This window comes from Kitasatospora sp. NPDC056731 (assembly GCF_040687675.1).
Classification (GTDB): Bacteria; Actinomycetota; Actinomycetes; order Streptomycetales; family Streptomycetaceae; genus Kitasatospora.
In genome coordinates this window covers 1-115,343 of record NZ_JBFBNR010000015.1, presented here as the reverse complement: position 1 = coordinate 115,343, position 115,343 = coordinate 1, and the positions used below count along the sequence as shown (strand labels likewise).

Sequence of the window (115,343 nt, the reverse complement as noted above, 5' to 3'; positions counted from 1 at the left end):
CGGGCAGCGGCAAGGCCAGCGGAGTGGCCGGCCCGCCGTCCGACGGCAGCCGCCAACTCTCCACGTACCAGCCGCCGTCGGCGGCCGAGGCGAGGCAGGCGGCGTGACCGCCGTCGGCGGAGAAGGTGAAACTCAGTCGGCGCAGCGCCTGCGCGACGGTCCGGGTGGCCACGTTCATGCCCCGCTCACCCCGCTGCCCGCGCCCTGGAACCGGCGTACGGCGGGCGGCACCGGATCCACCCAGAGCCGGGGGCCGCCGTGCCGCAGCCGCAGCAGGAAGGCCAACGCGCCCGCCGCGCCGGTGCCGTAGCCGGCCGCGCAGCCCGTCCCGGTCTCGTCCGGCAGCACCAGCAGGCCGCCCCGCAGCGCCGACCGGGAAGCGACCAGGTGCGCCAACTCCTCGGCACCGGAGCGGAATTCGGGCTCGGCGGCGGCCTCGGCAAGGTCGAGCAGGTACTCGCCGTCGCCGGCCAGGCCGTGGCAGGCGCTCACCCCGCCGTGCCAGCGCCCGGCCAGTACGGCCCGCCCGGCGGCCAACGCCAGCCCGTGCGCGGTGGCGTCGCCGGTGGCCCGCCAGAGCCGCAGCAGGAAGGTGCCCACGCCGGACGAGCCGCTGCACCAGTGCGCCAGCCGGATGCGGTCCGGATCGTCCGCGCTCTGCGGCCACCAGGCGCTCTCGCGCGGCGCGTCCCAGCGGACGGTCGCGGCGAGTGTGTGCCCGGCCTCGACGGCGCCGGCGAGCAGGTCGCGGTCGCCGGTCGCCTCGGCGGCGGCCAGCAGGAAGGCGCCCACACCGGCCACGCCGTGCGCGAAGCCGAGGTGGGTGATCCCGGCGAGCGCCGAGTCGAAGTCCGCCGGCACCGGCCACACCCGCCCGTACGGCTCGTGCCGGGCGGCGGCGAGCAGGGCGTGGCCGCAGTGGGCGGCGCGGTCGAGGAAGTCCGGGTCGAGGGAGGTGATGTCTGCCGCCGCAAAGCGGAGTTGGGTGAACCCGGAGCCGGCCGCGCCGTGGCAGACGTCGGGGTTGGGCCACTCGACGGGGATCCGCCGGGCGAGCGCGGCGGCCCGAACGGCCAGCCCCTCGTCGCCCAGCGCCCGGGCGGCGTCCAGCAGCGCCCAGGCCGTCCCCGACCGCCCGAAGTGCAGCCCGGGCAGCACCACCGGCTCGGCGGCCAGGCGCTGTTCGATCCACCCGGCGGCCGTCCGTGCCGTCCGCGCGGCCTCCGCGCGCACCCCGCCCGGCAGGCCCTCCGCCGCCACCGCCCGTGCCAGCACCGCCAGCACCCCGGCGGCGCCGTGCTGCACATTGCACGGGTCCGTCCGCTCCCCGGCGGGCACGACCGGCCACAACCGGTCCCGCCGCAGCGGCGTGGCCGTGACGGCCAGTTGCCGCAGGCCGTCGCACAGCACCCGGTCGAGGAGGCCGGCCGACGCGCGGCAGGCGGCGTCCGCAGCGGCGCCGTCGGGTCGGACGGCAGCCCGGGGGCCGCCGGTCGTGGCGGTCGGGTCGGTCGGGTCGGTCGGGTCGGTCACGGAACGGTCGTCGTGGGCGTCGGCGGAGTGCTCGGCGGGCGTGGCCCGGTGGGCCGCAGCGTGCCACGGCGGAGCGGCGGCGGCCCGCATGGCACCGGCCCTGGCGGGCGCGGCACTGTCGTCGGCGGCTCGCTGCGGGGGTGCGGTGGCGGCGTCGCCGGTCGGGCCGGTGGCATGGGGGCCGTCGGGGTGCCGGGTGTGCGCGGTCCGCCGGTTCGGGGCCTGCCACAGGGGGGTGACGGCGGCGGTGGTCTCATGCCCGTGCGCGGCACCGGGAGCCCCGCCCGGGCGTGTGTCATCGCTGCGCCGGGCGCCCGCAGTGGCTCCGCCCGCGAGTTCCGCCCTGACCTGGGCGAGGCTCCAGCGCTGCCCCGGCTGTTCGGCCCGGAGGCCGAGGACGGCGGGGGCGAGGCGGCGGGCGGTGGTGCCGGTGCGGGCGGCGAGGGCGAGCCAGCGACCGAGGCGCTCGGTGACCGGGCGGGCCCGGGGGAGGTCGTCCGGGAGTAGCGGGTCGTGGCCGGTGGCGAGGAGGAAGAGCAGGCCGCCGAGGGCGTACAGGTCGGCGGCCGGGTCGGCGACGCAGGTGCCGTCGTGGACGAGGCCGAGCCGGCCGGGCCCCTGTTCGGGGGCGCGGTAGCCGGGGGTGCCGGCGGAGCCGGCGGGGCGGCCGGTTTCGGCGGCGAGTTCGAGGTCGACGAGCCGGAGGCGGCCGTCGGGGCGGACCATCACGTTGCCGGGGGAGAGGTCGCGCAGGACGAGTCCTTGGGCGTGCACCTGCTCGACGAGGTCGAGGAGGGCGTGCGCGACCGGTCCGGCTTCGGCCCAGTCGACGTCGGGGCTGCCGTCGCGCCGCAGCCGGGCGGCGACCCACGCGCCGAGCGGCTGTCCGGCGATTCGTTCCTGCACGAGGAAGACGGAGTCGTCCTGTTCGATCAGTTCGATCGGGCGGGGTGCCAGGCCCTGCCCGTCCAGCCGGGTCAGCAGGGCGGCCTCGTGCCGTAGGGCGTCGCGGGCGTCGGTGCCGGCCCGGTCGATCTCGATGTGTGCGCGGGCCTGCTTGACCACGACCTCGGCGCCGCTCGCGGCCTCCCGGCCGAGGAAGACCCCGCCCTTGGTGCTGTGCCGTACGGCGGCGGTGATCGCGTACCGCTCGGCGAGCAGCACGCCCGTGCCGCGTTTAACCCCCGGCCGGGCCGCACCGGTCTCCAGCGGGTCGCTGGCCCAGGACGGCGCCCGGTAGGAGGCGCCGCGCACGTCCTCGGCCCGTTCGCCGTCCGGCCCGTGCAGGACGGACCGGTACTCCCCGTCGTGGCCGAGCTCGGCGCGGGCCGCGAAGGCGCCGTACCGGTAGTGGACCAGGCTGCCGGGCCGGTAGGGGCGGTCGGAGAGCACGACGGGCCCGGGCAGTCCGGCGGTGGCCCGGTCGAGTCCGGCGGCCAGCCGCCGGAACTGGGCGTCGTCGGCCGGGTAGACGGTGATGAACTTGCCCGCCGAACCCCGATCGCTGTTACGGGAGTTGAGTTCGCGCAGCCGCTGCTCCCCGGCGGCGAACTTGAACGGGCACGGGTCGTCGGCGAGAGCCCGTACGACGGCCGCGAGCACGGCTTCGCCCGCCGCCGAGGCCGCGCTGACGTGGAGCTTCCAGCCCTGCTCCGGGAGTGGAACCGACGCGGGCGGCCTGGCCGTGCACCAGAAGCCCCCGGCGGTGACCTCCCAGTCGCCGCCGCCTCCCCGGCCGCCGGCCTCCGCCAGCGCCGCCCGCGTCGTCTCCGGCCACGGTCCGGCCGCATCCGGCCCGTGGCCCGCCGATTCCCCGCCCCCGGCCGTACGCAGCGATGTGCCCGCCGCCATTCGCCACCACATCCCTTCGTCTCGTCCGCCGCCCGCGGGTGCCCACCTGCTCCGGCACCCGGGCGTGCGGCCCGGCCTGATCGGTTTCCTCGGAAGGAGCGGGAGTGCCGCCCCTGAACGGGAGTGCCGCCTCGGTGTGGCGTGCCGCCCCGGTGCGGCGCACCGCCCTGGTACGGCGGTGCCGCGCCTGGGGCAGGAGCCCCGGCCGTGCCCGCCCCGGGCCCGGTCTCGCCAGGGCCCGTGTCCGGCGGAGCGCCTTCCCGACCCCCGGTCGGGGCAACTGTCGGGGCAACTCCCGTTCGCAGGACTGAAGTTACTTTCGAGGCGGGAGTGGCTCAACGTAGAGCCGGTCACTTCACTCGTAAGGGTGATCAGGAAGCGGTTTCGAATTCGTGCGAGGGCTCCCGTGTGAGCAGTGGGCGCCGGGCGCGCGGGCGCGTGCGACCGGCGCCGGCCCCTCCCGGGCGCCCCCGCCGCAGATTGACGCGCGTCCGTACGCCATCGGCACCCGTGTCCGAACCGCGCCGCCGCCGCATCCCCGCCGCATCGGCGGCCCCGCTGCCGCCGCACCGCCGCCCAGGTCGCCGAACGGCCGAGGCCCGACCGCCCCCGTGCGCACGGTAGTCTCGACAGGTGCCGAAACTGTCCGACGTCATCACCGCGCTCGAAGAGGTCTACCCGCCGCAGTGGGCGGAGGCCTGGGACGCCGTCGGCCTGGTCTGCGGAGACCCCCAGGCCGAGGTCGGCCGCGTGCTGTTCGCCGTCGACCCCGTGCAGACGGTCGTCGACGAGGCCGTCGAGTGGGGCGCCGACCTGGTGGTCACCCACCACCCCCTCTATCTGCGCGGCACCACCAGCGTCGCCGCGACCACCTTCAAGGGCCGGGTCGTACACACGCTGATCAGCAACGGCATCGCCCTGCACGTCGCGCACACCAACGCCGACCACGCCGACCCCGGCGTCTCGGACGCGCTCGCCGAGGCCGTGGGCCTGCGGGTGACCGGCCCGCTGGTGCCGGACCCGACCGACCCGCTGGGCCGCCGCGGCACCGGCCGCATCGGCCTGCTGGAGCCCCCGCTGCCCCTGTCGGCCTTCGCCGCGCAGGTGGCCGAGGGCCTGCCGGCCACCGCCACGGGCGTCCGGGTCTCCGGCGACCCGGACCGGCTGGTGAGCCGGGTCGCGGTGTGCGGCGGCTCGGGCGACAGCTTCCTCGCCGAGGTGCGGGCGGCCGGGGTGGACGCCTACCTCACCGCCGACCTGCGCCACCACCCCGCGTCCGAGGCCGCCGAGGCGGCGCCGGTCGCCCTGGTCGACGCCGCGCACTGGGCCACCGAGTGGCCCTGGCTCACCCTGGCCGAGCGGGCCCTGCACGCCGCCGCCGACCAGCGCGGCTGGGCCGTGGAGACCAAGGTCTCCCACCGGGTCACCGACCCGTGGACCGCGCACGCCCCCATGTCCTTCACCGCCTGACCCGATTCACAGGAGCCTTCCCCTTGAACGCCGCGCCCGCCGACCAGATCCGCCTGCTCGACCTCCAGGCCTTCGACTCGAAGCTCGACCAGCTGGCCCACCGGCGCCGGAGCCTGCCCGAGCACGCCGAGATCGAGAAGGCCTCCGCCGACCACACCGCGCTCAAGGACCTGGTGGTCGCCGCCGAGGCCCAGCAGGGCGACACCACGCGTGAGCTGACCAAGGCCGAGCAGGACGTGGAGCAGGTCCGCGCCCGGTCCGCCCGCAACCAGCAGCGCCTGGACTCCGGCGCGATCACCTCGCCGAGGGACCTGGAGAACCTCCAGCACGAGATCGGCTCGCTGGCCAAGCGCCAGGGCGACCTGGAGGAGATCGTGCTGGAGGTCATGGAGCGGCTGGAGAGCGCCCAGACCCGGGTCACCGAGCTGACCGCGCGCCTGCAGCACTCCACCGTCGTCCTCACCGAGGCCGAGACCCGCCGGGACGACGCCTTCGCCGAGATCGACACCGAGGCCGACAAGGTCAAGCGGGACCGCGAGACCATCGCCGCCGTCCTCCCCGCCGACCTGCTGAAGGTCTACACCAAGCTGCGCCAGACGCAGGGCGGCGTCGGCGCGGCCCGTCTCTACCAGCGCCGCTGCGAGGGCTGCCGCACCGAGTTCTCCATCACCGAGTTCAACGCCATCAAGGCCGAGCCGGCCGACAAGGTGGTCCGCTGCGAGAACTGCTCGCGGATCCTGGTCCGCACCGCCGATTCGGGCGCCTGACCCGGTGGCGGCTCGCTTCATCGTCGAGGCGGACGGCGGGTCCCGGGGCAACCCGGGGCCGGCCGGCTACGGCGCGGTGGTCCGGGACGGTGACACCGGGCAGATCATCGCCGAGGCCGCCGAGTTCATCGGCCACGCCACCAACAACGTGGCCGAGTACAAGGGCCTGATCGCCGGCCTCAAGGCGGCCCGGGAGCTCGACCCGGACGCCTCGGTGGACGTCCGGATGGACTCCAAGCTGGTCGTCGAGCAGATGTCCGGGCGCTGGAAGATCAAGCACCCCGACATGCAGCCGCTCGCCGCCGAGGCCCGCACGATCCTCCCGCGCGCCCGGGTGACGTACACCTGGATCCCGCGCGAGCGGAACAAGGACGCCGACCGGCTCGCCAACGAGGCGATGGACGCGGGCAAGGCCGGCCGCCAGTGGGAGCCCAGGCCGCGGGCCGCCGCGGTGGTGGACGAGCCGCCGCTGGAGACCGCCGCCCCCAAGGCCGGCTGGGCCGCCCCCGCCGACCTCGGCACCCCGACCACCTTCGTCCTGCTCCGCCACGGCGAGACCGCGCTGACCCCGCAGAAGCGCTTCTCCGGCAGCGGCGGCAGCGACCCGGAACTGTCCGACAAGGGCCGCTGGCAGGCCGCGCGGGCCGCCGAGGAACTGGCCGCCCGCGGCAGCATCCAGGCCGTGGTGGCCTCGCCGATGCGCCGCACCCGGGAGACCGCCGAGATCGTCGCCGCCCGGCTCGGCCTGGAGGTCCGGTACGAGGACGGGCTGCGCGAGGTCGACTTCGGCGACTGGGAGGGCCTGACCTTCGCCGAGGTGCAGGAGCGACACCCGGAGGACCTGGCGGCCTGGCTCGGCTCGGCGAAGGCCAAGCCCACCGGCAGCACGGAGAGCTTCACCACGCTCACCCACCGGGCCGGCGTCGCCCGGGACAAGATCATCGCCCGGCACCCCGGCAGGACCGTGCTGGTGGTCTCCCACGTCAGCCCGATCAAGACGCTGGTCCGGCTGGCGCTCGGCGCCCCGCCGGACGCGCTGTACCGGATGGAGTTGTCCGCCGCCTCGTTCTGCGCCATCCAGTACTACGCGGACGGCAACGCCTCGCTGCGGCTGCTCAACGACACCTCGCACCTGCGCTGAACACCCGGGGCTGAACGCCTGGCTCCGGGGGAGCGGTGCGGGGGACCGCCCCCTCGGAGCGGGCTCAGTGCACCTCGGTGACCACCACGTCCAGCTGCCACGGCTTGCGCGCCGTGCCTTCGGCGGCGAGCTCCACCCGGTGCCCCAGGCCCCGCAGCGCGTCCAGCAGCTCGCCCGGCGTCTTCGGCTCGATCCCCGCGACCAGCAGGTCCCGCACCAGGCGCCCCTTGGTCGCCTTGTTGAAGTGGCTGACGACCGTGCGCTTGCCGTTGCGCTCCTGGAGCACCCGGACGGTCGTCGTCCGGGACGCCACCTCGCCGGCCGGCTTCCACGCCGCCGCGTACGCCGAACTGCGCAGGTCCAGCACCAGCCCGTCCGCCACCTCCGGCAGCACGGACGCCATCGCGCCCCGCCAGTACGCGCCGAGCGCCCCCGGGCCGGGCAGTTTCACGCCCATCGAGCAGCGGTAGGGCGGGATCCGGTCGGAGATCCGCACGGCGCCCCACAGGCCCGAGAAGACCAGCAGCGACCGCTCGGCCCGGCCGTACGCGGCCGCGTCCAGCGTGGCCAGACCCAGGTTGTCGAACAGCACCCCGGTGTACACCTCGCCCGCCGGACGGGCGCCCGCCGCCGGCAGCCCGGCGTTGCGGGCGATCTCGCCGCGCAGCCCGGGGCTGAGCCCCAGCACCTCCGCGGCGGTCTCCTCGTCACCCCGGCAGAGACCGACCAGCGCGTCCAGCACCTCGCCGCGCGCGGCCGTCAGCCCGGGCAGCGACAGCCGGTCGAGCGCCACCGGCACCCCGTCCCCGGATGCGGCCTTGCCCTCCGAAGGCGGCAACAGCACCAGCACAGCGGACTCCTCAACACTCTGTGGCGGATGAACCCCGCCACCCTACGCAAAACCGGCCTGCCCCGGGCGGCCCGTCCTGCCTGTCCTGCCTGAGACGGTTGCCCCGGCTGCGGCTACTCGGCGCCGCCGGCCCCCGCGACCACGGCCGTTCCGGCCGCCAGCGCCAGGCAGAGCGGCGAGTAGTACCGGGTGTCCAGCCGCTTGAACCGCTCCGAGCGCTCGACGGCCCTCCCGAACAGCACCAAGCCGCCGGCGCCGCGCGCCAGCATCACCCCGGCCACCGCCCGCACCCCGGCCCGCCGCAGCCGCCGCGGCCCCACCGCCGGCAGCACCCCGGCCTCCGCCCCCACCAGGTACGCGGCCGTCCCGAGCAGCCCCGCCACCGCGACGCAGGCCGCCGGGGACGGTGGTCCGTCGCCCGCGCCGACCACGGTGTCCGCGAACTCCTCCGGCGTCCGCAGCGGCCACGGCGTCACCGCCCACACCGCGTGCAGCGCCCCCGTCGCCGCCAACACCCCCGACACCGCCGCCCCGGTCACCTTCACCGCACCCATTGCCCGAACCCCCTTCGTGAACGACCACTCGACCCCAGCCTACGAGTGCTCACACCCGGACCCCACCCCGCCCGGGGGTGGAAATCCGGTGGGGCCGCCCGGCGTTCGCCACTACGGTGAGCAGCGAGGAGAGTGAGCGAGATGACCCTGCGACCCCTGGACCTGGTGCCCGGCGACGACGACGCCGTGGAGGAGTCCCTGTCCGTGCGCCTGCCCGCCGGCCTGCCGGCGGAGACCCGGCAGGCCCTGGAGTTCGCGGTGCGGGCCGCCGCCGAGGCCGTGATGGGGCGCTGAGCCCAACAGCGCCGGCAGCACCGGCGCGTCCGGCGGGGTGATCCGTCCGGAATCACCCGATTCGCCCTACGCTGCCTGCATGCCTCGCCGAAAACTGCGCGTCAAGGCCGCCGACTCCGCCCGGATCAACACCGAACTGACCGAACTCCGCGCCCGCCTGGAGATCCACACCGAGTGGCCGGAGCCGGTGCTGGCCGAGGCGGAGGAGGCGGCCGAGCGCCCCCGGCTGCCCGAGCACGACGCCACCGACCTGCCGCTGTTCACCGTCGACCCGCCCGGCTCGCGCGACCTCGACCAGGCCATGCACCTGCTCCACCGCCCCGGCGGAGGCTACCGGGTGTACTACGCCATCGCGGACGTCGCCGCCTTCGTCCGCCCGGGCGGCGCCATCGACGCCGAGGCCCGCCGCCGGGTCGAGACCCTGTACTTCCCGGACCACCGCGTCCCGCTGCACCCCACCCGGATCTCCGAGGACGCCGCCAGCCTGCTGCCCGGCGAGCCCCGGCCCGCCCTGCTCTGGCAGCTGGACCTGGACGCCGACGGCGCCGTGGTGCTCGCCGACCTGCGCCGCGCCCTGGTCCGCTCGCACCGCCGCCTCGACTACGCGGCCGTCCAGCGCGCGGTGGACCTCGGCGGCGCCGACGAACAGCTCGCCCTGCTCGCCACCGTCGGCCGGCTGCGCGAGGAGCAGGAGCGCGCGCGGGGCGGGATCAGCCTCCCGGTGCCCGAGCAGGAGGTCGAGGAGACCCTGCACGGCTACGTCCTCGGCTACCGCGCGCCCGGCCCCGCCGACGGCTGGAACGCGCAGATCTCGCTGCTCACCGGCCTGGCCGCGGCCGACCTGATGCTCGACGCGGGCGTCGGCCTGCTGCGCACCCTGCCCGCCGCGCCCGCCGCCGCGTACGAGCGGCTGCGCCGGATCGCCGCCGCGCTGGACGTGGACTGGCCGCAGGCGCTCCCGTACCCGGAGCTGATCCGCTCCCTGGACCCGGACGCGCCGATGGACGCCGCCTTCCTCAACGCGTGCACCGGCCTGCTGCGCGGCGCCGGCTACCACGCCTTCGACGAGTCCCGGGGCCTGCCCGCCCCGGCCGACCCGGGCCATGCCGCGCTCGCCGCGCCGTACGCGCACTGCACCGCGTCGTTGCGCCGGCTCGGCGACCGCTTCGCGCAGGAGGTGTGCGCGGCGGTGGCGGCGGGGGAGGAGGTGCCGGACTGGGCGCGCGAGGCGCTGCCCGCCGTGCCGGGCCTGATGGCGAGCGGGGACCGCCGCGCGGCCGAGGTCGAACGGGCCTGCGTGGACCTGGTGGAGGCGGAGCTGCTGGCCGGCCGGGAGGGCGAGGACTTCACCGCCGTGGTGATCGACGTGGACGAGCGGCGGCCCGCGGCCGGCACGGTGCAGCTGCGCCGGCCCGCCGTCCGGGCCCGCTGCGACGGCGCCGATCCCGGGGCGGTGCTGCCGCTCGGCGGGCTGATCCGGGTCCGGCTGACGCAGGCCGACCCGCTCACCCGCACCGTCCGCTTCGCCGCCGTCTGACCTCCACGGGCTTCCACGCGCCCCCGGCGCTCCCCCCGGCGCCGCCACCCGGACGGTCCGTCACACGGCCCCCGAGCGCCGCGCAGGTGGGAGGATCGGTCCCGTGCCCGAAGCCCAGCCCTCCGTCGCCCCGGGGCGCCGCCGCCGACTGCTCGTCCTGGCGATCTGCTGCCTGAGCCTGTTCATCGTCGGCCTGGACAACACCGTGGTGAACATCGCCCTGCCGGCGATCCAGCGGGACCTGGACGCCCCGGCGTCCGGGCTGCAGTGGATCATCGACGCCTACACCCTGGTCCTGGCCTCGCTGCTGATGCTGTTCGGCTCGGTGGCCGACCGCTTCGGCCGCCGCCGGGTGTTCCAGACCGGGCTGCTGTGCTTCGCGCTCGGCTCGCTGCTGTGCAGTCTGGCGCCGAGCCTGGAGTGGCTGGTGGCGTTCCGGGCGTTGCAGGCGGTCGGCGGTTCGATGCTGAACCCGGTGGCGATGTCGATCATCACCAACACCTTCACCGACCCGAAGGAGCGGGCCCGGGCGATCGGCGTCTGGGGCGGCGTGGTCGGCATCTCGATGGCGCTCGGCCCGCTGCTGGGCGGCTTCCTGGTGGAGGGCGCGGGCTGGCCGTCGATCTTCCTGATCAACGTTCCGGTCGCCGTGGTCGCGATGCTCCTGACCGCCCGTTACGTCCCGGAGTCGCGCTCGCCCCGGCCGCGCCGGCTGGACCCGGTCGGGCAGCTGCTGATGATCATCCTGCTGGGCTGCGGCACCGCGGCCATCATCGAGGGCCCGGGCAGCGGCTGGACGTCCCCGCTGATCGTCGCCCTGGCGGCCGCCGCCGTGGCCGCGCTGGTCGCCTTCCCGCTGTGGGAGCGGAGGGTGGCCGAGCCGCTGGTGGACCCGCGGTTCTTCGCCAGCGCGCCGTTCACCGGCGCCACCGTCACCGCGGTCTGCGCCTTCTCGGCCCTGGGCGGCTTCCTCTTCCTCAACACGCTCTACCTGCAGAACGTCCGGCACTACGACCCGTTCGAGGCGGGCCTGTGGACGCTGCCGATGGCCGCGATGATGCTGGTCTGCGCGCCGCTGTCCGGCCGGATCGTCGGCAGCCGGGGGCCGCGCGGCCCGCTGGTCGCGGCCGGGCTGGGCCTGGTCGCGAGCGGGCTGCTGCTGACCAGGCTGGCCGCCGACTCCCCGGCGGCGCTGCTGCTGGCGGCGTACGCACTGTTCGGCTTCGGCTTCGGCATGGTCAACGCGCCGATCACCAACGCGGCCGTCTCCGGCATGCCGCGCGCCCAGGCGGGGGTGGCCGCGGCGGTCGCCTCGACGAGCCGCCAGATCGGCCAGTCGCTGGGGGTGGCGGTGATCGGCACGGTCGTCACCTCGGCCGTGGTCGGCCCGGTGGCGACGGGCTTCGCCCCGGCCAGCCACGCCGGCTGGTGGATCCTGGTGGGCCTGGGCGCCGCGATCCTCCTCCTCGGCCTGGCCACCACCACCCCGTGGGCGACCGCGACCGCCGTCCGGGTGGCCGCCCGCCTCGGCGGCGATCCGCCCGTGGTCCGCTCCGGTGTACGGGAGGCCCCATCCGAGCGGCTACGATGACCACTACGGCGGAAGAGTCGGCCGGGCGGCCGCGACGGGTCCTTGACCCGCCGAGGAACGTCCGGGCTCCACAGAGCAGGGTGGTGGGTAACGCCCACCCGGGGTGACCCGCGGGACAGTGCCACAGAAAACAGACCGCCCACCGCTTCGGCGGCGGGTAAGGGTGAAACGGTGGTGTAAGAGACCACCAGCGACCGGGGTGACTCGGCCGGCTCGGTAAACCCCACCTGGAGCAAGGTCAAGATCGGCGCCCTCGGGCGCCGTGCGCGGATGACCGAGGGCTGCTCGCCCGAGTCCGCGGGTAGACCGCACGAGGCTGTCGGCAACGGCAGTCCTAGATGGATGGCCGCCTCCCCGGGCCGCGCGAGCACCCCGGGAGACAGAACCCGGCGTACAGGCCGACTCTTCCGCCGCCCTAACTTGACTGAGGCCCCCTGATCTGCGAAACCGCAGGTCAGGGGGCCTTTGTCGTGGGGCCGCCCCGGGCCGCGCGAGCGCTCCGGGAGACAGAACCGGGGGTACAGGCCGACTGTTCCGCTTGCCCGCCGTTACGCGGGGCGGGCGCCGACGGCGTCGCGGATCTGGTCGCCGAGGCCGCCGTTGACGCGGGCGCAGTTGGCGCAGCAGAAGAAGCGGCCGGCCACTTCGACGCCGTGGCCGACGATGCGGACCTGGCACTGCTCGCAGCGCGGCGCGAGCTTCTCCATCGCGCACTCGAAGCTGTCGAAGGTGTAGGTGTCGCCGGTGATGGTCTTGATCTCGAAGGCGAGCCAGTAGTCGTTGCCGCAGGTGACGCAGGTGGCCATGGCGGCCGTCTCCTTCCGGTGGGGGCCGGCCGGCCGGGGTGGCCGGGCAGTCGTTCCCAGTGTCGGAGGGCCGTGCGGGGGCGGCCACTCGACGGCGTCGTCAGGCGGACCGGCCGGCCAGTTCCTCCAGGGCCCGGACGGCCCGGTCGGCGTCGTCGGCGGTGACGAACAGGTGGTCGTGGTGGAAGCCGGCCACCACGTTGCAGCTGATCCCCTCCTCGGCGAGGCGCCCGGCGACGGCCGCGGTGAGGCCGACGGCCTCCAGGGCGGAGTGGATCTGCAGGGTGATCCAGGCGGCCACGTACTCGTAGCGCAGCCCGAGCGCGTCGGCCTCCTCCTGGGCGACGACGACCGTGACCCCTTCGGGTTCGGCGACGGTCACCACCGGCCGCATGCCCGCGGGCACCTTGGCGGGCAGCGTGCAGTACACGTACCGCCCCGGGTTGAGCAGCGGGCGCATCCCGTGCAGCAGCTTCGCGAGGTCTCGTTCACCGGCCATGCCCGTCACCGTAGCGGCCGGACGGGGCCTGGGCGGCGGGGTGGGGCGCCGGTGCGCCGTTCGTGTCGGAATCCGTTGACGAGCGACAGTCGCCGATATATCGTCGAGCTATCGAGACAGTAACTCGACTGGCTCGGTGAACGAGGAGGTGAGCGCCATGCGCTCAGGAAACCGAGGAAATCCGGGAATGCGGTTCAGCGGCGAGGGTCCGCGCGGTGGCTGGCGCCGCGGGCCGGGGCCGGACTTCGAAGGGCGGGAGTTCGAGGGCCGGGAGGCCTTCGGCGGCTTCGGCCCGCCGCCGTTCGGCGGCGGTGGCCCCGGGCGGCCGATGGGCGGTCCGTTCGGGCACGGCTTCGGCGGGCACGGCGGGCGCCGCGGCGGTCCGCACGGGCGGCGCGGCGGCCGGGCGCGGCGCGGGGACGTCAGGGCCTCGCTGCTGGCGCTGCTCAAGGAGCGGCCGATGCACGGCTACGAGATGATCGCCGAGATCTCCGAGCGGACGGGTGGGGCCTGGCGGCCCAGCCCGGGCTCGATCTACCCCAACCTCCAACTGCTGGAGGAGGAGGGCCTGATCACCGCGGAGGAGGTCGGCGGCAAGCGGCTGGTCTCGCTCACCGAGGCGGGCCGGGCCGAGGCCGAGGCGGGGCCCGCCGAGCCGTGGGCGGAGGCCGGCCGGGAGGTCGACTGGGAGGCCGTCCAGGAGGTCGGCCAGGCGCTGGCCGCGGTCGACCAGGCGATCCGCCAGGTGATGGCGACGGGCACCGAGGCGCAGCGCGCCAAGGGCCTGGCGGTGCTCACCGAGGCGCGCAAGAAGCTCTACCTGATCCTCGCCGAGGAGGACTGACCGGCGTGGGGGGCTGGGCACAGGCGGTGCGGCTGCTCAGGGGTGGACCGTGAACAGGGCCACGCAGGCGAGCAGCAGCACCGCCCAGCCGAACCAGAGCCAGCCGTTCGGGCCGATCACCACGGTGTAGACGCACACCGCCACCAGCAGCGCCCCGGTGACGCCGGCGACCTGTCGGTTGTGGTGCGCGACCGCCTGGGGGCGGCTGCGGGGGTGCCGTACCGTTCTCGCCATACCGTCCTCCCGGGGAGGCGGCGGCCGGTGCGGCGGCGCGGCCGTCAGCCGGACGCGCGGGCGGTGGCCGCCTCGTCGAACTCGTAGCGCCAGTGCCAGCTGATGCCCCGCACCTGCTTGGACCGGACGTACACCAGTGTGCGCGCGGGGGAGTCGCCGTGCGCGGGGACCGGCACCTTGTAGGTCTTCGGCACGCCGAACATCGGCCCCAGCGGGATGGGGAGGATGCGGCCGTCCAGGGGGCCGCCGACGAATTCGGTGTCCGCGCTCTTCACCCCACCAGGGTCTCACCTCCGCACGGGTGACCGGCGCACACGCCCGGGGCCCGTCCGGCGGATCCTGCCGGGTGCGGGGAGTGTGACCGGAGAGGCACCGCCCCCGGTCATCCGGAGGCCCCGCGCACCCTTATCCTTCCTGTTACGCCCCCGGGGTTCACCCGGGTCAGCGGGCCCCGTACGGGCCGGGCAGGGCGCGGATCCGCGCGCCCTCCGGCCGACCTGGCGCGGACAGCGTGCTGCCGCGACTGCGTACCGTGACCCGGGCGTCGGCCCTCCGGTGACCCCGGTTCCCGGTCGGCAGGGCGTGGACAGCAGGGCCGAGCACCGCCCCGGGAAGCAGCGGGGGGCGCTGTGCGTTGCGTCGGAGTGGTACGTCGAACGCTGTGCCGCACCAGGTACGGCAGTGCGCGGAAGGGGCCCGATGGAAGCCGGCGGCAGGTGGACGACCTGGTGGCAGAAGCGTGAGCGTCAGCGGGCCCGGTCGGGTGACGTGGACGGCCCCGCCGCCCGACTCGATCAGCTGCTCGGCGCGGTGCGCGCCGGATTCCCGCTCGCGCCGGCCGCGCATCCGGCCGGCTACCGCTGTTCCTGCGACCGGGTGGCCTGTCCGGCCCCCGCCCAGCACCCGGTCTCCTTCGCCTGGCAGACCCAGGCCACCACCGATCCCGAGCAGCTCGCCCGCTGGCTCGCCCGCGATCCGCAGACCAACTTCATCACCGCCACCGGGCGCGCCCACGACGTGCTGGACGTCCCGGTCGAGGCCGGCCGGCTGGCCCTGGAGCGGCTGACCGAGCGGGGCGTCGAGGGCCCGGTCGCCGCCGTCGGCGAGGACCGCTACCTGTTCTTCACCGCCACCCGGGGCACCCCGCAGGACGAGGACGAGTGGTGGCCGAGCATCCTCGACTCCACCCCGGACAGCATGTCCGAGCACCCCGGCCTGCGCTGGCACTGCCGCGGCTCGTACACCCTGCTGCCGCCGGCCGCGCTGCCGGACGGCTCGCAGGTGCGGTGGCTGCGCGGGCCCGAGCAGCCGCTGCCGGACCCGCTGCGCGTCCTGGACGTGCTCACCGACGCCTGCACCGAGGTGGGCGCCGTCGCCGAGGAGCAGTGGCTCATCGGCTGAACCGGCGCCCCCGCAGCTCGGCAGCTCGGCGGCTCGGCGGTTTCCAGGGGCCGCCCGGCGCCCGGCCGGGGGTCACGGCAGGGTGAGGACCTCCGCGCCGTCCGCCGTGACCACCAGGGTGTGCTCGAACTGGGCGGTGCGCTTGCGGTCCTTGGTGACGACCGTCCAGCCGTCCGGCCAGATCTCGTAGTCGTAGGTGCCCAGGGTGAGCATCGGCTCGATGGTGAAGGTCATCCCCGGCTTGATCACCTCGGTGGCCCGCTCGCTGTCGTAGTGCGGGATGATCAGGCCGGAGTGGAACGACGTGTTGATGCCGTGCCCGGTGAAGTCCCGCACCACGCCGTAGTCGAAGCGCTTGGCGTAGGACTCGATGACCCGCCCGATCACGTTGATCTGACGGCCGGGCTTGACGGCCTTGATCGCCCGGTTGAGGGATTCGCGGGTCCGCTCGACCAGCAGCCGGGACTCCTCGTCGACATCGCCGACCAGGTAGGTGGCGTTGAGGTCGCCGTGCACCCCGTGGATGTACGCGGTGGCGTCGATGTTGACGATGTCGCCGTCCTGGAGCACGGTCGAGTCCGGGATGCCGTGGCAGATCACCTCGTTGATCGAGGTGCAGACCGACTTGGGGAAGCCGCGGTAGCCGAGGTCGGACGGGTACGCGTCGTGGTCGCACATGTAGGTGTGGGCGACGGCGTCCAGCGCGTCGGTGGTGACGCCGGGGGCGATCAGCTTGGCGGCCTCCGCCATCGCCTGGGCGGCGATCCGGCTCGCGATCCGCATCTTCTCGATCGTCTCGGCGGTCTGCACCTCGGGCCCGGTGTACGGCGTCGGGGCGGGCCGCCCGACGTACTCGGGGCGCGCGATGTGCGCCGGGACCTTGCGGGTGGGGGACTGGATGCCGGGTACGAGAGCCATGGCCGCGAGTCTAACGGCCGCCCCCGGCGCGCCCGGGCGGTGTGCGCGGAGGCCCCGGCCGGGGAATGATCGGTACGACCCCATCGCGTCGACGGGAGGGCACCATGCCCCTGGGATTCCACCGCAAGCCGACCGGAAAGCCCGGCGAGTGGTTCTACTGCATCAAGCACGGCAAGGTCGAGGAGGGGCCGGAGTGCCCCGCCAAGGACCGCCTCGGCCCGTACGACAGCCCGGAGGAGGCCGCGCACGCCCTGCAACTCGCCGACGAGCGCAACCGGGAGTGGCGGCAGGGGGACGAGCGCTGGAACGACACGCCGAAGGACGGCGGCGGCGAGTAGCGGCCGGGGCGGCGGCCGGCTTTCTGCCGTCAAGCCGGCGCCGTCAGCAAGTCGGCGTCAGTCCGTCGCCGCGGCGGCCTCCCGCTCGCCTTGCTGCTCCCGCTCGCGCTGCTGTTCCCGCTCGCGCTCCGCGCGCTCGTGCCCGGCGCGGACGGCGGCGGTGTGCGGGTCGGTGCGGTCGTCGTAGGCGAGCAGCTTGGGCAGCGCGGCGGCCACCGCGAGGACGGCGACGACGCAGATCAGACCGCCGCTCCAGACGGCGGCGCGGACGCCGATCAGCCCGGCCATGGTGCCGGCCCGGACCTGGCCGAGTTGGGGGCCGACGGAGTAGCTGAGCAGTTCGACGCCGGCCATCCGGCCGCGCACCTCGTCCGGGATGGACTGGTTCCACATGGTCGAGCGGGCCAGCCCGCTGATCTCGTCGGCGCCGCCGGCCAGCGCCAGGCCGAGCAGCACCAGCCAGATGCTCCCGGACAGGCCGGCCAGGGCCATGGCCGCGCCCCAGCCGACGGCGGCGACCACCAGCAGCCGGCCGTGCCGGTGGATCCGGGACGTCCAGCCGCTGGTCGCCCCGACCAGCAGGGCGCCGGCCGCGGAGGCCGCGTACATCGGGCCGAGCGCCCAGTCCGCGCCCAACTCGGAGGCCAGGAAGGGGAAGACGGCCACCGGGAAGGCGAACAGCATCGCGCAGAGGTCGATCGTGTAGGTGCCGAGCAGGTCCTTGCGGCTCCACGCGTACCGGATGCCGGTGAGCACCGCCCGCACCGACGGCCGCTCGGCGCCGGTGGCCGGCGGCACCGCCCGGATCCGGACGAGCAGCAGCAGCGAGGCGGCGAAGGTGAGCACGTCCAGCGCGTACGCCGTCCCCACCCCGGAGAACGCCACCACGACGCCGGCCAGCGCCGGCCCGGCCACCGAAGCGGCGTTGCGGTACAGGGAGTTGAGCGCGAACGCGGCGGTCAGGTGCTGGTGCGGGACGATCCGCGGGGTGAGCGAGTCCAGGGCCGGGCGCTGCAACCCGTCGCAGGCCGCGACCAGCGCGGCGACCAGGTAGATCGGCCAGAGCAGCGGGGACGGCAGCAGCGCGTTGAGCAGCAGCAGGCCGGCGAGCAGGCCCAGCCCGGCCTCGGCGCGCAGCACCAGCTTCCGGCGGTCCAGGGCGTCGGCGAGGGCGCCGCCCCACAGGCCGAAGACGATCAGCGGGACGAGCTCGAAGGCGCCGATCAGGCCGACCGCGAAGGAGGAACCGGTCAGCTCCTTGATCTGCATCGGCACGGCGACGTAGGTCAGGTAGCTGCCGAAGCTGGTGACGCAGCCGGAGAGCCAGAGGAAGCGGAAGTCGCGGGAGGCGTGCCAGGGTGAGAGGTCGGGCGCGAGCGAGCGCAGCAGCGTGCGCAACCGTCCGGAGGTGCCGGGGGGATGCGGGGGTTCGTCGTCGTTCACGAACCAGCATCCTCGAACGCGGGTTGCCGGGTTCGCAAAGGGTTTTTCAGCCCGGCACACGGCCGTCACGGTCGGCGTCCGGCCGTCACGGTCGGGCCGGGGTGGGCCGGGGTGGGCCGGGCCCGGCCCGGGCTACCAGCGGCTGATCGCGGGCGGTACGGTCAGCCGGCCGGCGAGTTCGGCGAGCCGGTCCAGCGCGGTGCGGCGGCCCGGGGGCCGCCCGGCGGCGGCGCTGACCAGGTGCTGGGCGAGGTCGAAGGGCTCCTCGTCGGCGGTGCCGACGGCGAGCCGCTCGTGCGCGAGCCCGCCGAGGTCGCCCGGCTCGGCGGGGGCGGTGCCGTCCAGCGCGAGCACGGTCGCGCCGTGCCGACGGGCGTCCTGCACCCGTTCCAGCAGTGTCGGGCCGGCCGCCTCCGGCGCCACCACCAGGACGGTGGCGCCGCGCCCGGCCCCGGTGAGCCGGCGCAGGCCGTGCGCGAGGTGCGCCGGGGCGCCGGCCGGCGGAGCGTGCCGCAGCAGGGTGGGCACCAGTCGGGGGACGGCCGACCAGGCGGCCTCGTCCGCCAGGTGCGCGGCCAGATGCCAGGGCTCGTACGCCTCGGTGCCGACCAGCAGCAGCTCGCCGCCCCCGCGCCGCGACACCGAGCGCCGCAGCGATCCGGCGAAGCCGCCGACCGCCTCCAGCCAGCTGGTGCCCGCCAGGTGCTGCCGGAGTGCCGAAACTCTCACCGCGTCCATGCGGCCCAGAATGTCGCGTCCGGCCGGGGGTTTGACAGGATCGGCCCATGACTTCCCTCGATTCAGCGACAAACCCGGCCCACGAACTGCCGGACGTCTCACAGCTGGTGGTCGGTGTCCTCGGCGGCACCGGCGACCAGGGGCGCGGCCTGGCCCTGCGACTGGCCAAGTCCGGCCAGCAGGTGATCATCGGCTCGCGCGACGCGGCCCGGGCCGAGGCCTCCGCCGCCGAACTGGGCCTCGGCGTGCGTGGCGCCGACAACGCCACCGCCGCCCGGGAGAGCGACGTGGTGATCGTCGCGGTGCCCTGGGACGGGCACGCCGCGACCCTGACCGCGCTGCGCGAGGAACTGGCCGGCAAGATCGTGGTCGACTGCGTCAACCCGCTCGGCTTCGACAAGCAGGGCGCGTACGCGCTGAAGCCGGAGGAGGGCAGCGCCGCCCAGCAGGCCGCCGCGCTGCTGCCGGACTCCCGGGTCACCGCCGCCTTCCACCACCTCTCGGCGGTGCTGCTCCAGGACGAGTCGGTGGAGCAGATCGACACCGACGTCATGGTGCTCGGCGAGGAGCGGGCCGCCACCGACATCGTGCAGGCGCTGGCCGGCCGGATCCCCGGCATGCGGGGGATCTTCGCGGGCCGGCTGCGCAACGCGCACCAGGTGGAGTCGCTGGTGGCCAACCTGATCTCGGTCAACCGCCGCTACAAGGCCCACGCGGGCCTGCGGGTGACGGACGTCTGAGACCGGACCGTCTGAGATCGGACGGTCTGGGAGCGAACGGTCTGGGAGCGGACCGTTCGGGACCGGCCGCTCCGAGATCCGGTCGAGCCGTGTCGGCCTCACCCCTGGACCAGTTCCGGAGGTGAGGTCGGCGACAATGGGTGCGGCCGCAACCCGGCCGACCGCACCCGGCCCTAGGAGCCTCCCGCCATGCCCCGCACGTCCCTCTTCGCCCTGATCGTCGTCGTCCTCGCGCTGGCGGCCGCCGTGGTCTCGCTGACCCAGGGCTTCTGGCTGGGCCTGATCTGGCTCCCGATGGCCGGCGTGGCGAGCAACGTGCTCTGGATGAACCGCCGCCGCGCGAAGATCGCCGAGGCCACGGCCGCCGCCGCGGCAGCCGAGCAGGGCTAGTCGGCTAGTTCTTCCAGAAGCTGAACAGGTACCGGCCGAGCGTCGCGTAGTTCTGGTCCACGCCGAACAGGTTCATCAGGTCGTGGAGGGTCCCGAAGAAGAACGAGTTCACCGAGGGCTGCCACAGCAGCGCGAACACGGCCAGCAGCCCGTACGGCGCGAACGGCTCGACCGCGCGCCGGGTCTTGTACGACAGCCAGGGCTCGACGATCCCGTAGCCGTCCAGCCCGGGCACCGGCAGCAGGTTCAGCAGGGCGGCGCTGAGCTGGAGCAGGCCCAGGAAGCCGAGCGCGGCCGCGAACGGCGAGTAGGGCAGCTCGTAGCCGTTCCAGACCGCGTGCACCGTCGGGTCGTCCAGCCAGCCGGCGCCGATCGGGATCAGCAGCAGGGCCGCGCACGCCAGGTTCACCAGCGGCCCGGCCGCCGAGATCAGGCTGTGCTTGAGCCGGCCCTGGATCCGGTCCCGCTCGATCCAGACCGAGCCGCCGGGCAGGCCGATGCCGCCCATGATCACGAAGACGATCGGCAGCACGAGGCTGAGCAGCACATTGGTGTACTTCAGCGGGTTGAGCGTGAGGTAGCCCTTGGCGCCGACGGTGATGTCGCCGCCGTGCAGCGCGGTGCGGGCGTGCGCGTACTCGTGCAGGCACAGCGAGACCAGCCAGCCCGCCACCACGAACAGGAACACCCCGAACGAGGCATTCCCGTAGCCCGAGTACACCGCCCAGCCGGAGGTGGCGAGGACGGCGAGGAGCACCCAGAACACCGGGCTGATCCGGCGGTCCTCGCTGCGTGAGCGCTGCGTGGCGGCGAAGGTCATGGTGTGGGTGCTCCGGGTGTCCGAGGAAAAGCGGGCAGGGGATCGATCATGCCGGGCGGGCCGGTGACCGGACAAGCCGTCCCGGGTGAACGTCCGAGGGCCCCGTCCGGGTTCCGCCGCGAGTGAGGGGCCCCTGGACAATTGTGCGCCCCGAGCGCCGCCCATCGACCAGAATGGACCGGTGTACTACGGCATCCTCGGGACCACGACGGCCCACCACGACGACGGCACCCCGGTGCCGCTAGGCGGCGCCCGGCTGCGGGCACTGCTCACCGCGCTCGCCCTCCGGCAGGGCCGCCCGGTGCCCGCCGACCTGCTGGTGGACGAGGTGTGGGAGGCCGAGCCGCCCCAGGACTCCTCCGCCGCGCTCCAGACCCTGGTCGGCCGGCTGCGCCGGACGGTCGGCCGGGACGAGATCGGCTCCGGCCCGGCCGGGTACTGGCTGACCGACCCGGCCACCGACCTCGCCGAGTTCCAGCGGCTCGGCGCCGAAGGCCGCCGCGCCCTCGACACCGGGGACCACGCGCTCGCCGCCGACCGGCTGCGCGCCGCCCTGGCGCTGTGGCGCGGCCCCGCCCTGGCCGACCTGCCGGACCGCAGCGGCCCGGCCGCCCGGCTGGAGACCCAGCGCGAGGAGGCCCGCCGCCACCGGATCACCGCCGAGCTCGGGCTCGGCCGGGCCGCCGAACTGGTCGCCGAGCTCACCGAGCTCTGCGAACGGCAGCCGCTGGACGAGCCGTTGCAGCAGCTGATGATCCGGGCGCTGCACGAGAGCGGCCGCACCGCCGAGGCGCTGCGCCACTACGAGCGGACCAGGCGCGCCCTCGCCGACGAGCTCGGCGTCGACCCGGGGCGCCAACTCCAGGCCCTGTACGCCACGTTGCTGACCCCGGCCGAGGTCGAACCGGCGCCCGCCCCCGCGTCGACCGCCCCCGCGCCGGAGCTCATACCGGCCCCGCCGGCCGCCGAACGGTCCGGGGCGCTCCAGCCCCCGCGCGTCGGCGGCAACCTGCGCGGCCGGCTGACCAGCTTCGTCGGCCGCGAGAGCGATCTCGCCGCGCTGCGAGGGACGTTGACGAACAGTCGGCTGGTCACCCTGACCGGCCCCGGCGGCTCCGGCAAGACCAGGCTCTCGATCGAGGCCGGCCGCGCCGAGCAGTCCGCCGGGCACTGGCCGGACGGCGTCTGGGTGGCCGAACTCGCCCCGCTGGAGAGCCCGGACGCGGTGCCCGCCGCCGTGGTCTCCGCACTCGGCCTGCGCGAGATCGTGCTGCACAGCGGCGGCATGGTCGCCGAGGTGATCGAGAAGCGCGCCGAGGACCCGGTGCGCCGGCTGGTCGAGCACTGCGGCCACCGCCGGATGCTGCTCGTCCTGGACAACTGCGAGCACCTGATCCAGGCCGCCGCCGACCTCGCCGACGTCCTGCTCGCCGAGTGCCCCGAACTGACCGTGCTCGCCACCAGCCGGGAGCCGCTCGGCGTGCCCGGCGAGACCGTGCTGCCGGTCGAGCCGCTGCCCGACCCGGTGGCGCTGCGCCTGCTCACCGAGCGCGCCGCCGCCGCCCGCCCCGGCTTCGACCCGGACACCGACCCGGCGGCCTGCGCCGAGATCTGCCGCCGCCTGGACGGCCTGCCGCTGGCCATCGAACTCGCCGCCGCCCGGCTGCGGGTGATGACGGCGCGCCAGATCGCCGACCGCCTGGACGGCCGGTTCGCCCTGCTCACCGCGGGCAGCCGCACCCTGCTGCCGCGCCAGCAGACCCTGCGCGCGGTGGTCGACTGGAGCTGGGACCTGCTGGGCAAGCGCGAACGGGCGGTGCTGCGCCGGCTCTCGGTGTTCGCCGGCGGCTGGCAGCTGGAGGACGCCGAGGCGATCTGCGCCGACGGCACCGAGGTGGTCGGCGGGGAGGTCGCCGACCTGCTGCTGTCGCTGGTCGACAAGTCCCTGCTGGTCGCCGACCTGGACGACGGCAGCCTGCCGCGCTACCGGATGCTGGAGACCATCCACGAGTACGCGACCGAGCGCCTCGCCGAGTCCGAGGAGGAGCGCGACGCGACCGGGGCCCGCCACCTGGCGCACTTCCGGAGCGTCGTCGCCACCGCCTTCCTGAACATGCACGGCCCCCAGCAGCTGCACTGGCTGACGGTGCTGGAGCGCGAGCTGGACAACGTCCGGGCCGCGCTGAGGCGCGCCATCGACCTCGGGGACGAGGAGCAGTCGCTGGTCCTCACCCTCGGCATGAGCTGGTACTGGTCGCTGCGCGGCTACAGCATGGAGGCCCGCGGCTGGTACGACGCCGTCGCGGCGCTCGGGCCGGATCCGTTCGGCCCGCAGCCGCCCGTACCGCTGGAGCGGGACGTGCTCTCGTACGGCCTGCCGATGCCCGAAGGGGTCGTCGAGGAGTCCCGCCGACTGCTCGCGATGTACCGGCTGATGGGCATGTTCGAGGGGAACCTGGACGTGCTCGGCAACCCGGTGGCGATCGCCGTCGCGGAGCAGCTGCTGGACGTCTACACCCCGGAGCTGCCGCAGGCCTACCGGTTCCCGGGCCTGATGCGGGTGTTCGGGGCGTTCCTGGCCGGCCGGCTGGAGCTGATGAAGAGCCTGCTGGACGACGCCGTCCGCGGCTGCGAGGAGCACGGCGGGTTGAACGACCTCGCGTTCATCCTGCAGCTCCGGGCCAAGATGCTGAACGACTGGCCGGGCGGGGCCGACCAGGGAATCCTGGACGGCGCGCGCTCCCTGGAGCTGTACGAGCGGGCCGGCAACCTCTGGGGGGTCTCCCAGGCCCTGTCGGCCCAGGGCGAGTCGCTGGCCAACCGGGGCGATCCGGCGGCCGCCGCCGCAGCGTACGAGCGGGCGATCGAGCTGGCCGAGGAGCTGGGGACACCGCAGGAGGTGCCGATGCTGCGGGTGAACCTCGGCTCCGCCCTGCTGGAGCAGGACATGGAGCACGGAGAGCGGATCATCCGGGAGGCGCTGGCCGGGCTGGACTCCCACAGCCCGGACCACTCCTCCACCGGCGCGCTGCTGTTCGGCGGCCTCACACTCTGCGGCGTCCACATGCTGCGCGGCGAGCACGAGCAGGCGCTGGCCGAGCTCGACCGGATGGAGGCGACCAGCGTCGGCAGCTTCGCCCCGGGGATCGTGACCGGGATGCTGACCACCACCCGGGGCTGGATCACCGCCCGGGCGGGCCGGCCGGACGAGGGGCTCGCGATACTGCGCGAGGGGCGGACGCTGCTCCGTCAGACGGCGAGCACCAGCGGCTTCGGCGAGCAGATGACGGTCATGGTGGTGCCCGCGGTGGTGGGGGTGCTGCGTTCCTTCGCCGAGCGCGACGGCGACCTGGAGCGGGCCCGGCAGGCCACCGTGCTGCACGGGGCGCACCACATGCTGAACGGCCCGAAGGGCGGCTACCTGGACCGCGTCGAGCGCGACCGGGCGGCGGCCTCCCTGCGGGCCCTGCTGGGCGACGCCGCGTTCGAGGCCGCCCACACCGCCGGCCAGGGCCTGACCCCGGAACAGATCCGGGAGCGGATGTACGAGTGGATCAGCTGACCGGCGTCCGTCCCTGGTCACCGGTCAGCCGACACGAGTGGATCGGCTGACCGACGCCCGTCCCTGGTCGTCGGTCAGCCGTCCCGCCGGCCGGCCCCGTCCCCTGGTGCCGACCGGTCGCCCCCCGGCCCTCCCCCGCGGAGGGCCGGCGGCCGTTCTCAGGTCCGCTTGCGGAAGCGGGCGACGGCGAGCGGCGCGAAGATCGCGGTGGTGGCCACCGACCAGATCAGCACGACCATCACCGGGTGGGCCAGCGGCCCCTGGCCGTTGAGCAGGGAGCGGGAGGCGTCGGCGAGCGCCGACAGCGGGTTGACCTTGGTGAAGGCCTGGAGCCAGCCCGGCATGGTGTCGGTCGGCGCGAAGATCGAGCTGCCGAACTGCATCGGCATCAGGACCAGCATGGCCACGCCCTGGACGGCCTGGGCGCTGCGCAGCGCCATGCCCAGCAGCATCGAGACCCAGACGATCGACATGCCGAACACCAGCGACAGGCCGACCGCGGCCACGACCTCCAGCGGACCGGTCTTCACCTCGAAGCCGATGCACATCGCGAAGCCGATCAGGATCACGAAGGAGAGCAGCGCCCGGCAGGTCTCGGCGGCCATCTTGGAGAGCAGGACGGAGGCCCGGCCGATCGGCAGGGTCCGGAAGCGGTCCATCACGCCGGTCTGGAAGTCGCTGTTCAGGCCGGTGCCGACGGCCATCGCGAGGGTGAGGCCGGTCTGCCCGAGCAGGCCGGGGATCATGTACTGCTTGTAGGAGTCCTGGTTGCCGGAGACGGCGCCGCCGAAGACGTAGACGAACAGCACCGTGAAGATGACCGGCATCAGCACGGCGTCGAACATCGACTCCGGGTCGGCCTTGATCCGCATCAGGTTGCGCCGGGTCAGTGCGCCGACGTGGCGGAAGGTGCCGGACAGGCCGACCCGGGAGTCCTCCACCCGGGCGGGGGCGATGGTGGCGGTGGTCATGCGACGGGCTCCTTGGCGAGGCTGGGGGCGGCGTCCGCGGTGTCGGCGGGCTTGCCGGTGATGGTGAGGAAGACCTCGTCGAGGCTGGGCACCTTGGTGTCGATGCCGGCTATCGCGAAGCCGCGGCCGCCGAGCACCCCGATGACGGCGGTCAGCTGCTCGTCGTCGGTGATCGGCACGGCGAGCAGGCCGGTGTCGGTGGAGACGGTGGCGCTGGTGATGCCGCGGTCGTGCAGGCAGCGGGCCATCTCGGGCAGCTCGGCCGGGTGGGCGGCGCGGATCTGGAGGGTCTGGCCGCCGACCTTGGCCTTGAGCTCGGCCACGCCGCCGTTGGCGATCACCCGGCCGCGGTCGATGACGGTCAGCTCGTCGGCGAGCTGCTCCGCCTCCTCCATGTACTGGGTGGTGAGCAGCACGGTGCTGCCCTCGGCGACCATCCGCTGGACCTCGTCCCAGACCTCGTTGCGGGTGCGCGGGTCGAGGCCGGTGGTGGGTTCGTCCAGGTAGAGCACCTTGGGGCGGCCGATCATGCTGGCGGCCAGGTCGAGGCGGCGGCGCATGCCGCCGGAGTAGGTCTTGGCGGTCCGCTTGGCGGCCTCGGTGAGCGAGAAGCGCTCCAGCAGTTCGGTGGCCCGGGCCTTGGCCTCGCGGCGGGGGAGGTCGAGCAGCCGGCCGATCAGGTAGAGGTTCTCGTACCCGGAGAGGAGTTCGTCGACGGAGGCGTACTGCCCGGTGAGGCCGATGGTGCGGCGCAGCTGCTTGGGCTGGCGCAGGACGTCGTAGCCGCCGACGAACGCGGTGCCGGCGTCGGGCTTGATCAGGGTGGAGAGGACCCGGACCAGGGTGGTCTTGCCGGCGCCGTTGGGGCCGAGCACGCCGAGCACGGTGCCCTCGCGGACGGTGAGGTCGACCCCGTCGAGGGCCTTGGTGGTGCCGTAGTGCTTGACGATGCCGCGGACTTCGACGGCGTTGCCCGCGGCGGTCCCCCGGTCGTTCGGGGCGGTGGCGATTCGTGTCATGCCCCCAGGCTGTCCGGCCCGGCTGTCAGCGGGCTGTCATGAGGGGGACGGGTTCGGCGCTGCGCTGTCAGACCGCTGTCACCGGGGGAGCGGGCACGGCAGCGGCCCCGCTCCCCGGGCGGGGGAGCGGGGCCGTCGGGGGGCCGTCAGTGGAAGCTGTGCTCCGCCGCCGGGAAGGCGCCGCCGCGGACGTCCTCGGCGAACGCGCGGGCGGCGTCGCCGAGGACGGTCCGCAGGTCGGCGTACTGCTTGACGAACTTGGGCACCCGGCCCGCCGTCATGCCGGCCATGTCGGTCCAGACCAGGACCTGGGCGTCGGTGTCGGGCCCGCCGCCGATGCCGACGGTCGGGATGGTCAGCTGCTCGGTGACCTGGGCGGCCAGCTCGGCCGGCACCGCCTCCAGCACGACCGCGAAGGCGCCCGACTGCTGGACGGCCTTGGCGTCGCGCAGCAGCTGGTGCGCCGCCTCGTCGCCGCGGCCCTGGACGGGGTAGCCGCCGAAGGCGTGCACGGACTGCGGGGTGAGGCCGATGTGCGCCATCACCGGGACGCCGGCCTCGACCAGCAGCTCGATCGAGCGGGCGCTGCGCTCCCCGCCCTCCAGCTTGACCGCGCCGACCCCGGCCTCCTTCATCAGCCGGGCCGCGTTGCGCATGGCCTGCGCGGGGGACTCCTGGTAGGAGCCGAACGGCAGGTCGGCGACGATCATCGCGCGCTTGGTGCCGCGGACGACGGCGGCGGAGAGCATCACCATCTGATCCATGGTCACCGGCACGGTGGTCTCGTAGCCGAGGTGGCAGTTGCCGGCGGAGTCGCCGACCAGCAGGACGGGGATGCCGGCCTCGTCGAACACCCCGGCGGTGAGGGCGTCGTAGGCGGTGAGCATCGACCACTTCTCGCCGCGCTGCTTGGCGGTGGCGAGGTCGCGGACGGTGATGCGGCGGTTGGTGACCCCGCCGTAGAGGGTGGCGGTCGCCGCCTGGTTCTGGGCAGGCGAAGGCGAAGAAGCGTTCATCGAACGGACTCCTGAAGGGTTGTCGTCTCGTGGCGCCGTACGGCGTCCCCGGATCACCTCCATGCTTGCACGCCCCGGCGTGCGCGCAAAGGGGCGTGCAGGCGCGCGGGTGCGATCTGCGGCACACCGCCGGCCGCCGGCCGGCCGGGCGGGCTTTGCCGCGTTTTTACGAAACGGATTCGTCTCGTATCGAAATGGCCGCTACTCTGGTGCCGGGGGGTTACGAGACGACCATGGCTCGGAATTGCCCGCCAGTGCCACACCACCACGGACGGGAAGACCAATGACCACCGCAGCCGCGCCACCCCGCGTGCCGGAAGCCATCCACCGCCGCCGCTGGGCGATCCTCTGCACCCTGGTGCTCGCCCTGCTCGTCGTCGTCCTCGACAACTCGATCCTCAACGTCGCGATGAAGACCATCGCGACCCCCGCGCCGGTCGGGCTCGGCGCCAGCCAGAGCGACCTGGAGTGGTCGATCAACTCCTACACCCTGGTATTCGCCGGGCTGCTCTTCACCTCCGGCCTGCTCGGCGACCGCTTCGGCCGCAAGCGCGCGCTGCTCGGCGGCATGGTGGTCTTCGGCATCGCCTCGCTGCTCTCCGCGCTGGCCGCCTCGCCCGGTGAACTCGTCGGCTACCGCGCACTGATGGGCGTCGGCGCCGCGCTCGCGATGCCCGCCACGCTGGCCATCATCATGAACGTGTTCGAGCGCTCCGAGCAGCCCAAGGCGATCGGCATCTGGGCCGGCGCGGTCGGCCTGGCCATCGCCATCGGCCCGATCACCGGCGGTCTGCTGATCGAGCACTTCTGGTGGGGCTCGGTCTTCCTGGTCAACGTCCCGATCGTGATCGTCGCGGTGATCGCGATGGTCGTCCTGGTGCCCGAGTCCAAGGACCCCAACCCCGGCAAGCTCGACCCGATAGGCGTGCTGCTGTCGATCATCGGCCTGGTCGCGCTGATCTACGGCATCATCAAGGGCGGCGAGCTGGCCGACTTCACCGCCGCCGAGGCCTGGGTGCCGACGCTGATCGGCGTGCTGGCGCTGGCCGCCTTCGTCTGGTTCGAGCGCCGCACCCGCTTCCCCGCGCTGGACGTCACCTGGTTCCGCAACAAGGTGTTCAGCGCCTCCGTCGTGGTCGTCGGCGTGGTCTTCTTCGCGCTGATGGGCGTCTCCTTCTTCGGCGTCTTCTACATCCAGAGCGTGCGCGGCTACAGCGCGCTCCAGGCCGGCCTGCTGATGCTGCCGCTGGCCATCGCCCAGCTGCTGTTCGCGCCGCGGGCCCGGCTGGTGGTCGACCGCTTCGGCGTCGCCGCCACCGCCGCCGTCGGCATGCTGCTGATCGCGGTCGGCTTCGTCGGCTACACCCTGCTGGGCGTCGACACGCCGATCTGGGTGCTGATCGTGCTCGGCCTGCTGATGGGCACCGGCATGGCGCACGTCATGCCGCCGGTCACCGTCGCGATCATGGCCTCGCTGCCCCGCGAGAAGGCCGGCGCGGGCTCGGCCGTCAACAACACCTTCCGCCAGGTCGGCGGCTCGCTCGGCGTCGCCGTGCTCGGCGCGGTGCTCTCCACCGTCTACCGCGACGGCATGGCCGACACGCTCAACCAGCTGCCCGACGACCTGCGCGGCAAGGCCGGCGAGTCGCTGGAGGCCACCCTGGCCATCGCCGAGCGGATGGGCCCCAAGGGCGCCGCGCTGATCGGCCCGGCCGACGACGCCTTCGTCAGCGCCATGCACGTGGTGGCCTCGCTCTCCGCGGGCATCACGGTGGTCGGCGCGCTGATCGCCTGGTTCCTGCTGCCGCGCCGGTCGGCCGCCCCCGGCGGCCCGGCCGGGAAGGCCGCCGAGCAGCCCGACCAGAGCCGCAAGGCCGTGGCCGCGGACGCCTGACCCGCGATCGCACTGAGCGACAATGGCCCTGTCGCCCGGGTGGACCCCCGGGCGGCAGGGCCGAGGTCCAGGACGGCGGCCGCCACCCGGCCCGGTCCACGGACCACCATCGGAACCCGGTCCACGGACCACCATCGGAAACGGAACGGCGCCCGTGCGCCACGCGGACAGCGAGGGAGTACAGCGGGGATGAAGACGGACACCCCGGCCGCCGGGGCCGGACAGCCCTGCGCCGCCGTACGCCGCGGCCGCCCGCGCAGCGAGGCCGCCGAGCAGGCCATCTTCGCCGCCGTCGAGGACCTGATGGCCGGCGGCACCGCGCTGTCCGAGCTCACCATCGAGGGCATCGCCGCCGCGGCCGGCGTCGGCAAGGCCACCATCTACCGGCGCTGGCCCAACAAGGAGGCCCTGCTGGTCGACGTGGTCAGCAGGCTGGAAGTCCCGATGCCCGCGCCGACCGACGGCACCGCCCGGGACCACCTGATCGAGATGATCGACTACATGCGCCGGCGCGGCCTCGCCAAGCGCTCCCGCTGGGTGCTCAAGGCCGCCCTCGGCCAGATGCAGAGCCTGCCCGACCTGTACAGCGCGTACCGCGACCGGGTGATCAAGCCGCGCCGGGAGGCGGGGCTCGCCCTGATCCGCCGCGCCATGGACGAGGGCGTGCTGCGGACCGACCTCGACGTCGAGCTGCTCGGCGACATGCTGATGGGCCCGATCCTGTACCGCAGCATCCTCTGGGACGACTCCGACCTGGAGGACCCGGACCTGGCCCGCCGGATGGTCGACTCGCTGCTCGAAGGCCTGGCGCCGCACGCGGCCTCCGGCTCCCGCGGCTGAACGCGCTCCCGCGCCCCGGACCCCGCGCCCCGGTCCCGCCCCGGTCCCGTACCCGCAGCGACCTGCACCGACCTGTGTCCGACCCGCGCCCGGCGTGGCCTGGCTCACCAAACCGGGCCACGCCGGAACCCGCTCCGACGGCCCCGCGTCTGTCCCGGCATAGGCTGAGCCGGGTATCCGATCAAACCGGCACCAGTCCGGCACCCGCCCGTACCGCACGGGCCGGACACCGGACCGGCGACGGCACGAACAACGGGAGCCACGGATGACGCAGGCGGACAGGACCGACCGGAGCACGGCCGGCCCCTGGGGCGAGACGGGCGCCCCGGCCCCCGCGGGCCGTCCCGGAGGATTCCTGGGCCTGCGGCACTGGGGCCGGGACGGCCGCGGCGCCACCACCTGGCGGCGCGGCCTGGTCGTCGCGGTGCTGGCCGTGCTCGCCGCCCTGCTGATGGCCCTCCACGCCGACGTCCCCAACAGCGCCGGCAACCTCGGCAGCCTGCTGGAGACCTTCCTGCCCTGGATCGGCCTGGCCGTCCCGGTGCTGCTGGTCCCCGCGCTGCTGCGCCGCTCCGCCACCGCGCTGATCGCGCTGCTGCTGCCCGTCGCGATCTGGCTCAACCTGTTCGGCGGCCTGCTCAGCGACAAGAGCGGCGGCACCGGCGACTGGACGGTGGTCAGCCACAACGTCGCCGCCGCCAACCCCGACGTGCCGGGCACCGTCCGCGGCCTGGTGGCCTCCGGCGCCCAGATCGTCGCCCTCCAGGAACTGGCCGGCAAGCCGCTGCGCGACTACGAGAGCGGGCTCGCCGAGGCGTACCCGTACCACGAGGTGGAGGGGACGGTCGGCCTCTGGTCGAAGTACCCGATCAGCGGAGTCTCGCCGGTGGACCTCAAGATGGGCTGGACCAGGGCGTTCCGGGCCCAGGTCGCCACCCCGCAGGGCCCGGTCGCGGTGTACGTCGCGCACCTGCCGTCGGTGCGGCTGAAGGCCGAGGGCGGCTTCACCGTCGACCAGCGGGACGTCAGCGCGCAGGCGCTCGGCGACGCGATCCAGGCTGAGCCGGTGAAGAAGGTCCTGCTGCTCGGCGACCTCAACGGCACCATGAACGACCGCAGCCTGGCGCCGGTCACCTCGCAGATGCGCTCGGCCCAGGGCGCCGCCGGGGACGGCTTCGGCTTCAGCTGGCCGGCGTCCTTCCCGATGGCCCGGATCGACCAGATCATGAGCAAGGGCGGCCTCGCGCCGGTCGACTCCCGCACCCTGCCCCGGGACGGCAGCGACCACCTCGCGGTGGCCGCCACCTACCGGTTCGGCTAGCCCCTGGGCCCTGTCCTGGTCAGCCCCGCCGCCAGCGGTTGGTGATCGGCAGGCGGCGGTCCCGGCCGAAGTTCTTGACCGAGATCTTGGGGCCCGGCGGGTACTGCCGCCGCTTGTACTCGGCGGTGTCGACCAGCCGGACCACCCGGTCCACCACGGCCGGGTCGAAGCCGGCCGCGACGATCGCGTCCCGCCCCTCGTCGCCCTCGATGTAGCGGGCCAGCACGCTGTCCAGCAGGTCGTAGTCGGGCAGTGAGTCGCTGTCCTTCTGGTCCGGCCGCAGCTCGGCGGACGGCGGCTTGGAGATGGTGTTCTCCGGGATCGGCGGCACCTCGCCGCGCCGTCCGGCCTCCTCGTTGCGCCAGTGGGCCAGCCGGAAGACCAGCGACTTGTAGACGTCCTTGATCGGCCCGAACGCGCCCACCGAGTCGCCGTACAGGGTCGAGTAGCCGACGGCCAGCTCGCTCTTGTTGCCGGGCGCGAGCACGATGTGCCCCTCCTGGTTGGAGATCGCCATCAGCAGGGTGCCGCGCAGCCGGGACTGCAGGTTCTCCTCGGCCAGGCCGGTCAGCTCGGTCGCGCCCAGGTAGGCGTCGAACATCGGGGCGATGGAGACGGTGCGGTAGTGCAGCCCGGTCCGGCGGGCCAGCTCGGCTGCGTCGTCCCGGGAGTGCTGCGAGGAGTAGCGGCTGGGCATGGAGACGCAGTGCACGTTCTCGGCGCCGATCGCGTCCACCGCGATGGCGGCCACCAGTGCCGAGTCGATGCCGCCGGAGAGGCCGATCAGCACCGAACGGAAGCCGTTCTTGGTGACGTACGCCCGGGTGCCGGAGACCAGCGCGGCCCAGATCTCCGCCTCGTCGGACAGCCGCGGCGCCACCTCGGGGGCCGGGGCGTGCGCGGGCGCGGCCTGCGGCTCGCCGCCCAGGTCGGTGCGGACGAGGTGCAGCCCGTCGCTCAGCAGCAGGCCGTCGGTGTGGTCGTCGCCGGCGGCCGGCAGGTCGAGGTCCAGCACCAGCAGGTGCTCCTCGAACTGCGGGGAGCGGGCCAGCACCTCGCCGTCCGCGCCGACCACGATCGAGTCGCCGTCGAAGACCAGCTCGTCCTGGCCGCCGACCATGTTGACGTAGGCCAGCGGGCAGCCCGCCTCGGCGGCCCGGCGCCGGACCAGCTCCAGCCGCTGGTCGTCCTTGTTCCGCTCGTACGGCGAGCCGTTGACCACCAGCAGCAGCCCGGCCCCGGCCTCGCGGGCCGCGGTGACCCGGCCGCCGTCCTGCCAGATGTCCTCGCAGATGGCCAGCGCGACGTCCACTCCGTGCAGCCGCAGCACCGGCAGCTGCTCGCCCGGGACGAACCAGCGGTACTCGTCGAACACGCCGTAGTTGGGCAGGTGGTGCTTGGCGAAGCGGGTCACCACCTCGCCCCGGTGCAGCACGGCGGCGCAGTTCTGCGGGGAGCCGGCCGGGCGGCCGAACCTCGGCGAGGCGTGCTCGGAGCGTCCGAGGTAGCCGACCACCACCGGCACCTCGCCCAGCCCGTCGGCGGCCAGCCGCCCGGCCAGCTCGACCAGCGCGCCCCGGGACGCCTCGACGAAGGAACTGCGCAGGGCGAGGTCCTCGACGGGGTAGCCGGTCAGGGCCATCTCGGGGAAGGCGACCAACTGGGCGCCGGCCTCCACGGCCTGCCTGGTCCAGCGCACCACCTCATCGCTGTTGCGGGCGATGTCACCGACCCAGGGGTCGATCTGGCTCAGGGCGAGACGGAGATTGGGCATGCCCCCGAGTGTAATCGTCGATCTGACGCAATGTGCTGTCCGGGGGGTCGGACCGGGGTCCGGACTGCCGTCCCGCGCGGTGATCGGCCATGATGGGGGCAGCCGCGTCCGGGGGTCTTCCGGGCGTAACACGAGCGTAAAGAGCAGAGGTGAGACTGTCCCCATGGGCAAGCAGCAGCAGTTCGTGCTTCGGACGCTTGAGGAGCGTGACATCCGGTTCGTCCGGCTGTGGTTCACCGACGTGCTCGGGTTCCTGAAGTCGGTCGCGGTGGCTCCGGCCGAACTGGAGCAGGCCTTCGAGGAGGGCATCGGCTTCGACGGCTCGGCGATCGAGGGCTTCGCCCGGGTCTACGAGTCCGACATGATCGCCAAGCCGGACCCGACCACCTTCCAGATCCTGCCGTGGCGCTCGGAGACCCCCGGCACCGCCCGGATGTTCTGCGACATCCTGATGCCCGACGGCTCGCCGTCCTACGCCGACCCCCGGTTCGTGCTCAAGCGCACCCTGGAGAAGGCCTCCGCCCAGGGCTTCACCTTCTACACCCACCCCGAGATCGAGTTCTTCCTGCTGAAGAACCTGCCCGGCGACGGCACCCCGCCGATCCCCGCCGACCAATCCGGCTACTTCGACCACACCCCGCGCGGGGTCGGCCACGACTTCCGCCGACAGGCCATCACCATGCTGGAGTCGATGGGCATCTCGGTGGAGTTCTCCCACCACGAGGGCGCCCCCGGCCAGCAGGAGATCGACCTGCGCTACGCCGACGCGCTGTCCACCGCCGACAACATCATGACCTTCCGTCTGGTCATGAAGGAGGTCGCGCTGGAGCAGGGCGTGCACGCCAGCTTCATGCCCAAGCCGTTCTCCGACCACCCCGGTTCGGGCATGCACACCCACCTGTCGCTGTTCGAGGGCGACCGCAACGCCTTCCACGAGACCGGCGCCGAGTACCAGCTCTCCAAGGTCGGCCGCTCCTTCATCGCCGGCCTGCTCAAGCACGCCGCCGAGACCGCCGCCGTCACCAACCAGTGGGTGAACTCCTACAAGCGGATCTGGGGCGGCTCCCAGCGCACCGCCGGGGCCGGCGGCGAGGCCCCGTCCTACATCTGCTGGGGCCACAACAACCGCTCGGCGCTGATCCGGGTGCCGATGTACAAGCCCGGCAAGCAGGGCTCCACCCGGATCGAGGTCCGCTCCCTGGACACCGGCTGCAACCCGTACCTCGCCTACGCCGTCACCCTCGCGGCCGGCCTCAAGGGCATCGAGGAGGGCTACGAGCTCCCGCCGGGCGCCGACGACGACGTCTGGGCGCTGACCGACTCCGAGCGCCGCGCCCTCGGCATCCAGCCGATGCCGCAGAACCTCGGCGAGGCGATCGACCTGATGCAGCGCAGCGAGCTCGTCGCCGAGACCCTCGGCGAGCACGTCTTCGACTTCTTCCTGCGCAACAAGCGGCAGGAGTGGGAGGAGTACCGCTCCGAGGTGACACCGTTCGAGCTGCGCAAGAACCTCCAGGTGCTCTGAGCGCCTGAGCGGCTCAAACACCTTCGGGCCCGCTGTCGTTCGATCGGATGACAGCGGGCCGTCCGCTCGGGTGGATCGTTTCCCCAATGGCGGTATGTGAAGATCCTGTGACGGACAGTTGTGGTCCGATGGGCGTGCTCGTCCGTTCCGTCCCGAGAGGATCCCATGCCCTCCTCCGCTGTCAGCCGCGCCGCCGCGGCCCGCCTGCTCGCCCGCCGGACCGTCGTCGCGGGCGCCGCCCTCGCCGCCGTCGCGAGCCAGCTGCTGGCCACCCCGATCGCCGACGCCCGTGGCTCCGGCTCCGGCTCGTCGAACCCGCACCCGCGCGCCGAGACCATCGCCGAGAACCCGCTGCCGTTCACCACCCGCTTCCAGGGCGACTTCCACGGCTCCGTCACCAGGATCAGCAACTCGCTGATGACCTGTGACGAGACCAAGGCACCCCTCGACCCGGAGCAGCCGCCCTGCGAGGACGCCCGCAAGGGCCTCGGCAGCATGCCGATCAACAACAAGTACGAGATGAAGTACATCAACATCGACCCGGGCTCCATCGGCCCGCTCGGTGACCCGATCTACTCCGCCAGCTCCGCCGACCTCGGCCTGATCGACGGCTCCAAGGTCAAGTACGCCCGGCTGTACTGGGGCGGCACCCGCGGCATCGGCGACACCGTGCTGCCGGAGAACCAGATCGACGAGGTGTACCTCAAGGTCCCGGGCGAGAAGCAGTACCGGGACATCGCCAACGACCAGCCGTCCATCGGCTACATCACCACCGACGTGGAGAGCAGCTACCAGGCCTCCGCCGACATCACCGACCTGGTCAGGAACGCCGGCAACGGCACCTACACCGTCGCCAACATGGACTCGGTGGTGAAGCCGCACAGCTGGGGCGGCTGGACGATCGTCGTCGCGTACGAGAACGACTGCAAGCCGATGCGGCACATCCACCTGTGGGACGGCTTCCAGGTCGAGCTGCCGGACAGCCCGACGCGGCAGATCAAGCTCGCGGGGCTGCAGACGCCGCAGAGCGGTCAGCTCCACGGCAAGCTCGGCTGGGTGGTCTACGACGGCGACCTCAAGTGGACCGGCGACACCCTGTCGGTCAAGTCCACCAACGGGCCCGAGACGCTGTTCTCCGACATCAACCACGCGCCGAACGACGCCTTCAACTCCACCATCGAGGAGTTGACCCCGGAGGACCAGTTCGTCCGCAACCCGTACAACCGCAACAACTTCGGCTACGACTCCAACCGCTGGGACATCTCGCCGTACCTGCGCAACGGGGACACCGACCTCACCGCCACCTTCAACACCCAGAAGGACGGCTACGACATCGGCGTCTTCTACGCCTACGTCAACCTGGACGGCTCCACCGACGCCTGACCGGCCGCCGCCCGGCGCCGCTGCCGCCCCACCCGCACCACGCGGGCCGGCAGCGGCGCCGCCGCGTTCCCGCCGGGCCGGCGCGGCGAGCCGCGCAGCAGCCGCTCGCACGGCCGCTCCACCCAGCGGTACAGGCCCGCCGCCGCCGCCAGCGACCCCCCGGCCAGCAGCAGCCAGACCCCGAGCGCCGCCGCCCCGGGCGCCGGGCGGCCCAACTCGGCGAGCCAGCAGCGGATGCCGATCTCGTGCACCAGGTACCAGGCGTAGGACCACTCGCCGAGCCGCACCGCCGTCCGTCCGGCCAGCCCCCGCCCGGCCGGCCCCCGTCCGTTTGGCAGCCGGGGCGCCGCACCGGCCGCGTCCCGCTGGGCCGCCGCCACCAGCAGCGCCGCGAACAGCGCCGCCGGCACCAGCTGGGAGGCGCTGTACGGGCCCCACCACAGCGCGTCCGGGACGGCCGCGTGCCAGGGCGCCAGCAGCAGGTGCCAGCCCGCCACCGCCGCGGCCGCCGCGCCGAGCCGCACCCGGGGGACCATCCCGTGCCGCACCGCCAGCCCGACCGCCACCCCGAGCACGAACTGCGGGGTACGGGCCAGCGGCAGGTAGTCCAGCAACCAGCCGCGCACCGTCGGATCGGCCGGCAGCAGCGGGCCCGCCGCCCACAGCGCCGGGCCGAGCGCCGCGCACACCGCCGCCACCGGCAGCCAGGCCCGGCGGCGCGGCGCCAGCAACCGCAGCAGCAGCGGGAACAGCAGGTAGAACCAGGCCTCGGCGCCCAGCGACCAGGACGCCGGATTGCCGCCGTACACCGTCGCCTGCGCCCACGGATGCACCAGCAGCAGCGACCAGAGCGCGGCCGCCACCGGCAGCGCCGTGCCGATCGCGGCGTCCGCGCCCAGCGACAGCACGGTGCTCAGCACGTGCAACGGCCAGATCCGGGCGAACCGGCGGCGGGCGAACGCCCCGGCGGGGACGGGCGAGCCGCCGTACGTCCAGGCCAGGACGAAACCGGACAGGACGAAGAAGAACGTCACCCCCGAACGCCCGTACCAGGCGAGCGGGTCGAGCACCGGCAGCCCGCCGACCTTGCGGGACAGGTGGTAGAGCACCACCAGCAGGGCCGCCCAGAAGCGCAGCCCGGTGAGCGAGGGCAGGCGGCTGGGCATCGGCGCTCCGGAACGGGGACGGGATGGAACGGGATGGGACGGGATAGGACGGGGTGGCACGGTCGGCGCCGGGAGAACGAGCGCGGCGGGCCCGAGGTCACGGACGGACGGCGCGGCGCGCGGCGGCGGGCCGTCCGGCGGTCGTGTCCGGCGCCGGGCCGTCAGGGCGCGTAACCTGCTGGGGCGGACGGATGGAGGGGCCATGGCGGTGGACGAACAGCGGGCCGGGAGCCGGGTCAGCCGGCCGGAGATCAGACTGGTCAGGCGCGGGTTCACCGACCCGGCGCAGGCGGTGCGGCTGCTGGCGGGCCCCGGCCTGGAAGGCCTGGCCGACGACCCCGTGCTGCTGGACGCGCTCGGCGCCACCGCCGACCCCGACCTCGCCCTGCTCGGCCTGGCCCGGCTGCTGGAGGCCGCCGACCAGGCCGAACGGCACACCCTGCGCGACACCCTCACCACCTCCAAGCCGCTGCGCGACCGGCTGCTCGGCGTGCTCGGCGTCTCCACCGCGCTCGCCGACCACCTGGCCCGGCACCCGCACGACTGGCACATGCTGGTCACCTTCGAGCTGCGCGACATGCACCCCGGCCCGGAGGACTTCCGCCGCGCGCTCGCCGAGGGCGTCCGGCGCGGCCGGGAGGGCGGCCGCAGCCCGGCGGACGCGCTGCGCGTCGCCTACCGCCGCTGCCTGCTTGCCATCGCCGCCCGCGACCTCACCGGCACCACCGACCTCGCGCAGACCGCCGCCGAACTCGCCGACCTGGCCGGCGCCACCCTGCAGACCGCCCTGGACCTCGCCGCCGAGCAGGACCAGGACGCCGCCCGGGCCTGCCGGCTCGCCGTGATCGGCATGGGCAAGTGCGGCGGCCGCGAACTCAACTACGTCTCCGACGTGGACGTCATCTTCGTCGCCGAGCCGCGCGAGGGCGTGGACGAGCACGAGGCCGTCAAGGCCGCCACCCGGCTCGCCGCCGCCCTCACCCGGCTCTGCGCGGACACCACCGGCGAGGGCACCATCTGGCCGGTGGACGCCAACCTGCGCCCCGAGGGCCGCAACGGCCCGCTGGTGCGCACCCTGGCCAGCCACCTCGCCTACTACCAGCGCTGGGCCAAGACCTGGGAGTTCCAGGCGCTGCTCAAGGCCCGCCCGGTCGCCGGGGACGCCGAACTCGGCGCCGCCTACCTGGAGGCGCTGGCCCCGATGGTCTGGCAGGCCGCCGCCCGGGACAACTTCGTCACCGACGTGCAGCAGATGCGCCGCCGGGTCATCGACTCGATCCCCGCCACCGAACTGGACCGCCAGCTCAAGCTCGGCCCCGGCGGGCTGCGCGACGTCGAGTTCTCCGTCCAACTGCTCCAACTGGTGCACGGCCGCACCGACCCTGCTCTGCGCAGCGGCAACACCCTGGAGGCGCTGGCCGCGCTCTCCCGCGGCGGGTACGTCGGCCGGGCGGACGCCGTCTCGCTGGACACCGCCTACCGCTTCCTGCGCTCCCTGGAGCACCGGATCCAGCTCTACCGGCTGCGCCGCACCCACCTGATGCCCACCGGCGCGGAGGACCTGCGCCGGCTGGCCCGCTCGCTGGCCGCGCTGATCAACGACGACACCCGCTCCGACCCGGTGGCCGCGCTGCAGCGCGAGTGGAAGCGGCACGCGGTGGAGGTCCGGCGGCTGCACGAGAAGCTGTTCTACCGGCCGCTGCTCGACGCCGTCGCCGAACTGCCGCCGGGCGCGGCCGGGTTGACCCCGGATGCGGCCCGGGCCCGGCTGGAGGCGCTGGGCTACGCGGACCCGGCCGCCGCGCTGCGTCACCTCAGCGCGCTCGCCTCCGGGGTGAGCCGCAAGGCCGCGATCCAGCGCACCCTGCTGCCGGTGCTGCTCGGCTGGTTCGCCGACTCGGCCGACCCGGACGCCGGGCTGCTCAACTTCCGCCAGGTCTCCGACGCGCTCGGCCGCACCCCCTGGTACCTGCGGCTGCTGCGCGACGAGAGCGCCGCCGCCGAGCAGCTGGCCCGGGTGCTGTCGGCCGGCCGGCTCGCCCCCGACCTGCTGCTGCGCGCCCCCGAGGCGGTCGCCATGCTGGGCGACCCGCAGGGCCTGGCGCCGCGCGGCCGGGCCGCCCTGGAGCAGGAGATACTGGCCGCCGTCGGCCGGGCCGGATCCACCGCGGCGGCCGTCGCCGCCGCCCGCTCGGTGCGCCGCCGGGAGCTGTTCCGCACCGCCGCCGCGGACGTCCTGGGCCGGCTCGGCGAGGACCCGGCCGAGGCGCTGGACACCGCGGGGGAGGCGCTGACCGCGCTGAACGCCGCCACCCTCCAGGGCGCGCTGCGCGCCTGCACGGCCGGCTGGGAGGCCGAGCACGGCGACCTGCCGACCCGGATCGCGGTGATCGCGATGGGCCGGTTCGGCGGCCACGAGCTGGGCTACGGCTCGGACGCCGACGTGCTCTTCGTCCACGAGCCGCTGCTCGGCTCGCTGGAGCAGGACGCCGCCCGGGCCGCCCAGGCGGTCTGCAACGAGCTGCGGACGCTGCTCGGCGCGCCGTCCACCGAGCCGCCGCTGCTGGTCGACGCCGACCTGCGGCCGGAGGGGCGCAGCGGCCCGCTGGTGCGCACCCTCGCCTCGTACGCGGCGTACTACCGGCGCTGGTCGCACGCCTGGGAGAGCCAGGCGCTGCTGCGCGCCGAGCCGGTGGCCGGGGACGAGGAGCTGGGCGCGCGGTTCCGGCAGCTGATCGACCCGCTGCGCTACCCGGGCGTCGGGGTGCCGGAGCGGGACCTGGTGGAGATCCGCCGGATCAAGGCGCGGATCGAGGCCGAGCGGCTGCCGCGCGGCGCCGACCCGACCACGCACACCAAGATCGGCCGCGGTGGGCTGGCCGACGTGGAGTGGACGGTGCAACTGTTCCAGCTCCAGCACGGGCACGAGCTGCCGGCCCTGCGCACCACCCGGACCAGGGCCGCGCTGGCGGCCGCCGCCGAAGCCGGGCTGGTCGGGCGGTCGGACGCGCAGGTGCTGGACGCGGCCTGGGTGCTGGCCTCCCGGGTGCGCTCGGCGGTGATGCTGGTGCGCGGCCGGCCCGGCGACAGCTTCCCCGGGGAGGCCCGGGAGCTGGCCGGGGTGGCCCGCTACCTCGGGTACGGCGCCGGGCACAGCGGCGAGCTGGTGGACGACTACCGGCGGACCACCCGGCGGGCCCGGGCGGTGGTGGAGCGGCTGTTCTACGGCGGCTGAGACCGGGGGCTGAGGCCGGCGTCGAGGCCGGCGGCCGAGGCCCGGGCACGCGAAAGGGGCCCCGGGTGGGGCCCCTTCGGGTTCGTCCAGGTCCAGCGGCTCTACCGGCGGGCGCTGCTCACCGCGGGTTCGCTCCACTGCTCGGGGACGGTGATCGGCTCGTCCGCCGTCTCCCGGGCGGGCACCTGGGGCAGTTTGTAGACCCAGGAGTGGTACATCCAGCGGGCGGTGAGGAAGCCCAGGGCGAGGCAGAGCTCGCCGCCGACGGCGTCCATCCAGAAGTGGTTGGCGGTCGAGACGATCACCGTCAGGGTGGCCAGCGGGTAGAGCAGGCCGAGCACCCGGACCCACGTCCGGCGGGCCAGGTAGAAGATGGCCAGCCCGCACCACATCGACCAGCCGATGTGCATCGAGGGCATCGCCGCGTACTGGTTGGACACGTGCGCGGCGGGCCCGGAGGCCATCGATCCCCAGGTGCCGTGGACCTTCACGGTGTCGATGAAGCCGCCGTCGGTCATCAGCCGGGGCGGGGCCAGCGGGAAGAAGTAGAAGCCGATCAGGGCGATCGCGGTGGTGGCGAACAGCACGGTGCGGGCGGCGACGTAGCGGCCGGGGTGGCGGCGGTAGAGCCAGACCAGCACGCCGATGGTCACGATGAAGTGCAGGGTCGCGTAGTAGTAGTTCATCCCGGTGATGAGCCACCCGACGCTGTCCGCGGCGTGGTTGATCGAACGCTCGACGGCGATGCCCAGCGACTGCTCCAGGTCCCAGATCCAGCGCGTGTGCTTCTGGGCTATCGAGGCCTGTTCCGGGACGGCGTTGCGGATGATCGAGTAGATCCAGTAGCTGATCCCGATCAGGGCCAGTTCGAACCAGATCTTCGGCCGGGCCGGTGAGCGCCGTTGGTCGCGGATGCGGCCGCGCAGTGCGGCGATACGGGACTGGGTGGCGCGGGCGGCTCCGTCGGGCAGGCGTCCCGAGGAGGCCGGCCGTGCTCCGGAACCGTCACCGAGCGCCGCTTCGGCCCGTTGTGCGCGGCCGTGTTGGATCTTGGTCGGTTCCCCCATGGACGAGAAGTCTGCCAGACGTCCCGTCGCCGTCCGATCATCCCCTGGCAGTGGATTCTTCACCGGCTGTCCCCCTTGAGGGCTAGGGGGAGGCTCCCACCGGGGTAGGGGGTGAGGTCGGGTCTGGTGCTTACCGGTGGGACAGGCATGCGTCCCATTGTTACGCCGACCGCTCCAAGGGCGTAATCGGGGTGGCGGCAACGGTCCTGGCCTGGAGTTTCCCGGAAAGAAACCGTTTCTGCATCTTGCTGAAACATATTGCAGGCCGCTAGCTTCCAGGGAACTCGCTCACCCCTTCCCCTAAGGGAGACCCTCAGTGGCCGATGTCCGGCTCCGCCCCCGGCGGAGCACCCCCCGACGCAGACCCGGCCGCACGGCCGTCCTGCTGGCCGCCGCGCTGACCGCCGCCACCCTCGGCAGCGCCCCCGCGGCCCTCGCCGCCGCCCCGCCGCCCCCGCCCTCGGACGCCGCCCTGGCGGCCACCGCCGGGCGACACGACCTCAGCCGCGAGCAGTTCTACTTCGTCCTGCCCGACCGCTTCGCCAACGGCGACCCCGCCAACGACACGGGGGGCCTCACCGGCGGCCGGCTGGACCACGGCTTCGACCCGGCCGACAAGGGCTTCTACCACGGCGGCGACCTGGCCGGCCTGATCCAGCGGCTCGACTACATCCAGAACCTCGGCACCACCGCGATCTGGATGGCCCCGATCTTCAAGAACAAGCCGGTCCAGGGCAGCGGCGACCAGGCCTCGGCCGGCTACCACGGCTACTGGATCACCGACTTCACCCAGGTCGACCCGCACTTCGGCACCAACGACCAGCTCAAGGACCTGATAGCCAAGGCCCACGCCCGCGGCATCAAGGTCTTCTTCGACGTCATCACCAACCACACCGCCGACGTCATCGACGACGCCGAGCAGCAGCACGGCTACCGCTCCGTCGGCGCCTACCCGACCCTCGACACCGACGGCAACCCCGTCGACGAGACCGCGATCGCCGACGCGGGCGCGCCCTGGCCGCGGCTCACCAAGGACTCCTTCCCCTACACCCCGGTCTTCCGCAAGCCCGCCGACGCCACGGCCAAGACCCCGTCCTGGCTCAACGACCCCGCGCTCTACCACAACCGCGGTGACTCGACCTTCGTCGGCGAGTCCGCCACCGAGGGCGACTTCAGCGGCCTGGACGACCTCGACACCCAGAACCCCCGGGTGGTGAAGGGCTTCGAGAAGGTCTACCAGCAGTGGGTCAAGGACGCCGGCGTGGACGGCTTCCGGATCGACACCGTCAAGCACGTCAACATGGCGTTCTGGCAGCAGTGGGCGCCCGCGCTCAAGGACTTCGCCGCCAAGCAGGGCAACAAGAAGTTCTTCATGTTCGGCGAGGTCTACTCCGGCGACCCGGCGATCACCTCGCCGTACGTCACCAAGGGCAAGCTCCAGGCCACCCTGGACTTCCCGTTCCAGGGCGCCGCCCGCGGCTACGTCTCCCAGGGCGGCTCGGCGAAGAACCTCGCCGACGTCTACGGCCAGGACTACCGCTACACCACCGCCGACACCGACGCGTACGAGCTGCCGACCTTCCTCGGCAACCACGACATGGGCCGGTTCGGCTCCTTCCTGCTCGCCGACAACCCGGGCGCCGACGAGGCCACCCTGCTGAAGAAGGACCGGCTCGGCACCGAGCTCCAGTTCCTCACCCGCGGCCAGCCCGTCGTCTACTACGGCGACGAACAGGGCTTCACCGGCGCGGGCGGCGACCAGGACGCCCGGCAGGACATGTTCGCCTCCAAGACGCCCTCCTACAACAGCGACCGGGTACTCGGCGGCCCCTCCGGCCCGGCCGACCGGTACGGCCAGGGCGGCGCGCTCTACCAGGACGTCGCCGCGCTGGCCAAGCTGCGCCGCGACAACCCGGCGCTCGCCGACGGCGCCCAGATCGAGCGCTACGCCGCCGACGGCGCGGGCGTGTACGCCTTCTCCCGGATCGACGCCGGGCAGCGGACCGAGTACCTGGTGGCGGTCAACAACGCCGCCGAGGCGAAGACCGTCACCCTGGACACCTTCTCCGCCGGGATGGGCTTCGACCGGATCTACCCGGCACCGGGCGGGAAGGCGACCTCCGGCGCCGACCGCAAGGTCACCGTGACCGTGCCGGCGCTCTCCTCGGTGGTGTTCAAGGCCGACGCCGGGCTCGCCCCCACCACGGCGGCGCCGCAGCTCTCCGTGCAGCCGCCGGCCGACGGTTCGAGCGGCACCGTCACCGTCGGCGCCACGACCGGTGGCGGCTTCAACCGCGTCACCTTCGCCGCCCAGATCGGCACCGGGCCCTGGCAGACCCTGGGCACCGCCGACACCGGGAGGAACCTGGTCACCCAGGACCTGGGCGCCACCGCCCCCGGCACGGTCGTCCGCTACAAGGCCGTCGTCCAGGACTCCAGCGGCCGACTGCGCTCCGCCACCGCGAGCTTCACCACCGGCGCCCCCGCACCTAAGCCGGTGCCCACCGCCGGTGCCCGCCCGTACGCCGTCGTGCACTACAACCGGCCGGACGGCGACTACGACGGCTGGAACCTCTACGCCTGGGGCGACCTCGCCGACGGCGAGGCCACCCCGTGGCCCGCCGGGCACGCCTTCACCGGCCGGGACGCGTACGGCGCCTTCGCCTACGTGAAGCTCAAGCCCGGCGCCTCGGACGTCGGGTTCGTCGTCGAGAAGAACGGCGTCAAGGACGTCGACGCCGACCGCCACCTCGACGTCGGCGCCACCGGCGAGGTCTGGATCCGGCAGGGCGACCCGGCCGTGCGCACCGCCAACCCTGGCCCGGCGAACACCCAGCCCGCCAACACCGCCGTCCTCCACTACAACCGGCCGGACGGCGACTACGACGGCTGGGGCCTGCACGACTGGACCGGCGCCGCCACCCCCACCGACTGGGGCAAGCCGCTGATGCCGGTGCGCCGCGACGCCTTCGGCGCCGTCTTCGAGGTGCCGCTCGCCCCCGGCGCGACCAGCCTCAGCTACATCCTGCACAAGGGCAACGACAAGGACCTGCCCACCGACCAGTCCCTGGACCTCGCCGTCGACGGCCGCGAGGTGTGGCTGCTCGGCGGCCGCGAGGGCCACCTGCTGCCGCAGAACGCCGCCGCCTCCGCGCAGGTGGACCTCGGCACCGCCAAGGCCCAGTGGATCGACGCCAGGACCGTCGTCGTCCCGGCGGCCTACGGCGCGGGCGACGCGGCCCTGGCCGGCGGCACCAGCGCCCAGCTGGTGTACGACCCCGAGGGCGGGATCCGCGCCGACAAGGGCGTGCTGACCAAGCCCGGCCGGTGGATCCGGCTCAACGCCGCCCAGGGCGGCCTGACCGCCGCGCAGAAGGCCGCGTTCCCGCACCTGGCGGGCTACCGGGCGTTCACCGTGGACGCCCGGGACACCGCCCGCGTCCCGGCCGCGCTGCGCAGCCAACTGCTGTTCACCGAACACCTGCCCAGCGGCGCCGTGCTGGCCGCCACCGGCGTGCAGACCCCCGGCGTGCTGGACGACCTCTACGCGCGCCGCACCGGCCGGGTGGACTTCGGTCCGGCCTACTACAACGGCAAGGTGGCGCTGTCGCTGTGGGCGCCGACCGCGCAGGAGGTGTCCGTCCAGGTCTTCGACGGCGCGACCGGCGGCACCCCGAAGACGCTGCCGCTGAAGCTGGACGACGAGACCGGCGTCTGGGAAGTCGTCCGTGACAAGGGCGAGTTGGACGGCAAGTACTACCTGTACCAGGTGAAGGTCTGGGCGCCCTCCGTCCAGCAGGTGGTGGTCAACACCGTCACCGACCCGTACTCGGTCGCGCTGTCCACCGACTCCAGGCGCAGCCTGGTCGCCGACCTCGCCGCCAAGGAGCTCAAGCCCGCGGGCTGGGAGGAGCAGAACGTCCCCAAGCCCGTCCCGCCGGCGCAGCAGCAGATCCAGGAACTGCACGTCCGGGACTTCTCGGTGGAGGACACCACCGTCCCGGCCGCCGAGCGCGGCACCTACCTGGCGTTCACCGAGTCGCAGTCGGCCGGCATGCGGCACCTGCGGGAGCTCGCCCAGGCCGGGGTGACCACCGTCCACCTGCTGCCGACCTTCGACATCGCCACCATCCGGGAGAACCGGGCCGACCAGAAGCTGCCGGCCTGCGACCTCAAGTCCCTGCCCCCGGACGGTCCGAAGCAGCAGGAATGCGTGGCGGCCGTCGCGGCCGACGACGCGTACAACTGGGGCTACGACCCGCTGCACTACACCGTGCCGGAGGGGTCGTACGCCACGGAGCCGAACGGGACGGCGCGCACCGTCGAATTCCGGCGGATGGTGCAGGCGATGCACGAGGCCGGGCTGCGGGTGGTGCTGGACGTGGTCTACAACCACACCGCCGCCAGCGGCCAGGCCGAGCACTCGGTGCTGGACAGGGTCGTCCCCGGCTACTACCAGCGGCTGGACGACAACGGCAAGGTCACCGCGGACAGTTGCTGCGCCGACACCGCGCCCGAGCACGCCATGATGAACCGGCTCGTGGTCGACTCGGTGACCACCTGGGCCCGCGAGTACAAGGTCGACGGCTTCCGCTTCGACCTGATGGGCCTGGACCCGAAGTCCACCATGCTGGACGTGCAGGCCGCGCTGCGGAAGATGACGCCCGCCTCGGACGGCATCGACGGGAAGAACGTCTTCCTCTACGGCGAGGGCTGGAACTTCGGCGTCGTCGCGAACAACGCCCGGTTCGAACAGGCCACCCAGCTCAACCTGGCCGGCACCGGCATCGCCACCTTCGACGACCGGCTCCGCGACGCCGCCCGCGGCGGCAACTTCATGCTGAACTCCGCCCCGCAGCAGGGCTTCGCCTCGGGCCTGTACACCGACCCCAACGGCTCGCCCGCCAACGGCACCCCGCAGGAGCAGAAGGACCGGCTGCTGCACCAGATGGACCAGCTGAAGGTCGGACTGGCCGGCAACCTGGCCGGCTACTCCTTCACCGACAGCTCGGGCCGGGCCGTCACCGGCGCGCAGGTCGACTACAACGGCGCCCCGACCGGGTACGCGGCCAAGCCGGGCGAGGCGGTGGAGTACGTGGACGCCCACGACAACACCGACCTGTTCGACGCGCTCGCGTACAAGCTGCCGACCGGCACCGCGCCCGCCGACCGGGCCCGGATGCAGGCGCTCGGGCTCTCGCTCACCGCGCTCACCCAGGGCGCGGGCTTCGCCCAGGCCGGCAGCGACCTGCTGCGCTCCAAGTCGCTGGACGCCAACTCCTACGACTCGGGCGACTGGTTCAACGCCATCCACTGGGACGCGGCGCAGGGCAACGGCTGGGGCCGGGGCCTGCCGCCGGCGGCCGACAACAAGGAGATGTGGCCGACCGCGCAGTCCCTGCTGGCGAACCCACGGCTGACCGTGGGGGCGGCCGAGATCCGCGCGACCTCCGCGCAGTACCAGGAGTTCCTGCGGATCAAGCAGTCCTCGCCGCTGTTCTCGCTGCCCACCCTGGCCGCCGTCCAGCAGCGGCTGTCCTACCCGCTCTCCGGCACGCCCGGTGAGACGCCCGGGGTGATCACCCTGCACCTGGACGGCACCGGGCTGAAGGGCGCCGAGAAGGGCGTCACCGTGGTGTTCAACGCCACGCCCACCGCCCAGGCGCAGACCGTGGCGGCCCTGAAGGGGACGGGCCAGGCCCTGCACCCGCTCCAGGCGGGCGGCGCGGACGCGGTGGTGAAGCAGTCCGGCTTCGACGCCGCGACCGGCACCTTCACCGTGCCGGGCCGCACCGTGGCGGTGTTCGTCCAGGGCTGATCGACGAACTCCGGAACCCCCGGGTCCCGCACCGCCGTTGTGGCGGTGCGGGACCCGTTTCGTTTTGGCCGCCCGGTGGCCGGAAAGCACCGATGGCACGGCCGGAAGCGTGATGTGCCGCGCCCGCCCGGTGCCGTCGGCCACCGGGTGGTGCGGGCGGGGGCCCTGAGCGCTGGTCAGTGACTTCCGGAAGTGATCGAACATTCCCCGGATCATGAAAACCGTGTTCATGAGTTCTCAAAGGGGTAACACAACTGATGAACAGTCATGCATACGGTTTCGGTAATGAATCGGCCATTCCGTGGCATGCATCTGTCATTGACGGCTCGTTTGCTGCCACGATTCCTGCGGCTGCAGACGAGGGGGCCCCACCCCCCGGTGCAGCCGACCAGATCAGGTGCAGCGCGTCCCAAACCTGCCACGACTTGTGAGCACCGCAACCGCACCCCCGTCGCACACCCCGGGCGGGGGCCCCCACTGCGCCGCAACCCTGCGGCCCAGGTTTCTCTCCACCGGTGCGAACCCGTGCCGGTCGGAAAAGGAGTCCGCATGTCCCGTTACGCTCACGCCCGGAAGGCCGCGGTTGTCATGGCCGCAACCACCGCGCTGCTGGTGACCGGCATACCGGTCATCGCGCAGGCCGCGACGCCCGACGCCCCGTCCGCCGTCGCCGCCCAGCAGTCGGACCGGGCCGCGCTGATCGCCTCCGCGAACCAGCAGTCCGCGTCCTTCGTCCAGGCCCTGGGCCTGAGCAGCCAGGAGAAGCTGGTCACCAAGGACGTCGTCCTGGACACCAACGGCGGCCGCCACCTGCGCTACGAGCGCACCTATGCCGGACTCCCGGTGCTCGGCGGCGACCTGATCGTCCACCAGGACGCCGCGGGCGCCACCAAGAGCGTGACCAAGGCCAGCGAGGCCAACCTCGCCGGTGTCAGCACCACGCCGGCCCAGGCCGCGCCGAAGGCCCAGGCCGCCGCGCTCGCCGCCGAGCAGGGCGCCGCCGTCGACACCGCGCCGCGCCTGGTCGTCTGGGCCGCCGACGGCACCCCGAAGCTCGCCTGGGAGACCGTCGTCTCCGGCCGCGAGTCCGACGGCACCCCGAGCAAGCTGCACGTGGTCACCGACGCCGCGACCGGCGACGTGCTCAGCAAGGCCGACGGCATCAAGCGCGGCTCCGGCAACGGCGTGTTCGTCGGCAACGTGCCGCTGACCACCACCCAGAGCGGCTCGACGTACTCGCTGAAGGACGCCACCCGCGGCGGCCAGTACACCACCGACATGAAGAACGGCACCTCCGGCAACGGCACGCTGTTCAGCAAGTCGAGCGACACCTGGGGCAACGGCCAGGCCAGCAACCGCGAGTCCGCCGCCGTGGACGCCCAGTTCGGCGCGGCCGCCACCTGGGACTTCTACAAGAACACCTTCGGCCGCAACGGCATCCGCAACGACGGCGTCGGCGCCATGAGCCGGGCCCACTACGACACCGGCTACGTCAACGCGTTCTGGGACGACAGCTGCTTCTGCATGACGTACGGCGACGGCTCGGGCGACACCCACCCGCTGACCGAACTCGACGTCTCCGGCCACGAGATGAGCCACGGCGTCACCTCGGCCACCGCCAACCTGAACTACTCGGGCGAGTCCGGCGGCCTCAACGAGGCCACCTCGGACATCTTCGGCTCGATGGTCGAGTTCTACGCCAACCTGCCCGCCGACAACCCGGACTACCTGATCGGCGAGCTGATCGACATCAACGGCAACGGCACGCCGCTGCGCTACATGGACAAGCCCTCCAAGGACGGCACCTCCGCCGACTCCTGGTACTCGGGCGTCGGCAACCTGGACGTGCACTACTCGTCCGGTGTCGCCAACCACTTCTTCTACCTGCTGGCCGAGGGCAGCGGCGCCAAGGTGATCAACGGTGTCAGCTACAACAGCCCGACGGTCAACAACATCACCGTCGGCGGCATCGGCCGGGACAAGGCCCAGCAGGTCTGGTACAAGGCGCTGACCGCGTACATGACCTCCACCACCAACTACGCCGCCGCCCGCACCGCGACCCTGAACGCGGCCACCGACCTGTACGGCGCGAACAGCGCCGAGTACAACGCGGTCGCCACGGCCTGGGCCGCCGTCAACGTCGGCTCGCTGCCCAACCCCGGCGGCATCACCGTCACCAGCCCGGGCAACCAGTCCACCGCGGTCGGCGGTGCGGTGAACCTCCAGATCAAGGCCTCCGGTGGTACCGCGCCGCTGTCGTACAGCGCGACGGGCCTGCCGGCCGGGCTGGCGATCAACGCCTCGACCGGTGCGATCACCGGTACCGCCACCACGGCGGGCTCGTCGAACGTGACGGTGACGGTGAAGGACTCGGCGGGCAAGTCCGGTACCGCCAGCTTCACCTGGACGGTGACCGGTGGCGGTGGCGGCACCTGCACGCCGGCGCAGCTGCTGGGCAACGCGGGCTTCGAGACGGGCTCGGCGGCGCCGTGGACGACCAGCTCCGGCGTGGTGGACAACAGCTCCTCGCAGGCGGCGCACGGTGGTTCGTGGAAGTCGTGGCTGAACGGCTACGGCTCCTCGCACACCGACACGCTGGCGCAGACGGTGACGATCCCGGCGGGCTGCAAGGCGACGCTGAGCTTCTGGCTGCACATCGACACCGCTGAGTCGGGCAGCACCGCGTACGACAAGCTGGCCGTGTCGGTGAACGGCACCACGCTGAAGACGTACTCCAACGCGGACGCCGCGGCGGGCTACCAGCAGCGGACCTTCGACCTCTCGTCCTACGCGGGCCAGACGGTCACCCTGAAGTTCACCGGCACCGAGGACGCCTCGCTGCAGACGAGCTTCGTGATCGACGACACCTCCATCCAGACCGGCTGAGTCCGGACCGGGCCCCCGCGGGCCCGGTGAACCAGGACAGGTGAGGGGCCCGGCGGCTACGGCTGCCGGGCCCTTGTCGTGCGTCCGGGCCCAGGTGGTGCAGAAACGTTCCTCCCAGGCCCTTGACGCTCTCTCCCGGCGGCCCTAGGTTCAGCGCTGCAAGTTTCCGGCAAGTTACAGAAACTTCCTGCATAGCTCTTCCTGCACAGCTCACCCCCGGCTGCCCCCACCCCAGCCACCCCCAGGAGACGACGTGGTCACCACCGCCCCCACCCGCCGGACCGCCCGCGCGGCCGGCGCCCTCGCCGCCTCGGCGGCCCTGGCGCTCTCGCTCGCCACCTCCCTCGGCGCCCCCGCCGCCCAGGCCGCCCCACCCGCCAACAACGGCAAGGACGTCACCGCCACCCTCTTCGAGTGGCGCTTCGACTCCGTCGCCCAGGCCTGCACCTCGACGCTCGGCCCGAAGGGCTACGGCTTCGTCGAGGTCTCGCCGCCCCAGGAGCACATCCAGGGCCCGCAGTGGTGGACCTCCTACCAGCCCGTCAGCTACCGGATCGCCGGGCGGCTCGGCGACCGGACGTCCTTCAAGAACATGGTCGACACCTGCCACGCCGCCGGGGTCAAGGTCATCGCCGACGCCGTCGTCAACCACATGACGGCCGGCTCCGGCACCGGCACCGGCGGCACCGCGTACACCAAGTACACCTACCCCGGCACCTACCAGGACCAGGACTTCCACTCCTGCCGCCAGCCGATCACCAACTACCAGGACCGCTCCAACGTGCAGAACTGCGAGCTGGTCAACCTCGCGGACCTCGACACCGGCAGCGCGTACGTCCAGCAGACCATCGCCCGCTACCTGGACGACCTGGGCTCCCTCGGCGTCGACGGCTACCGGATCGACGCCGCCAAGCACATCGCCGCCGGCGACCTCGCCGCGATCAAGGCGAAGACGGCCAACCCCAAGGCCTACTGGGTGCAGGAGGTCATCTACGGCGCCGGCGAGCCGGTCCAGCCCACCGAGTACACCGGCACCGGCGACGTCGACGAGTTCCGCGTCGGCACCGACCTCAAGCGGATGTTCACCAGCGACAAGCTCGCCAACCTGTCCGGCTGGGGCGCCTCCTGGGGGTACCTGCCGAGCGGCCAGGCGCGCTCCTTCATCGACAACTGGGACACCGAGCGCAACGGCTCCACCCTCAACTACACCTACGGCAACACCTACACGCTGGCCAACGTCTTCCTGCTCGCCTCGCCGTACGGCGCGCCCAACGTCTACTCCGGTTACGCCTTCACCAGCAACGACGACGGCCCGCCCAACGGCGGCACCGTCAACGCCTGCTACCAGGACGGCTGGAACTGCACCCACGCCTGGCGGCAGATCGCCAACATGGTCGGCTTCCGCAACGCCGTCGCGGGCACCGGCGTGACCAACTGGTGGTCCAACGGCAACAACGCGATCGCCTTCGGCCGCGGCAACAAGGGCTACGTCGCGCTCAACCACGAGAGCGGCCCGATCACCCGGACCTTCCAGACCGGGCTCGCGGCCGGCACCTACTGCGACGTCCAGCACGGCGACCCGCAGCCGGGCGGCGGCTGCACCGGCCCGACCTACCAGGTGGGCGCCAACGGGCAGTTCACCGCGACGGTCGGCGCGGGCGACGCGATCGCGCTGTACGTCCCGGGCGGGGCGGCCAGCACCTCCGGTGCCTCGTTCAACGTCAACGCGACCACCGTCAACGGCCAGAACGTCTACGTGGTCGGCGACGTCGCCGCGCTCGGCGGCTGGGACCCGGCCAAGGCGCTGCCGCTCTCCTCGGCCGGCTACCCGGTCTGGTCGCTGTCGCTCGCGCTGCCGGCCGGCACGGCCTTCCAGTACAAGTACGTCCGCAAGGACGCGAGCGGCGCGGTGACCTGGGAGTCCGGGGCCAACCGGACGGCGACCGCGCCGGCCTCGGGCCTGGCCACCCTGAACGACACCTGGCGGCCGTAGGCCCTGTCCGGCCACCCTCGGGCCGCCCCTGGACCCCCGTCAGCCTGGACTGACGGGGGTCCCTCGTGCGGGTGGCCGTTCCGGTTCAAACCTCGGCCGGCGAGGCGGCGCTGACACGATCGCGGGATGAGAACCACCCCCCTCGTCCTCTCCGCTACCGCTACTCGCACGACGAGTGATCACCACGGGAACTAACTCCCGGCCCTGGACGTGGGGTTGGGCTAGGGTGGGGACATGGTTGCAAACTGCAAGGAAGAAGTGGCCGTGAACGAACCGGAGTTCGTCAGCGCTCCCGCCCTGATTCTTCAGTCCCTCGCCGCCGACCCCGACCGGCGGGCCATCACCACCGCCGACGGCATCGAACTCACCGCGGGTGACTTCGCCGCCGCCACCTACCGCCTCGCCCACGAGCTCATCGCCCGGGGCGTGGTGCGCGGCGACACCGTGACCCTGCTCGCGGGCAACACCGCCGAGGCGCTGAGCGGCCGTTACGCGGCAGGCCTCGCGGGCGCGCGGGTGGTGAACCTCTACGACGGCATGAGCGCCTCGACCCTGGCCGAGATCGCGACGAGCGTCGACACCGCCGTCCTGCTCGTCGACGCCGAACGGTACCCGGTGGCCGCCGAGTTGCTGCCCCTGATCGACGTGCCGACCGTCCTCCGTCTCGGCCCAGGACCGGCGGCCATCGGCGAGGACGTGATCGCCGCCGCCGCCCACCGGCCCGCCGAACCGCCGGCCGTCCGGGTCGGCCCGGACGACGACTGGGGCATCCGGCACACCGGCGGGACCACCGGAATCCCGAAGGGCATCCGCAGCCTGCACGGCGCCTACCGGAAGGTCTTCGACACCCCCGGCCGCATGGAGAGCGAGGCACCCCGCTTCCTCGCCGCCACCTCGCTCGCCCACCTCGCCGGGCTCTTCTCCGACCTGACGCTCCACCACGGCGGCACGGTGATCCTCCAGCGCTCCTTCGACCCCGGCGCGGTGCTGGCCGCGATCGAGCGCGAACGCATCACCGACCTGTGGGTGCTGCCGCCGCTGCTCTACCAGCTGCTCGACCACCCGGCGATCGGCCGCACCGACCTGTCCAGCCTGCGCCGGGTCTCGTACGGCGGCTGCGCGGCCTCGCCCACCCGGGTACGGGAGGCGCTCAAGGTGTTCGGGCCGGTCCTGTGGAGCGGCTACGGGCAGTCGGAGGCGCAGAACATCTGCATGCTCGCCCCGCACGAGCACGACCGGGTCGGGCACGGCGGCCAGATCGCGGTCGGCCGACCCCTCCCGGGCATCGAGGTGGCGATCCGGTCCGCCGACGGCACCGAGCTGCCGACGGGGGAGCAGGGCGAGATCCACGTCCGCTCGGACACCGTCATGGCCGGGTACTGGAAGCGGCCCGACCTGACCGCCGAGGTGCTGCGCGACGGCTGGCTGAACACCGGCGACATCGGCTACTTCGACGCGGACGGCTACCTCTACCTGGCCGACCGGCTCAAGGACAAGATCATCGTGGTCGGCGGGCACGTCTACCCGTCCGAGGTCGAGGACCTGCTGCTCACCCACCCGGCGATCGCGCAGTGCGCGGTCTTCGGGGTGCGCGACGCGCAGGAGGCGGAGCACGTCCACGTCGCCGTCGTCGCCGCGTCGGGGCAGCGGCCGGACCTGGAGGAGGTCCGCGCGTTCGTCACGGCCCACAAGGGGCGGATCTACGCGCCGGAGGCCCTGCACGTCGTGGCCGCGATCCCGCTGACGTCGGTCGGCAAGCCGGACAAGAAGCGGCTGCGCGAGTCCGTGGCGGGCTGACGGCGGGAGGCCGACGGCAGGCTCTAACCCCGCCCGACGTACGGCATGGCGGTCGCCATCACGGTGGCGAACTGCACGTTGGCCTCCAGCGGCAGTTCGGCCATGTGCCGGACGGTGCGGGCCACGTCGGCCACGTCCATGGTCGGCTCGACCGCGAGCCGCCCGTCCGCCTGCCGCACCCCGGTGCTCATCGCGGCGGTCATGTCGGTCGCCGCGTTGCCGATGTCGATCTGCCCGCAGGCGATCCGGTACGGGCGGCCGTCCAGCGACAGCGACTTGGTCAGCCCGGTGACGGCGTGCTTGGTCGCGGTGTAGGCGATCGAGTGCGGGCGCGGGACGTGCGCCGAGATCGAGCCGTTGTTGACGATCCGGCCGCCCTGCGGGTCCTGCGCCTTCATCTGCCGGAACGCGGCCCGGGCGCAGAGGAACGCCCCGGTCAGGTTGAGGTCGACCACCGCCCGCCAGGCCTCGACCTCCAGGTCCTCCACCGGTACGGCCGCGCCGAAGGTGCCGGCGTTGTTGAACAGCAGGTCCACCCGGCCGAAGCGCTCGACGGCTGCGGCGAACAGCGCGTCCACCGCCGCCGGGTCGGTGACGTCGGTCGGCACCACCGCGGTCGGCGTGCCGCCCAGCCGGGCGGTCTCCCGCAGCGGCTCGGCCCGCCGGCCGGCCAGCGCCAGCCGCCAGCCGGCCGCGGCCAGTTCGACCGCCACGGCCCGGCCGACTCCGCTCCCGGCTCCGGTGACGACGGCGATCTGCTGGGGCATGGCGTTCTCCTGGGTCTGCTCGGTTTCGGCTGGGCTCGGGTTCCCCGGGGTGGGGTCCGCTCGCTCCGGGCGTGAGCCGATCGTTGCGGATGCGGGGGCCGCCGTCACTGGTCGAAGGCCCCAAAATTCGCACCCCCGGACAGGCCGCGGACCGTGCTCCCCGCCGTCCGGCCCCCGTCGTTCGGGGGGAGTGGTGAAGGCCTTTACCTGATCGCGAACAAACATTGGATTTCCGGTGGCCACCGCGCAACCGGGCCACCCCGGTCCACGTCATAAGATCGCAGGAAGGCGCGCCACCGCGAGGGAGGACGCGCCGCCACCCCGGGGACCGCACCAGCGCCGCGCCCCCGGTCTGTCCGGCCCCACCGGGGGGCCACAGCCCGGTCAGACGGACCGGGCGTGTCATCGGTCGGAGAGTCCTCACCGTGCTTAGGCAGTCGTCCCGTTCCCGCGCCGTCCTGACCGGCGCCGCCGTGCTCGCCCTGGCCGCCTCGCTCGCGGCCTGCGGGAGTTCCGGCGGCGGGAAGGGGGACGGCGGCAAGGCGGCCGGTACCCCGGGTGCGACCGGTACCGCTGCCACGGGCGGCTCGCCCAGCGCGGGTGGCGGCGGTACGCCCGCGCCCACCACCGCGGAGCCCGCGGCCGCCACCGGGAAGGTGCTGATGCCCACCGGTCCGGCCGCAAACCTGAGCAAGGCCCGGGACACGTCCGCCGGTCCGATCATGATGACCACGGTGACCGGCGCGAAGTCCGGCGTCTCCGGCAAGGTCTGGGTCTGGCTGCCGCCCGAGTACAACGACCCCAAGTTCGCCAAGACCGGCTTCCCGGTGCTCACCCTCTTCGCGGGCGGCCAGAGCAACGGCTACAACACCTGGACCGACAACCAGCTGCCGATCCAGGAGGAGAACGAGCAGCTGGTCAAGGCGGGCAAGTCCCACCCGTTCATCATGATCATGCCGGTGCAGAACTTCAACAGCGACGAGCACAACGCGCTGGACTGCTCCGACATCCCGGGCCAGCCCAAGATGGGCACCTGGATGTCCCAGGACCTCCCGGACTTCGTCCGCGCCAACTTCCGCACCGTGAAGGGCCGCGACGGCTGGGGCGTGATGGGCGCCTCCACCGGCGGCTTCTGCAGCGCCAAGCTCGCCCTCCAGCACCCGGACGTCTACAAGGCCGCCGTCCCGATCGACGGCTACTACGTTCCCGACTCGGGGCTGTGGAAGGGCCACGACGCCGAGCGGCAGGCCAACAACCCCGACGTACTGGTCGCCCAGGGCAAGGCCGACGTGAAGATGCTGGTCACCGCGGGCGGCGCCAACCCGTACGAGACCAAGCTGGTCAAGGGCTGGGTCGCCAAGGCCGCCCCGCCGGTGTCGCTGGAGTACTACGAGCAGCCCGGCGGCAAGCACCTGACCTCGGACTTCAAGAAGATGATCCCGGACACGCTGCAGTGGCTCACCAAGAACCTGGCGGGCCCGGAGGCCGACTGATCCCAGCGGCACGACAAGCCGTACGGCCGTCTGTACAGCCACCCGCACGACGACCCGCAGGCCGTGGGCCCGGGGCACCCAGGTGCCCCGGGCCCACGGCGTTCCGGCAGCGTCCGGAGGCCGGGGCGGGCGAGCGCGGGGCGGCTCCCGCGCAGCGCCGTTTCCCCCGCGCGCATGCCTGTGACCTGCGCGTCAATCGGACATTGATTCGCTTTTGATCGACTGTGAGCACCTTGGATGGGGCCGCTCCACCGGCTGGCCCCGCCCGCCCCACGACGTCGTGAAGAGAGTCCCATGCCGATCCATCTACTGCCCCAGCCGTCCCCCTCCGTGCCCGAGCAGGCGGGGTCCGGGGTCGACACCCGGGGCGCGGCCGTGCCCGTGCGGGCCGTCGGCGAGGAGCCGGTGACGGCCCGCTTCGCCGGACTGCGGCTGGTGCACGCCGCGCTGCGCCGGGACCTCGCCCGGCTGCCCAACGCCCTGCGGCTGCTCCAGCCCGGCGAGGACGACGCCGGCGAGGCGCTGCTGCGGCACTGGAGCTTCGTGACCGCGATGCTGACCTGCCACCACGAGCAGCAGGACAGCCGGATCTGGCCGATCGTGCGCCGCTTCGCCCCCGAGCTGCGGCTGCTGCTCAACTGGCTGGAGGCGGACCACCACAACCTCGACCACTCGTTCACCCGGGTCACCACGCTGGTGCGGATCGCCAGCCGGGACACCGGCAGCGCCTGGCCGGTGGCGTACGCGATGGAGGACCTGGCGGCCCGGCTGGAGACGCACCTGCGGATCGAGGAGCGCCAGTTGCTGCCCCGGATGGAGCGGGTGGTCCCGGAGGGCTCCCGGCTCGGCGGCCTGGGCGAGCTGATGGACCTGCTGCGCTCGGCGGACGGCCCGGGGACGGCGGACGCGCTGGCCTGGCTGCTGGAGGGCGTGGAACCGGCGCTGGTGGAGCGGCTGTTGGCCGAGTGCGACGACGACGTGGCCCGCAACTGGCCGCACTGGCAGGCCACCTACCAGCGCTGCATGGCGCCGCTGTGGGGCCCGGCCGGTGCGCTGGGCAGCGACCTGGGCGGTGTCGCCGACTGACCGCCGGTCCTTTTCGCGGCCCGTCGATCTACGCGCGTGGCATACCCCCGAGGCATATGCCGAGCCTCTCCGGAATCCGCTACCCGCAGTTCCAACTCCCCTCGCCCCCTAGGGGATTCGACCCATCACCCTCGGGGTCGCGGCTGTTCGGGCGCTCCGGGGCCGGCCAGGGGGTGCGTACCGCCGACGGCCGATGGCGGGGCGCGTCCGGGCGCCTACCGTCGACACCATGACCACAGCGAGCACCCCGAACTCCCACCGAACCCCTGCCCGGCGCCGCTTCGGGCCCGCCGTCCACCGCCGGGCGCTCCTCGCCGCCGGAGCCGTTCTGACCCTCGGCGCCGGACTGACCGCCTGCGACGGCGGTGTCGCGCTCTGCCTCGACGACGACAGCTGCGACGTCGTCGTCCGCACCGACGGCGCCGACGCCTTCAAGACCCTCCAGGTCTTCGGCGGCGACCGCACCGTGAAGATGACGGTCGGCCACATCACCGACAGCACGGTCGAGGTAGCGGTCGGCGACGAACGGAAGACCGTCGGCAAGGACGCCGAGACCGCCGTCGGCGCGGCGAAGGTCACCCTGCGCAAGGCGGACAAGGGCGACCGCTACGCCGAACTGCACGTCACCCACGGCTGACACCGCCGGCCCGCACGCCCGCACGCCTGCCCGCCCGACGCCTCCCCGGCGCCCGCTCAGGCCGTACCGACCGGCCGTGGGTGCGGCTCAGCCCGAAGCGAGCCGGAACTCCAGGTTCCCGAACCGGACCTGGTCGCCCGGCCGGACCCGCACCCCGCCCGCGATCCGGCGCCCGTTCACATGCGTGCCGTTGGTCGAGCCCAGGTCGTACAGCACCCAGCCGCCGCCCTCGCGCCGCAGTTCGGCGTGCCGTCGGGACACCGAGGCGTCGTGCAGCCGCAGCCCCGAGCCGGGAAACCGACCGATCGTCAACTGCCCCGCCCCGGTCTCCGGCAGGCTCAGCCCGGGCAGCCGCTCGGTGCGCCAGGCCCGGCGCAGCCGGTCCCCGAACGCGGAGACCCGGCCGACCGTCCGCAGCAGGAAGCGCTCGACCGGGTTCCCGGTCGGCAGCCCGGTCATCGCCTCGTCCAACTCGCCCCGGCTGGTGGCGTGCAGGACGATCTCCATCCGGCCGAGGAAGGTGTCGTGCGACAGCCGTCCGCTGCCCGCTCCGTCCTTGAGCACCCCGAGCGCCTGGTCCCGTTCGGCGTCCGAGGGGCGGACCGCGCCGGAGGGCCGGACGGCGCCGGTGCGGAACTCAGGAGACGTCATGGCCCGATTGTCGGCTCGGCCGGCTCGGACTGTCCAGATCACGCCGGGTGCCGGCGCACGGTGAGTACGTCACTGCACTCCAGACGCCCGGTGCGCCACCGCGGTTCCGGGTGCTTGGGAGGGGCAGGGGGTCAGCCCTTCCGGGCGGCCGCCAGGATCTTCTCGGTGGTGTGCAGGAACCGGGAGGTGACCGCACCCCGGTAGGCCTTGCCGAACAGTTCCCCGGTGACCCACTTGCCGTCCCGCAGGTGGACCACCACGTACGCGGCGCCCGGGTCGGCGCCGACCACCTCGTGGTCGCCCTTCGGTGAGAGGCGGGGGACGGCGAGGTCGGCGGGCAGCGGCTCGGAGAGGAAGGCCACGACCAGCCGGACGTCGGGCGTCACCTCGACGCCCTTGAACGGCTCGGCGGCCAGCAGCGCGGCCACCTCGTCGACCGTCCGCAGCAGCGCGGGCACCGGGTAGCCGAGGGACCGCTCCAGGTGCTCCTCGATGCGCCGGGTGAGGGCGGCGCGGTCCGGCTCGTCGGTGGTGAAGAAGACGTTGCCGCTCTGGATGTAGGAGCGCACGCCCCCGAGCCCCAACTCGGCGAAGAGCGCCCGCAGTCGCTCCATCCGCACCGTCCGGCCGCCGACGTTGATCGCCCGCAGGAACGCGATGTACGTGGTCGTGGTGGTCACCCCGCCAGTCTGGCATCGGCCCCTGACACCCGGAGGTTGCCCCTGGCGCCCGGCGGTTGTCGGTGCCCGGTGCCAGACTGGCGCCATGGTCACCTGGCAGGATTTCGAGCAGCAGGCACCCGAGCTGGCCCCCCTCGTGCGGGCCCGGTTCGAAGCCGAGAAGCACCACGTCCTGGCGACGCTGCGCAAGGACGGTTCGCCCCGGGTGAGCGGTACGGAGGTCGGCTTCGTCGGCGCCGACCTGATGCTCGGGTCGATGTACGGCTCGTCCAAGGCGCGCGACCTCCAGCGGGACGCCCGCTTCGCGCTGCACGCCCACCCGGGGGACGAGACGATGGCCGGCGGGGACTCCAAGGTCTCCGGCCGTGCGGTCGAGATCACCGACGAGGCTGAACTGTCCGCCTACGCGGCCGATCTGCCCGAGCCGCCGCCGACCGCCTTCCACGCCTTCCGGCTGGACCTGGAGCAGGTGGTGCACACCGCCGTGGGGGAGGGCCACCTGTGGGTCCTCAACTGGCACCCGGGCCGGCCGGTGCAGCGGATCCAACTGCACTGACCGGCCCCGGACGCCTCGGACACGTCGGAGGCTCCGGATGCGGCGCTGCTACGGCAGGACGGACTTGACCGCCTCGGGGGTCCGGGCCACGACGGCGTGGCCGTCGTCCGCGGTGATGATCGGGCGCTGGATCAGGATCGGGTGCTCGGCCATCGCCGCGATCCAGCGATCCCGGTCCGCCGGCTCCCGGGTCCACTTCCGCATCCCCAGGTCCTTGGCGACCTGCTCGTCGATGCGGGTGATGTCCCACGGCTCCAGGCCCAGCCGCTCCAGTACCTGCTCCAGCTCGGCCGCGGTCGGCGGATCCTCCAGGTAGCGCCGCACGGTGTACTCGGCCCCGACGGCCTCCAGCGCGCCGAGCGCCGACCGACACTTGCCGCAGCGCGGGTTGATCCAGATCTCCATACCGGCAACCCTACCGAGCCGCCCGACGGCCGGGCGCCAACCCGCCCGGCCCGGCGCCCCCGCCGGACGCGCACCCGGGCCGACGCCGGGCGAGCCCCCGGCCCGGCCCGGTACCCCCGCCGGACGGGAACTCCGCTGTACCCTCCGGTGGTTCACGCAGCAGGAACGTGGCCTCTGGGAGGGGAGCACCGGATGGACGGCGCGGCGATCATCGAGGAACTGCTGACCAGCGAGGGCCGGGCCGACCCGTACCCGCTGTACGCGCGGGCACACGCGCTGGGCGCGGCGGTGCCCGCCGGGCCGGACACCGTCCTGGTGGCCGGCCATGCCGCGGCCGACAAGGTGCTGCGCACCCCCGCCTTCGCCGTCGCGACCGCCGACATGATGGCGGAGCTGACCCCGGAATTCGCCGAGCACCCGTCGATGGCGCTGTTCGGCCGCTCGATCCTGCAGCGCAACGCGCCCGACCACCCCCGGGTCCGCTCACTGATCGCCTCGGTCTTCACCGCCCGTCGGGTGGCCGCGCTGCGCCCGGCGGTGGAGGCGGCGGTCGCCGGGCTGCTGGACGAGATGGCCGAGCAGGGCGCCGACGGCTCGCCGGTGGACTTCATGGACGCCTTCGCCTTCCGGCTGCCGGTCGGGGTGATCTGCGAACTGCTCGGCGTCCCCGAGCGGGACCGCTACCGCTTCCGCGACCTCGCCTCCGACCTGACCGTCGCCCTGGAGTTCATCGACGACCGCTCCGAGCTCACCAAGGCTGACCAGGCCGCCGACGAACTGGCCGGCTACTTCACCGAGCTGGCCGCCGAGCGCCTCGCCCGCCCGCAGGACGACCTGGTCACCGACCTGGCCCGGATCGCCGCCGACGACCCGGAGCGGCTGCCCGCCCGGGAGCTGCTGGCCAACCTGGTGCTGCTGCTGGTGGCCGGCTTCGAGACCACCACCAACCTGCTCGGCAACGGCCTGGCCCTGCTGTTCCGCCACCCGGAGGCGGCCGCCGGGCTGCGCAGCGGCGCGATCACCCCGGCGGGCTTCACCGACGAGGTGCTGCGCTTCGACTCCCCGGTCCAGCTCACCTCCCGGGTGGCGCTGGCCGAGGGGCTGGCCGTCGACGGGCTGCCCGTGCCGGTCGGCAACGTGGCGCTCCTGCTGCTCGGCGCGGCCAACCACGACCCGGCCCGGTACGACCGCCCGGAGGTGTTCGACCCGACCCGCCGGGACAGCCAGCCGCTGAGCTTCGGCGGCGGCCCGCACTACTGCCTGGGCGCCCAGCTGGCCCGGCTGGAGGCCGAGGTCGCGGTGCCCGCCCTGCTCGACCGCTTCCCCCGGCTCGCCCCGGGCGGCGTGCCGGCCCGGCGGGACCGCCTGGTCCTGCGGGGCTTCGAGACCCTGCCGGTGATCGTCCGCTGACGACCGTCTCGCCGCTGACCGCCCACCGACCCGGCTGCCAGCCGGGACGGGGGTCGTCACCGTCCGCCGGCCGGCCCTGACGCCCCGCTTCCGGGCCCGGTCGGCCCCGGAAACCGGGACGTTCGGCCATTCGTGGCCGGGTCCTCCGTAGGAGAGCATGGAGGGACGAACCGGTCATACCGGACCGGTCGGCCAGGAGGACCCACCGTGCCCGTAGCACCCCGCCCGCAGCATCCGGCGGCCGTGGAACCCCGGGCACCGCGCTGGGTGCCCTGGCTGCCGGTGCTCCTGCTGCTGCTCGACCTGGCCGCCGAGGCGATCGTCCCGGACGCGGTCGCGGCCGGCTTCCTGCTGACCGCGCTGCCCGTGGTGGCGGCGTTCAGCTACGGCCCGGCGCTGACCGCCACCACCACGGTCGGCGCCCTGGCGCTGCAACTGGTGCTGGCCGTGCGGGCGGGCCACATCAACGAGCAGCACCACGTCTGGGTCTACATCGCCACGCTGCTCTCCGGGGTGATGGGCACCGCCCTGTCCTGGCAGCGGACCCGGCAGAACCGCACCCTGCTGCACGCCCGTACCGTCGCCGAGACCCTGCAGCGCACCGTGCTGCGCCCGGTGCCCGAGCGGGCGGGCGGCCTGCGGGTGGCCGGCCTCTACCGCCCGGCCCAGGCCGAGGTCCTGGTCGGCGGGGACCTGTACGAGGTGTGCGACACCCGCTTCGGCGTCCGGGTGCTGCTCGGCGACGTCCGCGGCAAGGGCCTCGGCGCCGTCCGTACGGTGGCCGACGTGCTCGGCGCCTTCCGGGCGACCGCGCACGACACCCCCGACCTGGTCGACCTCGCCGACCAGCTGGACCGTGCCGTCCTGCGCGACGCCGCCGACCGGGGCGACGACGAGCTGTTCGTCACCGCCGTCCTGCTGCAGTACCGGCCGGGCTCCGACTGCGTGGAGATCGTCAACCGGGGCCACACCACCCCGCTGCTGCTCACCGAGCACACCATCACCCCGGTGTCCTGCGCGGACGAGCTCCCGCTCGGCCTCGCCCACCTCGGGCCCCCCGACGAGCGCGGCAAGCCGACCGCCGTCGCCCTGCCCCCGGGCCACACCGTCCTGCTCTACACCGACGGCGTGAGCGAGGCCCGCGACGCCACCGGCGCCTTCTACCCGCTGGCCCCCCGGCTGGCCGCCCTCGGCACCACCTCGCCCGACCGGCTGGTCTCCTTCCTGGCCCAGGACGTCCACGAGTACGCCGGCCTGCTCGCCGACGACCTCGCCGTCCTGGCGCTCACCCCGGAGCGCCCGTAGGCCTTCCCCGGGTGAACTCCCGCAGCCCGAGCCCCCGGTTCCAGCCCTGCCCGCCTGCCTGCCTGCCTGCCTGCCCGCCCGCCTGCCCGCCTGCCTCCGACAACGCGCCAGTGGCGCCGCTGGGGGCGGCGCCACTGGTGTCGGTCGGGTGTTCAGTTGTCCGTCGTCGGTGTCAGCTGTGTCGTCCGGGTCGGCGGTAGACCATCGCGCACAGCGCCACACCGCCCAGGACGGCGAGGGCGCCGAGGGCTGCGATCAACGCGTCGGGCGCCGAGCTGCCGGTGTTGGGCAGCGTCCCGCCGCTCGCCGACGGACTCGCGCTGTGGGTCGGGCCGGCGGTCGGGGTCGTACTGCCGGACGGGGTTGCGGTCGGCGAGGGAGACGTCGACGCGGTCGGCGACGGCGTCGGGGACGGCGAGGACGTCGGCGACGGGGAGGAGGTCGGGGAAGGGGACGGCGACGGTGACCCGGTGGGGGTGGTCGGCAGGATCACGCCCATGTCGAGGTCGAGGTCGCGCTGCCCTCCGCTGAGCGTGACGGTCTGGGTGATGCCGGTGGCCGGGTCGGCGTCCGAGTCCTTGGCCGGATCGGTGCCGACGCCCCGCTTGGTGACGGTGGCGCCGGCGGGCAGGGTGGACAGGTCGAACTGCACCGCGTAGCTGCCGTCGGGCAGGTGGTCGAAGAGGTAGTGGCCGTTCTGGTCGGTCACCGTGGTGACCGGCTTGCCGTTCTTGTCGCGGACGGGCTGGCCGTTGCCGTCGAGCAGCTTCACCGTGACGCCGGCGATGCCCGGGTCGCCGGGCTTCTGGATGCCGGAGCCGTCCACGTCCTGCCAGACGAAGTCGCCGAGCGCGTTGTCGGAGGGCTTGGTCTGCTTGACGGCGACGCCGACCTTGGCCGGCTCGGCGGGCAGCAGCTGGCGGCCGCCGGCGTCGGTGGCGGTGAAGGCGAAGCTGTTCCAGGCGTACTCCCCGTCGGGGGCGTCCACCGAGGCGACCATGGGCCAGGTCAGGGTGAAGGCCTCGCCGGAGGGCAGGCTGCCGGGGCGGCGGACCCGGAACCAGGTGGCCGTTCCCGGGCCGGGGAAGGTACTGCTCCAGGTGGCGCTGCTGTTGCAGCCGGTCCGGTTGACCAGGGCGGCGTCGACGCACGGGTTGGGGTCGGTGGTGTACTCGATCACCACGGTCGGGTCGCTGGTGGTGATCGGCTGGCTCAGCGACGGCGTCCAAGCGCTGCCGCGCGGAGCGTCCTGGGTGAGGACGTAGTTGTCGCCCGGGGTGGGGAGCTTGTCGTAGGCGATGAAGTCGGTGACCGGGTCGGGCGAGTCGTTGCGGACGGTCATCCGGTAGGAGATCCGGCCGCCGGGGGTGGCGCTGCCGATGCTGACGTAGTCGGCGTCCAGGTCGCCCATGACCTCCTTGTACGAGCGCAGCACGCTCGGCACGTCCACCTGGATCCGGGAGGAGTCGTGGCACATGAGCTCGGAGGTGTCGCCGTTGCCGTTGAGGTCCAGCAGGTCCGGGACGCCGCTGTCGGAGCCGGAGAACATGCAGGCGACCGGCGCGGTCGGCCGGTCGACGGTCACGTAGATGTCGTTGGTCAGCTCGCCGGAGCGGATGCTGCTGGCGACCTGGACGTCGAAGAGCATCCGGTAGGCCAGCGCGTCGTGCAGGTACATCATGTCGGGCGCGCCGGGCGGCCATTCCATCCGGACGATCTGGCGGCCGTCCGGGCCGGGGGTGACGGTGATCGACTGGGGGGCCTTGGCATCCGGGTAGGCCGGGTCGGGCCGGGCCGAGCCCTCGACGTAGACGACACCGGCCGGGAGCACGTCGTACAGCACGAGCGGGCGGGTCAGGTCGCGACCGCTGCGGTTGTACGGGATCACCTGGAAGGTCGCCATGCCGCCGGGTGCGGACAGCTCGCCGGCGACGGTGGTCTTGGCCGCGCCGAGGTTGGTCGCGGCGGTGACGGTGGTCGAGGCGCAGGCGTTGGCGGCGGAGGTGCTGGTGCCGTCGCCGGCGGTGGTGTCCAGACAGTTGGTCAGCGGGCTGGGGGCCGGGCGCCCGTCGTGGCCGGGGGTGACGACCTGGGCGATCACCTGCACCGAGTTGCCCGGGCTCCAACCGGTCGGGATGGGGCCGTCCCAGGTGAACCTGAGGCCGTCGAGCCAGCGGCCGGCCGGGATGCCCAGCTCGTCGCGGGCCGGGTCACCGGCGCCCTGGACGAAGGTGATCCGGCGGGTGCTGGAGCCGTCCAGCGGGCTGGACGGGCTGAAGGTCAGCCAGGTCGGGTCGCCGTCGAGGCGGTACTGCAGGGTGAGCCCGATGCTGGTCGGGTTCCACGGCTCCAGCTGGAGGGACTGCGGGAAGAGCCAGTTGTACAGGCCGTCGGTGGTGCCGGCGCCGGGGTCGGTCATGGTCAGGCTGGTGGCCGGGCCGGAGGTGTTGGTGGCCGACAGGCTGAAGGAGTTGATGTCACCGGAGGTGACGCTGTCGCGCCACACCTTGCTGGCGGTCACCATCACACCGGTGGCCGGGGGCCGGAACTGGCCGGTGGTGGTGCCGGCGGTGTCGAGCTTGCGCTCGGCGTCCGGCCCGATCGGGTCGCCGTACAGGTCCACGGTGTTGTCGGAGGTCGTCCCGTCCGGGAATTCGGCCTCCGGGTAGTTGACGACCAGCACGCCCGGCAGCCGGCAGCCGCCGCGGCCGTTGCCGGAGCGGAACTCCCCGATGTCGTAGCCCCAGGTGTTGGGGCCGGGCGCGACCTGGCTCCAGCCGGGCGAGCGGCCGGTGTCCACCACGGCGCCGGGCGGCAGGGTGTCCAGCAGCCGGCTGGTGTCCAGGTCGACGTTGGGCACCAGGTCGGTGGCGCAGGCGCTGAACTGGTAGGTGACGGTGCGCCCGTCGCTGCTGGAGGTCTGGATGCCCTTGGTCACCGTGTACTGCGGCTGCACCTGGGCCTTGGTGTCGGCGGTGGCGGTCTGGCTGGGCTCACCGGTGGCCGTCATGGTGGCCGAGTTGGTGGAGGCCGCCCCGTCGGGGGTGGTGAAGTTCGGGTACTTCATCGTCACCGTGATGGTGGCGGTGGTGCCCGGACTGAGGTCCTTGAGCCTGATGTCCATGGCACCGCCCATCGCCCCCGCGGCGGGCACGGTGGAGGCGGCCTGGTCCACCGAGGAGGGGTCGGGCGTCCAGCCGACGAACTGCATGTTCGACGGCAGGGTGTCGGTGATCCGCCCGTTGGTGCACTCGGTGATGGAGCAGGTGTACCGGAGGGTGTAGGTGACGTTCTCCCCCGGGGAGGCGGTCGCCTTGTCGACGGTTTTGGTGAAAGAGATCGCGGCCTGGGCCGGCGGCGCCAGCACGCTGCTGCCGAGCAGCGAACCGGCCAGCAGAGCCAGCACCGAGGCGATCCGCCCGGTCCGGAAGTGAATGCGCATCTGGGAAGTTCATCCGACCGTCCGACCGTCCTTCCCCCGACGCAACGCACAACCCCCCACTTCCACCCGATCGGCCGCACCTGCCGACAGGGCCCCGTCGCGCCCGAGAAGAGCGCGACGGGGCCCTGAACAGGCTTCATGCCCGCACCGGCAACCGCGACTTAGAGGTCGTAGTGCAGCTCGAAAATGCCTCTGACCTGCGGAAATGGGGGTCCTGTGGAAGGTCGTTTCACGATCGGTGCACACGCGGCGGCCATGACGATGAGATGCGCTGGGAAGTGCCGAGCGGAGCCCCGGCCCCAGCTCGCCTCAGCCTCCGTCCCGTCGTACCGCTGCTTCCCTCTCTTCTTCCCCTTCATCTGCGGATTCCTCCGGATCGGGCCGGGCGGCAGCTGAACGGTCGTGGCTGCTGCGGCGTAACTCATCTTGGACTCGCCGCCAAGCACGGATGATCGGAGGCACTTTCGACAGCACTTCGCCGATTTGTGTCAGCAGCAAGGTGAGGCAGCCGAACGACGCGAGAACGAGAAGGGTCACCCGATCCCAGCTCACCGTGTGACCCCCGCTCCCCAGGTACCCGGCCCAGCTCGGCGTGACGTGATCAGGAATGCGGCCGGCTCCCCGCTACAAGGGCTCGGACAGATGAGGCCGAGGACTCCGGCAATGGCTCTGGACATGTCGACACTCCGCACCTCTCGCCGGTACGACTGGTTCCGCGGCTGGCGAGGCCGTCGGCCGCTAACCGAGCAGGGCATGACGGACGAGCCACCCGAGGGCGTTCACTCCCAACCGGTCCGGCTCCTGGAGCAGCGCGGTCTCCACGGCACGGAGATCAGCGAGCTCCGGGGGTGCGGATAGCCGGTCCAGCGAGGTGAGACGCTTCATCGCAGCGTCGACGATGGCGGGCCAGCCGGGCATGCCGAAGTGGTGCGTGGCCTTGAAGGCAGCTGTGAACGCCCGGTGCAGAACGGCGTCGCGCCAGCCCTGCCGACGCATCAACTCCTCGGTGATCCAGATCTGTTCCTCGATGTTTCGGACGAACTCGGCGACGGGCCCGGACGCGGCGCGCAGCGTGAAACGGGAGCCGCCTGCCCACGGGAGGTCCAGGTCCGAGGCGACGGCCGTGAACGCACCCAGTCGTTCAGGCCCGCCGTCACGGGCGGCAAGGAGCGCCTTGCGGGCCCGACGGTACAAATCGACGCCCTGCGCGAAGACATCGCCGGCGTCCGGCCCGCCGGGTGCTGCGCGGATAGCGTCGAGCGGTTCGTTCAGCAGGGCTTCGGCGGCCAGCCCGGCAGCCGCCGCGCTCAGCAGAACCTCCGGGTCGCCGGGATCGATTCCGAGACGAGCGAGCGCGGCCGAGGCCTGCTCCTCCAACCCCGGGAACAACGGGGGCGGCTCCTCGGGCCGTGGCGCGAAGAGTGCGGCGAGCTGCGGGGACAGGGGAGCCGGGCCGGGCTCCTCGATGGAGACGCCGTGCTCCAGGAGGTCTTCGAAAATGGCGTCCGGTCCACAGTCGATGTGCGACGTGTCATGCCGCCCCGAGCAGTCCTCGGGGCACTCCAACTCCTCGCACATCTCCGGTTCCTCGGGCTGCGCCTCATTGACCAGGTGGTAGACGAGCCTGTCGGCCACGGTCCCGCGGGCCGTGATCACGGCGCTGCCCATCAGCATCTTCGCGTTCGTCAGCAGGTGGTCCTCCCGGCCGACCGAGGCCGGAGGCTCCGGGGCGTCGGGGACCCAGGTGTGGGCCGACTCCAGCGATATCGACAGCCAGGCGATCCGCAATGGCGGGACCTCCTCGTTCCCGGCCAGCTCGGCGACTTTCTCCGCGGCCTGCCGGACCGCGTCGAGCCGGGCCAAGTAGTGGTCACGGACCGATTCCCAGGCCTCGGAATCCTTGCGGACTTGTTCGGCGTTCCGCGCCAGGCCGGCGTCCCGGGTCTCCCGCGCCCGGGTGACCAGTCGGCTCAGACACGGGCGGCACCCGGACAGGCCGGCGTCCGGAGCGGGGCCGAGCGGCACCGGCCCGAGATCCCGGCCGAACGGGGCGCCGCACACGCAGCAGTCCAGGCTCGCCATCTGCTGGCCCGTCGGTATGGCGGGTAGGGCGGCACGGATCGTGCCGTGTGCGTAGGCAGGGATGTGCACGGGGCGAACTCCTCGGGTGTCGTGCTCCGCTGGTGTCCTCACCATGCTCACCTGGGCATTCAGTCATTAGTCACCAAGCGGAAGATTGGGCGTCGAACTTGACGGAAGCTGACTGCGTCGTACGTCGCGGCAGCGAAACTTGACACCCCCGGCAGGAGCCTGTTCACCGGCCGGGAAACAGGAGGATCCACGTGGTAGACACCCCGGACGAGTCCCGGCCGGAGGGCTGGCACCAGGAACTGGTCGACGCGTTGCAGGAACTGCACCGGTCAGCAGGGAAGCTGAGTTTTCGAAAGGTGAGCACGCTGATCCGCGAGCGTGACGACCCGCTGTCCGGCCCCAGCCACGAGACTGTGCGGTCCGCGATCAACGGAAAGCAGATGCCGCGCTGGGAGACGGTGCACGACATCGTCATGGTGCTGGCGGGCCTGTGCAACTCCCCTCGGGACGAGAAAGCCGAGGTCGGGAGATTCCTGCTGCTATGGCGGGCAGCCCGCGAAGGAGAGAAGGGCGCCCGGAAATCGTTCCAGGAACTGGCCAACAGCGGCTGGGGCGGTGAGGACGGCAAGTGGACACCCGAGATGGTCATGGGCATCCTGGTCAACCCGTTCAGCGCCATCCAGATCGCCCCCGGGCTCGCCGCCCCGCACGAACCGATCATCTCCGAGGACGTGTGGATCCGGGCGATGGAGAAGTTCATCGAGGAGGGCGGGGCCGAGCACGCACTGAGGGTCCTGCTGCACACACTGAAGGGCGACTACATCGGAGCCGTCGAAGGCACGCCGTTCGGCTACCAGGACATGGACCGGGAGGCGATGGACGCGTACGCGGCCTTCCAGTACGGCTGCCGGGAAGTGCGCCGCCGCTTGCGGGCGGAGCCCAATCTTCTCGCTGAATCGATTCGCGCGATGCGGGCCGACGAGACGATGGACCGGGACGACCGGGCGGAGATGCTTGAGAACGAGTCGGACCTGGGCCTGATGAGGGAAGTCATGATCGTGACCCCGGACACTTGGGACGACGTGTCCGAGGAGGCCCACCACATGGTCTTCGGCTACCTGATCAAGCAGATAGGCCCACCCGGCCCGCTCAGCCTGCCGGACGCGGATCGCTTCCCCATCCTCTGGCGCATCCCCGAACCTTTTGCGGAGTAATCCCGACCCGCACCTGCCCGGGCGGCGGCGGCTTCGCCGCCGCCCACGAGGCTGTGCACCAGAACGGTCTCGCGGTCGCTTCGTCGCCCCACTGTTGGGAGTGGAACGGCTTGGCGCGGGGCCGCCGCAGTTTAGATCGGGTCGCTTAGCGCCGGAGGAGATCGGCCAAAGCGCGTAGAGCAAGCAAAAGTTGACTGGTCATCAGATCAAGAATCTGTGCGGCCGCGCGCCGGCGGTGGCTCCGGCGAGACCAGACCGCAGGCAGGACAACGCCCAGATAGAGCAGCAGGAAGACGATCAGGACAACGACGCCCGGAGAGGAGAGCGCGGCGGCACTGGCTCGGACAGCATCCGTGGACGGCACGAGAGGATCCCTTTCGCGAAGAACTGGTCGATCGGGACTCTCGCTGTCCGACGGGTCTGTGCGGAAGCCGGATTCTCCGTTTGTACAGTCGAAGCCAAGAACGGGAGGCCACCGCCATATGCCAAGGGGCCGTCCAACGACAGGGCGCGACAGATGGGACAGGTGGGATGGCGTGTCGGTAAGTCCGGTAAGTGCTGAGGAACGATTCCGATTGGAACTGCGGACCTTGGGGGAGTGGCGCCTCAGCAGGCTCAGGCCTGCGCCGGCTCTGCGCGGTCTCGCAAGCAGCGCTCGGGTCGATTCGCCTTCGACGGTCAGAGGTTGGCTCCTTGGCCGGAACCTGCCGGTGTCCGCGGAGCGCCTGATCGGGCTGGTGCGCGCGATCGATGCCGAGGCGAAGCGTCAAGGAGTGGAGCCGCTGCCCGGCGAGCGGCACCTCTTCGACCTTGACCACTGGCGCCGTCGTCATCGGGACGCCGCGGCTGAACGGACTGGCGGGCAGAACTTTGGGACCGCGCGACAGCTGGCTCACTCGGACGGAGAGCTCAGCGTCGTCGCCTCGTTCGACCTGCCGCGCCCGCTGGCCGCCTGGCAGCCAGAGCGGCTCGGTGTGCACGCGGCGATCGCCGATCCGCTGCGGACGGCCGCGGCTGGCTTCGTGCTCCCGGCGTACATTGCCCGCCGCCACGACCATGAGCTGCGGGATTTGTTGACGGATGCCGCTTCCGGAGAAGACGCTGTGCTGTGCGTGCTGAGCGGGGTCAGTTGCACCGGTAAGACCCGCACCGCGTACGAGGCGGTCGCGGCCTGCCTCGCCGACTGGGCGCTGGCCTATCCGAAGGACGCCGACAGTCTGTGCCAGCTTCTCGCTACCGATGCTCTCGGTCCCCGCACCGTGCTGTGGCTTAACGAGGCTCAGGAACTGCTTGGTGGCCCCGGCGGGGAGGCCTCCGCTGCAGCACTGCGCCGACGGTTGGAGCAGTCAGGGCCCTTGGTGATCATCGCTACCCTTTGGCCGGGCCACCGCCACGAACTGACCTATTGTCCGGACGGCAATCAGGACCGCCACCCCCAGGCCAGAGCCTTGCTCACGGCGGCGCGGGTGATCACCGTCCCAGCAGTCTTCGACAATGAGGCGCTGGCGCGCTTGCACGAGACGGACGACGGGTCACTGGCCGTGGCCGCGCGAACCGCTCCGGATGGCTTCGTCACCCAGACCCTAGCGGGCGGTCCAGCTCTGGTTCAGTGGTACGAGCAGGCGGACGGGGTGCCGGACTGCTACGGCAAGGCTGTTGTTACGGCCGCGATGGACGCGCGCCGACTCGGCCACACCTCCCCGCTCCCGCTCGCGCTGCTGGAGGCGGCAGCGCCCGGCTACCTGACGGACGCCCAGCGCGCGGCAGCGCCAGCAGACTGGTTCGAGACCGCGCTGGTCTTCGCCCGGACCAGGATCAAGGACGTGGTGGCGGCACTTGGCGATGTCGCCCAGGACCACGGGATGGGGGCCCGACCAGGAGTGTGCCGACTTGCGGATTACCTCGACCATTACGCCCGGACGGCTCGGCATGCGTCCTTCCCACCCGCCTCGTTTTGGCACGCCGTTGAGCGCCACGCGGCGACCGCCGCTGATCTGTACGAACTGGCCTGCTCCGCAGAGCGCAGGGGCCGCTTGCGTCTGGCTGCCACATTGCTGCGCCGCGCGGCTAATGGTGGGCACGGTCCAGCCTGGACCGCGATCGTCTCGATGATGGCGTACCGGGACCTGACCGAGGAAGCCGAAATTCTGGCGCGATCCGTCCTGCAGAAGGGAGACCCGGAGCCGATGCTAGACCTGGCCTGGACGCTCAATGAATTCGGTCAACCCGATGAGACCGAACGGCTGGTCCGCGAGGCGGTGACAACTGGGCATGCCTCCGCGCTGACCTCCCTGGCCACGGTGCTGTGTGACGGCCCGGAGGCAGAAGAGGCGTTGACAAAGGCCGTGGCACTCGGAAGTCCCGAAGCGCCCTTTCTGCTGGCTAGGTTGTGGCGGAACGCGGGTGACCTCGAGGAGCACGAACGGCTCCTGTGGTTGGGAGCGTCGGCAGGCGACCGCGATGCCAGAGGCGAACTGGTATTGCTCAAGTGCCAGGTCGGCGAGTGGGACGAGGCCGAACGCCTGGCCCGATCATTCGCAGAAGGCGGCGACGGATTCGAACTGGCCATGATGGCGATGCAGCAGATCGATGACCGGACCGAGGCCGAACGGCTGGCTTGGGCGGTCGTCGAGCTGGCCGACCGGAACGTCCTCGGCGCGGTGGCACAGCGTTGGCAGGGTGGGACGTTCGCGGCCGTCATGACACTGATGGGACTGCACTCGGACGACGAGGTCGGCGCGGAGGCCGTTCTGCATCGCCTGGCAGGGTTTCGGAACCCGCAGACCTGGGCGGTGGCGGCCTGGCACCTGGAGAGGCATCACCCGGGCTGGGCTGAGGCTCTGCACCGACGTGCGGCAGAGTGGGGGAACCTCTACGCGCTGGAGCGGCTGGCCATGATGGAACGTCACCGTCACGCAGTCGGTGCCGAGCGCACGCACCGGGCCGCGGTCGATGCCGGCTGCGGCGTCGGCCCGCTCGCTGCTCTCTGGGAGGCCGAGGGTAGAACGGAGGAGGCCGAGCAGGTGCGTTGCTACGGCCTGGAGGTTGACGGTTCGATCGCCGATCCCTGGCCGTTCTAGCCGCCGTGGCCCGGCGGCAGCAAGTGGGCCCGTCACTGGTTCCTGTCGCCATGTGGCGGAGGCCGTCGCTAGTGATGGCTGCTGTAGGGCCTGGCGAGAGTTCGATCTGCGTGCACACTCATTTCACATCGACAACCAGTTGAGGTGCGACTGGCTGTCGAGGGCGCGGCGTTTCCGCAGGTCAGAGGCGCCCCTACAGGTCGTAGTTCTGATCGAACATGCCTCTGACCTGCGCAAATGATGGTCGCATGGAAGATCATTTCACAACCAGTGCACACGCGGGGGCTTCAACGGATGAGATGAGTCGAGAAGTGCGGAGCAGTGACGAGGGATCGCGTTGGCTGGTCGCTGCAGGGCGCTACGCAGTGCTACCGAACTTCGAACCGGCTCGTATGCGCCGCGTCATCCAGTGCCTCTGTGTTGAGGGTAAACGCCGGAATGCCGACCTCCCGAGGGTATCGACCGGGGAGGTCGGCATTGGCGTTCTTGCCGCGCCGTGCAGTGCCCAGCACTGCTTTTGCCGCGGCGACCAGCGGCTCTGCTCGGTCCTGCTCGGTCCTACTCGGTCCGCAGCGCGGTGGCGGTCCGCGACCGGGCCGCCCAGCCGGCCGGCAGCAGTGCCCCGAGCAGGGCGATCACGATCCCGCCGGCCAGCAGGGGGATGAGCAGCCCGGCGGTGTAGGTGTGGGTCACGCTCGGCGGCAGGTGCCGGCCGATCGCGTTCCCCATCGGGTTCAGCGTCGCCTTCTCCACCGCGACCCCGAGCGGGACCCCGATCAGCCCGGCGATCAGGCCGGTGAGTGTCACCGAGGTCAGGACCATCGCGATGGTCTGCTTGGGTGTCATCCCGAGGGCCTTGAGGATCCCCAGATCATGGACCCGCTCCCGGGTGTCCTGCACCACCATGCTCAGCACCCCGAGCGCGGCGACCGCGATCATCATCAGCGTGAGCGTGGCCACCAGGGCGCTCATGGTGAGCACCACGATGTTCTTGCCCGAGCTCGAGTTCGACTGGACCGAGGCGTTCAGCGGGGTCAGCGCGGCGGCGGCCGAGGTGGACCAGTCCGATCCGTTGACGTTGTCGGTCAGCTCGACGTTGAACTGGTCGATGTGCGGGGGCAGACCGGCGGCGGTGAAGGTGGCCGCATCCGTCATGACGGTGTAGTCGCCCTGGTTGGTGTCGAAGTTGATGCCGACGACCTTCAGCGGCAGTTGCTTGTTCTGCTGCGTCACGGTGACGTCGTCACCGACGTGGATCCCCGCCGTCGTGGCCAGCTTGTCGCCGACCACGGCCTCGCCGGGCGCCGAGTACCAGCGGCCGGACACCAGCTCCAGGTGCGTCCAGGAGAAGTCGCCGGTGACCGTGAACACCTTCGGCGGTTCGCCGCCGGGCGGAGCGCCGACCATGGCCGCGCCGCTTTCGCCCCAGCCGAACGCGGCCTTCGTGCCCGGGATTCCGGCGAGCGCGGCGGCCACCTTGGCGGCGTCCAGGTGCGGGGTGCGCGGGTCGTTGGGGCCGTAGAGACCCCAGGGCACGCCCACGTCGGCTGTGGGTATCACGATCTCCGACGCGACGTTGAAGCCTGAGGTGCTGGCGTCCAGGTACTTGGTGAACCCGGTCCCCAGCCCCACCGCGAACGTGGCACTCACCACGCCGAACAGCACCGCCGTACCGACCAGTACGGCCCGGGCCGGCCGGGCGAACGGCTGGGCCAGCCCCAGCGACATGGCCCGGGGCAGCGGCAGCCGCGAGGCCAGACGCTGCGCCGCCTGACCGCCCCCGGCCTTGGGGGCGCGGCCGACCACCAGGGCCCGCACCGTCGACATCCGGCCGGCTCGCAGTGCCGGGATCAAAGCTGTGACGCCGACGATCAGCAGGGTGCCCAGCGACACCACGGCGCTGACCCACAACGGAATCGTGGTACGGGCCGCGCCGAGCTGCTTGGTGGCCCCGTCCAGGATCGGCACAGCCAGGAGGTTGCCGAAAACCGTGCCGAGCACCACGCCGAGTGTCGCCGGGATCATGGCCTGCGCGGTGTAGGCGCGGGCCACCTGCGAAGGGGTGAAGCCCAACGACTTCAGAATCCCGATGCGCCGGATTCCCGAGGCCACAGCCCCGCTGACCACGATCGAGATGATCAGCACCGACATGAACAGCCCGAGGATCCCGAAGCCGATCAGGAACGGCACGTAGGCCTTGGCGTTGCCGGTCGCCTGCTGCTCCGTGGTCAGGTACGACTGTCCGCCCTCGACCGCGCCGGCCGGCGCGGCGGCGGCCACCGCCTGCTTGTCGGTGGCGATGTCGGTGGCGGTCCCGGCCTCGGCGAACCGGTAGAGCATCTGCTCGTCGGACTTGGCACCGGCGGCGGTGAGCCGCGCGAAACCGTCGGCGGTGGCGAAGGCGGTCGCGCTGTCGGTCACCGAGCCGCCGAAGCCGACGACCTTGAACGACGGCTTGCCCGGCAGGGAGGAGAACACCACTGAACTGCCGAAGCAGTCGGTGGCATAGTGCTGCCACGGCAGGGCGATCTCGTCCGGGCTCGTCGGCCAGCGCCCCTGGGTCAGCGCCAGTTGGTCCATCCCGGAGGTGCTGCCCAGGTCGGGCCGGGTGGTGACGGTGATCGGATGGTTGTCAGTACCGGCGAAATCGTTCTTGGGGCAGTCCGTGCCGACGGTTGTGTCCAGGGCGGCGGCGACCGGGTACGGCCCGGCCGCCTCGGTGACGCCGGCGGCGTGCGCGGTGGCGGTGGCCTGTGCGGCCGTGACCTTCGAGCCGTCGAACTGGACCGCCAGGTGCGCCCCGTTCCGGGCGCTGAAAGCGTGCTCGAACGGGGCCTGCACGACAGTCAGCAGACCGAGGGAGAGTACTGAGGACGTCACCGCGGCGAACGTGGTCAGGGCCATGACGATGGACTGGACCCGACGGCGGCCCACGCCGGAACGTACGACCTTGCCCAGGGCGCTCACCGGACCGCTCCCGCCGAGCTGTTGACGGTGGCGCCGCCGGCGGTGTTGACCACGTCCCGCTCGACCGCGCCGTCCACCAACTCGATCGTGCGGCGCGCGGTGCTCGCGGCCAACTGCACGTCGTGGGTGACCAGCAGGATGGTCTGGCCATCGCTGTTCAGCTCCAGCAGCAGCTGGCGCACGTCCTCGGCCGAGCTCGAGTCCAGGGCGCCGGTCGGCTCATCGGCCAGTAGCAGCGCCGGCTCGTTCATCAGGGCCCTGGCCACCGCCACCCGCTGCCGTTGCCCGCCGGACAGCCGCTGCGGATAGGCATTGACATGCCGGTCGATGTCCAGCGAGCCGAGCAGCTCGACGGCCCGCCGCTGCGCTTCGCGCTTGCCCATCCCGGCCAGCTGTGCCGGAACCATGACGTTGTCCAATACGGTCAGGTCGTCCAGCAGGTTGAAGAACTGGAAGATCATGCCGATGGAGGCCCGGCGGTACTTCGCCGAACCGGCCTCGCCGAGCTGGTCGACGCGGGTGCCGTCGACGGTCACGGTGCCACTGGAAGGCTTGTCCAGACCCGCGATCAGGTTCAGCAGCGTGGACTTGCCACTGCCGGAATGGCCGAGGATCGCCACGCACTCACCAGCCGCCACGGACAAGGTGACGCCGGCCAGTGCGGGCGGGCCGTCGTCGTACTTCTTCGTCGCGTCGCGGAGGTCGATCATCGGTGCATTCGTCATGGCCATGAACCTAGGAACGGACCACGATCCACCGCGTCGGCTGGCGGATGTCACCTCTTCCCAGGTCATCGGCCCGGGGGCGTATCCGGCGTACATCCCCGGGGCGACGCGCAGAGCCGATGCCACTGAATACGATCTCCGTATGGAACAGCTTCTCCAGCGTCTCTCGACATCGAAGCGCGTGACCTGGCTGACGTCACAGGCCGTGGTACTGGCCACTGCCTGCTTGTACGCGCTGATGCTCCCCTTGACGATGCCGACCCCTGAGAACGGCCTGTTCCGGTTCCCCGACCTCGAGCCCGCCCAGATGATCGGTCTGTACATCGTGCTCGCCCTGCCGGTTCTGCTGGTGCGTCGCCTGCCGGCGGCGGTCTTCGCGGCGGTCCTGGGCGAAACAGTCCTCGGCGACGCCTTCGGCGCGCGGCCCTCGATCGTGTTCGTCCTGCTCGTCGGCTTGGGCGGGTACCTCGCCGTCCGGCGGCCGAAGGCTGCCGCCGTCGGCTCCGTCGCGGGCATCGCGGCCGCGCTCGTCAACGACATCCACACCCGCGAGCAGTCCGTCAGCGACGCGGTCCAGTGGGCCGGGGGGTTCGCGTTGTGGTTCGCGGTCGCGTGGGTCTTCGGGGGCGTGTATCGCAAACGCCGTGAATACCTCGAAGCCCTGCAGGAGCAGACCGCGGCCCGCGTCGTCTTGGCCGAGCGGCTGCGGATCGCCCGCGAGCTGCACGACAGCGTCGCGCACAGCATCGGGATCATCACGGTGCTGTCGGGGGCGGCGGCGCGGGTCGTGGAGACCAAGCCCGAGCAGACGCGGCAGGCGCTGACCGGCATCGAGACCACCAGCCGGGAGACGCTGCTGGAGCTGCAGCGCATGCTCGGGGCGCTCCGCCGCGCCGAGCCGGATGACGCCATGCCGCAGGCCGCTCCGCTGGCGCCGGCCAGCAGCCTGGCCGACGTCCCGCAGCTCGCCGAACGCACGGCCGGCGCCGGGGTGCGGGTCCATGTGACCTGGCGGGGCGAGCGGCGTCCACTGCCGCCGGAGATCGAACTGTCGGCGTTCCGGATCGTCCAGGAGTCGGTGACGAACGTGGTGCGGCATTCCGGTGCGCGGACGTGCCGGGTCGCGGTCGGTTACGAGCCGGAAGGGGTGACGATCGAGGTGGTGGACGACGGGGACGACGGTCTCGGCGGGCCGGGCCGTCCGAGGTTCACGGCGGGGGCCGGCGGCAGCGGCTTCGGCCTGCTCGGCATGCGCGAGCGGGTGACGTTGCTGTCCGGCCAGTTCAGCGCGGGCCGGCGTTCGGAGGGCGGATTCCGGGTGGCTGCGAGGCTCCCGGCATGAGCGTGCGGGTGCTGCTGGTCGACGACCAGCCGCTGATGCTGGTCGGGCTCGGGATCCTGATCGGCGACACCGACGACCTGGAGGTGGTCGGCCAGGCCGGCGACGGCCGCGAGGCGGTGCGCCTGGTGCGTGAACTGCGGCCGGACGTCGTGGTGATGGACATCCGGATGCCGGATATGGACGGGATCGAGGCGACCCGGCAGGCGACCGCCGAACCGGACCCGCCCAAGGTCTTGGTGCTGACGACCTTCGACGACGACGAGTACGTCTACGGCGCACTGCGCGCCGGGGCCAGCGGATTCCTGCTCAAGAGCATGGCCCTGGACGCGATCCTGGGAGCGATCCGCGTGGTGGCCGCGGGCGACGCGCTGATCGCACCGAGCGTGACCCGACGGCTGATCGCGGACTTCGCCGGGACGTCCCGCCCCGCGGCCCCCGAACCGGACGCCGAGCCCGCTGAGGACCCACGTCTCCTCGCGGGGATCACCGACCGGGAGCGCGAGGTGCTGGCACTGGTCGGACAGGGACTGTCGAACACTGAGATAGCCGAGCGGCTGGTGATCAGCGCGGCGACCGCGAAGACGCATGTCGCGCGCCTGTTCGCCAAGCTCGAAGCCCGGGACCGCGTCCACCTGGCGATCGTCGCCTTCGAAGCCGGACTCATGCCGCGTAGACGGTCCGGACTCATGCCGCGTAGACGGTAGGGACAGGATCAGAAGAACGAGGCGGCGCTGCCCGAGCCGCCGGCACTACACAGAACTCCTGCGGAGATCGAACCCAGTGCACTCTCATTCCACATCGCGAGCCCCAGGGGTGTCGCAGCCGACCCCTCTCCAGGCGTTTCCGCAGGTCAGAACCTTGTCTGACCTGCGGAAACGATGAGAGGTCGAACTGCGTTTCCGCAGGTCAGAGGCGCCCCTACAGGTCGTAGTACAGCTCGAACTCGTGGGGGTGGGGGCGGAGGGCGATGGGGGCGATCTCGTTGGTGCGCTTGAAGTCGATCCAGGTCTCGATCAGGTCCGGGGTGAAGACGTTGCCGGCGAGCAGGTACTCGTGGTCGGCTTCCAGGGCGTCGAGGACGGCCGGGAGGGAGGCGGGCACCTGCGGGACGTTGGCGTGCTCCTCGGGGGCGAGCTCGTAGAGGTCCTTGTCGACCGGCTCCAGCGGCTCGATCTTGTTGCGGATGCCGTCGAGGCCGGCCATCAGCATGGCGGCGAAGGCCAGGTACGGGTTGGAGGAGGGGTCGGGCGCGCGGAACTCGATGCGCTTGGCCTTGGCGTTGGAGCCGGTGATCGGGATGCGGATCGCGGCCGAGCGGTTGCGCTGGGAGTAGACGAGGTTGACCGGCGCCTCGAAGCCCGGGACCAGGCGGTGGTAGGAGTTCACCGACGGGTTGGTGAAGGCCAGCAGCGAGGGGGCGTGCCGGAGCAGGCCGCCGATGTAGTAGCGGGCGGTGTCGGAGAGGCCGGCGTAGCCCTGCTCGTCGTAGAAGAGCGGCGAGCCCTCGGTCCACAGCGACTGGTGGACGTGCATGCCCGAGCCGTTGTCGCCGAAGATCGGCTTGGGCATGAAGGTGGCCGTCTTGCCGTTGCGCCAGGCGACGTTCTTGATGATGTATTTGAACAGCATCAGGTCGTCGGCGGCGTGCAGCAGGGTGTTGAACTTGTAGTTGATCTCGGCCTGGCCGGCCGTGCCGACCTCGTGGTGCTGGCGCTCGACTTCGAGGCCGGACTTGGCCAGTTCGAGCGACATCTCGGCCCGCAGGTCGGCGAAGTGGTCCACCGGCGGGGTGGGGAAGTAGCCGCCCTTGTACTTGACCTTGTAGCCGCGGACGTCGCCCTCGGCGGCGCCGGAGTTCCAGGCGCCGGCCTCCGAGTCGATGTGGTAGAAGGACGCGTTGGCGCTGGTCTCGAAGCGGACCGAGTCGAAGACGTAGAACTCGGCCTCGGGCCCGAAGAACGCGGTGTCGGCGATGCCGGAGGAGGCGAGGTAGGCCTCGGCCTTCTTGGCGACGTTGCGCGGGTCGCGGCTGTAGGCCTCGCCGGTGACCGGGTCCTGGATGAAGAAGTTGATGTTGAGGTGCTTCTCGACCCGGAAGGGGTCGAGCCGAGCCGTGGCGAGGTCCGGGACCAGGGCCATGTCGGACTCGTGGATGGCCTGGAAGCCGCGGATCGACGAGCCGTCGAACATCAGGATCTCGGACGGGTCGAAGGTCGCCGCAGGTACGGAGAAGTGCTGCATGACGCCAGGCAGATCGCAGAAGCGGACATCGACGAACTTCACGTCGTTGTCCTGAATGAACTGCTTCACTTCGGCGGCGTTGTTGAACATCCATCCTCCTCGGCGTGCGAATGGGGCTCACCCTAGGAACGGGCCGTTTCCGGCCGGTGACCCGGTCGTTTCATAAATGTTAACCGCGCCCGCCGATCGGGTGGCAAAGATGTACGGGACGGGGCAAAACGCACCGCCGTCAGGCCCGGCTCTCCACAAGTGGTCTGGACCACTTGGAAAGCTCCGGCGGCACGATTCACCCGCCCGTGGCGTTCGGGGGAGCCGGTGGCGGCGCGGACGGGTCGCCCGGTTAGTGTGGATTCGTGGACACCAGAGAAGCGTTGGGATCGTGGATCGACGGCCCGAAGGCGGCCGCCGAGAAGATGGGAGCCGACTTCGGCTTCCGCGGCGAGCGCCTCGGCCTGCCCAAGGAGGGCCCCGGCTCGATCGCGGGCCCGGGCCGCCGGATCGGCGCCCTGTTCGTGGACGGCTGGCTGGTCGCCCTGATCGCCTACGGGCTGATCGGCAAGGGCAGCCCGGCCGAGGCGAACCTGTGGACCAGCCCGCTCTACTTCCTGGTCGCGGCGGTGCTGCTCGCCACCACCGGGACGACCGTCGGCAAGCGGCTGTTCGGCCTCCGGGTGATCCGCCTGGACGGCGGCCGCGCGACCATCCCGCAGGTGCTGCTGCGCACCCTGCTGCTCTGCCTGGTGGTGCCGCCGCTGGTCTGGGACCGCGACACCCGCGGTCTGCACGACAAGGCGGTCGGCACCGTCGAGGTCCGGATCTAGTCCGGATCTGCCGAGGCCCGGATCCATTCCGGATCTGTCGAGGTCCGGATCCAGTCCGGATCCAGGGTCGGACGGCCTTGCCGCACAACACTGAACGGCCCCGCTGCGGGATCTCCGCGGCGGGGCCGTTCAGTGTTGTGGTCGGGGGAGCGTCAGCGGGCCTGGCCGCCCTTGGGCATCCGGGCACCCTTGGGCATCGGGCCCTTGGGGATCGGCGCCTTGGAGAGCAGGTCGCCCAGGGCGCGCAGACGGTCGTTGGTCTCGGTGACCTGGGACGCGGTGATGGCGCGGGGCAGTCGCATCAGGTGGATCTGCAGCTTCTTGAGCGGGATCTCGCCCTCGCCGGTACCCACCACGATGTCGTGCACCGGCACGTCGCCGACGACCCGGGCCATCTTCTTCTTCTCGGAGGCCAGCAGCTGGCGCACCCGGTTCGGGTTGCCTTCGCCGATCAGCGCGATTCCGGCCCGGCCCACCGCGCGGTAGACCGCGTCCTGGTTGCGGGTGACCGCGACCGGGGTGGAGTTGGAGCTCCAGCCGCGTCGGATGTTGTTCAGCACCGCCGCAACGGCGCCCGGCTGCCCCTCCATCTGTCCGAACGCCGCGCGCTCGGCCCGGCGCCCGAAGACGATCGCCATGGCCAGGAAGGCCACGATGAAGCCCAGGATGCCCAGGTAGATCGGGTGGTCGATTGCGAAGCCGATGGCGAGGAACACGCCGAAGGTCAGCAGGCCGACGCCGGCGATGATCAGGCCGATCTTGGTGTCGACCTTCTTGGTCATGGTGTAAGCCAGGCGGATCTGCTTCAGTCGCCCGGGGTTCTCGGATGTTTCCCTCGCCATAACGCTCATGGTACGTGGCACGGGTACGGGATATCCAAGCCCGGTACCCGTTCGCCTCTATCCGTGACTCGTGTGCCCTGTGCCGTCGCACACAGCGACCGTCGGTCGCGGCGAACGGCCCCCGGCGCGGCCGCGTCGAGAACGTCACCGTCGAGAACCGTCGAGAACCGTCGAGAGCGTCACCGTCGGGGCGGTGACGTCGTCGCCGCCCGCGCGTCGTGTCGGCGGTCCGCCGCGTACCGGCGGTTCTCGCAGACCGCCGCCCAGGCGTTGCGCCGGGCCTGCTGCTGGCCACCCGCCAGCAGGACGCTCTCGGCGAGCCGCAGCGCGACCCCCACCGACCGGATGCGCATCCGCATGCCGAACAGCTCCCCTCGTGGCTGAGAAGAATCGAACGATCGCAACGAGTCCATCGTCACCATCCCGTGTTACCAGGCGGTGACCAGGCAGTCAAAGTGCGGTGAAACCGAAAGGGCGGAGCCGAGGCTCCGCCCTTCGCTCGCGCACCGGATGGCTCAAAAGCACCGGATCAGCAGGATCAGCAGAATCTGCTGGCTCAATCAGCCCAGCCGGCCCAGCCGACCCAGCCGACCCGACCGGATCAGACCGCGGCCTGCGCGCGCCGCTCCAGCGCCTGCCGGTACAGTCGCCCGGCCCGGTAGGAGGAGCGCACCAGCGGGCCCGACATGACCCCGGCGAAGCCCAGCTCCTCGGCCTCCTGCTGGAGCTCGACGAACTCGTGCGGCTTGACCCAGCGCTCCACCGGGTGGTGGCGCAGCGAGGGGCGCAGGTACTGGGTGATGGTGATCAGCTCGCAGCCGGCGCCGACGAGGTCGGCCAGCGCCTGGCTGACCTCCTCGCGGGTCTCGCCCATGCCGAGGATCAGGTTGGACTTGGTCACCAGCCCGGCCGCGCGGGCCTGGGTGATGACGTCGAGCGAGCGCTCGTAGCGGAAGGCCGGGCGGATCCGCTTGAAGATCCGCGGCACCGTCTCGACGTTGTGCGCGAGCACCTCGGGGCGGGAGGAGAAGACCTCGGCCAGCTGCTCGGGCACCGCGTTGAAGTCGGGGATCAGCAGCTCGACGCCGGTGCGGCCGCTCTCGCGGTCGGCGGTCAGCGCGTGCACCTGGCGCACGGTCTCGGCGTACAGCCAGGCGCCGCCGTCCGGCAGGTCGTCGCGGGCGACGCCGGTGATGGTGGCGTAGTTGAGGTCCATCGTGACGATGGACTCGGCGACCCGGCGAGGCTCGTCCCGGTCGAAATCGGCGGGCTTGCCGGTGTCGATCTGGCAGAAGTCGCAGCGGCGGGTGCACTGGTCACCGCCGATGAGGAAGGTCGCCTCGCGGTCCTCCCAGCACTCGAAGATGTTGGGGCAGCCGGCTTCCTGGCAGACGGTGTGCAGCCCCTCCTTCTTCACCAGCGACTGGAGGGCGTTGTACTCCGGCCCCATCTTCGCGCGGGTCTTGATCCACTCGGGCTTCCGCTCGATGGGGGTCTCGCTGTTGCGGACCTCCAGGCGGAGCAGCTTCCTGCCGTCGGGCGCGACAGCGGACACGTGCGACTCCTAGAACTAGACGGGGTACCCCCAGGGTACGCCTGTGGTTGTAAGGCCTTCGCGCGGCCTGTTGCCCCGCAATCGCAGGGCAACAGCGCTACTGGCCGGTAGATTCCCGGGGGGCAATCCGGAGTGGGGCCCGGGGAAGAGCCCGGGCGAGGACCCGGGCCCGGGTCAGCGGGTGAGCGCGGGTTCGGGCAGCTCGGCGAACACGTCCGCCAGGTGCCGTTCGACCACCGGCAGCGCCTCGCCGACGGTGAAGTCGCGCCCCAGCTCGCCGGCGAGCGAGGCGACGCCGGCGTCCCGGATGCCGCACGGCACGATCCGGTCGAACCAGGTCATGTCGGGGTCGCAGTTGAGCGCGAAGCCGTGCATGGTGACCCCGCGGGCGACCCGGACGCCGATCGCGGCGAGCTTGCGGTCGTCGCCGCGCTGGCCGGCGTTGGACGGCGCGTACTCGGGGCCGGCCAGCCGCGGGTCGATGCCCAGCGGCAGGCCCATCCGCAGGGTCAGCTTGCCGATGTCCACCACCTGCGCCGGGTCCACCACGGCGTCCGGGATGGAATCGCCCAGCACCCAGACGCCGCTGCGGCCCTCGACCCGGGTGGTGCCGACGCCGAACCCGGCGCAGGCGCGGATCAGCGCCTCCTCCAGCCGGCGGACGTAGGCGACCACGTCGATCGGGTCGGGCAGCTTGACGATGGGGTAGCCGACCAGCTGGCCGGGGCCGTGCCAGGTGATCTCCCCGCCGCGGTTGACCTCGACCACCGGGGTGCCGTCGAGCGGCAGGTCGGCGGGGTTGGTGCGCTTGCCCATCGTGTAGACGGGCTGGTGCTCCAGCAGCAGCACGGTGTCGGGGATCTCGTCCGCGACCCGCAGCGCGTGCAGGCGCTGCTGCTCCTCCCAGGCCTCCTGGTAGGCGATGGCGCCCTCGCCTGTCCCCATTCGAACGAAACGCACGTTCTCGCTCACCGCTGCCGCTCCTTGCCAGGCGTTCGAGACCAACCTCGCCACTGTACGCCCACGCCCGTACGGACGGTTCAGCCGCCCGTACGGGCCGTTCAGGAGGCCGAACCGGACCGTTCAGGCCGGCCCGGAAGGACCGCGCCCGCAAGGACCCGTTCAGCCCCCCGCCAGCAGCTGCAGCCGCAGCGCCAGCTGGAGTTCGAGCGAGCGCTCGGGGTGGTTCCAGTCCGGGCCGAGCAGCGCCTCGACCCGGTCCAGCCGCTGGACGACGGTGTTCACGTGGACGTGCAGTTCGTCCTTGGCGCGGGTGAGGCTGCCGCCGCAGTCGAAGTAGGCGCGCAGGGTGCGGACCAGTTCGGTGCCGCGGCGGGCGTCGTAGGCGAGCAGCGGGCCGAGCGCCGAGCCGACGAAGCCGTCGACGTCGTGCCCGTCGCCGAGCAGCACCCCGAGGAAGCCCAGCGCGCGGGCCGAGGCGCCCTCCCCGGCGCGGCCGAGCACCCGCAGCGCCCGGACGCAGCGCAGGCCCTCGGCGTACGAGGCGGCCAGCGCGGGCGGGCCGGCGGCCGGGCGGCCGGCGCCCACGGTGACCGGGAACCCGGCCAGCCGGGCCAGCCGCTCGGCGGCCTGCCGTGCGGCCTCCTCCGGGTCGCTGGCCTCCGGGACCAGCAGCACCACCGCCTCGCCGTGCTCGGCGCTGACGCCCCGGGAGCCGAACAGGTACCGCCGGGCGGCGCCGGCCAGCCGGCCGCGGTCGGGGGTGGGGGGTCCGGCGGGTTCGGCCGGTTCGGCGACCAGGACCAGGTGCGGGCGGGCGAGGTCGACGCCGAGCCGGCGGCCGCGCGCGGTGAGCCCGGCCGGATCGCGGTCGGGGGCGGTGAGCAGGTCGGTGAGCAGTTCGCCGCGGACCCTGTTCTCGGTCTCGGCCACCGAGCGGCGCAGCAGCAGGAGCAGCGCGGTCACCACGCTGGCCCGCTCGAACAGCCGCCGGTCGGCGTCGTCGAGGCCGGGGCGTCCGCGCAGCACCAGGGTGCCGAGCGCGTCGTGCCCGGCCAGCACCGCGCACACCCACAGCTCGCCGTGCCGGACGGACCGCCCCTCGGCCCGGGACGCGGCGACCGCCTCCGCGAGTTCGCCGGCGGGTGCGGACCGCCCGGCCAGCGGCTCGCCCTCGGCGTCGAGGACGGCTATCTCGCCGCCCAGCAGGGTCGCGACGGCGGCGGCGACGTCCGGCACCTCGGCGCCGCGCAGCACCAGGTCGGTGAGCCGGTCGTGCGCCTGCTCGGCGCGCTGGACGGCGGCCGAGTGGGCGCGGACCAGTTCGTTGGCGCTGTTCAGTTCGGCGAGCGCGGCCCGGGTGTCGGCCAGCGACTTGGCGGTGTCCAGGGCGATCGCGGCGTGCGCGGCCAGCGTGCACAGCAGCGCCACCTCGTCGGGGGAGAAGGCACGGGGCGAGCGGTCGGCGGCGAACAGCACCCCGATGACCTCGCCGCCGAGCAGCAGCGGCACCCCGATGATCGCCACCAGGCCCTCGTCGAGCACGCCCGCGTCGATCGTGCCGGTGTGGTGGAACCGTTCGTCGGTGCGGTAGTCGGGGGTGGCGTACGGGCGGGCGGTCTGCGCGACCAGGCCGCCCAGGCCGTGCCCGAGGCTGAGCCGCAGGGTCTGGAACAGGACGGAGACCGAGCCGTCGGTGACCCGCATGTAGGTGTCGCCCGCGGCCTCGTCCGGCAGGGTCAGGTACGCGGTGTCGGTGCCGAGCAGCATCCGGGCGCGGCGGACGATCGCCTGGAGCACGGTGTCCAGCTCCCGGGAGGCGGCGAGGTCCCCGGCGGTGTCGAACAGGGCGGTCAACTCGGCTTCCCGGCGCCGGTGTTGACGCAGCGTGCGGTGCACCCGCAGGGCCTGCCAGGTGGCGTCGTCGATCTCGGCGAGGACGGCGGCCGGCGCCCCGCGGCGGCGGGCGTCGGCCAGCACGTCGGCGAAGTCCTCGGTGGCGGCGCCGGAGGCGAGCAGGTCGAGCAGCCGCCGCAGCGCGGGCGCGGCGCTTTCGTGAGGGTGGTTCATGGTGCGTGCCGCCAATCGGCGTCGGGTCCGGCGGAAGCGCGATCGTAGCGGCTCGGCCGTCAGGCGGTGGCGGGCTTGGCCGCCACGGCGGCGCCCTCCGCCTCCACCGCCGCCTCGACGTCCGCCAGGTCGCTGCCCCTGGTCTCCCGCCCGCACAGCACCGCCAGCACGGTGATCGCCGCCGCGATCGCCACGTACACCGAGATCGGGGTGGCGTTGCCGTAGTCCTTGAGCAGTGCGGTCGCGATCAGCGGCGCGGGCGCGCCGGCGGCCACCGAGGCGAACTGGGCCCCGATCGAGGCGCCCGAGTACCGCATCCGGGTGGCGAACAGCTCGGAGAAGAACGCCGCCTGCGGTGCGTACATCGCGCTGTGGAAGACCAGTCCGACCGTCACCGCGACCACCAGCTGTCCGAACGACCTGGTGTCCACCAGCCCGAAGAAGACGAACGCCCAGACGCCCACCCCGACCGCGCCCACCAGGTACACCGGCTTGCGTCCGACCCGGTCGGAGAGCGCTCCGAACAGCGGGATCAGTGCGAACTGGATCGCCGAGCCGATCAGTACGGCGTTCAGCGCGGTCTGCTTGGAGAAGTGCGCGTGGGTGACGGCGTACGTCAGCACAAACGTGGTCATCACGTAGTACGAGATGTTCTCCGCCATCCGCGCGCCCATCGCCACCAGCACCTCCCGCCAGTGGTTGCGCAACACCGCCACCAGCGGCGGCTGTTCGACGGTCTTCCGCTGCTGCTGGGCCGCCAGCGCCTGCTTGAACAGCGGCGACTCGTCCACCGCGAGCCGGATCCACAGCCCGACCCCGACCAGCACCGCCGACAGCAGGAACGGCACCCGCCACCCCCACGACAGGAACGCGTCCTCCGACAGCACCGCCGTCAGCACCGACAGCACCCCCGCCGCCAGCAGGTTCCCGGCCGGCGCCCCGCCCTGCGGCCACGACGCCCAGAACCCGCGCCGCCGCTGGTCCCCGTGCTCCGACACCAGCAGCACCGCCCCGCCCCACTCCCCGCCGAGCGCGAAGCCCTGCACCAGGCGCAGCACCGTCAACAGCACCGGCGCCGCCGCCCCGATGGAGCTGTAGGTGGGCAGCACCCCGATCAGCGTGGTCGACCCGCCCATCAGCAGCAGGCTGACGACGAGCAGCTTCTTCCGCCCGACCCGGTCCCCGAAGTGCCCGAACACCAGCGCCCCGACCGGCCGCGCGGCGAACCCGATCGCGTAGGTGAGGAAGGACAGCAGCGTCCCCGTCAGCGGATCGGTGTTCGGGAAGAACAGCTTGTTGAACACCAGCGCGGCCGCTGTTCCGTACAAGAAGTAGTCGTACCACTCGATGGTGGTCCCGATGAGACTGGCGGCCACGACCCGAGGGAGTGAGCGGGTGGCTGCCGTGGCTGGTGCGGAGGCGTTCATGGTCACCACTTCCGGGCCGGGGGGAGGACGTCGCCCCAGGAGGCGTCGCCCCGAGGAATGTCGTCACAAGGGGCGCCGCCCCAAGGGACGTCGCCACAAGGTAGGGAGGCGCGTTCCCCGGGACTATGTGGGCCACCCACATAGTCCCGGGGGTCGGCCTGGGGAGGGCGGCCAGGTGCCGCCGCTCAGTGCGCCGTCCAGCCGCCGTCGACGGGGAGGCTGGCGCCGGTGATGTAGGAGGCGGGCGGGGAGCAGAGCCAGAGGGCGAGTTGGGCGATCTCCTCGGGTTCGATGAGACGCTTGACGGCCGTGCGTTCGAGCATGATCTGCTCGACGACCTCGTCCTCGCGGATGCCGTGGGCGAGCGCCTGGCTCGCGATCTGCTTCTCCACCAGGGGAGTTCGGACGTAGCCCGGGTTGATGCAGTTGCTGGTGACGCCGTAGGGGGCACCCTCCAGGGCGACGGTCTTGCTGAGGCCCTCCAGCGCGTGCTTGGCGGTGACGTAGGCGGACTTGAAGGCGCTGGCCCGCAGGCCGTGGACGGAGGAGATGTTGACCACCCGGCCCCACTCCCGCTCGTACATGTGCGGGAGAGTGCGGCGCAGGATGCGGAACGGCGCCTCGACCATGACGCGTTGGATGAGGGTGAAGCGGTCGGGCGGGAACTCGTGGACGGGCGCGACGTGTTGGAGGCCGGCGTTGTTGACCACGATGTCGGCGTCGGCCGGCAGGGCCTCCACGGCCTCGGGGTCGGCGAGGTCCGCGACGACGGCGCGGCCGCCGATCCGCTCCGCGAGCTCCCGGGCCGGACCGGCCGCGAGATCGACGACGTAGACCCGGGCGCCGGCCCCGGCGAAGGCCTCGGCACAGGCCCGGCCGATGCCCGAGGCGGCCCCGGTGACCAGGGCCGTCCGGCCGTCGAGCGGGCGGGCTGTAGTGGTGTCCATGGCCGAGAACGCTAGGAAACCAGGGGGCCTGGCTCCCATGTGGTGGTCCACCACAGCATCCCGGTGGGATGTGGTGTTCACCGCCACGATGGTCGATCGACGGTTCGACCGCGAAAGGCCAAACCCGCGCCGCCCGCGCTTCCCCACAATGGGCGCGATTGCTTCACCCGTTCGGAGGATTGCTCGGTCAGATCCACCCATAGCGCCCGAATGCTCGCTACATTCACGCCGATTCCCGACAGGGGGCGCCGCCCCAGGCAGCCGAAGTGCTGGTAGAGCCCGGTGCGACGTCCGAGAGGTGTTGACTGACATGCCCCAACGGCCTGCAACCGACAGCCCGGCGTACGGACCGCTCGACCCGCTCGGCCACCACCGAGGCCCGGTCGGCCGGACCCTGCCGGACGCCCCCGACGCCCTGACCGCCGACGCCCCGACCGCCGACGAACTGCGGCTGCCCGCGCAGGCCACAACCGACCGGCACGAACCCGCCGTCCCCGCGCCCGGGCCGGTCGGCGGCCACTCCGGGCACTCCGGCCCGTCCCCGCAGAACGGCCAACTCGCCGCGCTCATCGAGGAAGCCGGCTTCTCGCACGCGGGCCTGGCCCGCCGGGTCGACCAGCTCGGCCTGGAGCACGGCCTCGACCTGCGCTACGACAAGACCTCGGTCACCCGCTGGCTGCGCGGCCAGCAGCCCCGCGGCGCCACCCCCGCGCTGATCGCCGAGGTCTTCACCCGCCGCCTCGGCCGCCGCCTCACCGCCCAGGACCTCGGCCTGGACGCCTGCGCCCCGGTGTACGCGGGCCTGGAGTTCGCCGAGACCCCGCAGGAGGCGGTGGACATCGTGGCGAGCATGTGGCGCAAGGACAACGGCCCGCAGTCCGAACTGCGCCGGATCGCCTTCACCCCGGCGGGCCTGGTCGTCCCCAGCCGGGACTGGCTGATCGGCCGCACCGACGAGCGCGTCGCCCGGGACGGCTCGACGATGGTCCGCCCCGACGCCGCCACCGGTCCGCCCGCCGGTCCGTCCGCCGCCGCTGCCGGTACCGCCGGCACCGCAGCATCCGCCGTGACGGCAGCACCCGCCGCACCCGCCCAGAGCGTGCCCCCCGCGCCCGGCGCTCCCCCTCCGAGCCCGGCGCGCGGCCAGGCCCACCACGGGGCCCCCGGCATCCGCCCCGTGCCCGGCGCGGCCGGCCCCGCCGGGCCCACCATCGGCCGGGTGCCCACCCAGAGCCGGCGCCCGCCGACCGCCGTCGAGCCGCCGTACACCGAACCGGCCCGCGAGTCGCGCCCCGCCCTGCGGGTCGGCCGCGGCGACATCGCCGCCATCCGCGCCGTCGGCGACCTCTTCCGGGCGCTCGATCACGCCTACGGCGGTGGGCACGCCCGGCAGGCGCTGGTCCGCTACCTGGAGAGCGAGGCCGAGCCGATGCTGCGCGGCCGCTACGGCGAGCAGATCGGCCGGGCGCTGTTCGGCGCCGTCGCCGACCTGACCAGGCTGGCAGGCTGGACGTCCTTCGACATCGCCGCGCACGGCCTCGCCCAGCGCTACTTCGTCCAGGCGCTGCGCCTGTCCCAGGCCGCCGGGGACCGCGCGCTCGGCGGGTACGTCCTGGTGACGATGAGCCAGCAGGCCGTCCACCTGGGCCACGGCCGGGAGGCCGTCCAACTGGCCCGGGTCGCCCAGCAGGGCGTGGGCACCGCCGTGCCGCCGGTGGTCCAGTCGCTGATGCACACCGCCGAGGCGCGCGGGCACGGCCTGCTGGGCGACGTCCGGGCCTGCACCACCGCCCTGGTGCGCTCCGAGCGGGCGCTGGCCGCGGCCCGGGTCGGCGACGAACTTCCCTCCTGGGCACGGTACTTCGACGAGGCCCAGCTCTCCGACGAGTTCGCCCACTGCTACCGCGACCTCCAGCAGTGGCGCACCTCCGCGCAGCACGCCGAGAAGTCGCTGCGGCTGCGCTCACCCGCCTACGCGCGCAGCCGGATCTTCTGCCGGCTGGTGCTGGCCACCGCCCGGCTCGGCATGGGGGACCTCGACGAGGCCTGCACCATGGCCACCGACGCGCTGCGGGCGGCGGGGGAGATGCGCTCGGCCCGCTCGCTGGAGTACGTCCGGGACTTCCACCGCCGCCTCACCCCCTACCGGGGCAGTCCGGTGGCCCGTGCCTTCGAGGAGACGGCCCGCCAGGCCGGCGTGATCTGAGGACCTGTCGCAGAGGGGCCGGTCGGGCGAGCTCCGGCGGCCCTGGAAACCCGTCCGGCCCGGGTCCGCCCCGGGCCGAAGGGCCCATCCGCCCGGCGACGGCTTTGAGCGCCCCGGCGACGGGCTGGAGCACCCCGGCGACGGCTCCGAGCACCTCGGCGACGGGCGGGAGCGAAGCGGGTCACCAGCTCTCGGCCCGGACGCGCGGCTGCCCGGCCTCCGGCGAGGGCGGCCGGACGCCGCCGCGCACCCGTTGCGCCACCAGCGGGAACAGCAGCACCGAGAGCATGCCGGCGCCGACCAGCGCGGCCGCCGTCGAGGATGGCAGGTGGCCGTCGTCCACCTCGATGGTGGTGATCACCACGACCAGCGGCAGCGCCGTCGCGCCGTAGAGCCCGAGCGCTGTGCGGTCCCGCCGGCCGAGTCCGGCCGGGGCGAGCAGCCCGGCGGGCAGCCCGCGCACGGCCAGGAGCAGCAGCAGGAACACCGGGACGAGCAGTATCGTGCCGGGGTCGTCCAGCAGGGCGGACAGGTCGAAGTTCATCCCGCTGACCACGAAGAACACCGGCACCAGGAAACCGAAGCCGATGCTCTCCAGCTTGGCCTCGATCACCTCCTCCTCGGCCCGGCGGATGTCGGAGAGCAGCAGCCGGGAGACGATCCCGGCGGTGAAGGCGCCGAGCAGCATGTCCAGGTCGAGCCAGATCGCGGCGGCCACCATGACGGCGAGCACCAGGATCACCGCCCGGACGGCGAACTGCCCGGAGGTGCGCAGGGTGCGCTCGATGAGCCGGGTGGCCCAGGCGGGCCGGGGGCGGCGTGCGCCGAGGACCGCGACGGCGGTGATCACCGCGAAGGCGCCGAGGATGACGGCCGTCCGGACCGGGGAGTTGCCGCTGAGCAGGATGGCGATCGCGATGATCGGCCCGAACTCGCCGACCGCCCCGGTGGCCATCACCAACGAGCCGAAGGGGGTGGGCAGTTCGCCGGAGTCGCGGAGGATCGGCAGGATGGTCCCGAGGGCGGTGGTGGTGAGCGCGAGCCCGGCGAAGGCGCCGTTCAGCGGGTCCCGGTTGACCAGCGCGCCCACGCCGAGCGCCACCACGAGCGAGACCAGCCACGCGGTGCCCGCCCGTTTCAGCGGGCCGCCGCGCAGCTTGGCGAAGTCGATCTCGTACCCGGCCAGGAACATCAGCATGGCCAGGCCGAACTGGGAGAGCGCGTTGACCAGGTCGTCGACGCGCGCCCAGTTCAGGACGTCGGGGCCGATCAGGACGCCGAGCAGGATCTCGAACACGACGGTCGGGACGGCGATCCACCGCAGCAGGCGGTCGGCGAGCAGCGGCGCGGCGACGGCCGCGGCGGGGATCAGGATCAGGGCCACCGGCTGGACGGCGGCGCTCACCGCGCAACCGGCCGGACGGTGTAAATCATCCGATGAGCGGTCATGTCGGCATCCTGGCATGCCGCCGGTCCGTCACCCACCGGCGGGCCGTCAGCGTGTCCCGGGAGCCAGGCCGAAAGCCCGCCGGGCCGGGAGCCCGTCAGGCCGACCCCGACGGGCTCAGGCCGCCGCCTCGGCCTCCCGGGCGTTGGCCGGGACGCCGAGGTCGCGCAGCACCGCCTGCGCCGCCCGCCGCCCGGAGACCAGCGCGCCCTGCACGGTGCTGGTGTCCCGGTGGTCCCCGGCGACGTACAGCCCGGCCAGCACCCGCACCGGGCGCCGGGGGTTGTGCGGCGGCGGCATCGCGGGCAGCGCGTCCGGGACGTGCCGCACGTTCAGGAACTGCCAGCCGGTGGTCGAGGCGCCGTAGAGCTCGGCGAGCCGGGCCCGGACCGCCGGTTCCAGTCCGGCCGGGCCGCCCGCGTCGAAGGAGCGCCGCCCGAGCACGGTGGTGGCGATCAGCGCCTGTCCGGCGGGGGCGTAGGAGGGGTGCAGTTCGCTGAGCACCAGCGAGTGCGAGACCAGCGGCGGCTGCCCGCCGGGCCGGTCGCCGTCGAGCAGCAGGACGGCCTCGCCCAGCGGGGTGCGGTCGGCCGCGTGGTAGAAGGTCGTGACGGGGTGGAAGTCCGGCAGCCGTAGCCCGGGCAGCAGTTCGGCGGCGGAGCGGGCGTCGGTGGCGAGGACGACGGCCTGGGCGCCGATCCGCCCGTGGGTGGCGGTCTCCACGCCGTCGGCGGTGATCGAGGTGACCTGCACCCCGGTGCGTACGGTGCCGGCGGGCAGGGTGGTGGCCAGCTGGGCCGGCACGGCCGCGATCCCGCCGGCGGGCAGACAGAGTCGTCCGCGCGCGTAGGAGCGCAGGACCAGGTCGGCGATCCGGCTGCTGGTGCCGAGGGCGGGGTCGCTGAGCAGCGCGCTGAGCAGTGGCCGCAGGAAGCCGTCGAGGGTGCGCGGGGCGAGCCCGTGGCCGGCCAGCGCGCGGGCGGTGGTGGTTTCCGGGCGGGCCTTGAGCCGGCTGGCGGGGGTGGTGGCGAGCCGGCCGAGCCAGCTGCCGAGCCGGGCCTTGTCCAGCGGGCTGCCGAGTGGGGCGCGGGTGGCGGCCTGCCGGGCGGTGGTGAGCTGCGGGTCCCCGGTGCGGTAGCGGCGGCCGCCGCTGTGCACGAGGACTCCGGGGGCGAGCGGGCGCAGGTCGAGGCGGTCGAGGTCGAGGACGCGGCGGAGTTCGGGGAAGGCGGTGTTCAGCAGGTGGCTGCCGTCGTCGAGCCGGAATCCGTCCAGTTCGCGGGTGGCCATCCGGCCGCCGATCCGGTCCGTGGCCTCAAGGATCTGCACGGTGAGGCCGCGGCCGGTGAGCGTGCGTGCGGCGGCCAGGCCGGCGAGTCCGGCGCCGATGACGATGACGTCAGGGTCGGACGGGCGGCGGGCGCGGCGGGTGAAGTCGTATGTGGGCACTGGCGTGCTCCCTCCCTGGTCCCGGGGCTCCGGCCGACGCAGGCAGCGGGGTGCCGGGACACGGTCCGACGGTGTGATGCCCAGTCAGTGTGAGCATCAGACAAGCGCATCGGGCCCGATCCAAGGGTCGAGAGGGGGCGTGCGGCACCGGGCGGGAGCGCGGTCACGGACAGTGCGCCGTTGGGGCCGGGTTCCGGGGTTGGTGGGCGCGCACGGTCACCGGGGGCGTGCGACGCGCCCGGTGTGTGCTCCCATGCGCCCCCTCCCGGAGCCCCGTCCGACCCCCACCCGATCTCCGCCCGGCATATGCCCCTGGCCAGCGTGAATGCCGTAGCCGCCGTACGCAGCGGGACGTACCGGAGCCCCGCCGTGCAGCCCGTGCCGGAAACCCGCGGCGGACGGCAGGGTTCCGCGCCACCGGTCGCCCCCACCGCCACGCACCGCGCCACGCACCGCGCCACGCACAGCGCCACTCACAGCGCCGCGCGCACCGCCGCGTCCACGTCCGGGTGCGCGAAGCGGAAGCCCGCGTCCAGCAGCCGCCGCGGCACCACCCGGTGGCTGCCGACCACCTCGACCGCCAGCTCGCCGAGCACCACCTTGAGCACCGCCTCCGGCACCGGGAACGGAGTCGGCCGCCGGAGCACCCGCCCGAGCGCCGCCGTCAGCTCGGCGTTGGTGACGGGATCGGGCGCGGTGAGGTTGACGGCGCCGGAGAGGTCGTCCCGGTCGATCAGGAACCGCAGCGCGGCGACCTGGTCGGCCAGCGAGATGAAGCTCCAGTACTGCCGCCCGTCTCCGAGCCGCCCGCCCAGCCCCAGCTTGAACAGCGGGAACAGCCGCGCGCCGGCCCCGCCGGCCGCGGACAGCACCATCCCGGTGCGCGGGTGGACGACCCGGATGCCGGCCAGCTCGGCCGGCCGCGCGGCCGCCTCCCACTCCACGCAGACCTCGGCCAGGAAGTCGTCGCCGGCGGGGGAGTCCTCGTCGATCACCCGGTCGCCGGTCTGCCCGTACCAGCCGACGGCGGAGGCGCTGACCAGCACCCGGGGCGGCTCCTTGAGCGCGGCCAGTGCGACGGCCAGCGTCTCGGTGCCGAGTGCCCGGCTCTCCCGGATCTCCCGCTTGTAGGCGTCCGTCCAGCGGTGGTCGCCGACCCCGGCGCCGGCCAGGTGCACGACCGCCTCGACCCCGGCCAGCCCGTCCTGCTCGACCTGGCCGAGCAGCGGGTTCCAGCCGATGGCCGTGCTGCCGTCGGGCTGCGGGCCCGTCCTGGAGCGGCGCCGGACCAGCCGGACCACCTCGTGGCCGTCCGCCAGCAGGGAGCGGACGAGAGCCGAGCCGATCAATCCCGTGGAGCCTGTGACAGCGATGCGCATGCGTCCATCCTCCCAGTTCCCAAAGCCCTGTCATGTCGGCATGCGTCTCACTAGCATGACGCGCATGCACGAGGACGATCTGATCATCCGCCCGGCTCAGCCCGAGGACGAGGTCGAACTCGCCGTTCTCAACCGTGCCGCCTGGTCCCCGCTGGCCGACGTCTCCCCGCAGCCGCCCGAGGGGGACGGCGTCTTCGACGAACGGCACACCCCGGAGCAGTACCTGCTCGCCCTCCTGGACGGCCGGGTGGTCGGCTACGTCCGCCAGGTCCCGCCGACCCCGCTGGCCAGCAACCGGCACGTCCGGCAGATCCAGGGCCTGGTCGTCGACGGCACGGCTCGCGGCCGGGGTGTCGGCCGGCGCCTGGTCGAGGCGGCGTGCGAGGCCGCCCGGGCCGCGGGCGCGCGCAGGATGACCCTGCGGGTGCTCGGCTGGAACGCTCCGGCCCGCCGCCTCTACGAGGGCTGCGGCTTCGTCGTCGAGGGCTCGCTCGCGGAGGAGTTCCTGATCGACGGGTCGTACGTGGACGACATCTGGATGGCCCGCAGCCTGGCGCACTGACAAGCCCGACCGGCCTTTCCGTCCACTGAAACTGACGACCCGTCAGATCTGGCGGGCGGTGCAGAGTCGTGACCGATCCGCTCTGTCTGGACCAGCACCCCGCCGGGTACCGTACGGCCGTGAGCAACTCGACGCCCCCCGGGTGGTACCCGGTCCCCGGTGCGGACGGCACCCCCGGTCACGAGCGCTGGTGGGACGGCAACGCCTGGACCAGCGAGGTGCGCCCGCTCCAGGGCGGCGCCGGCCAACTCGCCGACGCCCCCACCCAGGGCTGGCAGCCCCCCGGCCGGCAGCCCGGGTACGGCTACGGCGGCCCGCAGGGCGCCCCCGGCCACGGCTACCCGGGCAGCGCCCCCGCCCCGGGCTACGGCTACCCGGGCCAGGACGGCTACTACCCGGGCCAGGACGGCTACCCCGTCCAGGGCGCGGGCTACGGCTACCCGGCGCCGGGCTACCCGCCGCAGCAGCCGGCGCCCGGCCGGATGAGCCCCGGTCTGGTCGTCGGCATCGCGGTCGCCGTCCTGGCCGTGGGCGGGATCGTCGCCGGGATCGTGCTCAGCGGCGGCGGCTCCCCGCAGGCCGACCCGACCCCGAACCCGACGGTCACCATCACCCGGGGCGCCGGCCCCGCCCCGAGCCCCACAGCGGGCACGCCCGCCCCGACGCCCGCGCCCAAACCGGCGCCGACCGTCAGGAGCACCGTCCCGGACACCCAGCACGCGATCACCGTCCCGGTGCTCGACGGCTGGGACGTGGCGCCCAACTCCCCGCACTCCACGGTCTACCTGGGCACCGGCCGCTACACCTGCCCGGACGGCAACTCCTGCATCCGCGGCCAGTTCTCGGTCGAGACCGACACCGTCCAGGGCGTCACCGCCAAGACGGCCGCCGAGGCCACCATGCCCGCGTACGCCGGCCAGATCTTCACCGGGATCAGCTCGCACACCGACTCCGGCTCCGGCTACACGACCGTCGCGGGCGTGTCCGGCTACGCCGTGCGCTGGCACATCCGCACCGCGGACGGCACCCAGGGCTACGTCCTGCTGGCCGCCGTCCCGGCCAAGGGCGGCGGCTTCGTGGTGTTCGAGGGCGGGGTGGACGACACCCCGAGCGCGCCGGACGCGTCCGTGCTGGACCAGATCCTCAGGGGCATCAAGCAGGACGGCACGTCCGGCGGCGGCAGCACCGCCTGACGCGTCCGGCGCCGCTCACGCCGTGGGCGTGATCCGAAAGAGAGCCCCTAATCCCCGTAGCGCTCCCAGAGCTTGGGGAACCGTTTCGCCATGACGTCCGGGTCGTCGAAGTCCAGCGCGGCCCCGGCCGGTCGGCCGGACTGTCGCCCGCCCACCTCGGGCAGCGGCAGCCCGGTCAGCTGCTCGTACGCCTCGTCGGCGGCGTAGCCGAGGTCCTCGGCCTCGCCGTCCTCCTCCTCGTCGAACTCGGACAGCAGGTCCGCCAGGTCGTCCGGCTCGAACAGAGCGCCCTCGAAGACGTCCCGGCCCTGGCCGATCAGCCAGCAGCGGAAGTAGTCGAAGGTGTCGTCGGAGGCGCCGTCAAGCAGCAGGTAGGCGGCGCCCCAGAGGTCGTGGCGGTAGGCCCGCTGGAACCGGGCCTCGAACAGCCGGGCGAAGTCGATGACGTCGTCCGGGGTCAGCTGGACCAGCCGTTCCACCAGCCGGTCGGCCTGCTCGTCCGGATCGCCGTCGGCGTCCTCCCGGGTCTCGTCGATCATCTGCCAGAAGTCGGTCTCGTCCATCACCGCTCCAGCATCCCCGTTCGCCAGCCCCCGCGCATGCCATGGCCCGGCGAAACGCTGGTGATGTTCGACGCAGCCGGGCGCGGGTCGGAGGCGGCCAGGCGCGGCCAGGAGCAGGCGGACGGCAGGCGGACCCCGGCAACGGCGGAGCCCCGCGCCGTCCAGGGACGACGCGGGGCTCCGTGCAGCCGAAACCGCGGACCTGCAGTGGTGCCTTACAGGCCGAGCTCGACCTCGAACTCGCCGGCCTCCAGGATCTCCTTGACCGCGACCAGGTAGCGGGCGGCGTCGGCGCCGTCCACCAGGCGGTGGTCGTAGGAGAGCGACAGGTAGGTCATGTCGCGGATGCCGATGGCGGTGCCGCCGTCGGCCTCGATGACCACCGGGCGCTTGACGGTGGCGCCGATGCCCAGGATGGCGACCTGGTTCGGCGGCACGATCACGGTGTCGAACAGCGCACCGCGCGAGCCGGTGTTGCTGATGGTGAAGGTGGCGCCGGACAGCTCGTCCGGGGTGATCTTGCTGTCGCGGACCTTGGTGGCCAGCTCGGCGGTCTTCTTCGAGATGCCGGCGATGTTGAGGTCGCCCGCACCCTTGATGACCGGGGTCATCAGACCCTTCTCGGAGTCCACCGCGATACCGATGTTCTCGGTGTCGAAGTAGGTGATGGTGCCCTCGGCCTCGTTGATCCGGGCGTTGACGACCGCGTGGGTCTTCAGCGCCTGGGCGGCGGCCTTGACGAAGAACGGCATCGGGGACAGCTTGACGCCCTCGCGGGCGAGGAAGCCCTCCTTGGCCTTGCCGCGCAGCGACATGATCTTGGTGACGTCCACCTCGACCACGCTGGTCAGCTGGGCCTGCTCGTGCAGGGCCTTCAGCATGTTGTCGCCGATGACCTTGCGCATGCGGGTCATCTTGACCGTCTGGCCGCGCAGGGCGGACGGCGCGGCGGCGGCCTTCGGCGCAGCGGCCGGAGCGGCGGCGGCGACCGGGGCCGGGGCGGCCTTGGCGGCCTCCGCGGCGGCGACGACGTCCTGCTTGCGGATGCGGCCGCCGACGCCGGTACCGGCGACGGAGGACAGCTCGACACCGTGCTCGGCGGCGAGCTTGCGCACCAGCGGGGTGACGTAGGCGTCACCGGCGTCGGCCACCGGGGCAGCCGGCGCGGCCGGGGCGACGGGAGCCGGGGCGGCGACCGGAGCGGGCGCGGCCGGGGCCACCGGGGCCGGGGCGGCGGCGACCGGAGCCGGAGCGGCCGGAGCGACCGGGGCGGCCGGAGCGACGGGGGCCGGGGCAACCGGAGCCGGAGCGGCGACCGGAGCCGGAGCAGCCACCGGGGCCGGGGCGGCGGCGACGGCACCCGCGGCACCGATCAGCGCGAGCTGGGCGCCGACCTCGGCGGTCTCGTCCTCGCCGACCAGGATCTTCACCACGACACCGGCGATCGGCGACGGGATCTCGGTGTCGACCTTGTCGGTGGAGACCTCGAGCAGCGGCTCGTCGACCTCGACCGTCTCACCCTCGGCCTTCAGCCAGCGGGTGACGGTGCCCTCGGTGACCGACTCGCCCAGCGCGGGCAGCAGGACCGGGGTGGCGTCGGCAGCCGGAGCGGCAGCCGGAGCCGCCGGAGCGGCAGCGGCGACCGGGGCGGGGGCGGCGGGCGCCTCCACGACCGGGGCCGGGGCGGCGACGGGCGCGGCCTCGGCGACCGGGGCCGCAGCGGCGACCGGGGCACCGGAGCCGTCGTCGATGATCGCCAGCTCGGCGCCGACGTCGACGGTCTCGTCCTCGCCGACCTTGATCGAGGCCAGGATGCCGGAGGCCGGCGACGGGATCTCGGTGTCGACCTTGTCGGTCGACACCTCGAGCAGCGGCTCGTCGACCTCGACACGCTCACCCTCGGCCTTCAGCCAACGGGTGACGGTGCCCTCGGAAACGCTCTCGCCCAGCGCGGGCAGTGTTACTGAGACCGCCATGGTTTCAGCGACTCCTATCAAGTCTTGCGTACTGGAAATGGGGGGTGGTGGCGTGATCAGTCGTGCGCGTGCAGCGGCTTGCCGGCCAGCGCCAGGTGCGCCTCGCCCAGGGCCTCGGACTGGGTCGGGTGCGCGTGGATGAGCTGCGCGACCTCGGCCGGCAGGGCCTCCCAGTTGTAGATCAGCTGAGCTTCGCCGACCTGCTCGCCCATGCGGGCGCCGACCATGTGGACGCCGACCACGGCGCCGTCCTTGACCTGGACGAGCTTGATCTCGCCGGCGGTCTTCAGGATCTTGCTCTTGCCGTTGCCGGCCAGGTTGTACTTGAGGGTGACGACCTTCTCCTTGCCGTACAGCTCGACGGCCTTGGCCTCGGAGATGCCGACGGAGGCCACCTCGGGGTTGGAGTAGGTCACGCGCGGGACGCCGTCGTAGTCGATCGGCACGGGCTTGAGGCCGGCCAGGCGCTCGGCGACCAGGATGCCCTCGGCGAAGCCGACGTGGGCCAGCTGCAGGGTCGGGGCGAGGTCGCCGACGGCCGAGATGGTGGGCACGTTGGTGCGCATGTACTCGTCGACCAGGACGTAGCCGCGGTCCATCGCGACGCCGTTCTCCTCGTAGCCGAGGCCGGACGAGACCGGGCCGCGGCCGATGGCGACGAGCAGCAGGTCGGCGTCGATCTGCTTGCCGTTCTCGGTGGAGACGCGGACACCGGCCTCGGTGTACTCGACACCCGAGAAGCGGGCCTTCAGCTCGAACTTGATGCCGCGCTTGCGGAACGCGCGCTCCAGCAGCTTGGAGGAGTTCTCGTCCTCCAGCGGGACGAGGTGCGGCAGCGCCTCGACGATGGTGACCTCGACGCCGAAGGACTTCCAGACGGAGGCGAACTCGACGCCGATCACGCCGCCGCCGAGGATGACGGCCGACTTCGGGATGCGGTCGAGCTTGAGCGCGTGGTCCGAGGAGATCACGCGGTTGCCGTCGATCTCCAGGCCCGGGATCGAGCGCGGCACGGAGCCGGTGGCCAGGACGATGTGGCGGCCCTCGATGCGCTGGCCGTTGACGTCCACCGAGGTCTGCGAGGAGAGCTTGCCCGCGCCCTGGATGAAGGTGACCTTGCGGGAGGCGACCAGGCCCTGGAGGCCCTTGTACAGGCCGGCGACGACGTCGTCCTTGTACTTGTGGACGCCGTTGATGTCGATGCCCTGGAAGGTGGCCAGAACGCCGAACTCGGCGGCCTCCTTCGTCTCGTCCGCGATCTCGGCGGCGTGCAGCAGAGCCTTGGTCGGGATGCAGCCGCGGTGCAGGCAGGTGCCACCCAGCTCCCCCTTCTCGACCAGGGCGACGCTCAGGCCCAGCTGAGCGGCGCGGAGCGCCGCGGCGTAACCGCCGCTTCCGCCTCCGAGAATGACTACGTCGAAAACGGTGCTGGCGTCGTTCGCCACGTCACGTCCTCCATGCAATGGGGTGGGTCGCCGGGCCGGTCGCGGTCCGGTGGGTCGGAAGCCTTTGTGAGGCGCCCAGTCGTGCCGGAAATACATCTTCGCACTTGTTCGCGGTGGCTGATGTCCGGGTCCACCCCAGGGGTGTCCCACAGAGCGGTCACCGGGGCGGGAATACCCCCGACGGAAGGGCATCATTGCAGCTCAACGCGGGGTTGACAGCCGCCGGACGGGCGTCGGGGCGGCCCTGCGGCGCCACCTCTTCCGCAGGGTGGAACAAAGTTTCGCCAGTAGCGAACAGAGGTGCGGGCCGGGGTCCCGTTCTACTCGCAGGTAACCGGCGCCGGCGCGCGAACGCCGACGGGGGCCCGGCGCGCGTGCGCCGGACCCCCGTCGACTCGGGTGCCTGATCAGGCCTTGCCGCCCGCCGCGGTCTGCTCGGCGAACCGGACCAGGGTGCGCACCGCGCTCGCGGTGCCGCCCTTCGGGGTGTAGCCGAACGGAGCGCTCTCGTGGAACGCCGGGCCGGCGATGTCCAGGTGCGCCCAGTCGATGCCCTCGGCCACGAACTCCTTCAGGAACAGGCCGGCCACCAGGCCGCCGCCCATCCGCTCGCCCATGTTCGCCAGGTCGGCGATGGTCGACTCGGTCATGCCCTTGCGCAGCTCGGCCGGCAGCGGCATCGGCCAGGACTGCTCGCCGACCTCGCCCGAGACGGTGTGCAGGGTCGCGCGCAGCTCGTCGTTGTTGGACATCACGCCGAAGGTGCGGTTGCCCAGGGCCAGCACCATGGCGCCGGTCAGGGTCGCCACGTCGACGATGACGTCCGGGTTCTCCTCGCCGGCGCGCACGATCGCGTCGGCCAGCACCAGACGGCCCTCGGCGTCGGTGTTCAGCACCTCGACGGTCTTGCCGCCGTACATGCGCAGCACGTCGCCGGGGCGGGTGGCGGAGCCGGACGGCATGTTCTCGGCCAGCGCCAGCCAGCCGGTCACGTTGACGGCCAGGCCCAGGCGCTTGGCGGCCACCACGGCGGCGAACACGGCGGCGGCGCCGGCCATGTCGCACTTCATGGTCTCGTTGTGGCCGGCCGGCTTCAGCGAGATGCCGCCCGAGTCGTAGGTGATGCCCTTGCCGATGAAGGCCAGCGTGGCCTTCGCCTTCGGGTGGGTGTAGGCCACCTTCACCAGCCGCGGCGGGTTGTCCGAGCCGTTGCCGACGCCCAGCAGGCCGCCGAAGCCGCCCTTGAGCAGCGCCTTCTCGTCGAGCACCTCGACCTTGAGGCCGTGCTCCTTGCCGGCCGCCTGGGCGATCGCGGCGAAGCTCTTCGGGTTCAGGTCGTTCGGCGCGGTGTTGACCAGGTCGCGGGCCCGGTTCATCTCCTCGCCGACCGCGGCGGCGCGCTCCACGGCCGCCTTGGCGTCCTTGCTGCCCTTGCGGGGGGCCAGCACGACCAGCTCGCCGACCGGCTCCTTGCCGCTGCCGTCGGCCTTGTAGGTGCCGAAGGAGTACGAGCCGAGCAGGCCGCCCAGCGCGACGGCCTCGACCTCGTCCGCGGACTCGGCCGGCAGGGCCAGCGCGGCCTTCTTGGCGCCGGCCAGGGTGCGGGCGGCGACACCAGCGGCGCGGCGCAGCGCCTCCAGCTGGTAGCCGGTCTCGGCGGCCTCGCCGAGGCCGACCGCGAGCACGAGCGCGGCCTTCAGGCCGGCGGGGGAGGGCACCTTGACGGCCTCGCCCTCGGCGCCGGTCGCGCCCAGGGTGCTGAGGACCTCGGTCAGCTTGCCCTCGAACGCCTCGTTCACGGCCTCGGAGCCGGGGGCCAGCACGATGCCCTTGGGGCCCTTGGCGACACCGACCACCAGGGCGTCCGCGCGCAGCGAGGCGGCGGAGGAGGTGCTCACAGACAATGCAGTCACGTAATGCGTCCTGTTCTTTCGCGGTCCACGGCCGGTTGCGGCGAGGCTGCCGCACCGGCGCAACCCGCCGTCGCAGGCCGGACCGCCCGGCACGCTCCGGGTCCGGGCCCCCTGGCGCGCGCACCCGCGCAGGTCGCGGCCACGCACACCAGAGGCCCCGGCTCCTCGGGTCAGGCCGGGCGGGCAGGACCTGCGACGGTGCAGGGCTGCGGTGCTCCCCGCATGGTAGTCCGCATGGTGGGATCACGCGCCGCCCGGTGTCAGCCGAGCAACGCCAGGGCGAACAGCGAAGCGGTCGCGGCGGTTTCCGCCATCGCGCCGAGCACGTCCCCGGTGATTCCGCCGAACCGCCGTACGCAGCGCCGGAGCAGCAGCTGGGCGCAGCCGACGCCGAGCACAACGGCCGTGGGGAGACGAAGGGTTGACGATCCGTCAAACAGTCCGAGGGCGGCCAGGGCGAGCGCCGCGGCGGCCGTCCCCGCGACCGCTCCGGCGGGTGCCACGGTGCCCGCCACCATCGCGCCCAGGCCGCCCGGCCGGGCGGCCGGCACCGACCGCAGGCAGCCCCAGGCGAGCGCGCACCGCGCGGTCACCGCCGACGCCAGCACCGCGAGCGCGCCGCGCGTGGTCGACTCGGCGAACTGTCCGGCCAGCGCGGCGATCTGGGCCAGCAGCACGAGAACGAGGGTCAGGACACCGAACGGGCCGATGTCGGACTGCTTCATGATGCGCAGCGCGTCCTCGGCCGGCTTCCCGCTGCCCAGGCCGTCGGCCACGTCCGCCAGACCGTCCAGGTGCAGCCCCCGGGTGAGCGCGGCCAGCACCCCCACCGCCGCCACCGCCCCGAGCAGCCCGCCGGCCCGCCAGGCCGCCAGTGACCCCGCCCCGGCGGCCACCGCGCCGAGCACCAGCCCCACCACGGGGGCCGCCGTCATCGCCCGCGCCGCCGCAGCCCGGTCCCACCGCTCCACCCGCACCCGCAGCACGGACAGCGTCCCGAACCCGAACCGGAGCCCCTCGGCCCAACTGGCGCCCTGCACGACGTGTTTCCCTCCGAACGGAGGCGCCCCGTCCGATGTGCCGGACGGGGCGCTCATGATCCTGGTGCCACGGGTTGCGGCGGGTTGCTACAGCCGCCGCAGCAGGTCCGCCGCCGAGGGCAGCTTCGGCTGCTCCTTCGGTGCCGACGGTACGAACGGCCGCGGGGCCTCGTCCGCGAGCGCGTCGCCCGCGGCCTGGAGCAGCGGCAGGGCCAGCAGCGCGCCGAGGCCCTCGCCCATGGTGATCCCCTGGTCCTGCAACGGCGTCAGGGTGAGCCGGTCGTAGGCCTTGGCCTGGGCGGGCTCGCCGCTGGACTGCCCGGCCCGCCACCACTCCGGCGCCCGGAAGGCGATCCGCTGCGCGACCAGCGCGCAGGCCGCCGAGACGACGCCGTCCAGCACCACCGGGAGCCGTCGCACCGCGGCCTGGAGCAGGAAGCCGGTGATCGCCGCGAAGTCGGCCCCGCCGGTGGCGCCGAGCAGCGCCAGCTGGTCGCCGAGGACGGGCCGGGCCCGCCGCAGGGAGTCGCGGATGGTGGCGCACTTGACCATCCAGACCCGGTCGTCGACGCCCGAGCCGCGCCCGGTGACGGCGGCCGCGTCCGTTCCGCACAGCGCGCCGACCAGGACGGCGGCGACGGTGGTGGCGCCGACGCCGAGGTCGCCGAGCAGCACCAGGTCGGTGCCGGCGTCGGCCTCCTCGTCGGCGACGGCCATGCCGGCCCGGAAGGCCCGCACGGTCTCCGCGGGGGTGAGCGCGTCCTCGACGTCGATCCGGCCGGAGCCGCGCCGGATCCGGTGGGTGACCACGTCGTCCGGGAAGTCGGCGGGGTCGGCGTCCACCGCGACGTCGACGACCCGCACCTCGGCGCCGTAGCGCCGGGCCAGCCGGGTGACCGGCGCGGTGCCGTCCAGGACGGCGCGCACCCGCGCGGCGGTGCCGCCCTTGGCGGGCAGCCGGGACACCCCGAGCGCGGCCACGCCGTGGTCGGCGGCGAACAGCAGCACCTTGGGGGCCGACACCGGCCGCACGGGGGATCGCCCCTGCACGGACGACAGCCAGCTGCCCAGCTCCTCCAGCTTGCCGAGCCCGCCGCGCGGCCGGCCGGCCTCCTGCCAGCGTTCCTCGGCGGCCCGTCGGGCGCTCTCGTCGGGGCGCTCGACGAGCGAGGAGAACGTATCGAGATCCACGGTCGTGTCCATCGTCCGGAAGGCTACACGCCGCAGATGTTCAGGCGGCGGCTGGCTTGACGGTCAGAACCTGCCCGGCCACGACCAGCAGCACACGCTCGGAGGCGTCCGCCACGGCCATGTTCAGCCGGCCCAGGGTGTCGCGGAAGCGCCGGCCTGCGGCGGTCGCCGGGACGACGCCCATCCCGACCTCGTTGCTGACCGCGACGGCCGTGCGCCCGGTGGCCGCCCAGGCCCGCGCCAGGGCCTCGCAGCGCCGCTGGACGGCGGCCTCCCCACCCGCCGCCCAGACCGCGTCGTCCCAGGCGCCGCACTCGTCCATCACGGCGGTCAGCCACAGCGCCAGGCAGTCGACCAGCACCGGCGCCGGGTCGGTCCGGTCGGCCAGCACGGCCTCCAGGTCGCAGGTCTCGGCGGTGCGCCAGCTCGCCGGCCGCCGCTCGCGGTGCAGCGCGACCCGCTGGGCCCACTCGGTGTCGCCGTCCCGGGTGCCGCCGGTGGCCACGTACAGGACGTCCGGGTGGTCGGCGAGCAGCTGCTCGGCCCGGGTGGACTTGCCGGAGCGGGCGCCGCCGAGCAGCAGCGTGCGGGGGAGCGGGTGGTGGATCGCCATGCCGCCCATCCTGCCCGACGGGGCATCCGGAGCGTCCGGCCAGGCATACGGAAGATCGGGCCGGGCAGGCTAAGGTGCGCAGCACGCAGGCAGCGTCGTCGGTGGGAGGAGCCGGGCATGGTCTGGACGTGGCGGTACGAGAAGGCGGACGGCACCGCGGTGGTGCCGGAGGGCGCGCAGGAGGAGTTCGCGGGCCAGGGGGACGCCGAGACCTGGATCGGGGAGTCCTGGAAGCAGCTCGCCGAGGACGGCATCGACACGGCGGTCCTGCTGGACGACGACCGGGTGATCTACTCGATGAGCCTGCACGAGGCGTAACCGCCGTCGCGGGGCCGCTACTTGGCGCCGACCACGTGCAGCAGCGCGGCGACCTGCCGGTACGGGTCGGTGCGGCCGGCCCGGTCCTCGGCCTCCAGCAGCTGGGCCAGCTGCCGCCCGTCCACCGGCGGGGCCGCGTCGTCGGGCGCGTTGTCGGTGAAGACCCGTACGCCGTACCAGTGCTTCAGCGGCACCGACACCTCGGAGAGGGTGACGGTGAGGTCGGCGAGGCGGTCGGCGCGGGCGGCCAGCCCGAGCCGGTTGTAGTACCGGTCGCTCTCGAAGGCGTGCAGGGCGGCCCGCCAGTCCCCGGCGGCGGCGGGCCGCAGGGCGAGCGCGTCGCGGTTGCGGACCAGCAGCGAGAGCAGCCCGCCCGGGGCCAGCAGCCGGGCCAGCGAGGCGATCATCGGGTCGGGGGCGGGCAGGTACATCAGGACGCCGTGGCAGAGCACCACGTCGAAGCTGCGCGGGCCGAACCAGCGCCCGCACTGGTGGGCGTCGCCGCTGAGCAGTTGCAGCCGGCCGGCGACCTCCGGCGGTTCCTCGGCGAGCGCCCCCTGGGCGACGCCGAGCGCGACCGGGTCGGAGTCGATGCCGGTGACGTAGTGGCCGGCCCGGGCCAGGCGCAGCGCCTGGGTGCCCTGGCCGCAGCCGATGTCGAGGACGCGCTGCGCGGTGCGGCCGGCCAGCTGCTCGGCGAGCTGCCGGGAGACCAGCTCCTGGCGGACGAAGTTGCGCAGTCCGCCGAGCCGGTCCAGCCAGGCGCCGGTACCGCCGGCGAAGGAGCCGCTGCGCGAGGGCAGCCGGCGCTCCTGGCCGATCCGGTCGTGGCCGCCGTCCCCCTGCCCCGGCAACGCGTACAGGCCGGGCCCCTCCCAGGAAGGCGGGGCCCAGCCGGAGTCCACCGGTTCGGCGGTCAGGGCTTCTCCCCGCGCCGCACCTGCGGCTTGGGCAGTCGCAGCCGGCGCATCTGCAGGATGCGCATCAGGCCGTAGGCGACCGCGCCGCGGGTGTTCTGGCCGGCGAAGCGCTCGGCGAACTGCTTGCGCAGACCGAAGCCGAGGCGGACGAAGTCCAGGATCACCAGCACGAAGAACAGCAGGAACAGCAGCGTGGACAGCAGCTGGATGGCGGGCACCTTGATGATGCTCAGCACCAGGATGACCACGGCGGCGGGCAGGAAGAACTCGGCGAGCGACCAGCGGGCGTCCACGTAGTCGCGGGCGAACTTGCGCACCGGGCCCTTGTCACGGGCCGGCAGGTGGCGCTCGTCGCCCTCCATCAGCGCGGTGCGCTGCTTCTCGCGCTCGGAGCGCATCCGCTCGCGGGCCTGGCGGGCGGCCTCCTTGCGGTCCTTGGGCACCGTCACCCGGGTACGCCGGTGGGCCTCGGCCTCACTGCGCTTGGGCGTTGGCCGACCCTTCTTGGCCTGGGGGTGGCGGGTCTCGTCCGGCTTCTCCAGCACGGTGGCGGAGGCGGCTGCATCATCTGAACGGCGTCGGAACACACCACCAGCGTACGGGGTGCCGGGCGGCTTCTCGGGGTCCCCTCGGACCCAAACGCGTATCGATCCGCGAGGTCGGCCGCCCGCCGGGGTTTCCCGGCCCCTTCCCGTAGGGGATCAATCGGATGGACTATGGAGAGGATGAGAGGCGGATCCACCCGGGGGAGGAGGAACTCCGCTGGTCGCTGTAGCAGTCTTGTAGCAGGCAGGTGCACTGCGGCGACGGGCTCGCTGCGCATACACTCGTCGTGTCTGGTATCGAGATAGAGACCGCAGGCCGGAGAAGGGGGCACCCGAGGCCCATGAGCGACGGAATCATGAAGCGTATGGGGTTGATCTTCCGCTCCAAGGCGAACAAGGCCTTGGATCGGGCGGAGGATCCCCGAGAGACGCTCGACTACTCCTACCAGAAGCAGCTCGAACTGCTGCAGAAGGTACGGCGTGGCGTCGCGGATGTCGCGACCTCGCGCAAGCGCCTGGAACTCCAGCTGACCCAGCTCCAGCAGCAGTCGGCGAAGTACGAGGACCAGGGCCGCAAGGCGCTGTCCCTGGGCCGTGAGGACCTCGCGCGCGAGGCGCTGACCCGCCGGGCCAACATGCAGTCCCAGATCACCGACCTGGAGACGCAGTACCAGGCCCTCCAGGGCGAGGAGGAGAAGCTCACGCTCGCCTCCCAGCGGCTGCAGGCCAAGGTGGACGCCTTCCGCACCAAGAAGGAGACCATCAAGGCCACGTACACCGCCGCTCAGGCGCAGACCCGCATCGCCGAGTCCTTCTCCGGGATCTCGGAGGAGATGGGCGACGTCGGCCTGGCCATTCAGCGGGCCGAGGACAAGACGGCCCAGATGCAGGCCCGGGCCGGTGCGATCGACGAGCTGCTGGCGTCCGGTGCGCTCGATGACGCGAGCGGCCTCGGCCGCAAGGACGACATCGAGGCCGAGCTGGAGCGAGTGGCCGGCGGCACCGACGTCGAGCTGGAGTTGGCCCGGATGAAGGCCGAGCTGGGGGGCCCGTCCTCCGGTCCGGCCGCGATCGAGCAGGGCAAGCCGCAGCAGCCGGAGGCCCACCCCCAGCAGGACACCCCGCGCATCAACTACAACAAGTGATCTGAGCTCCATCCCACGAACCAGGGAGACGCACGGCATGATCATGAGGGTCATGGGTGAGGGGCAGTACGAGGTGGGCGATGACCACCTGAACCTGCTCAACGAGCTCGACTCCGAGCTCGTCACCGCAGTGGAGTCGGGGGACGAGGAGCACTTCCGTCGCGCCTACGGCAAGCTGCTGGACGCGGTGAAGCAGTTCGGCACCCCGGTGCCGCTGGATTCACTGGCGCCGTCCGAGCTGATCCTGCCGAGCGCCGAGGCGACGATCGACGAGGTCCGCGAGCTGTTGATGGCCGACGGCGAGGGTGTGATCCCGGGCTACCCCGAGTAGCCGCCGCGGCCGGTGCCAGACGAAAGGGCGGGTCCCCTCCGGTGGGAGGGGACCCGCCCTTCGTCGTGTTCCGGCGGCCGGGCCGGGTCGGGCCGGGCCGGCTACGGCAGGGCCAGCATCCGGTCCAGCGCCGCCTTGGCGTACTTCTCGGTCTCCGGGTCGACGGTGATCACGTTCGGCACCCGGCCCTCGACCAGCGACTCCAGCGCCCAGACGAGGTGCGGCAGGTCGATCCGGTTCATGGTGGAGCAGAAGCAGACCGTCCGGTCCAGGAAGACGATCTCCTTGTCCGGGTGCGCCTTGGCCAGGCGGCGGACCAGGTTCAGCTCGGTGCCGATGGCCCACTTGGAGCCGGGCTCGGCGGCGTCCAGCGCCTTGATGATGTACTCGGTCGAGCCCACCATGTCGGCGGCCGAGACGACCTCGTGCTTGCACTCGGGGTGCACCAGCACGGTGACGCCGGGGATCCGCGCGCGCACGTCGTTCACCGAGTCCACGCTGAACCGGCCGTGCACCGAGCAGTGGCCGCGCCACAGGATCATCTTGGCGTCCCGCAGCTGCTCGGCGGTCAGGCCGCCGTTCGGCTTGTGCGGGTTGTACAGGACGCAGTCGTCCAGCGAGAGGCCCAGATCGCGCACCGCGGTGTTGCGGCCGAGGTGCTGGTCGGGCAGGAACAGCACCTTCTGGCCCTGCTCGAAGGCCCACTCCAGGGCGCGCTCGGCGTTGGAGGAGGTGCAGATGGTGCCGCCGTGCCTGCCGGTGAAGGCCTTGATGTCGGCGGAGGAGTTCATGTACGAGACCGGGACGGTGACGTCGGCTATGCCGGCGTCGGTCAGCACGTCCCAGCACTCGGCGACCTGCTCGGCGGTGGCCATGTCGGCCATCGAACAGCCGGCCGCGAGGTCCGGGAGGACGACCTGCTGGGCGTCACCGGTCAGGATGTCGGCGGACTCGGCCATGAAGTGCACGCCGCAGAAGACGATGTACTCGGCCTCCGGGCGGGCCGCCGCGTCGCGCGCGAGCTTGAAGGAGTCACCGGTGACGTCGGCGAACTCGATCACCTCGTCGCGCTGGTAGTGGTGTCCGAGGATGAAGACCCGGTCACCGAGCGCGGCCTTGGCGGCGCGGGCGCGCTCGACGAGGTTCGGGTCGGAGGCCGGGGGGAGGTCGCCGGGGCACTCGACGCCGCGCTCGCTGTTCGGGTCGGCCTCGCGGCCGAGCAGCAGCAGAGCGAGCGGCGTCGGAGTGGGGTCGACGCCGTGGGTCTCGGTGATGGTGGTGGTCACGGGCGGGTGCCCTTCTGTGCGGCCGATCAAGCCTGAAGCCTTTTCGTCTATCTGACGCTATCTATGATAACCGGTTAGCGTCAGAGTGACGATGGCCATCCTGTCGATGTGACGAGAACCGCTCGCCGAATCGGACCCCCGGCGGAGCCGGATGACCGTTTTGGGGTGGTCCTCGCGTGGCCGAATCGATATCCGGCCGGGCCCGGGTATGGCTGAGGCCATGAAGGCAATCGCGATCAACCGCTACGGCGGCCCCGAAGTCGTCGAGTACACCGACCTGCCCGACCCCAAGGTCGGCCCGGACTCGGTCCTGGTGCAGATGCGGGCGGCCGGGGTGAACCCGGTGGACTGGAAGATCCGGGACGGCGCCCTGGACGGCCTGCTGGACGCGCACTTCCCGCTCGTCATGGGCTGGGACCTGGCCGGCGTGGTCCGCGCCGTCGGCGGCGGCGTCACCGAGTTCGCGCCCGGCGACGAGGTCTACGGCTACGTCCGCAAGGACACTGTCGAGCACGGCACCTACGCCGAACTCGTCTCCGCCCCGGTCCGCACCCTCGCCCGCAAGCCGGCCGCACTGGACTGGGCCCAGGCCGGCGGCCTGCCGCTGGCCGGGCTCACCGCGCTGCAGAGCCTCAAGGCACTGCGGCTGCGGGCGGGGGAGACCCTGCTGGTGCACGCCGCGGCCGGCGGGGTCGGGCACCTGGCCGTCCAGATCGCCCGGGCCCTCGGCGCCCGGGTGATCGGCACCGCGGGCGAGCGCAACCACGACTACCTGCGCGGCCTCGGCGCCGAGCCGGTGCTCTACGGCGAGGGCCTGGCCGACCGGGTCCGGGCGCTCGCCCCGGGCGGGGTCGACGCGGCCCTCGACCTGGTCGGCCACGGCGCCGTCCCGCTCTCGGCGAGCCTGGTGGCGGACCAGAGCCGGATCGCCTCGATCACCGACTTCGGGGTGAAGGCCCTCGGTGGCCACTACGTCTGGGTCCGCCCGGACGCCGCGGACCTCGCCGAACTGGCCGCGCTGGCCGACGACGGCCGGCTGACCGTCACCGTCGCCTCCACCTTCCCGCTCGCCCAGGCGGCCTCCGCCCAGGCGCTCAGCGCCGAGGGCCGCACCCGGGGCAAGATCGTCCTGCTGGCCGACTGACGGCGGACCGGCTGCCGACCGGCGGCGGACCACCGGCCGTCATCTGCGAGCGGTGAACTCGCTCCTGACATCCGCCAGAATGGTTGGCGAACCGTTTCGGCAGCCGCCCCCACCGCCCTCCGTCCGAGGGCCGCCGCCCGAGGCCGCAACCGACCCGTACGACCCGTGGAGCCCCGCACCGATGACCAGCAGCCGAGCGCACGAGGTGGTCGGGGCCGACCTGGACGAGACCGACCGGCTCCTGCTCGCCCGGCTCGGCCGCGACGGCCGCGCCTCGTACGCCGAGATCGGCCTCCAGGTCAACCTCTCCGCCACCGCCGTGCGCCGCCGGATCGACCGGCTGCGGGCGCGCGGCGTGGTGCGGGGCTTCACCGTGGTGCTCGACCCGTCGGTGCTCGGCTGGCAGACCGAGGCCTTCGTCGAGGTCTACTGCCGCGAGCGGACCGCCCCCGAGGAGATCCTCGCCAGCCTGCGCCAGTTCCCCGAGGTGATCGCCGCCTGGACGGTCACCGGCGATCCGGACGCCCTGGTCCACCTGCGCGCCGCCGACATGCGCCACCTGGAGGCCGTCATCGAGCGCATCCGCCGCGAGCCCGGCGTCCAGCGCAGCCGCTCCTCGGTCGTCCTCTCCCAGCTCATCGGCTAGGGCGCCTCCGACCGGCCCCCCTCCGGCCGGTGCGCAGGAATCCTGCGCGGACCGGCCCGAAGACGCCCGAAAGCTGCCTGACCAGCCGGGTTCCGACGCGCGGCGAACCCCTCCCGCTGCCTACGCTGATCACGTCCGGTCCACGCGGTGAACCGCCCCGCCGACCGGGCATCCCCCGACACCCCACAGCCGAGAGGGACAGCCGTGTCCGCAGCCCCCGACCGCATGCACCGGCCCGACAACGACCTGGTCGACCTGGTTTTCGACTACATGCGGGACCGGCTGCAGTACGACCCCGTCCCGCTCGACCACCCCGGTGACGGCGAGCACCTGCGCACCCAGCTGGCCGGTCTGCTGAACGCGGACGGCAACGCCCCCGCCGACGTGCTCAAGCTCTACGACCACGAGCTGTCCCGCGCGGTGATCTCCGCCGACAGCCCGCGCTACCTGTCGTTCATCCCGTGCGCCCCGACCAAGGCCGCGCTGCTCTTCGACATGGTGGTCTCCTGCGCGTCCCTGCAGGGCATCTCCTGGCTGGAGGCGGCCGGCGCGATCGCCGCCGAGAACCAGGTGCTGCGCCTGATCGCCGACCGCGCCGGCCTGCCCGCCTCGGCCGGCGGCACCTTCGTCTCCGGCGGCTCCGCGGGCAACCTCTCCGCCCTCGTCGTCGCCCGCGACACCGCCCGCCGCAAGCTTGCCAAGGAGGGTCGTCCCAGTGGGCCGGAGGCGCGGCTGCGGATCGCCGTCGCCGACCAGGTCCACTCCTCGGTCAAGAACACCTTCAACATCATCGGCGTCGAGGCCTTCAAGGTCCCCACCGTGAACCGCCGGTTCACCGGCGAGGCGCTGCGCGCCGCGCTGGCCGCCGACCCGAACCCGGAGACCGTCATCGCGGTCGTGGGCACGGCCGGGACGACCAACGAGGGCATCGTCGACGACCTCAAGGGCCTGGCCGAGGTCGCCCGCGAGCGGGACCTGTGGTTCCACGTCGACGGCGCCTACGGCGGCGCGGGCCTGTTCGCCCCCTCGGTGCGCGAGCGCTACAACGGCATCGAGCACGCCGACTCCTTCGTCGTCGACCCGCACAAGTGGCTGTTTGCCCCCTTCGACTGCGCCGCGCTGATCTACCGCAACCCGCAGCTCGCCCGGGCCGTGCACACCCAGGACGCCTCCTACCTCGACGTCCTGCACACCGAGGGCGACGAGTGGAACCCCACCGACTACGCCTACCACCTCACCCGGCGCGCCCGCGGCCTGCCGCTGTGGTTCTCCCTCGCCGTCCACGGCACCCAGGCCTACACCGACGCCATCGAGGCCGGCCTCACGCTCGCCCGGGACACCGCCCAGCTCATCCGCGACACCGACCACCTGGAGCTGCTGTTCGACCCGCAGCTCTCGGCCGTCTGCTTCAAGCGCAAGGGCTGGACCAACGAGGACTACTACCGCTGGTCGCAGCAGCTGCTCGCGGACCAGATCGGCTTCGTCACCCCCACCGGCTGGGACGGCGAGACGGTCGCCCGCTTCGCCTTCCTGCACCCGGGCACGACGATGGACATGGTCCGGGAGATCCTGGACACCATGGCCTGATCGGCCCCCGGTGACCCGTGGCCCCCGTCGGAGCAGGCAGCCGGCGGGGGCCACGTCGTTCCGTCATCCCGTCATCCCGTCGTCCGGTCGTTCACAGGAAGGCGCCGCTCGGCAGGTACGGCGCCGGCGGCCGCATCCCGCGCAGCCCGACGAAGCCCCGGCTCTGCGGGGTCAGCCCCACCTCCAGGCCGACATCCAGCGCCCACTCCTGCTCGGCGGTCAGGAACTCCACCCGCGCCTCGACCCCGTCCGGCACCCGGGCCAGCGCCTCGCGCAGCAGCCGGGCGGCGATCCGCTTGGTGGTGGCCGCCAGCAGCTTCACCTCGCCGCCGTCCCGGTAGCAGTAGCCGCTGCCGGCCAGCGCGTCGGCGATCAGCAGTTCCTCGAAGTGGCCCAGCATCAGCTCGTGGTCCGGGCCGTGCGCGGACCCGCGCAGCCGCCGGTCCACCGAGTCCAGCAGGTGCCGGTGGACGGCGCCGCCCCGGTGCACCGGGATGTCCCCCGGGTCGAGCAGCCCGGCCCGGTCCACCCGCCCGGTCAGCCGCATCGCCGGGTGCAGGGTGAACCCGGCCAGCCGGTAGCGGCGGACCGCCGCCGGGGACGCCGACGCGCAGACCATCCCGCGCAGGCAGCCCCGCGAGTGCGCCGCCGCCCGTTCCAGCAGCAGCCGCCCGACGCCCTTGCCCTGCGCCTGCGGCCGGACCGCGAACAGGGACGGCGCCCACAGGCCCTCCCGGCGCATCGACAGCACCGCGCCGACCGGCTCCCCGCCGCTCTCCGCCAGCCAGCAGCCCGCCGGATCGGTGCGCGCCAGATGTCTCGTCCGGGCCAGCTGCAGCGGGGTCGGTGCGGCCGCCGGACCGGGCAGGGCCGGATCGGCGAACGCGGCGAGGGAGAGCTCCTGGACGGCCTCCGCGTCGGCGGCGGTGTCCCTGACCTGGCGCAGGATCATGGCCACCATCCTGGCGTCCGCCGGCCCGGCCCGGGGCCGGTTCCCCGGATTCCGCGGCTCGGGCGGTGACCCGCCCTCCCGGGTTGTGCGAGCATGGGGAGCGTAGGGGACACGGGTGGCACACCCGGCCCACGGAAATTCCGCCACCAGCAAGCCGACGAAGACAATCGCCGTTCGGGAAATGAATCCGGACGGCCGTTGGTTGGCACTGGGGGCAAACCGTCGTCAAAGACCGGGAGAAAGCAGATGACCGTCCAGGACGAGACCACCGTCGAGAGTGGCATCCTCCTTACCGATGCCGCCGCGGCCAAGGTCAAGGGCCTGCTGGAGCAGGAGGGCCGCGACGACCTCGCACTTCGCGTCGCCGTCCAGCCCGGTGGCTGCTCCGGCCTGCGTTACCAGCTGTTCTTCGACGAGCGCTCGCTCGACGGCGACGTCCTCAAGGACTTCGACGGTGTCAAGGTCGTCACCGACCGGATGAGCGCCCCGTACCTGGGCGGCGCCACCGTCGACTTCGTCGACACCATCGAGAAGCAGGGCTTCACGATCGACAACCCGAACGCCACCGGCTCCTGCGCCTGCGGCGACTCGTTCAGCTAGGCCTAGGCAGCACCGCTCGACGTTTGTTCGAGCCGCGGTACGGAGGCGGCCCCGGGGATCATCCCCGGGGCGTGAAACCGACAGGACCGCCAAGCGCCGGCGCTACTCGCAGTTCGGCGCTCCCGTGTACCTCTTGGTCGACCGGCAGGAAC

The 115,343-nt window shown here is 72.9% G+C and carries 90 protein-coding genes, 1 other RNA gene and 1 pseudogene (1 of these 92 running past the window's edge); 44 read left to right on the top strand and 48 right to left on the bottom strand.

What is annotated here, in order from left to right; genetic code table 11:
* Together AB0R04_RS18065 and AB0R04_RS18060 are read right to left on the bottom strand one after the other, a co-directional pair.
* Window positions 1–178 carry the start of an alpha/beta fold hydrolase gene (locus AB0R04_RS18065; protein ID WP_363372230.1) on the bottom strand. 1,820 nt of this gene lie to the left of the window's left edge, so the window shows 178 of its 1,998 coding nt (coding positions 1–178); it begins with the start codon at window positions 176–178; the stop codon falls past the left edge of the window.
* The gene (locus tag AB0R04_RS18060) at window positions 175–3,384 is read right to left on the bottom strand and encodes a lanthionine synthetase LanC family protein (protein ID WP_363372228.1); all 3,210 of its coding nucleotides are present in this window, start codon (window positions 3,382–3,384) and stop codon (window positions 175–177) included. Before AB0R04_RS18060 ends, AB0R04_RS18065 begins: the two co-directional genes overlap by 4 nt.
* A gap of 633 nt (window positions 3,385–4,017) precedes the next feature.
* On the opposite strand from AB0R04_RS18060, the gene AB0R04_RS18055 reads away from it, so the two are divergent.
* Genes AB0R04_RS18055 through AB0R04_RS18045 form a run of 3 tightly spaced genes read left to right on the top strand, consistent with a single transcriptional unit; the run spans window position 4,018 to window position 6,762 of the window.
* The gene (locus AB0R04_RS18055) at window positions 4,018–4,854 is read left to right on the top strand and encodes a Nif3-like dinuclear metal center hexameric protein (RefSeq protein WP_363372225.1); all 837 of its coding nucleotides are present in this window, start codon (window positions 4,018–4,020) and stop codon (window positions 4,852–4,854) included.
* Window positions 4,855–4,877: 23 nt separating this feature from the next.
* Window positions 4,878–5,621, top strand: a complete 744-nt coding sequence (locus AB0R04_RS18050) for a C4-type zinc ribbon domain-containing protein (protein ID WP_363372222.1) — start codon at window positions 4,878–4,880, stop codon at window positions 5,619–5,621.
* Between the two features lie 4 nt (window positions 5,622–5,625).
* Window positions 5,626–6,762 carry a bifunctional RNase H/acid phosphatase gene (locus AB0R04_RS18045; protein ID WP_363372220.1) on the top strand — a complete coding sequence of 379 codons (1,137 nt, stop codon included), beginning with the start codon at window positions 5,626–5,628 and terminating at the stop codon, window positions 6,760–6,762.
* A gap of 64 nt (window positions 6,763–6,826) precedes the next feature.
* On the opposite strand, the gene yaaA is transcribed toward AB0R04_RS18045, so the two are convergent.
* Together yaaA and AB0R04_RS18035 are read right to left on the bottom strand one after the other, a co-directional pair.
* Entirely contained in the window at window positions 6,827–7,612 is a 786-nt protein-coding gene (gene yaaA / locus AB0R04_RS18040) for a peroxide stress protein YaaA (protein WP_363372219.1), read from the bottom strand.
* 113 nt (window positions 7,613–7,725) lie between these two features.
* Complete coding sequence (locus AB0R04_RS18035; protein ID WP_079135552.1) at window positions 7,726–8,166, bottom strand: DUF3995 domain-containing protein; 441 nt, start codon at window positions 8,164–8,166, stop codon at window positions 7,726–7,728.
* A 141-nt stretch (window positions 8,167–8,307) separates the two neighbouring features.
* Here AB0R04_RS18035 and AB0R04_RS18030 point away from each other — a divergent pair, with 141 nt between their 5' ends.
* The 4 genes from AB0R04_RS18030 to rnpB all read left to right on the top strand — a co-directional run bounded on the left by AB0R04_RS18030 (window position 8,308) and on the right by rnpB (window position 11,998).
* Window positions 8,308–8,460, top strand: a complete 153-nt coding sequence (locus AB0R04_RS18030; protein WP_363372216.1) for a hypothetical protein — start codon at window positions 8,308–8,310, stop codon at window positions 8,458–8,460.
* A 79-nt stretch (window positions 8,461–8,539) separates the two neighbouring features.
* Complete coding sequence (locus AB0R04_RS18025; protein ID WP_363372213.1) at window positions 8,540–9,997, top strand: RNB domain-containing ribonuclease; 1,458 nt, start codon at window positions 8,540–8,542, stop codon at window positions 9,995–9,997.
* Window positions 9,998–10,100: 103 nt separating this feature from the next.
* Complete coding sequence (locus AB0R04_RS18020) at window positions 10,101–11,588, top strand: MFS transporter (RefSeq protein ID WP_363372211.1); 1,488 nt, start codon at window positions 10,101–10,103, stop codon at window positions 11,586–11,588.
* 13 nt (window positions 11,589–11,601) lie between these two features.
* Window positions 11,602–11,998: RNase P RNA component class A (rnpB, locus tag AB0R04_RS18015), an RNA gene on the top strand.
* Window positions 11,999–12,136: 138 nt separating this feature from the next.
* Here the strand turns inward: rnpB and AB0R04_RS18010 are convergent.
* Together AB0R04_RS18010 and AB0R04_RS18005 are read right to left on the bottom strand one after the other, a co-directional pair.
* A complete protein-coding gene (locus AB0R04_RS18010) occupies window positions 12,137–12,394 on the bottom strand; it encodes a hypothetical protein (RefSeq protein ID WP_063347367.1) in 258 nt (85 codons plus the stop codon).
* A 100-nt stretch (window positions 12,395–12,494) separates the two neighbouring features.
* Window positions 12,495–12,893, bottom strand: coding sequence for an ACT domain-containing protein (locus tag AB0R04_RS18005; RefSeq protein ID WP_063347366.1), 399 nt, complete (start codon window positions 12,891–12,893; stop codon window positions 12,495–12,497).
* Between the two features lie 187 nt (window positions 12,894–13,080).
* Here AB0R04_RS18005 and AB0R04_RS18000 point away from each other — a divergent pair, with 187 nt between their 5' ends.
* Window positions 13,081–13,737 carry a PadR family transcriptional regulator gene (locus AB0R04_RS18000; RefSeq protein WP_107452848.1) on the top strand — a complete coding sequence of 219 codons (657 nt, stop codon included), beginning with the start codon at window positions 13,081–13,083 and terminating at the stop codon, window positions 13,735–13,737.
* Window positions 13,738–13,773: 36 nt separating this feature from the next.
* Here the strand turns inward: AB0R04_RS18000 and AB0R04_RS17995 are convergent, their stop codons facing one another.
* Together AB0R04_RS17995 and AB0R04_RS17990 are read right to left on the bottom strand one after the other, a co-directional pair.
* Complete coding sequence (locus AB0R04_RS17995; RefSeq protein ID WP_363372209.1) at window positions 13,774–13,971, bottom strand: hypothetical protein; 198 nt, start codon at window positions 13,969–13,971, stop codon at window positions 13,774–13,776.
* Between the two features lie 44 nt (window positions 13,972–14,015).
* Window positions 14,016–14,246 carry a hypothetical protein gene (locus AB0R04_RS17990; RefSeq protein ID WP_063347363.1) on the bottom strand — a complete coding sequence of 77 codons (231 nt, stop codon included), beginning with the start codon at window positions 14,244–14,246 and terminating at the stop codon, window positions 14,016–14,018.
* A 424-nt stretch (window positions 14,247–14,670) separates the two neighbouring features.
* Between AB0R04_RS17990 and AB0R04_RS17985 the strand changes: the two genes are divergently transcribed.
* On the top strand, window positions 14,671–15,372 hold the full coding sequence (locus tag AB0R04_RS17985) for a bifunctional DNA primase/polymerase (RefSeq protein ID WP_363372206.1): 702 nt from the start codon (window positions 14,671–14,673) through the stop codon (window positions 15,370–15,372).
* Between the two features lie 72 nt (window positions 15,373–15,444).
* On the opposite strand, the gene map is transcribed toward AB0R04_RS17985, so the two are convergent.
* Complete coding sequence (gene map, locus AB0R04_RS17980; RefSeq protein ID WP_063347361.1) at window positions 15,445–16,290, bottom strand: type I methionyl aminopeptidase; 846 nt, start codon at window positions 16,288–16,290, stop codon at window positions 15,445–15,447.
* 104 nt (window positions 16,291–16,394) lie between these two features.
* On the opposite strand from map, the gene AB0R04_RS17975 reads away from it, so the two are divergent.
* The gene (locus tag AB0R04_RS17975) at window positions 16,395–16,628 is read left to right on the top strand and encodes a hypothetical protein (RefSeq protein WP_063347360.1); all 234 of its coding nucleotides are present in this window, start codon (window positions 16,395–16,397) and stop codon (window positions 16,626–16,628) included.
* 57 nt (window positions 16,629–16,685) lie between these two features.
* On the opposite strand, the gene AB0R04_RS17970 is transcribed toward AB0R04_RS17975, so the two are convergent.
* A complete protein-coding gene (locus AB0R04_RS17970) occupies window positions 16,686–18,071 on the bottom strand; it encodes an MFS transporter (protein WP_363372202.1) in 1,386 nt (461 codons plus the stop codon).
* A 132-nt stretch (window positions 18,072–18,203) separates the two neighbouring features.
* Window positions 18,204–18,809: a hypothetical protein gene (locus AB0R04_RS17965; RefSeq protein WP_363372200.1), complete on the bottom strand. Its 606-nt coding sequence runs from the start codon at window positions 18,807–18,809 to the stop codon at window positions 18,204–18,206.
* 47 nt (window positions 18,810–18,856) lie between these two features.
* Between AB0R04_RS17965 and npdG the strand changes: the two genes are divergently transcribed.
* Both npdG and AB0R04_RS17955 read left to right on the top strand, forming a co-directional pair.
* Window positions 18,857–19,549, top strand: a complete 693-nt coding sequence (gene npdG / locus AB0R04_RS17960) for an NADPH-dependent F420 reductase (RefSeq protein ID WP_363372197.1) — start codon at window positions 18,857–18,859, stop codon at window positions 19,547–19,549.
* 189 nt (window positions 19,550–19,738) lie between these two features.
* On the top strand, window positions 19,739–19,939 hold the full coding sequence (locus AB0R04_RS17955) for a hypothetical protein (RefSeq protein ID WP_363372195.1): 201 nt from the start codon (window positions 19,739–19,741) through the stop codon (window positions 19,937–19,939).
* Between the two features lie 4 nt (window positions 19,940–19,943).
* Here the strand turns inward: AB0R04_RS17955 and AB0R04_RS17950 are convergent, their stop codons facing one another.
* Window positions 19,944–20,759, bottom strand: a complete 816-nt coding sequence (locus AB0R04_RS17950; protein ID WP_363372193.1) for a site-2 protease family protein — start codon at window positions 20,757–20,759, stop codon at window positions 19,944–19,946.
* A gap of 181 nt (window positions 20,760–20,940) precedes the next feature.
* Between AB0R04_RS17950 and AB0R04_RS17945 the strand changes: the two genes are divergently transcribed.
* Window positions 20,941–24,321, top strand: coding sequence for a BTAD domain-containing putative transcriptional regulator (locus AB0R04_RS17945; RefSeq protein WP_363372191.1), 3,381 nt, complete (start codon window positions 20,941–20,943; stop codon window positions 24,319–24,321).
* A gap of 158 nt (window positions 24,322–24,479) precedes the next feature.
* Here AB0R04_RS17945 and AB0R04_RS17940 read toward each other — a convergent pair whose 3' ends face one another.
* The 3 genes from AB0R04_RS17940 to panB all read right to left on the bottom strand — a co-directional run bounded on the left by AB0R04_RS17940 (window position 24,480) and on the right by panB (window position 27,327).
* Window positions 24,480–25,292 carry an ABC transporter permease gene (locus AB0R04_RS17940; RefSeq protein WP_363372188.1) on the bottom strand — a complete coding sequence of 271 codons (813 nt, stop codon included), beginning with the start codon at window positions 25,290–25,292 and terminating at the stop codon, window positions 24,480–24,482.
* The gene (locus AB0R04_RS17935) at window positions 25,289–26,311 is read right to left on the bottom strand and encodes an ATP-binding cassette domain-containing protein (RefSeq protein WP_363372185.1); all 1,023 of its coding nucleotides are present in this window, start codon (window positions 26,309–26,311) and stop codon (window positions 25,289–25,291) included. Before AB0R04_RS17935 ends, AB0R04_RS17940 begins: the two co-directional genes overlap by 4 nt.
* 146 nt (window positions 26,312–26,457) lie before the next feature.
* Entirely contained in the window at window positions 26,458–27,327 is an 870-nt protein-coding gene (gene panB, locus AB0R04_RS17930) for a 3-methyl-2-oxobutanoate hydroxymethyltransferase (RefSeq protein WP_063347352.1), read from the bottom strand.
* A 283-nt stretch (window positions 27,328–27,610) separates the two neighbouring features.
* Here panB and AB0R04_RS17925 point away from each other — a divergent pair, with 283 nt between their 5' ends.
* The 3 genes from AB0R04_RS17925 to AB0R04_RS17915 all read left to right on the top strand — a co-directional run bounded on the left by AB0R04_RS17925 (window position 27,611) and on the right by AB0R04_RS17915 (window position 31,382).
* Window positions 27,611–29,221: an MFS transporter gene (locus tag AB0R04_RS17925; RefSeq protein WP_363372182.1), complete on the top strand. Its 1,611-nt coding sequence runs from the start codon at window positions 27,611–27,613 to the stop codon at window positions 29,219–29,221.
* 189 nt (window positions 29,222–29,410) lie between these two features.
* The gene (locus AB0R04_RS17920; RefSeq protein WP_063347350.1) at window positions 29,411–30,061 is read left to right on the top strand and encodes a TetR/AcrR family transcriptional regulator; all 651 of its coding nucleotides are present in this window, start codon (window positions 29,411–29,413) and stop codon (window positions 30,059–30,061) included.
* 451 nt (window positions 30,062–30,512) lie between these two features.
* Complete coding sequence (locus AB0R04_RS17915; RefSeq protein ID WP_244293605.1) at window positions 30,513–31,382, top strand: endonuclease/exonuclease/phosphatase family protein; 870 nt, start codon at window positions 30,513–30,515, stop codon at window positions 31,380–31,382.
* Between the two features lie 19 nt (window positions 31,383–31,401).
* Here AB0R04_RS17915 and AB0R04_RS17910 read toward each other — a convergent pair whose 3' ends face one another.
* Window positions 31,402–33,156 (bottom strand): NAD+ synthase, encoded by a 1,755-nt coding sequence (locus AB0R04_RS17910; protein ID WP_363372178.1) that lies wholly within the window; start codon window positions 33,154–33,156, stop codon window positions 31,402–31,404.
* Between the two features lie 163 nt (window positions 33,157–33,319).
* On the opposite strand from AB0R04_RS17910, the gene glnA (AB0R04_RS17905) reads away from it, so the two are divergent.
* A complete protein-coding gene (gene glnA, locus AB0R04_RS17905; protein WP_063347345.1) occupies window positions 33,320–34,681 on the top strand; it encodes a type I glutamate--ammonia ligase in 1,362 nt (453 codons plus the stop codon).
* 165 nt (window positions 34,682–34,846) lie between these two features.
* Window positions 34,847–36,064, top strand: coding sequence for a hypothetical protein (locus tag AB0R04_RS17900; protein ID WP_363372175.1), 1,218 nt, complete (start codon window positions 34,847–34,849; stop codon window positions 36,062–36,064).
* On the opposite strand, the gene AB0R04_RS17895 is transcribed toward AB0R04_RS17900, so the two are convergent.
* Entirely contained in the window at window positions 36,031–37,230 is a 1,200-nt protein-coding gene (locus tag AB0R04_RS17895) for an acyltransferase (protein ID WP_363372172.1), read from the bottom strand. The genes AB0R04_RS17900 and AB0R04_RS17895 overlap by 34 nt on opposite strands.
* A gap of 202 nt (window positions 37,231–37,432) precedes the next feature.
* Here AB0R04_RS17895 and AB0R04_RS17890 point away from each other — a divergent pair, with 202 nt between their 5' ends.
* The gene (locus tag AB0R04_RS17890; RefSeq protein WP_363372170.1) at window positions 37,433–40,465 is read left to right on the top strand and encodes a bifunctional [glutamine synthetase] adenylyltransferase/[glutamine synthetase]-adenylyl-L-tyrosine phosphorylase; all 3,033 of its coding nucleotides are present in this window, start codon (window positions 37,433–37,435) and stop codon (window positions 40,463–40,465) included.
* 101 nt (window positions 40,466–40,566) lie between these two features.
* Here AB0R04_RS17890 and AB0R04_RS17885 read toward each other — a convergent pair whose 3' ends face one another.
* Window positions 40,567–41,532 (bottom strand): phosphatase PAP2 family protein, encoded by a 966-nt coding sequence (locus AB0R04_RS17885; protein WP_363372167.1) that lies wholly within the window; start codon window positions 41,530–41,532, stop codon window positions 40,567–40,569.
* A 316-nt stretch (window positions 41,533–41,848) separates the two neighbouring features.
* On the opposite strand from AB0R04_RS17885, the gene pulA reads away from it, so the two are divergent.
* The 4 genes from pulA to AB0R04_RS17865 all read left to right on the top strand — a co-directional run bounded on the left by pulA (window position 41,849) and on the right by AB0R04_RS17865 (window position 54,026).
* A complete protein-coding gene (gene pulA / locus AB0R04_RS17880) occupies window positions 41,849–47,350 on the top strand; it encodes a pullulanase-type alpha-1,6-glucosidase (RefSeq protein ID WP_363372166.1) in 5,502 nt (1,833 codons plus the stop codon).
* Between the two features lie 549 nt (window positions 47,351–47,899).
* Window positions 47,900–50,236 (top strand): M4 family metallopeptidase, encoded by a 2,337-nt coding sequence (locus AB0R04_RS17875; RefSeq protein WP_363372164.1) that lies wholly within the window; start codon window positions 47,900–47,902, stop codon window positions 50,234–50,236.
* A gap of 253 nt (window positions 50,237–50,489) precedes the next feature.
* Entirely contained in the window at window positions 50,490–52,229 is a 1,740-nt protein-coding gene (locus tag AB0R04_RS17870) for a carbohydrate-binding module family 20 domain-containing protein (RefSeq protein ID WP_363372162.1), read from the top strand.
* Window positions 52,230–52,493: 264 nt separating this feature from the next.
* On the top strand, window positions 52,494–54,026 hold the full coding sequence (locus AB0R04_RS17865) for an AMP-binding protein (RefSeq protein WP_363372159.1): 1,533 nt from the start codon (window positions 52,494–52,496) through the stop codon (window positions 54,024–54,026).
* A gap of 23 nt (window positions 54,027–54,049) precedes the next feature.
* Here the strand turns inward: AB0R04_RS17865 and AB0R04_RS17860 are convergent, their stop codons facing one another.
* A complete protein-coding gene (locus tag AB0R04_RS17860) occupies window positions 54,050–54,793 on the bottom strand; it encodes an SDR family oxidoreductase (RefSeq protein WP_363372156.1) in 744 nt (247 codons plus the stop codon).
* 425 nt (window positions 54,794–55,218) lie between these two features.
* Between AB0R04_RS17860 and AB0R04_RS17855 the strand changes: the two genes are divergently transcribed.
* The 3 genes from AB0R04_RS17855 to AB0R04_RS17845 all read left to right on the top strand — a co-directional run bounded on the left by AB0R04_RS17855 (window position 55,219) and on the right by AB0R04_RS17845 (window position 58,009).
* Window positions 55,219–56,286: an alpha/beta hydrolase-fold protein gene (locus AB0R04_RS17855; protein WP_244293338.1), complete on the top strand. Its 1,068-nt coding sequence runs from the start codon at window positions 55,219–55,221 to the stop codon at window positions 56,284–56,286.
* A gap of 294 nt (window positions 56,287–56,580) precedes the next feature.
* The gene (locus tag AB0R04_RS17850; RefSeq protein ID WP_159398408.1) at window positions 56,581–57,372 is read left to right on the top strand and encodes a hemerythrin domain-containing protein; all 792 of its coding nucleotides are present in this window, start codon (window positions 56,581–56,583) and stop codon (window positions 57,370–57,372) included.
* Window positions 57,373–57,601: 229 nt separating this feature from the next.
* The gene (locus tag AB0R04_RS17845) at window positions 57,602–58,009 is read left to right on the top strand and encodes a hypothetical protein (RefSeq protein WP_363372152.1); all 408 of its coding nucleotides are present in this window, start codon (window positions 57,602–57,604) and stop codon (window positions 58,007–58,009) included.
* A gap of 87 nt (window positions 58,010–58,096) precedes the next feature.
* Here AB0R04_RS17845 and AB0R04_RS17840 read toward each other — a convergent pair whose 3' ends face one another.
* Together AB0R04_RS17840 and AB0R04_RS17835 are read right to left on the bottom strand one after the other, a co-directional pair.
* A complete protein-coding gene (locus tag AB0R04_RS17840) occupies window positions 58,097–58,660 on the bottom strand; it encodes a DUF1707 and FHA domain-containing protein (RefSeq protein WP_363372150.1) in 564 nt (187 codons plus the stop codon).
* 131 nt (window positions 58,661–58,791) lie between these two features.
* On the bottom strand, window positions 58,792–59,340 hold the full coding sequence (locus tag AB0R04_RS17835) for a DUF1697 domain-containing protein (protein WP_244293337.1): 549 nt from the start codon (window positions 59,338–59,340) through the stop codon (window positions 58,792–58,794).
* 85 nt (window positions 59,341–59,425) lie between these two features.
* Between AB0R04_RS17835 and AB0R04_RS17830 the strand changes: the two genes are divergently transcribed.
* The gene (locus AB0R04_RS17830) at window positions 59,426–59,896 is read left to right on the top strand and encodes a pyridoxamine 5'-phosphate oxidase family protein (protein WP_363372146.1); all 471 of its coding nucleotides are present in this window, start codon (window positions 59,426–59,428) and stop codon (window positions 59,894–59,896) included.
* Window positions 59,897–59,944: 48 nt separating this feature from the next.
* Here AB0R04_RS17830 and AB0R04_RS17825 read toward each other — a convergent pair whose 3' ends face one another.
* The gene (locus tag AB0R04_RS17825) at window positions 59,945–60,301 is read right to left on the bottom strand and encodes an arsenate reductase family protein (protein WP_363372145.1); all 357 of its coding nucleotides are present in this window, start codon (window positions 60,299–60,301) and stop codon (window positions 59,945–59,947) included.
* Window positions 60,302–60,493: 192 nt separating this feature from the next.
* On the opposite strand from AB0R04_RS17825, the gene AB0R04_RS17820 reads away from it, so the two are divergent.
* Both AB0R04_RS17820 and AB0R04_RS17815 read left to right on the top strand, forming a co-directional pair.
* The gene (locus AB0R04_RS17820; RefSeq protein ID WP_363372142.1) at window positions 60,494–61,711 is read left to right on the top strand and encodes a cytochrome P450; all 1,218 of its coding nucleotides are present in this window, start codon (window positions 60,494–60,496) and stop codon (window positions 61,709–61,711) included.
* Window positions 61,712–61,918: 207 nt separating this feature from the next.
* On the top strand, window positions 61,919–63,016 hold the full coding sequence (locus AB0R04_RS17815) for a PP2C family protein-serine/threonine phosphatase (protein WP_363372140.1): 1,098 nt from the start codon (window positions 61,919–61,921) through the stop codon (window positions 63,014–63,016).
* Between the two features lie 172 nt (window positions 63,017–63,188).
* Here AB0R04_RS17815 and AB0R04_RS17810 read toward each other — a convergent pair whose 3' ends face one another.
* Together AB0R04_RS17810 and AB0R04_RS17805 are read right to left on the bottom strand one after the other, a co-directional pair.
* A complete protein-coding gene (locus tag AB0R04_RS17810) occupies window positions 63,189–66,458 on the bottom strand; it encodes an SdrD B-like domain-containing protein (RefSeq protein WP_363372137.1) in 3,270 nt (1,089 codons plus the stop codon).
* A gap of 738 nt (window positions 66,459–67,196) precedes the next feature.
* Window positions 67,197–68,321: a hypothetical protein gene (locus tag AB0R04_RS17805; RefSeq protein ID WP_363372135.1), complete on the bottom strand. Its 1,125-nt coding sequence runs from the start codon at window positions 68,319–68,321 to the stop codon at window positions 67,197–67,199.
* 584 nt (window positions 68,322–68,905) lie between these two features.
* Between AB0R04_RS17805 and AB0R04_RS17800 the strand changes: the two genes are divergently transcribed.
* Both AB0R04_RS17800 and AB0R04_RS17795 read left to right on the top strand, forming a co-directional pair.
* Window positions 68,906–69,763: a hypothetical protein gene (locus AB0R04_RS17800; protein WP_363372132.1), complete on the top strand. Its 858-nt coding sequence runs from the start codon at window positions 68,906–68,908 to the stop codon at window positions 69,761–69,763.
* A 710-nt stretch (window positions 69,764–70,473) separates the two neighbouring features.
* Window positions 70,474–72,843, top strand: coding sequence for a hypothetical protein (locus AB0R04_RS17795; RefSeq protein ID WP_363372130.1), 2,370 nt, complete (start codon window positions 70,474–70,476; stop codon window positions 72,841–72,843).
* A 558-nt stretch (window positions 72,844–73,401) separates the two neighbouring features.
* Here the strand turns inward: AB0R04_RS17795 and AB0R04_RS17790 are convergent.
* Window positions 73,402–75,810: an FtsX-like permease family protein gene (locus AB0R04_RS17790; RefSeq protein ID WP_363372127.1), complete on the bottom strand. Its 2,409-nt coding sequence runs from the start codon at window positions 75,808–75,810 to the stop codon at window positions 73,402–73,404.
* A complete protein-coding gene (locus AB0R04_RS17785) occupies window positions 75,807–76,535 on the bottom strand; it encodes an ABC transporter ATP-binding protein (protein ID WP_363372124.1) in 729 nt (242 codons plus the stop codon). Before AB0R04_RS17785 ends, AB0R04_RS17790 begins: the two co-directional genes overlap by 4 nt.
* Window positions 76,536–76,677: 142 nt before the next feature.
* Between AB0R04_RS17785 and AB0R04_RS17780 the strand changes: the two genes are divergently transcribed.
* Both AB0R04_RS17780 and AB0R04_RS17775 read left to right on the top strand, forming a co-directional pair.
* Window positions 76,678–77,877 (top strand): histidine kinase, encoded by a 1,200-nt coding sequence (locus AB0R04_RS17780; protein WP_363372122.1) that lies wholly within the window; start codon window positions 76,678–76,680, stop codon window positions 77,875–77,877.
* The gene (locus tag AB0R04_RS17775; RefSeq protein WP_363372119.1) at window positions 77,874–78,581 is read left to right on the top strand and encodes a response regulator transcription factor; all 708 of its coding nucleotides are present in this window, start codon (window positions 77,874–77,876) and stop codon (window positions 78,579–78,581) included. The genes AB0R04_RS17780 and AB0R04_RS17775 overlap by 4 nt, the downstream gene beginning before the upstream one ends.
* Before the next feature lie 214 nt (window positions 78,582–78,795).
* Here AB0R04_RS17775 and glnA (AB0R04_RS17770) read toward each other — a convergent pair whose 3' ends face one another.
* Window positions 78,796–80,208 carry a type I glutamate--ammonia ligase gene (glnA, locus tag AB0R04_RS17770; protein ID WP_063347323.1) on the bottom strand — a complete coding sequence of 471 codons (1,413 nt, stop codon included), beginning with the start codon at window positions 80,206–80,208 and terminating at the stop codon, window positions 78,796–78,798.
* A 263-nt stretch (window positions 80,209–80,471) separates the two neighbouring features.
* Here glnA (AB0R04_RS17770) and AB0R04_RS17765 point away from each other — a divergent pair, with 263 nt between their 5' ends.
* Window positions 80,472–80,939 (top strand): RDD family protein, encoded by a 468-nt coding sequence (locus AB0R04_RS17765; RefSeq protein ID WP_350885262.1) that lies wholly within the window; start codon window positions 80,472–80,474, stop codon window positions 80,937–80,939.
* 152 nt (window positions 80,940–81,091) lie between these two features.
* Here the strand turns inward: AB0R04_RS17765 and AB0R04_RS17760 are convergent, their stop codons facing one another.
* The 7 genes from AB0R04_RS17760 to AB0R04_RS17730 form a co-directional block, all read right to left on the bottom strand.
* Window positions 81,092–81,781, bottom strand: coding sequence for a DUF4191 domain-containing protein (locus tag AB0R04_RS17760; protein ID WP_063347321.1), 690 nt, complete (start codon window positions 81,779–81,781; stop codon window positions 81,092–81,094).
* Between the two features lie 179 nt (window positions 81,782–81,960).
* Window positions 81,961–82,140 (bottom strand): hypothetical protein, encoded by a 180-nt coding sequence (locus tag AB0R04_RS17755; RefSeq protein ID WP_063351061.1) that lies wholly within the window; start codon window positions 82,138–82,140, stop codon window positions 81,961–81,963.
* Between the two features lie 242 nt (window positions 82,141–82,382).
* A complete protein-coding gene (gene lipA, locus AB0R04_RS17750) occupies window positions 82,383–83,336 on the bottom strand; it encodes a lipoyl synthase (protein ID WP_363372114.1) in 954 nt (317 codons plus the stop codon).
* A gap of 174 nt (window positions 83,337–83,510) precedes the next feature.
* Window positions 83,511–84,308 carry a lipoyl(octanoyl) transferase LipB gene (lipB, locus tag AB0R04_RS17745; protein ID WP_279634888.1) on the bottom strand — a complete coding sequence of 266 codons (798 nt, stop codon included), beginning with the start codon at window positions 84,306–84,308 and terminating at the stop codon, window positions 83,511–83,513.
* A 150-nt stretch (window positions 84,309–84,458) separates the two neighbouring features.
* Window positions 84,459–86,366 (bottom strand): GAF domain-containing protein, encoded by a 1,908-nt coding sequence (locus AB0R04_RS17740; RefSeq protein ID WP_363372111.1) that lies wholly within the window; start codon window positions 86,364–86,366, stop codon window positions 84,459–84,461.
* 59 nt (window positions 86,367–86,425) lie between these two features.
* Window positions 86,426–87,793 (bottom strand): MFS transporter, encoded by a 1,368-nt coding sequence (locus AB0R04_RS17735; RefSeq protein WP_363372110.1) that lies wholly within the window; start codon window positions 87,791–87,793, stop codon window positions 86,426–86,428.
* A gap of 185 nt (window positions 87,794–87,978) precedes the next feature.
* On the bottom strand, window positions 87,979–88,740 hold the full coding sequence (locus tag AB0R04_RS17730) for a 3-hydroxybutyrate dehydrogenase (protein ID WP_063347316.1): 762 nt from the start codon (window positions 88,738–88,740) through the stop codon (window positions 87,979–87,981).
* Between the two features lie 310 nt (window positions 88,741–89,050).
* Here AB0R04_RS17730 and AB0R04_RS17725 point away from each other — a divergent pair, with 310 nt between their 5' ends.
* Entirely contained in the window at window positions 89,051–90,946 is a 1,896-nt protein-coding gene (locus tag AB0R04_RS17725; protein WP_363372107.1) for a regulator, read from the top strand.
* Between the two features lie 181 nt (window positions 90,947–91,127).
* Here AB0R04_RS17725 and AB0R04_RS17720 read toward each other — a convergent pair whose 3' ends face one another.
* The 3 genes from AB0R04_RS17720 to AB0R04_RS17710 form a co-directional block, all read right to left on the bottom strand.
* Window positions 91,128–92,351 carry a cation:proton antiporter gene (locus AB0R04_RS17720; RefSeq protein ID WP_363372105.1) on the bottom strand — a complete coding sequence of 408 codons (1,224 nt, stop codon included), beginning with the start codon at window positions 92,349–92,351 and terminating at the stop codon, window positions 91,128–91,130.
* 159 nt (window positions 92,352–92,510) lie between these two features.
* Entirely contained in the window at window positions 92,511–93,842 is a 1,332-nt protein-coding gene (locus AB0R04_RS17715) for an NAD(P)/FAD-dependent oxidoreductase (RefSeq protein ID WP_363372102.1), read from the bottom strand.
* A 473-nt stretch (window positions 93,843–94,315) separates the two neighbouring features.
* On the bottom strand, window positions 94,316–95,221 hold the full coding sequence (locus tag AB0R04_RS17710; protein WP_363372099.1) for a TIGR01777 family oxidoreductase: 906 nt from the start codon (window positions 95,219–95,221) through the stop codon (window positions 94,316–94,318).
* Window positions 95,222–95,285: 64 nt separating this feature from the next.
* Between AB0R04_RS17710 and AB0R04_RS17705 the strand changes: the two genes are divergently transcribed.
* On the top strand, window positions 95,286–95,783 hold the full coding sequence (locus AB0R04_RS17705; RefSeq protein WP_363372097.1) for a GNAT family N-acetyltransferase: 498 nt from the start codon (window positions 95,286–95,288) through the stop codon (window positions 95,781–95,783).
* Between the two features lie 119 nt (window positions 95,784–95,902).
* Window positions 95,903–96,976, top strand: a complete 1,074-nt coding sequence (locus AB0R04_RS17700) for a DUF2510 domain-containing protein (protein WP_363372095.1) — start codon at window positions 95,903–95,905, stop codon at window positions 96,974–96,976.
* A gap of 47 nt (window positions 96,977–97,023) precedes the next feature.
* Here the strand turns inward: AB0R04_RS17700 and AB0R04_RS17695 are convergent, their stop codons facing one another.
* From AB0R04_RS17695 to cobU, 7 genes and pseudogenes are all read right to left on the bottom strand, one after another.
* On the bottom strand, window positions 97,024–97,539 hold the full coding sequence (locus tag AB0R04_RS17695) for a DUF4240 domain-containing protein (protein ID WP_363372092.1): 516 nt from the start codon (window positions 97,537–97,539) through the stop codon (window positions 97,024–97,026).
* A 215-nt stretch (window positions 97,540–97,754) separates the two neighbouring features.
* A complete protein-coding gene (gene sucB, locus AB0R04_RS17690) occupies window positions 97,755–99,515 on the bottom strand; it encodes a 2-oxoglutarate dehydrogenase, E2 component, dihydrolipoamide succinyltransferase (protein WP_363372089.1) in 1,761 nt (586 codons plus the stop codon).
* Between the two features lie 56 nt (window positions 99,516–99,571).
* Complete coding sequence (gene lpdA / locus AB0R04_RS17685; protein ID WP_363372086.1) at window positions 99,572–100,960, bottom strand: dihydrolipoyl dehydrogenase; 1,389 nt, start codon at window positions 100,958–100,960, stop codon at window positions 99,572–99,574.
* Window positions 100,961–101,367: 407 nt separating this feature from the next.
* The gene (locus AB0R04_RS17680) at window positions 101,368–102,873 is read right to left on the bottom strand and encodes a leucyl aminopeptidase (RefSeq protein ID WP_363372084.1); all 1,506 of its coding nucleotides are present in this window, start codon (window positions 102,871–102,873) and stop codon (window positions 101,368–101,370) included.
* Window positions 102,874–103,133: 260 nt separating this feature from the next.
* A complete protein-coding gene (locus tag AB0R04_RS17675; protein WP_363372082.1) occupies window positions 103,134–103,913 on the bottom strand; it encodes an adenosylcobinamide-GDP ribazoletransferase in 780 nt (259 codons plus the stop codon).
* An 87-nt stretch (window positions 103,914–104,000) separates the two neighbouring features.
* Window positions 104,001–105,116: a nicotinate-nucleotide--dimethylbenzimidazole phosphoribosyltransferase gene (locus AB0R04_RS17670; RefSeq protein WP_363372079.1), complete on the bottom strand. Its 1,116-nt coding sequence runs from the start codon at window positions 105,114–105,116 to the stop codon at window positions 104,001–104,003.
* Between the two features lie 28 nt (window positions 105,117–105,144).
* Window positions 105,145–105,699: pseudogene (gene cobU / locus AB0R04_RS17665) on the bottom strand (bifunctional adenosylcobinamide kinase/adenosylcobinamide-phosphate guanylyltransferase); the annotation flags it as partial.
* 135 nt (window positions 105,700–105,834) lie between these two features.
* Between cobU and AB0R04_RS17660 the strand changes: the two are divergent.
* Window positions 105,835–106,035: a hypothetical protein gene (locus tag AB0R04_RS17660; protein WP_350886321.1), complete on the top strand. Its 201-nt coding sequence runs from the start codon at window positions 105,835–105,837 to the stop codon at window positions 106,033–106,035.
* Between the two features lie 17 nt (window positions 106,036–106,052).
* On the opposite strand, the gene AB0R04_RS17655 is transcribed toward AB0R04_RS17660, so the two are convergent.
* Both AB0R04_RS17655 and AB0R04_RS17650 read right to left on the bottom strand, forming a co-directional pair.
* The gene (locus AB0R04_RS17655; RefSeq protein ID WP_107453016.1) at window positions 106,053–106,793 is read right to left on the bottom strand and encodes a class I SAM-dependent methyltransferase; all 741 of its coding nucleotides are present in this window, start codon (window positions 106,791–106,793) and stop codon (window positions 106,053–106,055) included.
* 158 nt (window positions 106,794–106,951) lie between these two features.
* Window positions 106,952–107,542 (bottom strand): DUF3043 domain-containing protein, encoded by a 591-nt coding sequence (locus AB0R04_RS17650; protein WP_363372077.1) that lies wholly within the window; start codon window positions 107,540–107,542, stop codon window positions 106,952–106,954.
* A 299-nt stretch (window positions 107,543–107,841) separates the two neighbouring features.
* Between AB0R04_RS17650 and AB0R04_RS17645 the strand changes: the two genes are divergently transcribed.
* Both AB0R04_RS17645 and AB0R04_RS17640 read left to right on the top strand, forming a co-directional pair.
* The gene (locus AB0R04_RS17645) at window positions 107,842–108,645 is read left to right on the top strand and encodes a PspA/IM30 family protein (protein WP_363372074.1); all 804 of its coding nucleotides are present in this window, start codon (window positions 107,842–107,844) and stop codon (window positions 108,643–108,645) included.
* Between the two features lie 37 nt (window positions 108,646–108,682).
* Window positions 108,683–108,976 carry a hypothetical protein gene (locus AB0R04_RS17640; protein ID WP_063347300.1) on the top strand — a complete coding sequence of 98 codons (294 nt, stop codon included), beginning with the start codon at window positions 108,683–108,685 and terminating at the stop codon, window positions 108,974–108,976.
* Window positions 108,977–109,077: 101 nt separating this feature from the next.
* Here AB0R04_RS17640 and nadA read toward each other — a convergent pair whose 3' ends face one another.
* Window positions 109,078–110,262 carry a quinolinate synthase NadA gene (nadA, locus tag AB0R04_RS17635; RefSeq protein WP_363372072.1) on the bottom strand — a complete coding sequence of 395 codons (1,185 nt, stop codon included), beginning with the start codon at window positions 110,260–110,262 and terminating at the stop codon, window positions 109,078–109,080.
* Between the two features lie 220 nt (window positions 110,263–110,482).
* On the opposite strand from nadA, the gene AB0R04_RS17630 reads away from it, so the two are divergent.
* From AB0R04_RS17630 to AB0R04_RS17620, 3 genes are all read left to right on the top strand, one after another.
* Window positions 110,483–111,406: an NADP-dependent oxidoreductase gene (locus AB0R04_RS17630; protein WP_363372070.1), complete on the top strand. Its 924-nt coding sequence runs from the start codon at window positions 110,483–110,485 to the stop codon at window positions 111,404–111,406.
* 181 nt (window positions 111,407–111,587) lie between these two features.
* A complete protein-coding gene (locus AB0R04_RS17625; protein ID WP_063347298.1) occupies window positions 111,588–112,052 on the top strand; it encodes an Lrp/AsnC family transcriptional regulator in 465 nt (154 codons plus the stop codon).
* Between the two features lie 204 nt (window positions 112,053–112,256).
* The gene (locus AB0R04_RS17620; protein WP_363372067.1) at window positions 112,257–113,639 is read left to right on the top strand and encodes a pyridoxal-dependent decarboxylase; all 1,383 of its coding nucleotides are present in this window, start codon (window positions 112,257–112,259) and stop codon (window positions 113,637–113,639) included.
* 91 nt (window positions 113,640–113,730) lie between these two features.
* Here the strand turns inward: AB0R04_RS17620 and AB0R04_RS17615 are convergent, their stop codons facing one another.
* A complete protein-coding gene (locus tag AB0R04_RS17615; protein ID WP_363372064.1) occupies window positions 113,731–114,591 on the bottom strand; it encodes a GNAT family N-acetyltransferase in 861 nt (286 codons plus the stop codon).
* Window positions 114,592–114,837: 246 nt separating this feature from the next.
* On the opposite strand from AB0R04_RS17615, the gene erpA reads away from it, so the two are divergent.
* Complete coding sequence (gene erpA / locus AB0R04_RS17610) at window positions 114,838–115,191, top strand: iron-sulfur cluster insertion protein ErpA (RefSeq protein WP_030391519.1); 354 nt, start codon at window positions 114,838–114,840, stop codon at window positions 115,189–115,191.
* Window positions 115,192–115,343 lie beyond the last annotated feature (152 nt).

Excerpts from the sequence above, each read along its gene's own strand:
- AB0R04_RS17845 (WP_363372152.1), top strand. The coding sequence starts at position 57,602 with ATGACCACAGCGAGCACCCCGAACTCCCACCGAACCCCTGCCCGGCGC.
- AB0R04_RS18030 (WP_363372216.1), top strand. The coding sequence starts at position 8,308 with ATGACCCTGCGACCCCTGGACCTGGTGCCCGGCGACGACGACGCCGTG.
- panB (WP_063347352.1), bottom strand. The coding sequence starts at position 27,327 with ATGAACGCTTCTTCGCCTTCGCCTGCCCAGAACCAGGCGGCGACCGCC.
- AB0R04_RS17920 (WP_063347350.1), top strand. The coding sequence starts at position 29,411 with ATGAAGACGGACACCCCGGCCGCCGGGGCCGGACAGCCCTGCGCCGCC.
- AB0R04_RS17825 (WP_363372145.1), bottom strand. The coding sequence starts at position 60,301 with ATGGAGATCTGGATCAACCCGCGCTGCGGCAAGTGTCGGTCGGCGCTC.
- AB0R04_RS17895 (WP_363372172.1), bottom strand. The coding sequence starts at position 37,230 with ATGCCCAGCCGCCTGCCCTCGCTCACCGGGCTGCGCTTCTGGGCGGCC.
- sucB (WP_363372089.1), bottom strand. The coding sequence starts at position 99,515 with ATGGCGGTCTCAGTAACACTGCCCGCGCTGGGCGAGAGCGTTTCCGAG.
- erpA (WP_030391519.1), top strand. The coding sequence starts at position 114,838 with ATGACCGTCCAGGACGAGACCACCGTCGAGAGTGGCATCCTCCTTACC.
- AB0R04_RS17615 (WP_363372064.1), bottom strand. The coding sequence starts at position 114,591 with ATGATCCTGCGCCAGGTCAGGGACACCGCCGCCGACGCGGAGGCCGTC.
- AB0R04_RS17760 (WP_063347321.1), bottom strand. The coding sequence starts at position 81,781 with ATGGCGAGGGAAACATCCGAGAACCCCGGGCGACTGAAGCAGATCCGC.
- AB0R04_RS17755 (WP_063351061.1), bottom strand. The coding sequence starts at position 82,140 with ATGCGGATGCGCATCCGGTCGGTGGGGGTCGCGCTGCGGCTCGCCGAG.
- AB0R04_RS18005 (WP_063347366.1), bottom strand. The coding sequence starts at position 12,893 with ATGGCCGGTGAACGAGACCTCGCGAAGCTGCTGCACGGGATGCGCCCG.
- AB0R04_RS17705 (WP_363372097.1), top strand. The coding sequence starts at position 95,286 with ATGCACGAGGACGATCTGATCATCCGCCCGGCTCAGCCCGAGGACGAG.
- AB0R04_RS17840 (WP_363372150.1), bottom strand. The coding sequence starts at position 58,660 with ATGACGTCTCCTGAGTTCCGCACCGGCGCCGTCCGGCCCTCCGGCGCG.
- npdG (WP_363372197.1), top strand. The coding sequence starts at position 18,857 with ATGACTTCCCTCGATTCAGCGACAAACCCGGCCCACGAACTGCCGGAC.
- AB0R04_RS18010 (WP_063347367.1), bottom strand. The coding sequence starts at position 12,394 with ATGGCCACCTGCGTCACCTGCGGCAACGACTACTGGCTCGCCTTCGAG.
- AB0R04_RS17630 (WP_363372070.1), top strand. The coding sequence starts at position 110,483 with ATGAAGGCAATCGCGATCAACCGCTACGGCGGCCCCGAAGTCGTCGAG.
- AB0R04_RS17830 (WP_363372146.1), top strand. The coding sequence starts at position 59,426 with ATGGTCACCTGGCAGGATTTCGAGCAGCAGGCACCCGAGCTGGCCCCC.
- AB0R04_RS17670 (WP_363372079.1), bottom strand. The coding sequence starts at position 105,116 with ATGGACACGACCGTGGATCTCGATACGTTCTCCTCGCTCGTCGAGCGC.
- AB0R04_RS17785 (WP_363372124.1), bottom strand. The coding sequence starts at position 76,535 with ATGACGAATGCACCGATGATCGACCTCCGCGACGCGACGAAGAAGTAC.
- AB0R04_RS17995 (WP_363372209.1), bottom strand. The coding sequence starts at position 13,971 with ATGGCGAGAACGGTACGGCACCCCCGCAGCCGCCCCCAGGCGGTCGCG.
- AB0R04_RS18060 (WP_363372228.1), bottom strand. The coding sequence starts at position 3,384 with ATGGCGGCGGGCACATCGCTGCGTACGGCCGGGGGCGGGGAATCGGCG.
- AB0R04_RS17725 (WP_363372107.1), top strand. The coding sequence starts at position 89,051 with ATGCCCCAACGGCCTGCAACCGACAGCCCGGCGTACGGACCGCTCGAC.
- AB0R04_RS17860 (WP_363372156.1), bottom strand. The coding sequence starts at position 54,793 with ATGCCCCAGCAGATCGCCGTCGTCACCGGAGCCGGGAGCGGAGTCGGC.
- AB0R04_RS17935 (WP_363372185.1), bottom strand. The coding sequence starts at position 26,311 with ATGACACGAATCGCCACCGCCCCGAACGACCGGGGGACCGCCGCGGGC.
- AB0R04_RS17740 (WP_363372111.1), bottom strand. The coding sequence starts at position 86,366 with ATGAACCACCCTCACGAAAGCGCCGCGCCCGCGCTGCGGCGGCTGCTC.
- AB0R04_RS17710 (WP_363372099.1), bottom strand. The coding sequence starts at position 95,221 with ATGCGCATCGCTGTCACAGGCTCCACGGGATTGATCGGCTCGGCTCTC.
- AB0R04_RS17695 (WP_363372092.1), bottom strand. The coding sequence starts at position 97,539 with ATGGACGAGACCGACTTCTGGCAGATGATCGACGAGACCCGGGAGGAC.
- map (WP_063347361.1), bottom strand. The coding sequence starts at position 16,290 with ATGGCTCTCGTACCCGGCATCCAGTCCCCCACCCGCAAGGTCCCGGCG.
- AB0R04_RS17645 (WP_363372074.1), top strand. The coding sequence starts at position 107,842 with ATGAGCGACGGAATCATGAAGCGTATGGGGTTGATCTTCCGCTCCAAG.
- glnA (WP_063347323.1), bottom strand. The coding sequence starts at position 80,208 with ATGTTCAACAACGCCGCCGAAGTGAAGCAGTTCATTCAGGACAACGAC.
- AB0R04_RS17885 (WP_363372167.1), bottom strand. The coding sequence starts at position 41,532 with ATGGGGGAACCGACCAAGATCCAACACGGCCGCGCACAACGGGCCGAA.
- AB0R04_RS18025 (WP_363372213.1), top strand. The coding sequence starts at position 8,540 with ATGCCTCGCCGAAAACTGCGCGTCAAGGCCGCCGACTCCGCCCGGATC.
- AB0R04_RS17915 (WP_244293605.1), top strand. The coding sequence starts at position 30,513 with ATGGCCCTCCACGCCGACGTCCCCAACAGCGCCGGCAACCTCGGCAGC.
- AB0R04_RS18035 (WP_079135552.1), bottom strand. The coding sequence starts at position 8,166 with ATGGGTGCGGTGAAGGTGACCGGGGCGGCGGTGTCGGGGGTGTTGGCG.
- AB0R04_RS17950 (WP_363372193.1), bottom strand. The coding sequence starts at position 20,759 with ATGACCTTCGCCGCCACGCAGCGCTCACGCAGCGAGGACCGCCGGATC.
- AB0R04_RS17640 (WP_063347300.1), top strand. The coding sequence starts at position 108,683 with ATGATCATGAGGGTCATGGGTGAGGGGCAGTACGAGGTGGGCGATGAC.
- AB0R04_RS17820 (WP_363372142.1), top strand. The coding sequence starts at position 60,494 with ATGGACGGCGCGGCGATCATCGAGGAACTGCTGACCAGCGAGGGCCGG.
- AB0R04_RS17975 (WP_063347360.1), top strand. The coding sequence starts at position 16,395 with ATGCCCCTGGGATTCCACCGCAAGCCGACCGGAAAGCCCGGCGAGTGG.
- AB0R04_RS17875 (WP_363372164.1), top strand. The coding sequence starts at position 47,900 with ATGTCCCGTTACGCTCACGCCCGGAAGGCCGCGGTTGTCATGGCCGCA.
- AB0R04_RS17735 (WP_363372110.1), bottom strand. The coding sequence starts at position 87,793 with ATGAACGCCTCCGCACCAGCCACGGCAGCCACCCGCTCACTCCCTCGG.
- AB0R04_RS17940 (WP_363372188.1), bottom strand. The coding sequence starts at position 25,292 with ATGACCACCGCCACCATCGCCCCCGCCCGGGTGGAGGACTCCCGGGTC.
- AB0R04_RS18000 (WP_107452848.1), top strand. The coding sequence starts at position 13,081 with ATGCGGTTCAGCGGCGAGGGTCCGCGCGGTGGCTGGCGCCGCGGGCCG.
- AB0R04_RS17955 (WP_363372195.1), top strand. The coding sequence starts at position 19,739 with ATGCCCCGCACGTCCCTCTTCGCCCTGATCGTCGTCGTCCTCGCGCTG.
- AB0R04_RS17780 (WP_363372122.1), top strand. The coding sequence starts at position 76,678 with ATGGAACAGCTTCTCCAGCGTCTCTCGACATCGAAGCGCGTGACCTGG.
- AB0R04_RS17775 (WP_363372119.1), top strand. The coding sequence starts at position 77,874 with ATGAGCGTGCGGGTGCTGCTGGTCGACGACCAGCCGCTGATGCTGGTC.
- AB0R04_RS17890 (WP_363372170.1), top strand. The coding sequence starts at position 37,433 with ATGGCGGTGGACGAACAGCGGGCCGGGAGCCGGGTCAGCCGGCCGGAG.
- glnA (WP_063347345.1), top strand. The coding sequence starts at position 33,320 with ATGGGCAAGCAGCAGCAGTTCGTGCTTCGGACGCTTGAGGAGCGTGAC.
- AB0R04_RS17625 (WP_063347298.1), top strand. The coding sequence starts at position 111,588 with ATGACCAGCAGCCGAGCGCACGAGGTGGTCGGGGCCGACCTGGACGAG.
- AB0R04_RS17925 (WP_363372182.1), top strand. The coding sequence starts at position 27,611 with ATGACCACCGCAGCCGCGCCACCCCGCGTGCCGGAAGCCATCCACCGC.
- AB0R04_RS17730 (WP_063347316.1), bottom strand. The coding sequence starts at position 88,740 with ATGGACACCACTACAGCCCGCCCGCTCGACGGCCGGACGGCCCTGGTC.
- AB0R04_RS17910 (WP_363372178.1), bottom strand. The coding sequence starts at position 33,156 with ATGCCCAATCTCCGTCTCGCCCTGAGCCAGATCGACCCCTGGGTCGGT.
- AB0R04_RS17810 (WP_363372137.1), bottom strand. The coding sequence starts at position 66,458 with ATGCGCATTCACTTCCGGACCGGGCGGATCGCCTCGGTGCTGGCTCTG.
- AB0R04_RS17660 (WP_350886321.1), top strand. The coding sequence starts at position 105,835 with ATGGTCTGGACGTGGCGGTACGAGAAGGCGGACGGCACCGCGGTGGTG.
- AB0R04_RS17985 (WP_363372206.1), top strand. The coding sequence starts at position 14,671 with ATGGAAGCCGGCGGCAGGTGGACGACCTGGTGGCAGAAGCGTGAGCGT.
- AB0R04_RS17900 (WP_363372175.1), top strand. The coding sequence starts at position 34,847 with ATGCCCTCCTCCGCTGTCAGCCGCGCCGCCGCGGCCCGCCTGCTCGCC.
- AB0R04_RS17850 (WP_159398408.1), top strand. The coding sequence starts at position 56,581 with ATGCCGATCCATCTACTGCCCCAGCCGTCCCCCTCCGTGCCCGAGCAG.
- AB0R04_RS17965 (WP_363372200.1), bottom strand. The coding sequence starts at position 18,809 with ATGGACGCGGTGAGAGTTTCGGCACTCCGGCAGCACCTGGCGGGCACC.